Here is a 114,616-nt window from a genome sequence, read left to right as displayed (position 1 = left end):
TGCTGGCGGCCCTGCTCCAGCGAAATCGCGGACTCGCCCGACCCTGTGGCGTGTTTCGAAGGCGCTCTCTGGCACCGCGCCTATCCTTGTGGCACTCCGTGCAATGGGCACCTTCGAAGAGTTCATGTCAGCGCTTAGCGCCGACATTGCTGCAGGAGCGACGGCGCTGCGCATGGCTTGCGGTCAGCTTTCGCCAGACTCCACACGCACCTGGATGCTGCCATCGGCCAGCTGCGCGCGCAGGCGTTCGCCCGTGACCACCTCGGCGGCGCTGCGCACCACGCTGCCGTCGGCAGGGCGGGTCACGATGGCGTAGCCGCGCGCGACTGTGGCCAGCGGGCTGACCGCTTCCAGCGAGCGTGCAATGCTGCGCAGTTGCAGCTGATCATGCTGCAGGCGGCGTTGCATCGCCGCCTGCGGGTGCAGTGCCCGCAGGCGTTGCTGCAAGCCGGCCAGCTGGCGTTGCGGGTTGTGTGCTTGCAGCTGCGCTTGCCCACGCTGTACACGCGCCTGCAAGCGTTCGAGCACCTGCGTCATGCGCGCACGCAGCTGGCGACCGGCGTCTTGCTGGCGGCGATGGAGCAGTTGCAGGCGCGCCTGCGGGCTCTGCGCACGCAGCCGCAGTGCCAGTCTGTCTGCGCGTTGCATGGCATTGCCCAAGGCGTGTTGCTGCAGTTGGGTCATGCGTGCCTGCGCACGCCGCACGCGCGCGACCAGCTCGCGTTGATCGGGCACCAGCAATTCGGCCGCGACCGAGGGCGTGGGCGCACGCACGTCGGCCACGAAATCGCTGAGGCTGAAGTCGGTCTCGTGGCCGACTGCAGACACCACCGGCGTCTGCGCGGCGGCGATCGCGCGCGCCAGGCGTTCGTCGTTGAAGGCCCACAGATCTTCCAGCGAGCCGCCACCGCGGGTGATCAGGATGACGTCGTAGCGCCCGGAAGCATCGGCGCGTTGCAGCAGTGAGGTGATCTGTGCGGCAGCGCTGTCGCCTTGCACCAGCGAGGGCAGTAGATCCACTTCGAGCAGCGGAAAACGCCGCGCCAGCACGCTGAGCACATCCCGCACCGCCGCGCCGCTGGGCGAGGTGATCACCGCCAGCCGCTGCACATGCGCAGGCAGTGCCTGCTTGCGTTCGGCATCGAACAGGCCTTCGGCGGCAAGACGCGCGCGCAGTTCGTCGAAGGCGCGACGCAGGGCGCCTTCGCCAGCTTCTTCCATATGGTCGAGCACCAGCTGATAGTCGCCGCGTGCTTCGTACAGGGTCACGCGCCCACGCGCGAGCACGCGCAGGCCTTCGCGCGGCTGAAATTTCAGCCAGGTGCTCTTGGGCTTGAACATCGCGCAGCGGATCTGCGCGCGCGCATCCTTGAGTGTGAAATACAGATGTCCCGACGCGGGACGGGTGACGCTGCTCAGCTCGGCTTCTACCCACACCAGCGGGAAGCTGCCTTCCAGCAGGTCGCGCGCCAGTGAATTGAGCTGGCTGGGAGTGAGGATCTGATCGTTGCGGTCGGCCATCGCTGCATTATCCCGTAGCGACGACGGTCATGGGTGATCTGCTGCGAATGCCGATGCCGCCTGTGGCTGCGCCGATCGCGTGCACGTGCAGGCCGCGGCTGATGTATGCGCGACGCGTGCGGGTCAGAGGTCGTGTTGCGCCAGCGCCCAGCCAACGTGTTCGCGCACCAGCGCCGAGTCGTCGTGGCGACGCGCTTGCAGTGCGGCCAGGACCTCTGGCGTGCCAGGCGCATTGCCCAGGCCCACGGCAATATTGCGCAGCCAGCGCTCGTGTCCGCTGCGGCGGATCGGGCTACCCTCGGTGCGGCGCAGGAACTCGTCCTCGTTCCAGGCGAACAACTGCGGCAGCGTGGCCACGTCCAGGTCGTTGCGGGCGCGGAAATCGGCTTCGTCGGTGCGCTTGGCGAACTTGTTCCAGGGGCAGATCAGCTGGCAGTCGTCGCAGCCGAAGATGCGGTTGCCGATCGGCTTGCGCATGTCTTCGGGAATTGCGCCGTCGTGTTCGATGGTGAGGTATGCGATGCAGCGGCGCGCATCCAGCCGGTAGGGCGCGATGATGGCTTGCGTGGGGCAGATGTCGATGCAGCGCGTGCAGGTGCCGCAATGCGCGGTGGCGGGCGTGTCGATCGGCAGTGGCAGGTCGAGGTAGATCTCGCCGAGAAAGAACCACGAGCCGCCATGACGATCGATCAGGCAGGTGTGTTTGCCGATCCAGCCCAGGCCGGCATTGCGTGCCAATGCGCGCTCCAGCACCGGCGCCGAATCGACGAACACGCGGAACCCGAATGGGCCGATTTCGCCCTGGATGCGCTCGGCGAGCTTCTGCAGCCGGTTGCGCATCAGCTTGTGATAGTCGCGCCCCAGCGCATAGCGCGCCACATAGGCGCGGTTGCCGTCGTGCAAGGTGTTCCAGGTTTCGGTGTCGTCCTTGCGGCCGTAATCCATGCCAACCGACAACACGCGCAGGGTGCCGGGAACCAGTTCCTGCGGGCGCGAGCGTTTATCGCCGTGCTGGGCCATCCAGTGCATGGTCCCGTACAGGCCTTCTTCCAGCCAGCTGCGCAGATGCACCTCGTCCTCGCCCAGCTCAATGCCGGTGATGCCGCACCGTTGAAAGCCGGCTTCGCGCGCAAGCACGCGAATGCGCGCAGCGGTATCGGCAGGGTCGGGGTGGGCAAGGGCGGCAGACATGGCGACAAGTATAGAATTCCCTGCATGTACGCACCGCTCGATCTTTACGACACCACCGCCGCGCGCACGCTCGATGCGCAGGCCACCACGCTGCTCGGCGGCGATGGCTACACCCTGATGCAACGCGCCGGGCAGGCGGCCTGGCAGTGGTTGCTGGAGCGCTGGCCGCAGGCGCGCCGCATCGTGGTGGTCTGCGGCACCGGCAACAATGGGGGCGACGGCTATGTGCTGGCGCGCCTGGCACACCGCGCAGGGCGTCAGGTGCGCGTGGTGCACCTGACCGAACACGGCCCCGGCTCGGATCTGGCGCAGCGCGCCTGTACCGACTACCTCGCCGTCGGTGGGGCAATCGAATTGTTTCCGTATCCGCTGGCGCAGGTCGATGTGATCGTCGATGCGCTGTTCGGCATCGGCCTGAATCGCGCACCCGATGATGCAACCGCCGCCCTGATCGACGCCATCAACGCGGCGGGCGTGCCGGTGTTTGCGCTGGATGTGCCCAGCGGCATCGATGCCGACCATGGGGTGGCCTTCGGTGCGGCGGTACGCGCAGCACTGACCTTGCAGTTCATCGTGCCGCATCTGGGGCTCTATACCGGCGATGCGCTGGAACATGCCGGCGAGCGTCAGATCGCCGCGCTGGAGGTGCCGCTTTCAGCGTTCGACGGGCTCACGCCAGCCGCACACAGTTGGAATGGCGAGGCCCTTGCGGCGCAATTGCGCCCGCGTCGCCGCAACACGCACAAGGGCGAATCGGGGCGGGTGCTGTGCGTGGGCGGCAATCTCGGCAGCGGTGGCGCGATCATGCTGACCGCCGAAGCGGCGTTGCGCAGTGGCGCCGGGTTGGTGCAGGTCGCAACGCGCGCCGAGCATGTCACGCCGCTGCTGGCGCGCTGCCCCGAAGCGATGGCGCGTGCCGTGCAGGCCGATGACGACATCGCCACATTGGCCGAGGCGGCAGATGTAGTCGCGCTCGGGCCCGGGCTAGGGCAGGACGCCTGGGCGCAGGCGTTGTGGCGTGCCGCGCTGGGCGCCGCTAAGGCCGTGGTGATCGATGCCGATGGGCTGAATCTGCTGGCCTCCACCGACGTTGCAGCGCGTGGTCCGCGCATCTTGACGCCACATCCGGGCGAAGCCGGTCGTCTGCTTGGTCTTTCGACCCGACAGATTCAGCGCGATCGTCCGGCCGCTGCCGCTGCACTCGCAAAACGCTACGACGCCGTGGTGGTGCTCAAGGGCGCCGGCACCGTGGTCGCGTCGCCAGGTCACTTGCCGCGCATCATCGATGCGGGCAATCCCGGCATGGCGGTCGGCGGGATGGGCGATCTGTTGACCGGCGTCATCGCGGCATTGCTGGCGCAGGGATTCTCGCCGTTCGATTCCGCCAGCCTTGGCGCCTTGTTGCACGCCTGTGCCGGCGATGCGGCCGCGCACGCAGGCGAGCGCGGCCTGCTGCCCACCGACCTGCTTGCCGAGCTGCGCCGCCTCGCCAACGCTGGAGCCATCGCATGATCGACCTCAACGGACAGCTGCACGACGTGCAGGCCACCGAAACCCTGGGCCAGGCGCTGGCCGCCGTGCGACCGGCCAGCGCGGTGGTGCAGCTGCATGGCGACCTGGGCGCGGGCAAGTCCACGCTCGCGCGCGCGCTGTTGCGCGCACTCGGTGTCACCGGGCCGATTCGCAGCCCCACCTACACCTTGGTCGAACGCTATCCGCTGGCAACCGGCGATGAAGCCTGGCACCTGGACCTGTACCGCATTGGCCATGCGGGCGAGCTGGATTTTCTCGGGCTCGACGAGGGCAGTGCGAGCTTGTGGCTGGTCGAATGGCCGGAGCGCGGTGCTGGCGTGCTGCCGCCAGTCGATCTGGACGTTGAACTGGCCGTGGCTGGCGAAGGCCGCAGCGTTCGGTTGCTGGGCCGCAGTGCGATCGGGCATGCCTGGATGGAAAGGCTGTCCAAGCAGCCCCAGTTGCAGGCCCTTTTTGCCTCCTCACGAGAAGAATGAACGCCAGGTTATGGATTATTAAGGGAAATTGCCTTGCAATTCACACAGTTGGATGCTTGAATCCAGCGCCATGACACCGGGGATCCGCCAGCTCTGTCTTTCCACCCTGACCGCCAGCTTGAGCCTGGCGGTTTTTGCTGCATGGGGCGGCGAAATCAAGGGGGTTGGCGTCAGTACCGGGGCCACCGGGACCCGTGCAGAAATTCAACTGGCCGGCAGCGGCGGCTTCAAAACGCTCTCGCTGGCGAACCCGACGCGCCTGGTTGTCGATTTTCCCGAATCCTCGGGCATGCGCGGTCTCAAGCTGCCGTCCGCTGCCGGATTGGTGACCTCGGTACGCACCGGTCAGCCGGTGCCTGGCACATTCCGTGTGGTGTTCGAACTGGCAACGCCGGTGACGCCGCTCAAGCCGCAGATGCAGACGCTGGGTAGCGTGTCGACATTGGTGATCGAATGGCCTGGCGATCCGGCGCCGGCGGCGGCCTCCGCCGTTGCTGCGGCTGCACTGACGGCAGCCCCGGCGCCGCGTCCGCTCAATGCGCAGGCCGAAGCTGCACGCGCAACGGCCGCCCTGGCCGCATCTGCGCAACGTGCCTCCTCGGTGCCGCCGTCCCAGCCGTCGACTCCGCCGCCTGCACCGTCTGTGCCGGCATCGGCGCTGCCCACTGTCACTCAGGCCCCGGTACCGACCACTGTCGCCACCGGTGTGCCGACGCCTCGGCCTGCCACCTCCGGTGCACCAGCGCCGACCGGCGTTGCCGCCAATACGCCGAACCGTGCCGCCGGGGCCGCTGCCAACGTCACGTCCGGCGCGGTGGTGGCGGGCAGCAGCGCATCTGCAGCTGCCATCTTGAATGGCGGCAGCGCACCGATGGGCGCAACCTCCGGTAATGCCGCGGCAAATGCCCCCAATAGCGCCTCGAGCGCGGTGGCTGCTGCAGGCGACGACGACCTGCCGCCGCGCCCCGTGCTGCCAAGCGAAGCGTCGCGGGTCAAGATGGCGCCGGGCATGCGGCCGTTGATCGTGGCGATCGACCCGGGCCACGGCGGCCAGGACCCGGGCGCCATGGGTCCCACCGGCAAGCGCGAGAAGGACGTCACCCTGGCGGTCGGCCGTGAACTGGCACGCCAGGTCAACGCCACGCCAGGCATGAAGGCCTACCTGACCCGCGATACCGACGTGTTCATTCCGTTGCCGATGCGTGCGCAAAAAGCCCGCGCCGCCAAGGCCGACATCTTCATTTCCATCCACGCCGACGCCGCCGAAAACCGCAGCGCCACCGGCTCCTCGGTGTACGTACTGTCGACCAAGGGAGCCTCGTCGCAACGTGCGCGCTGGCTGGCCGACAAGGAAAACGCGGCAGATCTAGTTGGCGGCGTGCGCCTGCAGCAGACCGAAAGCACCCTGGCCAACGTGTTGCTGGACCTGGCTCAGAGCGGCCATATGAAGGCCTCCGAAGATGCCGCCGGCCATGTGCTTGGAGGATTGAAGCGCATCGGCAACAACCACAAGCCGCAACTGGAACGCGCCAACTTCGCGGTGCTGCGCACCTCCGACATGCCGGCAATGCTGGTGGAAACCGCCTTCATTTCCAATCCGGACGAGGAACGCCGCCTGATCGATCCGGCTTATCAGCGCAAGATCGCTGGCGCCGTGCTGGACGGCATCGATACCTTCTTTACCCGCCAACCGCCGCCAGGCACGTTGTTCGCAGCACGTGCGCAAGCCGAAGCCGATGCAGTCGGCACCGTGGCCGGCGGCAGCCGCTGACCCGCTCGGCTATCATTCCGCACTGATTCCTTAGATGACGGCGACTGTGCGCCGCCGGATTGCCGTGCCGAGGTCTGTCTTGCCTGTCACACCGCCGATCTACCGCGTTTCGCGCGTGCTGCAATGGAGCGTGCGCTGATGGCGATCCGCCAGCTGCCCGAGATTCTGATCAACCAGATAGCTGCCGGCGAAGTCGTCGAGCGGCCCGCATCGGTGGTCAAGGAACTGGTCGAAAACGCACTCGACGCCGGCGCCACGCGCGTGGATATCGAGCTCGAGGAGGGCGGCGTCCGGCTGATCCGCATCCGCGACAACGGGGGCGGCATCGCCCCGGACGAACTGCCGCTGGCCGTGTCGCGGCATGCCACCAGCAAGATCGCTTCGCTGGACGACCTGGAAACCGTCGCCACGCTGGGCTTTCGCGGCGAAGCCTTGCCGTCGATCGCCTCGGTCAGCCGCTTTACCCTGACCTCGCGTCGCCACGACGCCGAGCACGGCTCCGCATTGGAAATCGACGGCGGTCGCCTGGGCGAGGTGGTGCCGCGCGCGCATGCGCCGGGCACCACGGTCGAAGTGCGCGAACTGTTCTTCAACGTGCCGGCGCGGCGCAAATTTTTGCGTGCCGAACGCACCGAACTCGGCCACATCGAAGAGTGGTTGCGTTCGTTGGCACTGGCGCGGCCGGATGTGGAATTGCGCGTCTCGCACAACGGCAAGCCGTCGCGGCGGTACAAGCCGGGCGATCTGTATTCGGACGCGCGGCTGGGCGAAACCCTCGGCGACGATTTTGCGCGCCAGGCCTTGCGCGTGGACCACAGCGGCGCCGGTCTGCGCCTGCACGGCTGGGTTGCGCAACCGCATTACTCGCGTGCCAGCACCGACCAGCAGTACCTCTACGTCAACGGCCGTTCGGTCAGGGACCGCAGCGTGGCGCATGCGGTGAAGATGGCCTACGGCGATGTGCTGTTTCATGGCCGTCAGCCGGCGTATGTGCTGTTTCTGGAGCTGGACCCGGCACGCGTGGACGTCAATGTGCACCCTGCCAAACACGAGGTGCGCTTCCGCGAAGCGCGGCTGATCCACGATTTCGTCTATCGCACCCTGCAGGATGCCTTGGCGCATACCCGTGCCGGCGTCACGCCAAACAGTATCGGCAGCGATGGTGCCGGCGACCCAGGTGTGACCGCTGGCGGACTGGGCAACATTGCCAGCAGCGGTGTTCCGAACCACGGCAACGCACCTGGCAGCAGCGGTAGCGGCTACAACTACGCGAGCTGGACGCCTTCGCAAACGCCGCTGGGACTGCGTGTGGACGAGGCGCGCGCCGCCTACAGCGCGCTGTATGCGCCGCCGCCGAGCAGTGCGCAGCAATCGGCAGGCATGCCGAGCATGGCCGGCACCGGTTTGCCGGCAACTGCGCAAGACAGCGGTGTTCCGCCGCTCGGTTATGCCGTCGCGCAGTTGCACGGCATCTACATCCTGGCCGAAAACGCCGAAGGCTTGATCGTGGTCGACATGCACGCGGCGCATGAGCGCATCGGCTATGAGCGGCTCAAAAATGCGCACGACAGCATCGGCCTGCACGCGCAGCCCTTGCTGGTGCCGATGACGCTGGCAGTGGGCGAGCGCGAAGCCGACACCGCCGAGCGCGAAGCTGAAACATTGGCCACGCTCGGCTTCGAGATCACCCGGGCCGGCCCGCAGTCGCTGCACGTGCGCAGCATTCCCGCGCTGCTGGCCAATGCCGAGCCGGAGGCGCTGCTGCGCGATGTGCTGGGCGATCTGCGCGAGCATGGTCAAAGCCGCCGCATCGCCAGCGCACGCGACGAACTGCTCTCCACCATGGCGTGCCACGGTGCAGTGCGCGCCAACCGCCGCCTCACCGTGCCTGAAATGAACGCGCTGCTGCGCGATATGGAAGCCACCGAACGCTCGGGCCAGTGCAACCATGGCCGACCGACCTGGGCGCGGTTTACGCTGAGCGATATCGATCGTTGGTTTCTGAGGGGGCGTTGATGGCAGTGCACGGGGGGAAGGGCTGGCTGCTCGGCATGCTGGTCGCAGCGGCGTTAGTCGGTTGCGGGCGCGATGCGCCACCGCCGGCTGCGCCGGTCGCACTCGACAAGACATTTCTGGCCGACACCGCCGCCTGGCGCGAAGCGCGGCTGAAGGAACTGCGCGCGCCCGATGGCTGGACCAGCCTGGTTGGCCTGCATTGGCTGTCGCTGAAGGCGCATTACATCGGCAGCAGCGCCGACAGCGGTATCAGACTCGCGGTAGGCCCACCGAAGATGGGCATGGTGTCCACCGAGAACAACGCGGTCTGGTTCGTGCCCGAGCGTGGCGCCGCGCTGACCCTCGATGGCAAGCCGCTGACCAGCCGGATCCGCTTCCAGTCCGATCGCGATCCGCAGCCCACCCTGATCCATTTCGACCAAGGCAAGGGCGTGTTGAGCCTGATCCATCGCGGCGACCGGTATGCGCTACGGGTCAAGCATGCCGACGCGAGCTCGCGCACGCACTTCGCGGGTCTGGACTATTGGCCCGTGGATCCATCCTGGCGCATCAACGCGCGCTATGTGCCCAACTCCGTCGGCAAGACCATCCCGATCGTCGACATCGTCGGGATCAGCAGCGAGCAGCCGAACGCGGGCGCGATCGAGTTCGAGCGCGACGGCAAGACCTACCGATTGGAAACCATCGGCGAGCCAGGGCGGCCGATGTTTGTGGTATTCGCCGACCGCACCAGCGGTCACGGCAGCTATCCGGCTGGACGTTTTCTGGATCTGGACGTGCCCGATGCCTCGGGGCATGTCATCGTCGATTTCAACCGCGCCTACAACCCGCCATGCGCGTTCACCCCGTTCGCCACCTGCCCACTGCCGCCGCCGGAAAACCGCATCGATCTGGCGGTGTCGGCAGGCGAGAAGGCCTACAAGGTGCCGCACTGACATGCGCGCCATTCACATGTGCGGAGAAGCCTGGTGACCGGGCGACGGACCACGTTGACGCGCCAGCGGATTGCCACCTGGTGCAGCGGCGCGCTGCTTGGCCTGGCCTTGTGGAGCGGCGCGCTCGTACCGGTGTGGGCGCGCGGTGCCGGCGACGCGCCGGCAGGCCCGCCGGTGCCGCTGCTGTGGAAGGTCGATGGCAAGGGCGGCACGCTGTATCTGCTGGGCTCGTTTCATGTGCTCAAGCCCAGCGACTACCCGTTATCGCCGGATGTGATGCAGGCCTTCGCCAAGGCCGACCGTCTGCTGTTCGAATTGCCGCCTGACGATGCGCAATCGCCCGAGCTGGCCAGTCGCATGCTGCAGGCGGCGCGGCGCACCGACGGGCGTACGCTGCAGGACACGCTGGATGCGAAGACCTGGCAGGCGCTGAGCGCCTACGCGCGCAAGTACGGCATGTCGCTGGCGAGCCTGCAGCCGCTCGAGCCCTGGTTCGTAGCGCTGACGATCAGCCTGGCGGAGATGACCCGGCAAGGCATGGACCCGAACGCGGGGCTGGACCATTACCTGATGGAACAGGCGCAGGCGCGCGGCAAACCGGCCGACGGCCTGGAGCGCGCCGCCGAGCAAATCGCCTTGCTCGACGGCATGTCGCCGACCGAGCAGCATCAGTTGCTGGAAGAGTCGCTGGACGAGGCCGATGCCACCGACCAGCTACGCCAGCTGCATGCAGCCTGGCGTAATGGCGATGTGCATACGCTGTCCACGCAGATGGCCGAAGACATGCGCCGCCAGTATCCGGCGCTGTATCAGGACATCAATGTCGAGCGCAATGCGCGCTGGGTGCCGCGGCTGGAGCGGCGGCTCGGCAAGGGCAGCGGAACCACGCTGGTGGTGGTCGGTGCGCTGCATTTGCTGGGCAATGACGGGGTAGTGGAGCGTCTGCGTGCGCGCGGCTACCACGTGGAGCGGATCTGCTCTGCCTGCACAACGCAGGCCGGCCACTGATTGGCTGCGCCTGGGAGCGTGGGGCTCCTGGCGCAGCGTTCGGTATCTGAAACGGTCGACATCACACCGCGACCAGCCGTCAGCTGGCATGGCCGGCGCAGCGGAGCAGGGGTGTCCGAACAGCGCCTGAGGATGCCGGCACCGGCCGCACCTGCCTGGCGGCTGCGCAATGGCGTGTTGTCTATTAGCCGCGGTTGCGGGCCTTGCCGGTCGTGCCGTGATTGCCGCCAGCCGAGCCATGCGTGCCGGTTCCCATCGGGCCGCTGCCCAGGCCGCTTGCCCCGGGCGGGTTCGGCGGCGTGCCCGGGCCACCCGGGCGGCCGAAGCCGGCGCCGAAGTTGCGCTGGAACTCCTGCCACAACTCCAGGTTGCGCTCGGTCAACTGGTTCATCATCGCCCACGGGGTTTGCCCGAGCAGGTTGCCCATTTGCTGACGGAACTGCTGCTGCTGATCCAGGAACACCTGCATGCTGCGCTCCAGGTAATTGCCCATGAAGCCCTGCAGCGAGTCGCCATAAAACCGGATGATCTGGCTCAGCAACTGGGTGGAGAGCATCGGCTCGCCGTCCTGCTCGCGGTCGGCGATGATTTGCAGCAGCACTGCGCGGCTGAGGTCCTCGCCGCTCTTGGCATCGCGTACTTCGAATTCTTCGCCATCGATGATCAATTGGCGCACATCTTCGATGGTGATGTAGCTGGAGATTTCCGTGTCGTAGAGACGGCGATTGGGATACTTCTTGATGATGCGAAGTCCGGCCATGGAACGTTCACCCACACTGATAGTGCGCGCAGGATGGCGCACCGCAGCAGCGCTTGCAACAGCCAAAAGGCCTTATTTGCTTAAGCGGACACATTAAAAATGTTGCGCAGCATGGTTTTTGAGCAAAATCCATGCTGCACCGCAAAGTTGCAGCAAACGTTACCAGCCCATGTGGTGGCCGCCGTTGATGTCCAGATTCGAGCCGGTGATCCAGGCAGCCTCTTCCGCAACCAGAAACGCCACCGCGTAGGCGATCTCTTCCGGACGGCCCAGGCGTCCGGTGGGGATATCGGCCACGATCTTGGCGCGCACTTCTTCCGGAACGGCCATCACCATGTCGGTGGCCACATAACCGGGCGAGACCGTGTTGACGGTGACCCCGAATGCCGCGTTCTCGCGCGCCAGCGAGATGGTGAAGCCGTGCATGCCAGCCTTCGCGGCGGCGTAGTTGGCCTGGCCATACTGGCCCTTGAGCCCGTTGATCGAGCTGATCTGGATCACCCGGCCCCAGCCGCGTTTACGCATGCCCTCGATCACCGGGCGGGTCACGTTGAAGACCGAATTGAGGTTGGTGTTGATGACCTCGTGCCACTGCTCGGCACTCATGCGGTGGAAGGTGGTGTCGCGGGTGATGCCGGCGTTGTTGACCAACACCTCGACCGGCCCCAGCGAGGATTCGACGTCTTCCACCAGCGCGCGCGCATGCTCGGACGAGGCGACATCGCCGCGAAACAGGGCGACCTCGTACCCCTGCGCCTGCATGCGCTGCTGCCAGTCGCGTGCCTTTTCTTCGTTGCGGAAGTTGCTGGCGACCCGGTGGCCCTGGTCGGCCAGGCGCTTGCAGATGGCAGTACCGATACCGCCGGTGCCGCCGGTGACCAATGTGACGCGAGATGTCATGACGACTCCAATCAACAAGTGAGGCTGAGGGCGATTCGGGTGCGGGACTGCTGCGCCCGGACGCCGGTGCTGGGCCGCAATTCTAGTCACGCTGGAGGCCGGATGCGCGCGCATCGAGGTCCAGCTGGCGTTGGCGTGGAAGCAGCCGTGGCGAAAAATGCTGCACGGCGTGCTGCAGCAGGGTTTCCACGGCTGCATGCCGCGGCAGTGCGTCGGCCTGTTGACCCAAGGCGACCCAGGCGGCGTGCAGGGCCGGCAGTGGATCGGCGTCGTCCAGTGCGGGTGCATCGTGTGACTTGGACAGCTTGCGGCCGTCGCGATCCAGCATCAGCGGCAGGTGCAGGTAGCGCGGCTGCGGCAGGCCCAGTGCGCGCTGCAGCACCATCTGGCGCGGGGTGGAGTCGAGCAGGTCGGCACCGCGCACCACATCGGTGATGCCCTGCGCCGCATCGTCCACCACCACTGCCAGTTGGTACGCCCAATACCCGTCGGCGCGGCGCAGCACCACATCGCCCACCTCGGCGTAGACATCCTGCAGCACCGGTCCTTGCAAGGCGTCCTCGAAGCCGACCGGCGATTGCGGCGGCACCCGCAGGCGCACCGCACGGCGCTCGCCCAGTGGCGCGACGCAGGCGTGGTGGATGCCGCCCATGCCGGCCAGATCGGCCCGGCTGCAGCTGCATTCGAATGCCTGGCCGGATTCCAGCAGCTGAGTGATAGCGTCGGTGTAGGCCGCATCGCGCTCGGACTGCCGCATCACCGGCAGGTCCGAGTGCAGCCCGAATGCGGCCAGCGTGCGCAGCTGACGTTCGCTGGCGCCGGGTTCGGCACGCGGCGGGTCGATGTCTTCGATGCGTACGCACCACTGCCCACCGGCATGCCGGGCCAGCAGCCAGCTGCCGAATGCAGCCAGCAGGGAGCCGAAGTGCAGGGGGCCGGTGGGCGAGGGCGCGAAGCGGCCGAGATAAGGGGGCGATGGCATGGGCAGCTGAATCGTCGGTCAGGTGCTTGCTTGATTTCAAGCCGCAACACCCGCAGATCCGCACCAGTTCACCCCGCATCCGTGGAGCCATCGCGCCATGTTCAACCGCATTTTCCTGTTCCTGCTGACCAATCTTGCGGTGCTGATGCTCGCCGGCATCGTCATGTCGTTGCTGGGCGTCAATCCCGCGCAGATGAGTGGCCTGTTGGTGATGGCCGCCATCTTCGGTTTCGGCGGCTCGTTCATTTCCTTGCTGCTGTCCAAGTTCATGGCCAAGCGCAGCACCGGTGCGCAGGTCATCACCGAGCCGCGCACGCCGACCGAGCGCTGGTTGCTGGAGACCGTGCGCCGCCAGGCCCAGGCTGCCGGCATCGGCATGCCGGAAGTAGCGGTCTACGACGGCCCGGAAATCAACGCGTTCGCCACCGGCGCCAACCGCAACAACGCCCTGGTGGCGGTGTCCACCGGCCTGCTGCAGAACATGGACCAGGATGAAGCCGAGGCGGTGCTTGGCCACGAGATCGCCCACGTGGCCAACGGCGATATGGTCACCATGGCGCTGCTGCAGGGCGTCCTCAATACCTTCGTGATCGTGCTCGCCCGCGTGGTCGGCGGCATTATCGACAGCGCCTTGTCGGGCAACCGCGAGGGCGGTCGTGGCTTTGCGTACTACATCATCGTGTTCGCGCTGGAGATGGTGTTCGGCCTGTTCGCGACCATGATTGCGATGTGGTTCTCGCGGCGCCGCGAATTCCGCGCCGATGCCGGTGGCGCGCAGTTGGCCGGCCGCAGCAAGATGATCGCTGCACTGGAGCGGCTGTCGCTCAACCATGGCCAGAACACCTTGCCCTCGCAAGTGCAGGCGTTCGGCATCTCCGGTGGGGTGGGCGAGGGCTTGCGCCGGCTGTTCCTGAGCCATCCGCCGCTCACCGAGCGCATCGCTGCACTGCGCGCCGCCAGCGGTAGTGCAATGTAAGGGGGCGGATCTCCGGCTGCCTGGCAGACAACAAAAAACCCGCGCAGTGCGGGTTTTTTGTTGCTTAGCGAGGTTGCGAACGAGCGGGCGCGCCGGCTTTCAGCCGAACTCGTAATTCATCAATGGCCCGGTCGGTGCCACGAAATCGCCCTGGACGTAGTCCACTCCGGCACTGAAGAAGCTGCTCATCGACTGCGCATCGGCGACGAACTCGGCCATTGTCAGAATGCCGGCCGGCTGCGCCCGCGAGGTGATTTCGCGAATCTTTTCCTGGCTCTCCCGCGCCGAGGCGATGTCGCCGGTGATGCCGCGATCCAGTTTGAGGAAGGCCGGGTGGAAATGCGCCAGCAACTGGAACGAATCCAGGCCCGAGCCGAACTGCTCCAGCCCGACCTTGCAATCCATCGCCGACACCGCAGCCAGGAACTGCTGCGCGTTGCGCAGGTGCGTAAACACCTTCGACTCCGGCGTCTGCAGCCACAGCCGTTCGCCGGGGACGCCGTAGACCGCCAATTGCTCGCGGATGGTGTCGATCATCTGCGGGTCCGAGAACGAGTTCGGCCCGATGCGTACCAGTAGATGGGTCTTGTGCCCGGCACGTTGGCGTTCGCCCAGTTGCCGGATGGCCCGCGCCACCACCCAGCGGTCGATTTCGGTGACCAGGTCGTGCTCTTCGGCGATGGCCATGAACGCGTTCGGCGACATCATTTCGCCGTTGCGTTCCAGGCGCAGGAAGGCCTGGTACAACTCCAGCGGCTCGCCTTGCAGGTTGAGCACCGGCTGGTAATGCAACAGGAAACCGTCGCCGACCAGCGCTTCGCGCAGCTGCTCGACCCAACGTTCGATGCGTTCTTCTTCGGCCCGATCCGCCGCAGCCGGGTCGTAGATGCTGACCGCGTTGCCACCGAGCTCGGCAGTAGTGCGCACCGCCTCGGTGCCGCGATTGAGTACCTGGCCGATGCTGGCGATCTTTTCGCCGATCTGCACGCCGCCGATGCTGACCGTCACCGTGGCCGAGCGCGTCCCCACGCTGACCACGTGCTGCGCGAACGCATTGCGCACGGTTTCGGCCAGCGCATGCGTGCGCGCGTAATTTCCATTCAACAGCAGGGCGAAACTGTGTTCGCCGAAGCGCGCGGCCAATACGCTGTCGTCCAGCACGCTCGCCACGTGCGCGGCAAGCGCAGCAATCAGCGCATCTGCCGAATCCAGCCCGAACTCGGGCAGGATGCGTGCGTAGTGATCCGGCTCGATCAACAGGAAGCCGGATTGGCCCTCGCTGCGGCCGGCCTGTGCCACGGCCTGTTCCAGCGCCACCATGAAGGTGGGGCGATTGAGCAGGCCGGTGACCTGGTCGCGCTGGCGCAAGTCTTCGACTTCGCGCGCCAGTTCCGGGTCGAACTCCTCGCGGCGCCGGAACACCACCTGGATGCACGGCTCGCCTTCATAGGTGGCGGTGGCGAACTCCATCGTGGCCGGGAAGGTGTCGCCTTCCACGCGGCGTGCATCGAGCTTGTACTGTGCCGGCGGCGGTTCGCCCTTGGACATCGCCTTGAGCAGCTGTTTGAAATCGTCGACGTACTGCGCGGCGATCATGTCCAGCAGCGAGATGCCTTCGACATCGTCGAACGACTCGAAGCCGAACATTTCCAGATAGGCATCGTTGGCACGGATATGCATGCCTTCATGCACGTAGGCGATCGGGTCGCGCGAAGATGCGATGAGTGCGTCGCAGCGGCGCTCGGTCTCGCGCATCTGCGCCTCGATGCGGCGCAGTCCGCGGCGGGCCTGCAGGTCGTCCCACTCCGAGCGCACCAGTGCAAGCAAATGCGCGGGGCGGTGGCGCAATGCAATGGCGCGCACCCCGTGCGAAGCGGCCTCGACCAGGGCGTTCTCTTCGATCCGCTCGGCCAGCAAGATGATCGGGATGTCCTTGCCGCTGCCCGCAATCTGGGTCTGCAAGGCGCTCATGGGGATCTGCTGCGCCTGACCCAAGATGGCCAGATCGATCTGGCCCGACAGCATGCTGGCCAGTTCCTCCTGGCTTTGCGGTCGCGATGGACGCACCGCAATGCCGCCATTGCGCAGCGCGGTGACGATGGTCTCCGCACTCTCCACGCTGTCGTCGACGATCATCAGGCGGAGGGTGAGATCTTTGCCTTTTTGCATGCGCGGCTCCCTAGAGACGGGCTTTAATACACGAAGGGGTTTGACACGTCCATGTGTGTGGAGCATGCCGCATCAAGTGTGAGACGTAGAACAATATTTGCGCGTGGAAGATGCCTTCTGGCGCGCATCGACCGTTTTCACTGCGTGCTGTCCATGCCGCGACGGCGCGTTCAAGGCGCCTGACCTGATCGGTGGGCGAGCCCCCCGCCATCGCCGTTACGCCACGCTCCCCGCTGCATGGCCGGACGCCCACGCCCACTGAAAGTTGTAACCGCCAAGCCAGCCGGTGACATCCAGTACCTCGCCGACAAAGTACAGGCCTGCCACCAGGCGCGACTCCATGGTCGCACTGGAGACCTGTTGGGTATCGACCCCGCCCAGGGTGACTTCAGCTGTCCGATAGCCTTCGGTGCCGCTGGCGATCAGCGGAAAGCTGCCGAGCAGCTCGGCGGCGGCTGTCAGCTGCGGCGGATCCAGCTGACGCACCGGCTTGTCTGGCAGCCAGAGCTCGCACAAGCGTTGCGCAAACCGTTTCGGCAGCACGTCGGCCAGCACGTTGCGCAGCTCGGTGGCGCCGCGTTGCTGCTTTTGTTCGCGCAGCCACGTCGCTGCATCGCGACCGGGCAGCAGATCCAGCCGCAAATCGTCGCCCGGCTGCCAATACGAGGAGATCTGCAGGATCGCCGGGCCGCTGACCCCACGATGGGTGAGCAGCATGGAATTGCGAAAGCTGACTCCGTTGCACTGCGCCTGGACCGGCAACGCCAGCCCGGACAACGCTTGCAGACGCTCCTGATGCTTGCCGCTCAATGTGAGTGGCACCAGCCCGGCGCGGGTGGGCAGCAGCGCATGGCCGAGCTGCTTGGCCAGGGTATAGCCGAAGCCGCTGGCCCCCATGCTGGGAATCGACAGCCCGCCGGTCGCCACGATCAACGAGTGCGTCTGCACGCACCCCTGGCTGGTCTGGACCTGGAAGCCGTCGCTGCCGCGCTGGACCGACAGCACGTCGCACTGGGTGCGGATCTGCACGCCGGCCGCATCGCATTCGTCCAGCAGCATGCGCACGATCTGCTTGGAGGAGATGTCGCAGAACAACTGGCCCAGCTCTTTCTCGTGATAGGCGATGGCATGCCGTTCGACCATCTCCACAAAATCCGCCGGGCTGTAGCGCGCCAGGGCGGATTTGCAGAAATGCCGATTGGCCGAAATGAAGTTGCCAGGCGTGGTGCCGGTGTTGGTGAAATTGCAGCGCCCGCCACCGGACATCAGGATCTTCTTGCCGACCTTGTTGGCATGATCGATCACCACCACCTTGCGGCCACGCTGGCCGGCAGTGAAGGCGCTCATCAGCCCGGCAGCGCCGGCGCCGATGACCAGCACGTCGCAACGCATGCTCATTCGGCCGGGGCTTGCCGCACCATCGGGGTCAGGGTGACGCTGCCGTGGTCGGCCAGCATCTGCACTTCGCCGTCCTGGATGATCACGTCGAACCGCATGCCGCGCTGGATCAGTGCGCCCAGCGCTTCGGTGGCCTGCGAGTCGAGCTCGATCACGCGCAGATTGCGGTACCGGCCCATGGCGTTGGCGTGCTTTTTCCACCAGGTTTCGGTGGCCTGGCCGCCGTAGCCGATGACCACCGCCTCGCGCGAGCGGTTGCAGGCCTTGCGCACGCGGCTTTCGTCCGGCTGGCCGAGGTCGATCCACAGATCCGGGTCGCCGGTGTAGTCGCGCCGCCATAGGTCCGGCTCGTCGTCGTTGCTGAGGCCACGGCCGAATTCCAGACGATCGTCGGCAAATAGCGCGAACGCCAGCAGCCGCACCATCAGGCGCTCGTCGGTCTCGGAAGGGTGCTGGGCCAGGGTCAGCGAATGGTTGGCGTAATAGCCGCGGTCCATGTCGCTGATCTGAAGTTCCGCCCTGCGGACGGTGGCGGTGAGGGCCATCAGGATGCCGGTTGCAAAGGGCGCCTATGATACGCGGCCGGTTCATGTGCCGGGTGTTGCCCGCATCTGGCAGAGGTGCGTCGTCGGCCGGGCCTGGGCTGGCTGACAGCTGGATGGTGCGAGCAAGGGCAGGGTGGGCTTGGCTCAGAGGCCGGTTGGCTGCAAGGGCCACGGCGGGGCGACAGGCGCTGAGGCGCGGTCCAGGACGTCGCGGACCATGGCCGGGCAGGTGTCGTTAACGGCCCCCATGATCTGCGCAGCTGTGGGGGCGTCAGGCAGTGGCATCCGGTCAATTGGGATGGGGACAGTCCCGACAGGCCGTCGGATTGGACCCGACTGCAAAAGATTTGACGCAGGGTGTCGCTTTTTGCAGAAAACACGAGTACTGTGCACGCACTGTGTTTGCAAGGGTCACCGTGAATCGTGGCCTGGTGCAGCCGGATCGTTACAGATCTCGCTTCATCGTTCCGCTTTACCAACGCCTGCAACTCAGTCTCAGCTCCGGCTTTTCGGACGCTGCGATTTATCCATCAATAGTTCAGGAGTTAGTAAATGTCAGAGCGTCAGAGCGGTACCGTGAAGTGGTTCAACGATGCCAAGGGCTTCGGCTTCATCACCCCGGAAAGCGGCCCGGACCTGTTCGTGCACTTCCGCGCCATCCAGGGCACCGGCTTCAAGTCGCTGCAGGAAGGCCAGAAGGTCACCTTCGTCGCCGTGCAGGGCCAGAAGGGCATGCAGGCTGACCAGGTGCAGGCGGTCTAATCCGCCTGCAACCTTAGGGTTGCCAAAAACGCCGGCCGTGCAAGCGGCTGGCGTTTTTTATTGTCTGCACGACAGGCGGTCAGCCTCGCTGGCGCGTCCACCAGGCGCTGCTTGCGCACAGCGACGACGCCTGGATCGGTAGGATGTGCGCTTTCCGCGCGCAGCTATCTCATGATCACTGTCCACCATCTCAATAATTCCCGTTCCCAGCGCGTGCTGTGGCTGCTGGAAGAACTGGCGCTGCCTTACCAGATCGTGCGCCATGAACGCGACCCCAAGACCATGCTGGCGCCGCCGGCGCTGCGCGCGATCCATCCGCTGGGCAAATCGCCGGTGCTGGTCGATGGCGACCTGGTCGTAGCCGAATCTGGGGCAATCCTGGAGTACCTGACCGAGCGCTACGACACCGAGTGCGCGCTGTCGCCATCGCCGCGGCCGCTGGATTCGCCCGAGCGCCGGCAGTTTCGCTATTGGATGCATTACGCCGAAGGCTCGGCGATGCCGCCGTTGCTGATGACGCTGATCTTCGGTCGCATCCGCAGCGCGCCGATGCCGTTCTTCGCCAAGCCCATCGCACGTGCGATCGTGGACAAGGCGATGTCGGGTTTCGTCGGGCCGCAGCTCACCTTGCATCTGAACTGGATGGAGCAGTCGTTGCAGGCCGGCAACTGGTTCGCTGGCGAACGCTTCACCGCCGCCGACATCCAGATGAGCTTCCCGGTACAGGCGGCGGCCGCACGCGGCGGCGGTCTGGAGAACTACCCGCGTTTGCACGCGTTTCTGGAACGGATCCAAGCGCGTCCGGCGTATCAGGCTGCGCTGAAGAAAGGCGGCCCGTTCGAGCTGATGGGAAGCAAGCCGGCCAAGTGACGGCAGCGGAGAGTAGGGAGAGCGGGGTGCGGGTGTAGGTGGGCGGGACTGTTTTACGCCCGCTGTCTGCTGCTACGACATGGCGTCTCTCATCGCGATGTATTCCGCTCATTCCGGATCCGAATGGCACCCAGCGACACCGACGTCGGTATCGCTGCCCATCAGCCCTTCGCAGCAGTCACTCAATCCCCAGCGACGTCAGGGCGGATTGCGCTTCAAGGCACCCGGCACTGGCGCACAAACCGCAGCGTATCGTTCAGCACCTGCGAGCGCTCCGGCGATTTGCGCAGCGCCAGCAGGATGCCGAGATGGCCCATGCCGGGGTAGACCTTCAGTTCGGCACTGCCGCCTTCGCGCTTGAGCGCCTGCTGCAGCGAGATGCTGTTCTGTAGTTCGACCACGCGGTCGGCATCGCCATGCAGCAGCAACATGGGCGGTTCGTCGCCGCCGACGTAACGCACCGGTTGCGATTGCCGTTGCGCTGCCGGCGCATCGCCGAAAATTTCGACCAATTCGGGATCGGTCATCGGCATGAAGTCGTACGGCCCGGCCAGGCCCACCACGCCGCACAACTGGTGAGGTTTGAGGCCTTGCGCCTGCAGCCAGCGGGCATCGGTGCCAAGCAACGCGGCCATATGCGCGCCTGCCGAATGACCCATCACCGCGAGGCGATTCAGGTTGCCGCCGTACTCGTGCGCGTGGCGGTAGCTCCATGCGGTGGCGCCTGCCGCGTCGGACATGAAACCGTGTAATCCGACCTGCGGATACTTGCGGTAGTCGGCCACCATCGCCACCACGCCCTGGCGCGCAAGTGCGCGCCCCACCCAGCGATAGTTGGCGCGTGAACCGCGCTTCCAGGTGCCGCCGTAGAAGAACACCACCACTGGCGCGTCGACTGCGCCGCGCGGCTGGTAGACATCCAGCGCCAGGCCGTGCGCGGAATCGAACACCTGGTCGCGATGCTCGACGATGCCCGATCGGCTGGATGCGGCATTGATGCCACCAAAAAAGACGCTGCTGCAGGCCGTCATGGTCAACGAGCCGAGCAACAGGAGGGCAGGACGGAACCAGCGGGAAGCGCGCGAGGGCATGGGCGATATCGGTACGGGGCAGGAAGGGTGGTGGGGACCAGGCACGAACGCAACAGGCCGGCAAGTGCAGACCAGAGAGTGGCGTCCCAGCAACGTTCGCCTCTGTCTGGTGCGCATCTGATCGGCAGCCGGCGGCTATTAGCGGCTATCGCACGTCGCAAGCATGTGCAGGACGAGCCCGCTCGGCACACGCCAAGCGAGTGAAGATACGGTACGCACGCAGCGCCGGATGCGGCTTCGCCCATGTCAGGTTCACCGCCGGTGGCCTAGGCTTGCCGGCATGACACATTTGCACTTCGATAATCGTCTGCGTCAACAGCTGCCTGGCGACCCGGAAGAGGGGGCGCGCCGGCGCGAGGTGGGCGCGGCCTGGTCGTCAGTCTTGCCGACGCCGGTCGCCGCTCCGCACCTGATCGCGCATTCGGCGGAGATGGCGCAGGTGCTGGGCCTGGAGGCGGCCGAGATCGCCAGTGCGCAGTTCGCCCAGGTGTTCGGCGGCAACGCGCTGTACCCGGGAATGCAGCCTTGGGCGGTCAACTACGGTGGGCATCAATTCGGGCATTGGGCCGGACAGCTTGGCGACGGGCGGGCGATTTCGCTGGGCGAGGCGATCGGAACCGACGGTGGGCGCTACGAATTGCAGCTCAAGGGTGCCGGCCCGACGCCGTATTCGCGCGGTGCCGATGGGCGCGCCGTATTGCGCTCGTCGATCCGCGAATTCCTGTGCAGCGAGGCCATGCATCATCTGGGCGTGCCGACCACGCGTGCGTTGAGCCTGGTCGGCACTGGTGAGGCGGTGGTGCGCGACATGTTCTACGACGGCCACCCGCAGCGCGAGCCGGGCGCGATCGTGTGCCGGGTGGCGCCTTCGTTCATCCGCTTCGGCAACTTCGAATTGCCCAGCGCACGCGGCGATATCGCATTGCTGAAGCAGTGGGTGGATTTCACCATCGCCCGCGATTTCCCGGCGTTGGCCGGTGCCGGCGAGGCGCTCTACGCCGACTGGTTTGGGCAGGTCTGCGAGCGCACCGCGGTGATGGTGGCGCACTGGATGCGGGTCGGGTTCGTGCATGGGGTGATGAATACCGACAACATGTCGATCCTCGGTCTGACCATCGACTACGGCCCGTATGGCTGGGTCGACGACTATGACCCGGACTGGACGCCCAACACCACCGACGCGCAGGGGCGGCGCTATCGCTTCGGCACCCAGCCACAAGTGGCCTACTGGAACCTGGGCCGGCTTGCCCAGGCGCTGGCGCCGCTGTTTGCCGACCAGGCCCTGCTGCAATATGGGCTGGATCGTTTTCGCGATACCTACCTGGCGTGCGACCGGCGCGACACCGCCGCCAAGCTGGGCTTGGCAGAGTGTCGCGACGAGGATCTGCAGCTGATCGACGCGCTGCGCGCCCTGATGCGCGAATCCGAGATGGACATGACGCTCACCTTCCGTGGGCTCATCGACCTGTCGCCCGAACATCCGGACCCCGCGCAGCTGCGCGACGCCTTTTACGACGAAGACAAACGCCTGGCGGATGCGCCGCAGCTGCAGCAATGGCTGCAGCGCTATGCCGCGCGCCTGCAGCAGGATCCGCTGTCGCCGGAAGAGCGGCGCGCGCGCATGCGCCTGGCCAACCCGCGCTATGTGTTGCGCAATTATCTGGCGCAGCAGGCGATCGACCGTGCCGAGCAGGGTGACCCGTCCGGGGTGCAGGAGTTGCTGGAAGTCATGCGCCGCCCTTACGACGATCAGCCCGGGCGCGACGCATTTGCGGCGCGGCGGCCGGACTGGGCACGCGATCGCGCCGGGTGTTCGATGCTGTCGTGCAGTTCCTGACGCGCTCAGATGCAGGTATGCCGTAAATCCGGCGTGGATGGCGTGCGCAGCCTAGAATAGGCGCAACTCCACCGGCCACCACGCCACCGCCCTCATGACTGACTGCAGCCGCTGCGCCGGCACCACGACTTCCGGACCCAACCATTGGTCAGAGCGGATTCGCGACATCGCCGATTTCCCTAAGCCGGGCATCGTCTTCAAGGACATTACCCCGTTGCTGTCGGACGGCCCGGATTTCGCCTCTGCGCTGGACGAAATGGCGCAGCCGTGGCGCACCACGCCGCTGGATGCGGTGCTGGGTATCGAGGCGCGCGGTTTCATTCTGGGCGCTGCCCTGGCGCGCGAACTGCGGACCGGCTTCGTGCCGGTGCGCAAGCCGGGCAAGCTGCCGGGGCGCACGCTGATCCAGGAATACGCGCTGGAGTACGGCACCGATCGCATCGAAATGCATGAGGATGCGCTGCCACGCGGGGCGCGCGTACTGATTGTCGACGACGTGCTGGCCACCGGCGGCACGCTGCGTGCGGCCTTGGGGCTTGCTGCCCAACTCGAACTGGAAGTCGTTGGCGCAGCCGTGCTGGTGGAATTGCAGGTGCTGCAGGGTCGCCAGAAATGGGCGAAAGATGTGCCGCTGTTGGCGACACTTTCTTACTGAGTCCAAGCGCTGGAAGCGACCCTGGATGCGTGGACGTGCGCGCATCCAGGATTGCTGCTGCTGAAACATAGGCGGCCGGCGCGACGCCGGCCGCGCTGCGTTCAGAGCTTGCTGACCCGAAACCGGCGTCCCTTGATCTTGCCTGCGTGCAGATGTGCCAGCGCCTTGGCGACCTGCGCGCGGGCAATGGCCACGTAGGAGCGGGTAGGGTAGATGGCGATCTTGCCGATTGCCGCGCCCGAGAGCCCGGCTTCGCCAGTTAGGGCGCCCAGGATGTCGCCGGCACGCAGCTTGTCGGTCTTGCCGCCATCGATGCGCAAGGTGGTCATTGCCGCCTGCGGCAGTTGCGCCGGGCGCGCGGTGGCCAGCGGCGCACGCGACCACTTCAAGGGTTGGCCCTGTTCGGCTTCCAGTGCCTGCGCGCGGGCAGTTTCGCGCGGGGTGACCAGGCTCAGCGCCAGTCCATGCTTGCCGGCACGTGCGGTACGGCCAATGCGATGGCGGTAGGTTTCGGTATCGGTGGGCAGCTCGTAGTTGACCACCGCCGAGAGGTCTTCCACGTCCAGCCCGCGAGCGGCCACGTCGCTGGCCACCAGCACGTTGCAGCTGCGGTTGACGAAGCGCACCAGCACTTCGTCACGGTCGCGCTGTTCCATGTCGCCGTGCAGCGCGAGTGCGGAGAAGCCGAACTCCTGCAGCGAGCCAGCCACCTCGTCCACTTCCTTGCGGGTATTGCAGAACACCACGCTGGACTCGGGATTGAAACGCAGCAGCAGGCCGGCAACGGCCTTTTGCCGATAGGTCGGGTCGACCTCGAAGAACTGCTGATCGATCTCCGGTGCGCTATCGGCGCCTTCCACCGTGACCTCAACCGGCTCCTTCAACAGCTCGCGTGCGAGCGTGCGGATACTGTCCGGGAACGTGGCCGAAAACAGCAGGCTTTGGCGGTGTTTGTCGCAACGGCCGGCAATCTCGCGGATGGGTTCTTCGAAGCCCATGTCGAGCATGCGGTCGGCCTCGTCCAGCACCAGCGTGCGCACGCCGCCCAGATGCAGGGCGCGTTTGCGGGCCAGTTCCTGGATGCGACCGGGCGTGCCCACCACCACTTGCGGGTCGTGCGCTTCCAGCGAGGCCAATTGCGGGCCCAGCGGCATGCCGCCGGTGAGCACCACCAGCTTCATGTTGGGAATGCCGGTGGCGAGCTTGCGCAGCTGCTTGCCGACCTGGTCGGCCAATTCGCGGGTGGGGCAGAGCACCAGCGCCTGTGCGCGGGTCACTGCAGGGTCGAGCTTTTGCAGCAGGCCAAGCCCGAACGCGGCGGTCTTGCCGCTGCCGGTCGGCGCCTGGGCGATGACATCGAGCCCCTGCAGGATCGGCGGCAGGCTTTGCGCCTGGATGGGAGTCAGGACGGTGTAGCCAAGGGCGTCGATGCCGGGGGCCAGGGCCGGCGACAGCGGCAGCGCGGAGAATTCGTTCATGGCGCATTTTAGCGGGAATCGGGAGTAGGGAATCGGGAATCGCAACGGCGAAGGCTTTTTCCCATTCCCGATTCACCATTCCCGATTCCCGTACAATTGCGCCATGCCTTTAATCACTCTGCAAAGCGTCGACTACAGCGTCGGCGGCCCCTTGTTGCTGGAAAAAACCGACCTCACGATCGAGCCGGGCGAGCGTATCGCCTTGATCGGCCGCAACGGCGCCGGCAAATCGACCTTGATGAAACTGATCGCCGGCGAGCTCAAGCCCGACGATGGCGAAGTGCGCGTGCAACAGGGTGTGCGCATCGCGCGGCTGGAGCAGGAGGTACCGCAAGGGACCGGCGGCAGCGTGTTCGACGTGGTGGCCGATGGTCTGGGCGAGTTGGGTCATTGGCTGGCCGAATTCCATCAACTCAGCCATGCCGAGGTGTTCGACGCCGATGCGTTCGGCAAGGTGCAGGCCAAGATCGATGCGGCCGACGGGTGGGCGCTGGATCAACGCGTCACCGAGACGCTGACCAAGCTGGAACTGGACGGCGATGCGGAGTTCGCGCGGCTGTCCGGCGGTATGAAGCGACGCGTGCTGTTGGCGCGTTCGCTGGTGTCCTCGCCGGATGTGCTGCTGCTGGACGAACCGACCAACCATCTGGATATCGAAGCCATCGATTGGCTGGAAACCTTCCTGAAGGGCTGGAGCGGCAGCGTGCTGTTCGTCACCCACGACCGGCGCTTCCTGCGTGCGTTGGCCACCCGCATCGTCGAGATCGATCGCGGCCAGGTCACCAGCTGGCCGGGCGACTGGGCCAACTACGAGCGCCGCCGCGAGGAACGGCTCAATGCGCAGGCGCAGGAGAATGCGCGCTTCGACAAGTTGCTGGCGCAGGAAGAGATCTGGATCCGTCAGGGCATCAAGGCCCGGCGCACCCGCGACGAGGGCCGCGTGCGGCGCCTGGAATCGATGCGCAACGAGCGCGTGCAGCGGCGCGAGCTCACCGGCAACGTGCGCATGGAAGTCTCGCAGGGCGAGTCGTCCGGCAAGAAGGTGATCGAGGCCAAGGAGGTTGGCTTCGCGTTCGGTGCGCGCACGATGGTCAAGGATTTTTCCACCATCATCCAGCGTGGCGACCGCATCGGCCTGATCGGCCCCAACGGCAGCGGCAAGACCACCTTGCTCAAGCTGTTGCTGGGCGATCTGCAGCCGCAGCAGGGCGAAATCCGCATCGGTACCAATCTGCAGATTGCGTATTTCGACCAATACCGTTCCACCCTGCGCGAAGACTGGAGCGCGATCGAAAACGTAGCCGAAGGCCGCGATTTCCTCGAGATCAACGGCAAGCGCAAGCATGTGCACGCCTATCTGCAGGATTTCCTGTTCACGCCCGAGCGCGCGCGCGCGCCGATCACGCGCCTGTCCGGTGGCGAGCGCAATCGCCTATTGCTGGCACGTCTGTTCGCGCAGCCGTCCAACCTGCTGGTGATGGACGAACCGACCAACGACCTGGACGTGGAAACGCTGGAGCTTCTGGAGGAGTTGCTGGGCGAATACACCGGAACCTTGCTGCTGGTCAGCCATGACCGCGACTTCCTCGACAACGTGGTGACCTCCACGCTGGTGATGGAGGGCGATGGCCTGATCGGCGATTACGTCGGCGGCTACAGCGATTCGCTGCGCCAGCGCCGTACGCCGGTCGGCAATGCGATGGCGGTGGCCAAGGCATCGGCCACTGCAGTGGCGACCGCGCCCGTGGCTGCAGTGCCGGCGGACACCGCTCCCAAGCGCAAGCTCAGCTACAAGGATGCACGCGAGCTGGAGCAACTGCCGGCCCTGATCGAGACGCTGGAGCAGCAAGTGGCCACGCTCACCGAGGCGATGAACGAGCCGGCCTTCTATCAGCGCGACAGTGCGGCGATGGCGGCCCACACCGCAGCATTGGTCGATGCGCAAAAGCACCTGGATGCGGCGTACGCGCGCTGGAGCGAGCTGGATAGTTGATCGTCGGTCGGCACGCGCGATGCGTGCCGTTCGCGCGTCTGGCGCGACGAAGGGCGATGGTGGTTTGCCATCGCGCCTGGGTGCGGGCCGATGCGGGTGCGTAGCGATCCGTGTTCGCCGGAAATACCAGCGCTGATCGACCGCGCCGCGCGGCGCCTGGGAAACATCGCGAGCGCTCATCAGGTCGGTGCGGGCGGCATGCAGGCAGCCATCGCTTCTGCACGGGGCATGTGGTGCCGGCGCCAGGCGTGTCCGCTCGGCCGGCTGCGCAGGCGTGCTGTTGGCTGCTCTCAGTCGCAGGCGCTTGCGGGCGCAACGAACGCCGCGAAGGTCAGCCCGCGTGCTGCCCAGGCGTTGGCGACTTCATCGAGGATGTCCAGCAAGGTGTCGCGGTCGTTGGGTGCCGTGCTGGCCAGCGCCTGGGCGCCGTCGATGAGCAGCGTATAGCCATGTGGCGAAGGCAGCCACGCCAGGTCGCGCAGGGCATCGCTGAGCGCGTCCCAATTGCGGCCGAAGCTGGCCGGGAAATCCAGTTGCGTGGCCAGGCGCATCAGCAGCATGCGTTTGTCGCTGCAGGCGGCCAGATCCACGCGCACGATGCGTAGGCCGGCATCGCGCGCAAGCGCTGCCATGGTGTCCAGATCGTCGGTCTCGGCCTGATACACCCCCGACTGCTGCGGATCGGACAGATCCAGCGCGAAGTCGCCAGCGTTCATGGTGCCTGGTCCGGGGTCGGGCCATCGAAGGCCTTGAAGCTCTGGTAATGATCGTCGCTGTAGTACCACGCCTCGGGCGGAGTGCCGCCGGTGACGATGCGGCGCGCGCCGCGATCCGGGCTGCCGGGGGTATCGACAGTGTATTCGCGGTAATAGCCACGCGGGCGTTCGGGCAGGCGATGCTCGCGGTTGCCGAACACGCCGCCATCCTGCGGATGCGGAAACGGGCCGCCGCGCTGGATCAGCACGATGGTGGCCATCGCCTCGGTCGGCAGAAAGGCGGGCAGACGCGGCACCTCGCGCGTCGGCGTGTCCGCGGCGATCGGGGCGTTGAGTTGCGGCGCGAACTGCGGCTTGGGCGTCTGCATCGCACGCATGCCCCACAGGCCGGCGACGAGCAGCGCGATGGCGACAACGAGCAAAGCGGGCTTGCGCATGAAGACGGTCCGAAATGGGTACGGCAGAGCAAGTATGCCGATGCGCGACTGTGTCGACTTTGAACGTGGCCGGCGCCGGGACGGTTCACGCCCAAGTAACCGGGACCTGGTGCAAGGTGTGCGGCGAACATCGTGCGGCATGCGATGGGATGAAGTTTCCCTGCCAGCACCCTTGGTAACCGCTGCCGCCGTCCTTACCATTCACCCCGCAACGCCCGGTCTTCGCCGGGCGGCAAGTCCAGGAGATACGCATGGCTTACACCCTTCCGCAGTTGCCCTACGCCTACGACGCGCTGGAACCGAACATCGATGCGCAAACGATGGAAATCCATCACACCAAGCATCACCAGACCTACATCAACAACGTCAACGCGGCGCTGGAAGGGACCGAGTACGCCGATCTGCCGATCGAAGAACTGGTCTCCAAGCTGAAGAGCCTGCCGGAAAACCTGCAGGGCCCGGTGCGCAACAACGGCGGCGGCCACGCCAACCATTCCCTGTTCTGGACCGTGCTGTCGCCCAACGGTGGCGGCGAGCCCAAGGGCGAGGTCGCCAAGGCGATCGACAAGGATCTTGGTGGTTTCGAGAAATTCAAGGAAGCCTTCACCAAGGCCGCCGTCAGCCGCTTTGGCTCGGGTTGGGCGTGGTTGAGCGTGACCCCCGACAAAAAGCTGGTTGTGGAAAGCACCGCCAACCAGGACAGCCCGCTGTTCGAGGGCAACACCCCGATCCTGGGTCTGGACGTGTGGGAACACGCGTACTACCTGAAGTACCAGAACCGTCGCCCGGAATACATCGGCGCGTTCTACAACGCCGTCAATTGGGAAGAAGTCGAGCGCCGCTACCACGCCGCGATCGCCTGAGGTCCTGCACCGGCGCCAGGCACTGCCTAGCGCTGTGACAGCGGCACCCAACGTACAAGGCCGGGAGCGATCCCGGCCTTGTACGTTTACTGCGCTGTGGATAGGTGCGCTGTGGGTAGGAGCGACCCCGGTCGCGAGAGGCTTTGCAGGGAACGCTCCTCGCGCTCAGGCGCGCGCCTACAGTTGCGGCGCGGATTGGCTTGGTACCGAACCGAAACGCACAAGGCCGGGAGCGATCCCGGCCTTGTACGTTTACTGCGCTGTGAGTAGGTGCGCTGTGGATAGACCCCGGTCGCGAGAGGCTTTGCAGGGAAGCCTCCGTGCTCAGGCGTGATCCGATGTCTGCCGGGCAGCGGTAGTGCGAACGGGTCGATCAGAACTTGGCGTCGAACTCGCGGGCGTAGCCGGTGTTGACGATGACCTTCTGCAACGCGTCGCTGATCTTGATGTTGCCGGCCACGATTTGCTGCGTCTCAGGGCCCATGTTGTCCATGCGCGGCGGGGTGGCGCCCTTGTAGTCGCAAACGCGGCCACCGGCCTCGCGTACCAGCAGCACACCAGCGGCGATGTCCCAGGCTTTGACGCCCGCTTCGAAATAGGCGTCGGCGCGGCCGCAGGCCACATAGGCCAGGTCCAGCGCTGCCGAGCCGGTGCGGCGCACGTCTTCGGCCTGCACCAGCAGCGCATCCACGCACTTGAGCTGCGCACTGGCGCGCGCACGCTCGCGCGGCGGGAAGCCGGTGTGGACCATTGCGCCTTCCAGATCCTTGCGCTCTGCGATACGGATGCGGCGGTCATTGAGCACCGCGCCTGCGCCGCGGCTGGCAGTGAACAGCTCGTTGCGCAGCGGGTCGAAGATCACCGCATCGGTCGGTTCGCCATTTTCCACCAGTGCGATCGACACGCAGTAGTGCGGGAAGCCGCGCAGATAATTGCTGGTGCCGTCCAGTGGATCGATGACCCAGGTGTAGCGGCCACTCTTGCCGCCCTGCACGCCGCCTTCTTCGCCGAACACGGCGTACTCGGGGTAGCCGCGCTTGAGTTCCTTGATGATGACCTTCTCGGCATCGGCATCGACTTCGCTGGCGTAGTCCATGCGGCCTTTCTGCACCACATTGAGCGCATCGAGCTTGTTGATGCCGCGCAACAGCACATTGCCGGCGAGGCGGGCGGCTTTGACCATGACGGTGACGGCGGGTTTCTGCATGGTGAAAGCTCCCGTGAAGGCAGAATCGGACAATGGCGAAGGTAAAAGAGCGGTCCGGCGCGAAAGCCGGCCGCGCAGTTTACCATCTACGGCCGAACAGCTTCCCGATCTCCGTTCATGTCCGTCAGCCAGCGCATCCGATTTGTTCTTGTGGGTACCCAGCATCCAGGCAACATCGGCGCTGCAGCGCGTGCGATGAAGACCATGGGGGTTTCGCGCCTGGTGCTGGTGGCGCCGGAGCGCGCACTCGACGAAGACGCCTATCGGCGCTCGGCCGGCGCTGAAGACGTGCTGAGCCAGGCGCCGATCTTCGCGACACTGGGCGAGGCGGTGGCCGACTGCACGCTGGTGATTGGCTGCACTGCGCGCGCGCGCCGGGTGGCGCTGGAAGAACTGTTGCCGGACGAGGGCGCGCAGCGTGCCCTGGCCAAGGCGGGCGAGCCGGCCGAGGTGGCCTTCGTATTCGGCCGCGAGCGTACCGGTCTGACCAACGACGAGCTGCAGCTGTGCCACGCCGCGGTCCACATTCCCTCCGATCCGCAGTTCAGTTCGCTCAATCTGGCCGCGGCCGTGCAGGTGCTGGCGTACGAGGTGCGACTGGCGCAGCTGGCGGCAGGCCAGGCCGAACGCGCGCCGGCAGCGGCTCCGGGCTTGCGCGACGGGCCGGCCAGCCACGCACAGCTGGAAGGGATGTTCGGCCAGCTGGGCGACACGCTGGACGAGATCGACTTCCACAAGGGCCGTGCGCCGGAGTCGGCGATGCGCAAGTTGCGCCGGTTGTTGCTGCGCGCAGAGATGACCGAGCAGGAGGTGCGGCTGATTCGCGGCATCCTGTCCGATGCGCAGCGCATGGCCATGCTTGCCAAGCAGGCCGGAAACTGACGTCTGTCACATCTTCGAAGATTCGGCTAGGCTGTCCGCGGCTCTAGGGGAGTGTCCGTTTTGCGCGGTCTACGATGGTGTCTGATTGCCTGCTGGCTGATTGCCGGGGCAGGCTTGGCCGTGACGGCTGCGGCAGCGCCTTCCTCGGTCCTGGTGCTTGGACGGATCAGCGATGATCCCGCCAGCCATTACGAGCAGCTCAAGCCCTTGCTGGATTACGTGGTGCCGCGCATGCGCGAGGTCGGGATCCGCCGCGGCGAAATCCTGATGGCGCCCGATGCGCGCCAGATGTCCAGCTATCTGCGGCGCGGCCGGGTCGATTGGGTCAGCGAAACGACCGGTGCGGCGATGCTGCTGGAGCAGCGCGGCAGCGCGCACCCCTTGCTCATGACCGAGCGTGGCGGACTGCGCGACTTCCACACGGTGTTCTTCGTGCGCCGCGACAGCCCGATCCAGTCGCTGTCGCAGTTGCGCGGCCATACCCTGGCATTGCAGAACGCCTCGTCCACCAGCGGCTACCTGCTACCGGTGCTCGAACTGCTGCGCAACGGCATCGCATGCGATGTGCTGCTGTCGGCCGACGACACCCCGGCACGCGGATCGGCCGGCTATCTGATGGTGGGGTCGAAATTGAACGTTGCCGCGTTCGTGCACAAACATCTGATCGACGTGGGCGCGCTCAGCAACGTCGATTGGGACGACGAACGCCACATGCCACCGGTGTTCAAGCGCGATTTCCGCATCGTGCACCGCACTGCGCCGGTGCCGCGCGCGGTGGAAATGGTGCGCGCAGGGATGGACCCGGCCGTGGAGCAGCGTCTGCGGGTGGTGTTGCTGCAGGCCGCCTCCGACCCCAAGGCGGGCCCGGCGCTGAAGCGCTTTTTCGACACTACCGGGTTCCATCCGCTGGATCCCGCTAGCCGCCGACGTCTGCAAGAGTTGAGCGCGGGCGTGCAACGCGTCAGGGATCACGTGGAATGACTCAGGTGCGCTTCGGCTTGCAGGCACGCTTTCTCTTGGTGATGGCGCTGACGCTGCTGCTGGTCGGTGCGATCCTGGCTTCGCTGCTGCAGCGACAAAGCGCGATGCAGCGCGAGGTGCGCGGCTTGAGTGCGCAGATCCTGCACGAGCTGTTCGATCGCAGCCTGCGCACGCGCGGCGAAACGCTGGCGACCGAGCTGGCTTCCGGCTTGGCCAACCCCTTGTATTACTCGGACCTGGGCGCGGTGGGTGCGCTGGTGCGCAATGCCTCGCGCCAGCAGGTGGTGAGCTATGTGCTGGTGTTCGACCGCCATGGCCGGCTGGTGCACGACGGCACGCCGACCTTGCAGCGTTACGGGCAGGCCATGACCGATCCGCTCGCCGCCAAAGCGCTGGCGGCGCAGGCGATGGTGTTGCAGTCCTCGCCGGAGGTGCTGGATGTGACGGTGCCGATCAAGATCGGCGACCAGCGCATCGGTGGCGTGCGCGTGGGCATGTCGCGCGAGCGGGTGCGCAAGATCGAATCCGGCGCCAATCTCACCCTGGTGCAGAACCTCAACGCCATCGGCAAGCGTGATCTGGGCTGGTTGCTGGTCCTGCTGGCTGCGCTGGTCGGGCTGGGCGTGTTGCTGGCCATCTACGTACAGCGCACGCTGGTGGCGCCGATTCGGTTGCTGGCGGCAGCGGCAAGGCAGATCGAACGGGGCGACTATGCGGTGCAGCTGCCGCCGCACCCCCGCAACGACGAGATCGGCGAGTTGATTTCCGCGTTCGGGCGCATGAGCGAAAGCATCGCCCGGCACGACCGCGAAGTGCGGCACATGGCCTACACCGACGCGTTGACCGGGCTGACCAACCGGCTGGGCTTTCGCGAGGGTCTGGATCATCTGCTCCACACCGCGCGCAGCACCGACAGCAAGCTGGCCTTGCTGTTTGCCGATATCGACGACTTCAAGCGCGTCAACGACACGCTTGGCCATGAGGCCGGCGACGAGGCCTTGCTGCAGTTCGCCAGCCGCATCAGCCGCGCAGTTGCCGCGCTGGGCGGCGACGATGCGATTCTGGCGCGCTTTGGCGGCGATGAGTTCGTGATCCTGCTGCAGAGCGGCGATGTCAGCCTGCTGGCGGCGCAACTGGCCGACCGGCTGGTGCACGAACTGAGCCGGCCGTTGAACGTGCAGGGCCGCGAGGTGTTCCTGGGGACCTCGATCGGCATCACGCTGTTCCCCGATGATGCGCGCGATGCCACCGCGCTGCTGAAGAACGGCGACATCGCCATGTACCAGGCCAAGGTCGCCGGCAAGAACTGCCATCGCTTCTACAGCCGCGCCGCCGATCACGCGGTGGAGCGCCGTGTGCACATGGAGCACGAGTTGCGCGGGGCCTGGGAACGCGACGAGCTGCGCCTGGTCTACCAGCCGATCTACCGCACCAGCGACCGTGTGCTGGTGGGCGTGGAGGTGCTGCTGCGCTGGCAGCATCCGGCGCTGGGAACGATCGCGCCGTCCACCTTTATCGATATTGCCGAGCAGAGCGGCCTGATCGAAGTAATCGGCCCCAAGGTGCTGCGCGCGGCCTGCCTGGAGGCGGCGCAGTGGCCAGTGGTGGGCGAGGGTTTGTTCGTGTCGGTCAATGTTTCGCCGCGGCAACTGCGCAGCGGTGCGCTGATCGACACTGTGGCCGGGTGCCTGGCCGAGTCGGGGCTGCCGGCCGCGCGCCTGCATCTGGAGCTGACCGAGACCGCGGTGATCGGCGACGAGATGATGGCGGCCAGCCTGCTCGACCAACTGCACCGCACCGGCGTGAAGGTATGGCTGGACGATTTCGGCACCGGCTTCTCCGGCTTGAGCCATCTGCGTCAGGTGCCGGTGGACGGGGTCAAGATCGACAAGAGTTTCGTTGCCGACCTGCAGCGCGACCCGGACGATCTGGCGCTGACCACCGCGATCATCAACATGGCGCACTCGCTGGGAATCACCGTGGTTGCCGAAGGCATCGAGCAGGAAGCGCAATTCAATCTGTTGCGCGAGCGCGGTTGCGACCTGGGGCAGGGCTATTGGTTCAGCAGGCCGTTGAGCCCGGCCGATATGGTCAAGCTGATCGCGGCGGGGTGAGTGCCCTCGGAGCGCGCCTGAGCGCGACGGGCGTCACCGGTAAAGCGCCATCGCGCCCGGGTGCGCTCCTACGACCGATTGCACTGAGGTCAGGGCGGTTACAGCGGCCGCTTGCCGGTATCGCCGGGGATTTCACGCACAAGCCGCGGGACCAGGTAGCCGGACAGGCGGGCAGCCAGCTCGGCATGCAGCGCGCGCGCGCGCGCATCGTCCACCTCGAAATGCGCCACCCCGGCGACCCGGTCGAGCTGATGCAGGTAGTAGGGCAGCACGCCGGCGGCAAAGCTGCGCTCGCTCAGCGCCGCCAGCGCATCCACGCTGTCGTTGACGCCACGCAACAGCACGGCCTGGTTGAGCAAGTGTGCGCCGGTGTCGCGCAGCCCCTGCACGGCGGCGTCTACCGCGGGGTCGAATTCGTTGGCATGGTTGGCATGCAGTACGAACGCCACCGGCCACGGTAGGCTGCGCAGCCAGGCCTGCAGTGGCGCATCCACGCGCTCCGGCAGCACGATCGGCAGGCGGCTGTGGATGCGCAGGCGCTTGAGATGCGGGATGGCCGCCAGGGCGTCGGTGAGTTCGACCAGCTTGGGTGTGGCCAACGAGAGCGGGTCGCCGCCGGAAAGCAGCACTTCCTCGATGCCGGGGTCGGCGGCGATCGCGGTCACCGCCTCACGCCAGCCATCGCGCGCAGCGGTCTCTTCGGCATACGGAAAGTGGCGGCGGAAGCAGTAGCGGCAGTGCACCGCGCAGCTGCCGGTGGCGATCAGCAGGGCGCGGCCGCGGTATTTCTGGATCACCCCGGCAGCGGTCCGGGCGGCGGCATCGCCCACCGCATCCAGGCCGAAGCCCGGCACCGGCTGCATTTCCGCATCCAGCGGCAGCACCTGGCGCAGCAGCGGGTCGTGCAGGTCGCCATGGCGCATGCGCGCCACGAAGGCGCGCGGCACCCGCAGTGGAAACTGGGCGGCGGCGGCAGCGCTGATTGCCGCCGCTTGCGCATCCAGGCCCAGCAGCTGCAGCAGCACGCGCGGGTCGCGCACGGCGTCGCGCCACTGCTGTTGCCAGCGCGCTGGCTGCAGGGCGGGGGGCGGGGATGGCTGTAAGGCGAGGGGGGCTGCGGTTATCATGTGCGGTCACAAAACCAAATGCCCGCCGGTTGCGGCGGGCGCCCCATTCTAATCCGACCTGCTACCGCGTGGCGGGTCGTGGTCTTATCGAGGAGCTGCACCATGGCCACTGTTGGCATGAACGACGTCAAGAACGGCATGAAGATCCTGGTCAACAACGAGCCGGCGGTCATCACCGAGACCGAATACGTCAAGCCGGGCAAGGGCCAGGCCTTCACCCGCATGAAGTACCGCTTCATCAAGTCCGGTCGCGTGGTCGAAATGACCATGAAGGCGACCGACGATGTGGAAGTGGCCGACGTGGTCGATACCGACATGCGCTACCTCTACAGCGATGGCGAGTACTGGCACTTCATGGACCCGGAAACCTTCGAGCAGGTGCAGACCGACAAGGCCGGCATGGGCGGCGCCGACAAGTGGCTCAAGGGCGAGGAAGACTGCATCGTGACCTTGTGGAACGGCACCCCGATCTGGGTGCAGCCGCCGAACTTCGTCGAGCTGAAGATCACCGAGACCGATCCGGGCGTGCGCGGCGACACCTCCGGCGGCGGCGGCAAGCCGGCCACGCTGGAAACCGGCGCGGTGGTGCGCGTGCCGCTGTTCGTCAACCAGGACGAGATCATCAAGGTCGATACCCGTTCGGGCGAATACTCGGCGCGCGTCAAGTAATCCAGATGCGCCTGGGACGCCGGTCCGGTCGAGCAGTACGCAGCGCCAGTGTCCTGACGACGCCAGGAGCAGCCGAAGAAACGACTGCGCCGTTGCCAGGCTTGGGCGGCCGGTGTCTGGAATCTGCATGGGCCACGCGTGCACTGCCGGTCCCGTGCGCCATTGGCTCGCACCTGACGGCCGCGTGCGTCGCGTTGCTGGCCGGGCTGAGCGGCCTGCTGGCGGCGTGTCCGGTGCTTGCGCAAACCGCCGCCGCCACTGCCTGCGACGCGCAAAGCGTGGCGGCGGTGGCAGCTGGTGCGGTGTCCGGCGCCGCAGGGGCGGTGCCGGTCGACCATGCCGTGGCACAGACCTGCAAGCCGTGGCCGTACGACCCATCGATACGACTGGCGGCCATTGCGTTCGCCAGCGATGCCACCACCGAGGCAGGCGAACGCAACCTTGAGTTGCGCGTTGCCATGCTCGATGCCCGCACTGCCCAGGTCGTCGCCTTGTACATGCAGGACATGGGCGAAGATGCCGGCTTCGAACTTGCTGCCGACAGTCTGCGCCTGGATACCGCACGCTATGACCTGGCGCAGGGCGTGCGTGCGGTTGGCGTGGTGGTGCACAGCGTTGCGCGCGGGCCCAGTTGTCCGGATTTCGACAGCAACGATGCATTGACCTTGCTGGTGCGCGAACAGCGCCGGTTGCGCCCGGTGCTGCAGCGGGATCTCACTGTCTGGCGGCGGGTAAAAGGCGAACCGTGCAACTGGGGCGCGACGGGTGTGGTGACCGAACGCGGCACGCTCACCCTGTCGATGGACGCGCCGGTCCACGCGGGCTATGCCGACATCGCAGTCACTGCCAACCTGGTGACTTCCACCACCGTCGAGGATGCAGACGACATCGAGCGCACGTACCGCCAGCGCCAGGTGCTGCGCTACGACGGCACGCGGTATGCGCCTGTGTCACGCTCCGACGACTCCTGGCCGTTCGGCAACTAACCTCAATGGATCCACTCATGACCAACGCTCCGCCCGAACCCTGCGACCTGCTGATCGAGGCCGGCTACGTCGTGCCGATCGAACCGCATGCGGTGGTGCTGGAAGACCACGCGGTCGCGGTCAGTCACGGCGTCATCGTTGCCGTGCTGCCGGCTGCCGAAGCACGCACGCGTTTTGCGCCCAAGCAGACCGTGTCGCGGCCCGATGCGGCGTTGATCCCGGGCCTGGTCAATGCGCATACGCATAATCCGATGACGCTGCTGCGCGGCGTCGCCGACGACCTGCCGCTGATGGTGTGGTTGCAGCAGCACATCTGGCCGGTGGAGGCGGCGGTGATCGGACCGGAATTCGTGGCTGATGGCACCACGCTGGCAATCGCCGAAATGCTGCGCGGTGGTACGACCTGCGTTAACGAAAACTACTTCTTCGCCGATGTGCAGGCGGCCGTCTACAAGCAGCACGGCTTCCGTGCGCTGGTGGGCGCGGTGATCATCGATTTCCCGACCGCATGGGCATCGTCGGACGACGAATACTTCGCGCGTGCCGGCGAGCTGCACGACCAATGGCGCGACGATCCGTTGATCAGCACCGCGTTCGCGCCGCATGCGCCGTATACCGTGAACGATGCCAACTTCGAACGCGTACGCATGCTGGCCGACCAGCTCGACATCCCGGTGCATCTGCATACGCACGAAACCGCGCAGGAAGTGGCCGATTCGATCAAGCAGTACGGCCAGCGCCCGCTGGCGCGGCTGGATCGCCTGGGCCTGGTCAACGACCGCCTGATCGCGGTGCACATGACCCAGCTCACCGATGCGGAAATCCATCTGTGCGCCGAGCGCGGCGTCAGCGTGGTGCATTGCCCCGAATCCAATCTCAAGCTCGCTTCGGGCTTTTGCCCGGCATGCGCGCTGCAGCGTGCGGGCGTGAATCTGGCCATCGGCACCGACGGCTGTGCCAGCAACAACGACCTGGACATGTTCAGCGAAAATCGTACCGCCGCCATTCTGGCCAAGGCCGTGGCCAACGATGCGACCGCGCTGGACGCCGCGACCACCTTGCGTGCGGCCACGTTAGGCGGCGCGCGTGCCTTGGGCTTCGGCGACAGGATCGGCTCGATCGAGGTCGGCAAGCAGGCCGACCTGGTCTGCGTGGACCTGTCTGCACTGGAAACCCAGCCGCTGCATCATGTGCTGTCGCAGCTGATCTACGCGGCTGGCCGCCATCAGGTCACCGATGTGTGGATCGCCGGAAAGCCCAAACTGGTGCAGCGCGAGCTCATCGACATGGATACCGCCGCCCTTCTCGCCAATGCGCGGCAGTGGCGCGAACGCATCCGCACCGTCCGCGCCTGAGCGCGCGTCACCGCATCACGGAGCCCCGCATGAATTCGAATACGCACGCCAAATCCAGCAATTTCCATCAGAGCGAGCTGGATAAATTCGCCGCACTGGCCAACCGCTGGTGGGATGCCGACGGCCCGCAGAAGCCGCTGCATGCGCTCAATCCTGTGCGTCTGGAGTATGTGTCCACGCGGCTGGAACTTGCCGGTGCGCGCGTGCTCGATGTCGGCTGCGGTGGCGGGTTGCTCAGCGAATCGATGGCACGTCTGGGCGCGCAGGTGACTGCGATCGACCTGGCGCCGGAACTGGTGAAGGTGGCGCGTCTGCACAGCCTGGAATCGGGCGTGCAGGTCGACTATCGCGTGCAATCGGTGGAAGACCTGGCCGCCGAACAGCCGGGCAGCTTCGATGCGGTGACCTGCATGGAAATGCTCGAACACGTGCCGGATCCGACCGCGATCATTCGTGCCTGCGCCAGCCTGCTCAAGCCGGGCGGCAAGCTGTTCCTGTCCACGCTCAATCGCACCCCTGCCGCGTTCGCGCTGGCGGTGGTGGGCGCCGAATACATCGCGCGTCTGCTGCCCAAGGGCACGCACCACTACAAGGATTTCATCAAGCCGGCCGAGCTTGCGGCGTGGCTGCGCAACGCCGGGCTGCAGCTCGAAGACGTCAGCGGCATGCTGTACGAGCCGTGGCGCAATCGCGCCCGCCTGTCCTCGCGTACCGAGGTGAATTACCTGGCGTATGCGGTGAAGCCGTGATGGGCGGGGATTCGGGAATCGGGAATCGGGAATCGCAAAGGCGGTTGGCTGAGGGTTCGAGATTTTCTCGTTTCGGGTGGAGTGCATGCAGTTGCATGCCCGTGGCGCTGTGGTGAGTTTCCCGCGTGCGGCGTTGTTCGATCTGGATGGCACCTTGCTGGACAGCGCGCCGGACATGCTCGCGACAGTCAACGCCATGCTGGATGCGCGTGGGCGTGCACCAATTGCGTTGGCGTCGCTGCGCCCGGTGGTTTCCAAAGGTGCGCGTGCGATGCTCGGCGTGGCCTTTGCCGAGCTCGATGCCGCGGCGTGCGCGGCGCTGGTGCCGGAATTCCTGCAGCGCTACGAAGGCCTGATCGGCACGCAATCGCAGCTGTTCGATGGCATCGAACAGATGCTGGTGCGGCTGGAGGATGCCGGCTGCGTGTGGGGCATCGTCACCAACAAGCCCGAATATCTGGCACGCCTGATCCTGCCGCAGTTGGGCTGGGAGCAGCGCTGCGCGGTGCTGATTGGTGGCGACACGCTGGCCGAGCGCAAGCCGCATCCGTTGCCGCTGGTGATAGCCGCCCAACGCATCGGCGTTGCACCTGCGCAATGCGTGTATGTGGGCGACGATGAGCGCGACATCGTGGCTGCGCGCGCGGCGGCGATGGCGTCGGTCGCGGCGTTGTGGGGCTATCGTCTGGACGACGACGACCCGACGCACTGGCAGGCCGATGTGCTGGTCGAGCAGCCGCAGGCACTTTGGAATGCGGCAACGTGGCCGCAGATCTGATCTTTCTTCGTATTTTTCCGGACCCGCCATGAGCCAATCCAGCGCGCTCGACAGTTTTCTCGACAAGTGGGCCACCCGCTGGCCGGAATGGTCGGTTGCCGAACCGTTCGTGCCCGAGCCGCAACGCCGTCTGGCAGTTGCCTGGTTCGCGTTGCTGCAGGAATGGGAAGACATCATGAATATCGCCGGCGACCCGTTGCCGGCCGATGCCAAGTTGGCGTGGTGGCAGCAGGAGCTGCGTGACTGGTCGAGCCAGCGCTCGCGCCATCCGTTGGGGCGCGTGCTTGAGCCGGTGCGTGCGCCGTGGTCACAGCTGGCCGACACCTTGCCGGCCATGCAGGCCGCGCGCGTCCAGCCACAATCGCTGCAGCACGCGCTAGGGGCACTGCGTACGTTCGCCGAGGCGGTGATTGCGGTGGAAGCGGTGCTGTTCGCACGGGCACGGCCTGGCGATGCCACTGCGGTGGCGGTGCAATGGCTGGATGCACGCCAACGCGTGGCCGGCGACGGCGCAGCGCCCGGTGGCGTTGCCACGTCCGCCTGGCGCACGCAGCTGTTGCAGGCCTGGCCGCGCAAGGTCGCGTTGGCGCGGCCGCACCGGGTGTGGTCGCGTCTGGCACGGCTGCGCTTGCAGCGCGAGCTGGCGGGCAAACCTGCGTACCCGCCGCCGATGCAACAGCTCTGGCATAGCTGGCGTGCCGCCAGCGGCACCGATTAAGCGGCGCCGGTAGGTCAGCTGCGTGCAGCATGCGCGTGTGTGGCGTGACGGGCGCGGCGGCCCAGTCTGTCGTGTGCGGAGCGGGGCAATTGGCAGCACGGCGCTAAGGTAATGACAGCGCCAATCGTGCGTAGGCCTTGCGACGCAGTCAGGCGTTCGCACGCCCTCTTATCGGCAGCCGGTGCGCTCTCGTCGCGCGAGGCAGCAAGCACGGGCAATGCCGGGCTTGCTGCGCAGTTGCGGTGAAGCATCGACTCAATTGGCCGCGCCGGGACCGCTATTGTTGTATTCGTAGAAACGGTTGGCCGAATTGGTGCAGTTGCTGCTGCAATACGGGCGGCCGACCGTTGATGCATTCCATGGCGCGGTCTTGCGGATATGGCTGCCCAGGGTCGAGTCACGTACCGTCACCTGGCCGTTGGGCGAAGTGCCGTTGACGTAAGAGCTCAGGCTGCCGACGCTCTCGTCCCACGCACGTCCAAGATAGGTGTTGTTGTCCGGGGAGCCGGAGACACCGGTAAAGCTGCTGTTGATCGCCAGAAATCCGTAGCTGCTGCCAGGACGCGTGCTGGGCGCAAAAATATAGCCGCCGCGGCTGCTGCCCAGGCGTGCGCCGGTGGAACGGATGGTGGCGCCATCGAAAACACCGACGCCGGAGCCGAAGATGAAATCGACATCGCCTTCGATGGTGCTGCTCTTGAAATACGCCCGGATCACATTGGACGCGCTGGTCGCGCTGATCAACAAGGTGTCCTGGTTGCCGGTCACCAGGACATCCTGGAAGTTGGCCTTGTCGCCACGCACAGCCAGCGCCACCGCCGATTGATTGTTGTCGGTGTAGGTGCCTTCCACATAGTTGTTGTCCACGCGCAGGTGGCGCGCCTCGAAATTCGCCGCGCGCACCGTGAACGTCGCGCTGTTGGAGGTGCCAACCGTGGTCGCCGACGCATTGCTCGCACACGGGTGGCTTGCGGTGCCGGCTGGCTTGGGAGTGGGGTTGGCATTGTTGAAGCGGATGACGGTGTCGCCGGTATTTGTGCCCAGCCCGAACAGCGTCAGCGGTGGCGCATTGTTCGGCACGCAGACCAGCTCGGTGTAAGTGCCCGCCTTGATGCTGATATAGCGACGTGTGGTGCCGCCGGCAGCCACGGCAGCGTCGATGGCAGATTGCACGGTGCGGTAGCGTGTTGAGCCGTCGGCCGCCACTGCGTAATCGGCACTGAGTAGGGCGACACCTGCGGTGGGGTTCCAGTTATCGGTCACCAATGCGCTGATCGGCCCGGCTTTGGCCAAGGCTTTGGCGATCGTATAACTGCTCGCTTCGCTGCTGGTGAGTTGCGGCCGTGTGGCAGTGCCGGTCAATGCCAGCGCAGTGGCGCTAACAAGGCTCAGCACTGCGGCAGCGAGACAGGTCGAACGGATGTGCGTTGCAGACATGTGGTGGCGCTCTCTCAGAAGGGGACGTATGCGCAATACGCTGCAGATGCCGGCAAGCCAGGAGCGACGACGACGCCGGTGCGCGCTCGCCTGATAAACGATCGCAACAGGTGTCCGGCCGCTTCGGGATTCGGAAGCAATGCAGCGCAGGTGCAACGACGGTCGTTGCCATGCGCGGTTCTCGTTCGTGCCGCACCAGCGGCCGGCCGATCCTACTGCCGTGTTCGTTTTTCGGCTGATGACGTATCGGCCAATGTGCCGGAACTGCGAATCGGTCACGCTTTGCGGGCCGGTACTGGCGCTACAGGCCATGTCGCACGCGGACCATATTGCGGTTGCACAATGACGGCGATTCGAGATGCGTCCTCACATGCCGTGGGCGCAGGGCCTTTCAGACTGACTCACCCGCGTACGCGCGCATGTCAGGAATCGAAATGGCAGACACCAAAGAGTTGCAGGAAAAATTCTGGAAGGCGCTCAAATCCGATCGCACCGTGATGCTGGGCCTGGACGGTGTCGAAGACGGTCACGCGCGTCCGATGACCGCACAGATCGAAGGCGATAGCGGTGGACCGATCTGGTTCTTTACATCCAAGGACAACGCGTTGATCGCCATGCTGGGGCAGGGCCGCCGCGTCATCGGCGCCTTCAGCAGCAAGGGCCACGATTTGTTCGCCAGCATCAGCGGCTCGCTGCGCGAAGACACCGACCCGGCCATGGTCGACCGGTTGTGGAATCCATATGTCGCTGCGTGGTACGAAGGCGGCAAGACCGATCCGAACTTGGCGCTGCTGCGCCTGGACGCCGACCATGCGCAGATCTGGCTCAACGAGTCGAGCCTGCTGGCAGGGATCAAGGTGTTGTTGGGCGTCGACCCGAAGAAGGATTATCAGGACAAGGTGGCGGACGTTCCGCTGCGCTGAAATCTGGCGCGCACGCGCCACCGTCAAGGTGGCGTGTGCGCGCTGGTTGCGCGATTTGCTCCGCTCACCGCTGTGCGACGGCCGCATTGCCACGCTGGCCCGCCAAGCGGAGCCTGCCGATGCGCGTGCATCACCTCAACTGCATCTCCACCTGTCCGCTGGGCGGCCATCTCATGGACGGACGTACGCCAGGCGTCCTGGATCGCGGCCATCTGTGTTGCCATTGCTTGTTGGTGGAAACCAGCGCCGGGTTGGTACTGATCGATACCGGTTTCGGCCTGCGCGATGTGGCCGAGCCACGTGCGCGCCTGAGTCGGTTTTTTCTGGCCCTGGTCAAGCCGGATTTGCGCGAGGAGATGACCGCAATCCGGCAGATACAACGGCTGGGGCTGGACCCGCGCGATGTGCGGCACATCGTGCTGACCCATCTGGATTTCGACCACGCCGGCGGACTGGACGACTTTCCGCATGCGCGCGTGCACCTGATGACGAGCGAACGCGATGCCGCACTGGCACAGCGCACCTGGATGGATCGCCAACGCTTTCGTCCGCAACAGTGGTCTACGCGCGGGCAGTGGCGCACCTACGACGGTGCAGCAGGCGAGCGCTGGATGGGGCTGGAGTGCGTGCGCGACCTGCATGGATTACCGCCAGAGCTGCTGATGGTACCGCTTCCCGGGCACACGCTGGGTCATGCCGCGGTTGCGGTGCACACGCCGGCACGATGGCTGCTGCTGGCAGGCGATGCATATTTCTTCCATCGCGAAATGGATCCGGACGCGCCTTACTGCACGCCAGGGCTGCGCGCATATCAATGGATGTTGGAGAAGGACCGCGCCGCGCGCTTGAGTAACCAGCAGCGCCTGCGCGCTCTACGGCAACAGCATGCAGGTGAGGTGGAGGTGTTCTGTTCGCACGATGTGAGCGAGTTCGAGCGTATCGTCGGGCAGCCGGCCCGCCTGCCGAGCGGCGCCTTGCTGCACGCACCCACGCCGCAGTGATCCGCGCTTCACCACGCGCCAACGCACCGCAGCGCGATGATCTGCCACCGGCACAGCGCGCTTGCGTGATGACGCCATTCCAGGAGATTGAACATGCAGCAGATCGAAATTGGCCAGATGGTATTTCTACGCGATGGCGAAGTCGGCGTCGGTGCCGTCCGCGACATCCGCAACGATGGGGACGAACTGGTCATCAATATCGAAAATGGCGGCGACTTCGTGCTGCCTGCCTCGGTGGTGCGTGATGTGCACTCGGGAAAGGTGATGCTGGATGTCGACAAGCTTCCCGATGATGTACGCAACGCCTTACGTCATCCGCATGACAACGAACTGCAGACCAGCACCTATGCCGCTAGCAATACGCAGGATGGGGCATTGAAGTGATGGATTGATTGCGAATTGCGCGGTGTGACTCCTGGTCAGCACACGCCGCGCAGTTCAGTCCGGCAGCAAGAACGTGCGCGGCGCGATGTCGGCAGGCCCTGCCAGCGACGCAGGTTGTTCGGCTTCGTCTTTCAACTGCACGCCAGAGAGTCTGCGGCGAAATGCCTCGCGCAGCAGATACGCTAATTTGTGGGTCGCCTCGGCGTAACTCAGTCCTTCGGCGCGAATGTTGGAAATGCAGTTGCGCGCTGCATCGGTGAGCCCGACGCGGGGCGTGTAGGTGAGATACAGGCCCAGGCTGTCGGGCGAGCTCAGGCCCGGCCTTTCGCCGATCAGCACGATCACGGCGCGCGCGTTGAGCAGTTCGCCGACCTCATCGCCGATCGCCACGCGCCCTTGCGCCACCAGCACCGCCGGCGCGAGCGACCAGCCTTCCCGAGATGCCAGTGCATCGATCTGGTCTAGCATGCGCGCGGCATGCCGATGCACGGCCAGCGCAGACAGTCCATCGGCGATGACCACCGCAACATCCTGTCCGCCGCCATGCACGGCCGTGAGGCCGCGTAGCTGGGCGGCGGCATCTTCGGCCAGGCGCCTTCCCAGATCGGGACGTTGCAGATACTGATGACGATCGGTGGCAGCGCTCTGCAGCAGGATGCTGCTGCGCCCGCGTTGCTCCAGCGCGGCCTGCAGCGGTGCCGGGTCGAAGGCCAAATGCACCGCGTCGCGTGCCTGCGCATGCGCCAGCTGGAACTCCAGGTGCGCGTCCGTAGGCAGGCTGGTCCCCACCCGGCCCAGCGCAATGCGCGCGGGCGTCAGTTGGCGCAGGTGCGCCCAGGCATCGCGGGGCGGTGTTGAGGGGGCGCTCATGGCGCCGCTCTACCGCTGGCCTGTGCCAATGCACGCCGAAATGGCGCCGGTACCTCGCTGCCAAGCTCGAAGCGGCCATCGCGCAGCCGCAGGATGTCGTGCTGCTCCAGCCACTGTTCGAACTCGGGTGCGGCGCGCAGGCCGAGTGCCTGGCGCGCATACAGCGCATCGTGAAACGAGGTGGTCTGGTAGTTCAACATCACATCGTCCGAGCCGGGGATGCCCATGATGAAGTTGATGCCGGCAGTGCCGAGCAGGGTGAGCAACACGTCCATGTCGTCCTGATCGGCTTCGGCATGGTTGGTGTAGCAGATGTCGCAGCCCATCGGCACGCCGAGCAACTTGCCGCAGAAGTGGTCCTCCAGCCCGGCGCGGACGATCTGCTTGCCGTCGTAGAGATATTCCGGCCCGATGAAGCCCACCACGGTGTTTACCAGCAGCGGTTTGTAGTGGCGCGCTACCGCATAGGCGCGCACCTCGCAGGTCTGTTGATCCACGCCGTGGTGCGCATTGGCCGACAACGCGCTGCCCTGGCCGGTTTCGAAGTACATCACGTTGTCGCCGACGTTGCCGCGACGCAACGACAGGCCCGCTTCATACCCTTCCTGCAGCAAGGCCAGGTTGATGCCGAAGCTGGCATTGGCCGCCTCGGTGCCGGCGATGGACTGAAACACCAGATCCACCGGCACGCCGCGGCCGATCGCTTCGATGGTGGTGGTGATGTGCGCAAGCACGCACGATTGCGTGGGAATCTGATACCCACTGATCACCGCATCGAGCATGCGCAACAGGGCCGTGGTTGCGGCCAGGCTGTCGCTGGCCGGGTTGATGCCGATCACCGCATCGCCGTTGCCGTACAACAAGCCGTCGAGCACGCTGGCGGCGATGCCGGTGGCATCATCGGTGGGGTGGTTGGGCTGCAGGCGTGTCGACAGGCGTCCGCGCAACCCCAGCGTGTTGCGAAAGCGGGTGACGACCCGGGTTTTCTGCGCCACCAGGATCAGGTCCTGCACCCGCATCAATTTGGACACCGCGGCCACCATTTCCGGCGTCAGGCCGGGTGCCAACGCGGTCAATGCAGCTTCGTCGGCCTGCGCACTCAGCAGCCAATCGCGAAAGCCGCCCACGGTGAGATGCGCCACGGCGGCAAATGCAGCGGCATCGTGCTGGTCGATGATCAGCCGGGTGACTTCGTCTGCTTCATACGGTACCACTGCTTCGTCGAGGAAGTGCCGTAGCGGCAGATCGGCCAGCGCCATCTGTGCGGCCACGCGCTGCAGACCGGAGTCGGCGGCAAGACCGGCCAGCTGGTCGCCGGAGCGCGCAGGCGTCGCCTTGGCCAGCAGCTGCTTCAGATCGGCAAACTGAAAGCGTTCGCCGCCTGCGGTGAAGGCAAACCCGCTCATCCGGCGCTGGCCACAGGCGTGTGTTGCGTGCGCAGGCTCAGGACGCAACACGCCGCGCCGAACAGCAGCAGGCCCAGGGAGATCAATGCCACGATCGGGTTGAACCACACCATCGCCACCAGGCACACCAGTGCCAGCAGCAGCGCAATGGCCGGCACCACCGGGTACCACGGTGCGCGGAAACTACGCTCCAATCCCGGTTCGGCGCGACGCAGCCTGAACAGGCTGAGCATGCTCATCACATACATCACGATCGCGCCGAACACCGACATGGTGATCATCGCTGCGGTCAACGACATGCCCTGGATCTTGACCACGCTGTCGCTGCAGATCGCGGCGATGCCGATGACGCCGCCGGCCAGGATGGCGCGATGCGGCGTGCGAAAACGCGAGAGCCTGGCCAGCCCATGTGGCAGGAAACCGGCACGCGCCAGCGCAAAGAACTGACGCGAATAGCCCAGGATGATGCCGTGGAAACTCGCCACCAACCCGAACAAGCCGATCCACACCAACATGTGCAACCAGGTGGAACTGTTGCCGACCACGGCCTTCATCGCCTGCGGCAGCGGATCGTTGATGTTGGAAAGCTGGCGCCAGTCGCCGACGCCGCCGGCAAACACCATCACGCCCAGCGCCAACACCACCAGGGTGAGAATGCCGGCGATGTAGGCGCGCGGAATCGTGCGCCTGGGGTCTTTGGCTTCTTCGGCCGCCATCGCCGCCCCTTCGATCGCCAGGAAGAACCAGATCGCAAACGGGATCGCAGCGAAGATGCCGGAAATGGCGGCCGGCCCGAAGCCGTCGCTGCCGGCCCAGCCGTTGGCGGCAAAGCGCGCCACGCTGAAACCCGGTGCCACCACGCCCATGAACACCAGTAGTTCGATCACCGCCAGCAAGGTCACGATCAGCTCGAAGGTGGCTGCAATCGCCACGCCGACAATGTTCAAGCTCATGAAGACCAGGTAGGCGCCAACCGCTGCAAGACGCGGATCCAGCGTGGGGTACTGCACATTCAGATACGCGCCGATCGCCATCGCGATAGCCGGCGGCGCGAAGACGAATTCGATCAACGTGGCCAGGCCGGCCAGCATGCCGCCATAGGTCCCGAACGCGCGCAGGCTATAGGCGAAGGGCCCGCCCGCATTGGGAATGGCGGTGGTCAATTCGGTGAAGCTGAAGATGAAACAGGTGTACATCACTGCGACCAGCAGCGTGGTCACCAGAAAGCCGAGCGTACCGGCGGTGCCCCAGCCGTAACTCCAGCCGAAATACTCGCCTGAAATCACCAGCCCCACCGCGATGCCCCACAACTGCCAGGTACCCAGGGTCGGTTTGAGGTGCTCGTTGCGCATGTCGCACATCTCCTGCAGTCGGGGGAGGGGAGATGAAGCACGCCCGACGCCGAAGCGACGGACCGACCGTCGGCAGCCCAAGCGTCCACCTGCAGCGACGCACGACGGTCGTTTCGGTTATACCGCAAAGCCCGCTGGCGGACACAAGCACGACGGGTAGGTCGCCGCCGACCGGGTGTGTAGCGTTCCGGCGCAATGGTCGTGGGTTGCGTTTTTCTTCTGTCGTCGCAGGGTGTGGCCCGTTGTTAAATCGAGGGGGCCTGATCCAGTGGTCGCGATGCATCAAATAGTGGGGTCATCGCAGAATGACTCTGCAGCCGCACGCTAAGGCGGATCGGGATCATGGTCCATCAACGGGGCGGGGATGCGACCATTCGGTGTCATCCCCCTGACGACTGCGCCGGTAGTCGGGGCGCGCCGGTCCTGTCACGGTCCAGCAGGCTGCATGAACTCGATGGAAATATGGTCGGGACCGGACACGTAGGCGGTGAGCGTTCCTGTTCTCGGACCTCCCGGAATCGGCAGCGGCTTGCCCTTCGCCTTCCATCCGGCCGCCTCGACACGGCAGATGGCCGCATGGATGTCCCGGACGGTCAGCGCCAGATGGGCGGCCCCGATCGCACCCGCGCTGTCCGGCGACTGCCCATTCCGACGACCTTTGGAATATTGCAGCAACTCGACGATGAATCCGTCCGGAGCCTTCACGATTGCCGTTCGCACGCTCGGATCATCCACGCCGGTGACCTGATGCAGGAAATCGCCGCCCATCTGTGCCTGTCGTTCGAGCGTAAACCCCAGGGCCTCGGTCCAGAACCGGATCGCCTCGTCAAGAGATGAAACGGCAAACCCGATGGGATCAACGTTGGCCACGCCTGCATTGCTATCCACTGTTGCGGCTCCGTTCCAGTACGTCCGGGACGCGATAATTTGTGTGAAGGAAACTCGAGTCAGCAGAAGACCGGGCTGGCCAAGCAGGCTCTTATAGGAAGCGTAGAACGGCGTCTTCAATGCCACCGCACGTTAAAGAGGCGATCTTCCGAACGCTCTACTTCGTCCGCTCAAGCACCAGCAACGGATCGATGCGGGTGTCGAACCAGTTCATCCCCCAATGCAGATGCGGCCCGGTGGCACGCCCAGTGGCACCAACCGCGGCAATCACCTGGCCTTGCTCGACCCGGTCGCCCACCTTCACGTCGATACGCGACAAGTGCAGGAAATTCGAGCTCACCCCGAAGCCGTGATCCAGCAGCACCGTGCCGCCGGTGAGATACAGGTCCGGCGCCGCGAACGTCACCACGCCGGCAGCCGGTGCCTTCACCGGGGTGCCGGTGGGCACGGCGATGTCCATGCCCGAATGGCCGGCGCCCGGCTGGCCGTTGTACACGCGTGCATTGCCGAAGCGGCCGCTGATACGTCCCTGCACCGGCCAGATGAAGGGTTGGGCGAAATCGGTGCGTGCATCATCGCGGTCGCGCGCCGCCGTGACCTGCGCCTGTTCGCGTTTGATGCGCGCGGCAATCTCGGCCGGCGGGTTGACCGTCTTCGGCGGCACGCCATTGACGCGTTCCACCGGCCAGTCGCGCGGCGTTACTGCGATGCTCACGGTGCGCGTGCTGCCATCGGGTTGGGTGATCTGCACCTGCAAGGGCCCGGTCGCATCACGGCCGATCCCGAACACGACGCTTCCATAACCGCTCACACGCAAGCTGCGGCCGGCATATTGCACCTTGCTGCCTGTCGGCACCTTGCCGATCACCAGCGCGCCTTGCGACGCGCTTTGCGGAAATACGACATCAGTCGCGGCGGCCGCACCCTGCGCTTGCGCGCGACCTGCAACCAGCGCGACCGGCGCCAGGATCAACCAGGCACCAAACAGGGCTGCGCGCATCAGCGGTCGAAGGTCAGGCGCTGGCCGGCAGCGCTGCCCACCAGCTGTTCGCCATCCCACACCTGCTGGCCGTTGACCCACGTCGCAGCGATGCGCGAACGGAAGGTGGTGCCCTCGAATGGCGACCAGCCGCACTTGGACAACACCTGCTCGCGCTTCACGGTAAACGGGGTGTTGTCGATCATCACCAGGTCGGCGAAATAGCCTTCGCGCAGGAAGCCACGCTCTTGCACATCGAACAACTGGGCCGGCGCATGCGCGAACTTCTGCACGATACGGGTGATCGGCAACTTGCCTTCGTGCACCAGCTCCAGTGCCGCGACCAGCGCGTACTGCACCAGCGGCAGGCCCGAGGGCGCCTGCGCATAGGGCTTTTGCTTTTCTTCCCAGGTGTGCGGGGCGTGGTCGGTGGCGAGCACGTCGATGACATCTTCGGCCAGCGCATCGATGAGCGCCAGACGATCTTCGGCGTCCTTGATCGCGGGGTTGCACTTGATCAGGTTGCCCAGTCGTGCGTAATCGCTGCGATCGAAGCGCAGAAAGTGGATGCAGGTCTCGGCGGTAATGCGCTTGCGCAGCTTGCCATCGGCATCGACCAGCGGGCCGGCTTCGAACAGCGACAGCTCGTCGGCGGTGGAAATGTGCAGCACGTGCAGGCGGGTGTTGTGCTTGCGCGCCAGCGAAACCGCCAGCTGCGAGGACTTCAGGCAGGCCTGACGCGAACGGATGTCCGGGTGCATCTCCGGTGTCAGCGCATCGCCATACTTTTCCTTGTACTGCGCCATCGTCGCGTCGATGGTCGGGGTGTCTTCGCAGTGGGTGATGATCGGCGTGGGTGCGTCGCGGAAGATGGCGTCCAGCGTTTCCGGGTTATCGACCAGCATGTTGCCGGTGGAGGCGCCCATGAACACCTTGATGCCCGGTGCAGTCTTGGGGTCCAGCGACTGGATGTGGGCCAGGTTGTCGTTGCTGGCACCCATGTAGAAGCCGTAGTTGGCCCAGGCGCGCCCGGCAGCGGCGTCGTACTTGGCCTGCAGTGCGGCGGCATCCAGGGTCGGCGGATTGGTGTTGGGCATGTCCATGAAGCTGGTCAGGCCACCAGCCACCGCGGCGCCGGATTCGGTCGCGATGTCGCCCTTGTGGGTCAGGCCAGGTTCGCGGAAGTGCACCTGGTCGTCGATCATGCCTGGCAGCACCCAGCGTCCGGCGGCATCCACGACGGTATCACCAGGGGCAGGGGCGATCTTGCTGTCGATCTTGGCGATGCGGCCGCCCTCGATCAGGAGATCGGCGTCGAACTCCTTGCCTTCGTTGACCAGGCGGGCATTGACGATGACGGTTCGGCTCATGGATGGGGTCCTTTGCAGCTGCAGGAAGAAGACGGGGAGGGCGAGGCGGGTGCATCGGGCACCGGATCGAATCCGCCCGGATGGAAGGGATGACAGCGGCCGAGCCTGCGCGCGGCAAGCCAACTGCCGCGCAGCGGGCCGAAGCGGCCGATGGCGGTCATCGCGTAGTCCGAGCAGCTTGGTGCAAAACGGCAACGCGGCCCGAGCAGGGGGCTGATGACGAGCTTGTAGACGCGCAGCAGCGCGATGAGCAGGCGTGAGATCACTTGCCAATGATATGCCACTTGCATTAATAGGTGGTTGCCGGGGGTCCGCGGGGTACGTTATAAAGGCCCGCTTTCCCGGGCCCCGGGGGAACCAAGGATGAGCGTTTCGTGGCTGCTAAAAAACCTGCAAAAAAGGCCGTAGAGGCCGCCAAGAAGTCCGCCAAACCCGTTGCGAAAAAGGCAGCGACGTCCGCTGCTGCGAAACCGGCCGCAAAACCGCCGACCAAGCAGCCGGCTGCCAAGAAGGCACCCGCGAAGAAGGCACCTGCGAAGAAAGCCGCTGCCAAGCCGGCGCCGGCTTCCAAGACCACCGCGTCCGCAGCCCCCAAGTCAGTGAAACCCGTCGCCAAGAGTGCTGCCAAGCCGGCGGCGAAAAAGGCAGCTCCGGCTGCCGCCAAACCGGCCGCCAAGCCGGTGGCGTCCAAGTCCGTACCGAAGCCGGCCACCAAGCCGGCTCCGGCCAAGTCAGTCCCGGTCAAGGCTGAGAAGCCCGCGCCCGCACCGGTCCCCAAGGCCGTCCCTGCGAAGCCGGCAAAGCCTGCGACCCCGTCATCTAAGAATCCCGTGCCCGTTTCGAAATCTTCCGCAAAAACGCCAACCAAAACCGAAGCCCCCGCCAAGCCTGCTGCGACCCGTCCGGTCGGCAAGGTGGCCGTGGCCGTGACGTCCAAGCCGTCCAGCGCGGCTCCCAAGACCAAGTACAAGGTGGTCGAGTACAAGACCGACGAAGCAACCGGTCGCCCGATCCTGCCGCAGGGCTACAAGCCTTCCGCGGACGAGGAGTACATGAACAAGTTGCAGCAGGAATATTTCCGCCAGCGTCTGCAGAGCTGGCGCAACGAGATGGTGGAGGAATCCAAGCAGACCATCGAAAACCTGCGCGAAGAAGTGCGCGACATCGGCGACGAAGCCGAACGTGCCACCCGCGAGACCGAAAACTCGCTGGAACTGCGTGCCCGTGATCGCGCCCGCAAGCTGATTTCCAAGATCGACAGCACGCTCAAGCGCCTGGAAGACGGTGACTACGGCTACTGCGTGGACACCGGTGAAGAGATTGGCCTGGACCGCCTGGAAGCGCGTCTGACTGCCGAGCGCACCATCGATGCCCAGGAGCGTTGGGAGCACTTGCAGAAGCAGCAGGGCGACTGATCGTCCGCCTTGCTCACCGAAAGACCCCGCCATGTGCGGGGTTTTTTATGGTCGCCTGATCCGTTGTATTGGCGCCTGGCCGATAGTCAGGCAGCGCCCATTGGCGAGACGCCGCCGCACGCAGCTGCATACGGCACGTGAGCGCGGTCCGCAACACGAGCCCCTTGCCACCACAGCGGCGCCGTGGGCACCGGCAATCACGCGATCGCGCCGCTCACTGCAGATCGCGCAGGTCCAGCTTGCGCAGGCGCGGCGCCTTCCAGGCGGTGGTGGCCACCACGCCCAGGGTGACGCAGCCGCCGATGACCACCGCCGGCACCAGGCCGACCAGGCGCGCCATGACGCCGTCGTAGAACGCGCCCAACTCGTTGGACGAGCCGATGAAGATGCCGTTGATCGAAGACACCCGGCCACGCATGGCATCGGGGGTGGCCAACTGCAGGATAGTCTGGCGCACCACCACCGAGACGCCATCGCACATGCCGTACACCAGCAGGATCGCCGCTGACAGCCAGAAATGGCGCGACAGTCCGAAGGCGATGGTGCAGAGCCCGAAGCCGGCCACCGACAGCAGCAGCACGCGTCCGGCATTGCGCTGCAGCGGGTGCCGCGCCAGCCACACGCCAACCACGATCGAACCCAGCGCCGGCGCACCGCGCAGGATGCCCAGGCCTTCCGGGCCGTAGTGCAGGATGTCGTGGATGAAGGCCGGCAACATCGATACCGCGCCGCCAAGCAGGACCGAGAACATGTCCAGCGCCATGGCACCCAGCATGATCTGGTTGGACAGTACGAACTGCGCGCCTTCGGCGATGCTGCGGAAGATCGGCGCACGCGGGCCGGCGCTGACCGGCTCGCTGACACGCAACAAAGCCAACGCCAGGATCGCCAGCATCGCCACGCTGGCGGCGACCCCGTAGGCCAGGCCCTTGCCGCCCCAGCCGACCAGCACGCCGCCCAGCGCCGGGCCGATCACCATGCCGGCCTGGAAGGTGACGCTGCCGATGCTGGCGCCGCGTGCGAATGCGTCGCGCGGCAGCGCCCGTGCGAACAAGGCGTTGTAGACCGGCGACAAGAAAGAGCGCGCCGCGCCGGTGAGCGAGATGGCGGCATAGATGGGCCACACGCCTTTGACCGGCAGCCAGCCTTGCGTGATCGCCAACAGCAACAGCGCGGTTGCGACCAAGCCCAGCACGGCGACCATGCCCAGCCGGCGGCGCGGCAGGTGATCGACCAGGTAGCCGGCAAAGGGGGCGATGCAGAAGAACGGCAGGATTTCCGCCAGGCCGATCAGCCCCAACGAGAGCGGGTTGCCGGTCATTTCGTAAATATGCCAACCGACCGTCACCGCGACGATCTGGTAGGACAGCATCGCCGCCACGCGGTACAGCAGCACCAGGCCGAAGCCTGGATGGGCGAGCAGCGTCCGCAGCGAATCGGCGGGCGATGGGGCGGGCGTGCTCACTGCTGCGCGCGCGCGGTATCGCGGATGAAGGCCAGCATCGCTGCCACGCCGTTGCTGCGGGTCGGCGACAGATGCTTGGCCAGGCCGATCCCGGCGATATAGTCAGGCTCGGTAGCCAGGATCTCTTGCGCGCTACGCCCGGAATACACGCGCAGCGCAAGGTAGATCAGCCCGGAGACAATGGCCGAATCGCTGACGGCATGGAAATCCAGCCGCTCGGCGTTGCCCTCCGGCACGATCCAGACCATCGATTGGCAGCCGTGCAGGCGGTGTTCTTCGGTTTTCCACTGTTCCGGGAAGGCGGGCAACTTGCGGCCAAGGTCTATCAGGTACTGGTAGCGCTCGGACCAGTCGCCAAAGAAGGAAAATTCCTCGGCAATAGCGGCCTGCGCCTCGGTAGCAGTCGGTTCAAGCGGGAAGGGGGAGGTGGTCATCTAAAAATCCAGAATCAATTCGATCAAGTCCCTCTCCCGCGGGGCGAGAAGGCACGGTGTGCGCCACTGGCAACTGGCCTTGGAGCGCTGTGGCCATTGCATCTGTCCACAGGTGCCAGGGCAGGGCAGCCTGCGAGGGCCGTCGGTCATTCTTTTTGGCTGGCGCGTGGCGACGCGTTTGCCATGACCGACGGTTGATTGTCGCCGCAGCGCACCCTCATCCGCCTGCGGGGGCCCTTTCTCCCGCAGGAAGACGTGAGAAGGATCAAGCACGCTTCCAACGCACGCCCTGCGGCGTGTCTTCCAGCACGATGCCCTCGTCGGCAAGTTGCTTGCGGATGGCGTCGGCGCGGGCGAAATCCTTGGCTTTCTTCGCCGCGCTGCGTTCTTCCACCAATGCGGTGATGCGTGCATCGTCGCCGGCGTCGGTGCCGCGCGAGAACCATGCAGCCGGGTCTTGTTGCAGCAACCCCAGTGCCATTCCGGCACCGAGCAACTTGGCGCGCGCCGCATGCAGCTCGATCATGCGCGCCGATGCTTGGCCGCTTTGCATCAGTTCGCTGCGCAATGCACGCGCATCGGAGGCGATGCTTGCCATGACGGACAAGGCCAGCGGCGTGTTGAGATCGTCATCCAGAGCGGACTCCACCTCGGCGGGAATCGTCATGGATACCGCCGGATCGCTGCCGCTTTCGGCTTCCAGCGCAGCCAGATCCCGCAACGTTCCATACAGGCGGTCCAGCGTGTTCTTGGCCTGCTCGATCAACCCATCCGACCAGTCCAGCGGCTGACGGTAGTGCGCGCTCAACAGCGCATAGCGCAGCGCTTCGGGCGGATGCCTGGCGATGAGCTCGTGCACGGTTTCGATATTGCCCAGCGACTTGCTCATCTTCGCGCCGCTGAAATTGAGCATGCCGTTGTGCAGCCAGAAGCGCGCAAAAGTGGCACCGCCATGCGCGCACTCGCTCTGCGCAATCTCGTTTTCGTGATGCGGGAACTGCAGGTCCACACCGCCGGCGTGGATGTCGATGGTCGGCCCCAGATGGGCGGCGGCCATCGCCGAGCATTCGATATGCCAACCCGGCCGGCCGCGGCCCCAGGGCGATGGCCAGCCGGGCAGGTCGTCGCTGGAGGGTTTCCACAGCACGAAGTCGCCGGGGTCGCGCTTGTATGGCGCCACGTCCACGCGTGCGCCGGCCAACATTTCGTCCGGGTCGCGCCGCGAGAGCTTGCCGTAGTCCTCGAAGCTGGAGACCGAAAACAGCACGTGGCCTTCTGCGGCATAGGCATGCCCATTGGCGATCAGCTGCTCGATCATCGCCACGATCTGCGGGATGTGCGCGGTGGCCTCCGGTTCGATGTCCGGTGGAACCACGCCAAGCGCCGCCATGTCCTGCCGGTAGATCGCCGCGAAGCGGTCGGTGATCGTCGAAATCGGCACGCCTTGCGCCTGCGCGGCGGCGTTGATCTTGTCGTCCACATCGGTGATGTTGCGCGCGTAGCGCAGCGCGCCGTAGCGTCGGCGCAGCAACGCGGCAAGCACATCGAAGACCACCGGGCCGCGAGCGTTGCCGATATGCGCGTAGTTGTAGACGGTGGGACCGCAGACGTACAGGGTGGGGCTGGACGGATCGAGCGGCGCAAACGGCTCGACCCGCCGCGTCAGGTTGTTGTGCAGGCGCAGGCTCATCGGCATCCGAAAAAGGGCAATCGCGCGATTCTAGCCCGTTGTGGCGGGATGGCGAATCGCCAGCCCGACGATGGCCACCGGATGGGTTGCGTTCAGCCCAGGCGGCCGCAAGCTCCATACACTTACGTACTGCCTGGCTGCGCGTTCCCGGTACTGATGCGACCTTCTCCGTTCTTCATGCTGCTGTGTACGTTTGCCGGGCAAGTGATTCCGGCGTATGCGGCAGAGCCCGACCCCAAGAACCGGGTCGTGGTGATCGAGAACGTGAAACTGGATTATGCGCAGGTGCTCAATGTCGAGCCGGTCTACCAGACGCTTCGCGCCACGCGTATCGAAGAGCAATGCGAAGCCGAGCAGGCGGCACAGGCTGCGGCAGCGCCGGCCGAGGACGAGGGCCGCATCAACCGCATGGTCGATTCGGTCAAGGAAATGTTCTCGCGTCGCCCCGAACCGGCCGCGCCCGCTGCGGTGCCGCCGACCAGCACGCGGCGCAACTGCAAGGTGGTGGAAGTGCCGCGCGAGTTCCGCCGGCCGATCGCCTTCGACGTGGACTATGTCTACAAGGGCACCAAATACCGTTCGCGCCTGCCCGAAGATCCGGGCAATCGGCTGCGCATCCGGGTCTCGGTGACGCCGTACATTCCCGACGCCATCGTCGCGCCGCCGCGATGAGATGCGCAGCGGTTGCGCCGTGCCCACATGCGTGCGAGGATTCGCGCCCTATGCAAGCAAACGCCTTTCAGCACGACACCAGCGCCGCCCGGATGGCCTCCGGCATGACCTCGCGTGCCCGCCGACCGGAATCCCACATTTTCGCTGGGTAAGCCGGGGCGTTTGCTGTTCCGACGTTGAAGACCCAGCCCCCAGGCTGGGTTTTTTCGTTTTGGCGTCACAAAAGTTTCAACGGCAAGAAACGCGCATGTCGCGCACCCCGTCGCTCCTGGCGGACCAACGCAGCAGTAGCACGCAGCAAAGGATCGATCGATGTCACTGAAGCACTTCTTGAACACCCAGGACTGGAGCCGCGCCGAGCTGGACGCGCTGTTGACCCAGGCCGCGTTGTTCAAACGCAACAAGCTGGGAAGCGAGCTGAAGGGAAAGTCGATTGCGCTGGTGTTCTTCAACCCGTCCATGCGCACCCGTACCAGCTTCGAGCTGGGCGCGTTCCAACTGGGCGGGCATGCGGTGGTCTTGCAGCCGGGCAAGGATGCGTGGCCGATCGAGTTCAATCTGGGCACGGTCATGGACGGCGACACCGAAGAGCACATCGCCGAAGTGGCGCGCGTGCTGGGGCGTTATGTCGACCTGATCGGCGTGCGCGCGTTTCCGAAGTTCGTGGACTGGTCCAAGGACCGCGAAGACCAGGTACTCAAGAGCTTTGCCAAGTATTCGCCGGTGCCGGTGATCAACATGGAAACCATCACCCACCCATGCCAGGAGCTGGCGCATGCGCTGGCGCTGCAGGAACACTTCGGTACCCAGGATCTGCGTGGCAAGAAGTACGTGCTGACCTGGACCTACCACCCCAAGCCGCTGAACACAGCGGTGGCCAACTCGGCGCTGACCATCGCCACGCGCATGGGCATGGACGTGACCCTGCTGTGCCCGACGCCGGACTACATCCTGGATCAGCGCTACATGGACTGGGCCGCGCAAAACGTGGCCGAAAGCGGTGGCTCGCTGCAGGTCAGCCATGACATCGACAGCGCCTACGCCGGCGCCGATGTCGTCTACGCCAAGAGCTGGGGTGCGTTGCCGTTCTTCGGCAACTGGGAACCAGAAAAGCCGATCCGCGACCAGTACCAGCATTTCATCGTCGACGAACGCAAGATGGCGCTGACCAACAACGGCGTGTTCTCGCACTGCCTGCCGCTGCGCCGCAACGTCAAGGCGACCGATGCGGTGATGGATTCGCCCAACTGCATCGCCATCGATGAAGCCGAAAATCGCCTGCATGTGCAGAAGGCGATCATGGCGGCGCTTGCTTCGCAAGCGGGAATCGGGAATCGGGATTAGAGAATCGCAACAGCAACACCCTTGGCCCCCACATTTACGTACTAAGGAACAATGATGAGCGCTGCTTCCACCAATCCCGAATCCCGAATCCCGACTCCCGGCACCAAGGACATCGTCCTCGCGTTTTCCGGTGGTCTGGACACCAGCTTCTGCATTCCGTATCTGCAGGAGCGCGGCTATGCGGTGCACACCGTGTTTGCCGACACCGGTGGTGTGGATGCCGAAGAGCGTGAGTTCATCGAGAAGCGCGCCGCCGAATTGGGCGCGGCCAGCCACGTCACCGTGGACGGTGGCCCGGCGATCTGGGAAGGCTTCGTCAAGCCGTTCGTGTGGGCGGGCGAGGGGTACCAGGGCCAGTACCCGTTGCTGGTGTCCGACCGTTACCTGATCGTGGATGCTGCGCTCAAGCGTGCCGAAGAATTGGGCACGCGCATCATTGCGCATGGTTGCACCGGCATGGGCAACGATCAGGTGCGTTTCGACCTGGCAGTGAAGGCGCTGGGCGACTACCAGATCGTGGCGCCGATCCGCGAGATCCAGAAAGAGCACACCCAGACCCGCGCCTATGAGCAGAAGTATCTGGAAGCGCGTGGTTTCGGCGTGCGTGCCAAACAGCAGGCCTACACCATCAACGAGAACCTGCTGGGCCTGACCATGTCCGGCGGCGAGATCGATCGTTGGGAAGCGCCGGGTGAGGGTGCACGCGGCTGGTGCGCGCCGCGCAGTGCCTGGCCGAGCGAAGCGTTGACGGTGACGCTGAAGTTCGTCGAAGGCGAAGCGGTGGAACTGGACGGCAAGCCGCTGCCGGGTGCCAAGATCCTGGCCAAGCTCAACACCTTGTTTGCGCAATACGGCGTGGGCCGCGGCGTCTATACCGGCGACACCGTGATCGGGTTGAAGGGCCGCATCGTGTTCGAAGCGCCGGGCCTGATTTCGCTGCTCACCGCGCACCGTGCACTGGAAGATGCGGTGCTGACCAAGCAGCAGAACCGCTTCAAGCCGGACGTGGCGCGCAAGTGGGTGGAGCTGGTGTACGAAGGCTTCTATCACGACCCGCTCAAGAGCGATATCGAGGCGTTCCTGAAGTCCTCGCAGTCCAAGGTCAATGGCGAGGTGACGCTGGAAACCCGCGGCGGCCGCGTCGATGCGGTGGCGGTACGCTCGCCGCACCTGCTCAACACCAAGGGTGCGACCTACGCGCAATCGGCCGACTGGGGCGTGGAAGAAGCGGAAGGCTTCATCAAGCTGTTCGGGATGAGCTCGACGCTGTACGCGCAGGTCAACCGCTGAGCAAAAGCCCCTCTCCCCCCGGGGAGAGGGGCTTGGGGGTGCCGCAGAAACCTTCAGGATCGCTCATGACGAACGCGTCGCCACGCGCCAGTCATGCGGAACTACTGCAGCATTGCGTCCATCGTTCTCCATCTGGGCACGTGGCGACGCGTTCGACCTGGTTGCTTCGCGAAGTTTCGTGAGGCGCCCCTCATCCGCCCCTTCGGGGCACCTTCTCCCGGTGGGAGAAGAGGGCCACTGCGATGGAACCCATGCCCGCATTACGCATCAGTACCGACAAGCAGGAACTCGATCTGCCGTTGATCCATCGCTTCCTCAGCGAGCAGGCCTATTGGTGCCTGGGCATCCCGCTGGACACGGTGCAGCGGGCGGTCGCCGGCTCGCTGTGTTTCGGCGGTTATTGTGCGGGTGTAGGGCAGGTGGCGTTCGCGCGCGTGATCACCGACGGTGTCACCTTCGGCTATCTCGCCGATGTGTTCGTGCTCGATGCATACCGTGGGCGCGGCTATGGCAAGCAACTGGTGGCGGCAGTGATGGCCCATCCGCATCTGCAAGGTCTTCGCCGCTTCATGCTCGCCACCTCCGATGCGCATGCGCTGTACGCACAGCACGGCTTCGCCGCGCCGGCACGGCCGCAGGCGTTGATGGAAATCGCCTATCCCGATCTCTACCGCACCACCACCACGGCTGCCTGACCCACATGACTGACCTGCTCACCTCCACGCTCGACCACCTGCAGGCGCTGGTGGCATTCGACACCCGCAATCCGCCGCGTGCGATTGCCGCGCAAGGCGGCATCTTCGATTATCTGCGCGCGCAGCTGCCGGGGTTCCAGGTCGAGGTGGTCGATCACGGTGCAGGGGCGGTGAGCTTGTACGCGGTGCGCGGCACGCCGAAGTACCTGTTCAACGTGCATCTGGATACCGTGCCGGATTCGCCGCATTGGAGCGCCGACCCGCACGCGATGCGGCGCCTGGACGACCGCGTGGTGGGCCTGGGCGTGTGCGACATCAAGGGCGCGGCGGCGGCGCTGGTTGCCGCGGCCAATGCCGGTGACGGCGATGCCGCGTTCCTGTTTTCTTCGGACGAAGAGGCCAATGATCCGCGCTGCATCGCCGCGTTCCTGGCGCGCGGCGTGCCGTACGAAGCTGTCCTGGTGGCCGAGCCGACCATGGGCGAAGCGGTGCTGGCGCATCGTGGCATCAGTTCGGTGCTGATGCGGTTTGCCGGGCGCGCAGGGCATGCATCGGGCAAGCAGGATCCCTCGGCCAGCGCGCTCCATCAGGCAATGCGCTGGGGCGCAAATGCCCTGGACCATGTGCAATCGCTGGCGCATGCGCGCTTCGGCGGGTTGACCGGATTGCGCTTCAACATCGGCCGCGTCGAGGGGGGCATCAAGGCCAACATGATCGCGCCGGCAGCCGAAGTGCGCTTCGGCTTTCGTCCGTTGCCGTCGATGGACGTGGATGGACTGCTGGCAAGCTTTGCCGGCTTCGCCGAACCGGCGGCAGCGCATTTCGAAGAAACCTTCCGCGGGCCGAGCCTGCCGTCGGGCGACATCGCACGCGCGGAAGAACGCCGCCTGGCCGCACGCGATGTGGCCGATGCGCTGGACCTGCCGATCGGCAACGCAGTGGACTTCTGGACCGAGGCCTCGCTGTTTTCGGCCGGCGGCTATACCGCGCTGGTGTATGGTCCGGGCGACATCGCCCAGGCGCACACCGCCGACGAATTCGTGACGCTGGCGCAGTTGCAGGGTTACGCCGAATCGGTCCATCGCATCATCAACGGTTCGCATTGAACCGACACGCGCCTGGCGCTCCCTTTCCTCTTTCGAACACGGCAATGTCCCCTTCCGCACAACCCCACAAACAAACCCGCCAGACCATCGTGCGCCTGCTCTCCAGCATGGCCAGCGCGAAGGAAATCAGCCAATACCTCAAGCGGTTTTCGCAGCTCGATGCCAAGCGCTTTGCGGTGGTCAAGGTGGGGGGCGCGGTGTTGCGCGACGATCTGGACGCGCTGACCTCGTCGTTGTCGTTCCTGCAGGAAGTTGGGCTGACCCCGATCGTGCTGCATGGCGCCGGCCCGCAGCTGGATGCAGAGCTGGCCGCCGCCGGTATCGAAAAGCACACCGTCAACGGACTGCGCGTGACCTCGCCCGAAGCGTTGGCGATCGTGCGCAAGGTGTTCCAGGCCTCCAACCTGAAACTGGTGGAAGCGCTGCAGCAAAACGGCGCGCGTGCGACCTCGATCACCGGTGGCGTGTTCGAGGCCGAGTATCTGGATCGCGACACCTACGGCCTGGTCGGTGAGGTCAAGGCGGTGAATCTGGCGCCGATCGAAGCCAGTCTGCAGGCCGGCTCCATCCCGGTGATCACCAGCCTGGGCGAAACGCCCAGCGGGCAGATCCTCAACGTCAATGCGGATTTTGCCGCCAACGAGTTGGTGCAGGAGCTGCAGCCGTACAAGATCATCTTTCTCACCGGCACCGGCGGCCTGCTGGATGCCGATGGCAAGTTGATCGATTCGATCAACCTGTCTACCGAGTTCGACCACCTGATGCAGCAGCCGTGGATCAACGGCGGCATGCGGGTGAAGATCGAGCAGATCAAGGACTTGCTCGATCGCCTGCCGCTGGAATCGTCGGTGTCGATCACCCGGCCGTCGGACCTGGCCAAGGAGCTGTTCACCCACAAGGGCTCGGGCACGCTGGTGCGGCGCGGCGAGCGCGTGCTGCGCGCCACCTCCTGGGACGAACTGAATCTGCCTCGCCTGAAGTCGCTGATCGAATCCAGCTTCGGCCGCACGCTGGTGCCGGAGTATTTCGAGACCACCACGTTGCTGCGCGCGTATGTCAGCGAAAACTACCGCGCGGCGGTGATCCTGACCGACGAAGGCCAGTTCGGTGCGGGCAGGCTGACCTATCTGGACAAGTTCGCCGTGCTCGACGATGCGCAGGGCGAAGGTCTTGGCCGGGCGGTATGGAATGTGATGCGCGAAGAGACCCCGCAGCTGTTCTGGCGCTCGCGCCATAACAACCAGGTCAATATCTTTTACTACGCCGAATCCGACGGTTGCATCAAGCAGGAGAAGTGGAAGGTGTTCTGGTACGGGCTGGAAAACTTCGAGCAGATCCAGCATTGCGTTGCGCACTGCGCGACGCGTCAGCCGACCTTGCTGGGCTGACTGCGATGAGCGTCGTCACCTTGCCAGCACGTTGGCGCGAGCAGCCGAACATGCGTGGACGGCATGCGAGCCTGGAGCCGCTGCAGACAGCGCATGCCGATGGGTTGCGTGAGGTGGTGGGCGACGGCGCGCTATCGCGGCTGTGGTACACCAGCGTGCCCGCACCGGAGCAGGTCGAGGCGTATATCGCTGCGGCCCTGGCCGCCTGCGCCGATGGCGCGGCGTTGCCATATGTGGTGCGCGATGCGGCCGGCGACATCGTCGGTTGCACGCGCTACTACGCGCTGGATGCCGCAGTGCCCAGGCTGTCGATCGGCTACACCTGGTACGCACCACGCGTGCAGCGCAGCGGCGTCAACACCGAAACCAAGCTGATGCTGCTGCAATACGCCTTCGAAACATTGGGGTGCCTGAGCGTGGTGTTCGAGACCAGCTGGTTCAACCATACCTCGCGCGCGGCGATCGCGCGGCTGGGTGCAAAACAGGACGGCGTGCTGCGCAACCACGCCCGCCACGCCGACGGTACGCCGCGCGATACCGTGGTGTTTTCCATCATCGATACGGAATGGGCCGGGGTCAAACGCCACCTGCAGTTCCGCCTGGAAGCAAACGCATGACTGTTGAACAAAAGACCATCGGCATTGTCGGCGCCCGCGGGCATACCGGCTCGGAATTGATCAAACTGGTGGCGGCGCATCCGCAGCTGCACTTGAGCTTCGTGTCCTCGCGCGAGCTGGCCGGGCAGCCCGTGGCCGAGCATAACGATGCCTACCAGGGCCAGCTGCGCTACGAGAACCTGGATGCCGACGCGGTGGCCGCCAAGGCGGCCGACGTGGTGATCCTGGCGCTGCCCAATGGCAAGGCAGAGCCCTTTGTCGCCGCGATCGACGCGGCAGCGCCACAGACGCTGGTGATCGATCTTTCGGCCGACTATCGCTTCGATCCGGCCTGGTACTACGGCTTGCCTGAGTTGACGCGCGGCAGTTACGCCGGGCAAAAACGTATCAGCAACCCGGGCTGTTATGCCACCGCGATGCAGCTGACCATCGCGCCACTGCTCGACCAGCTGGCCGGGCCACCGCAGTGTTTCGGTGTCTCCGGGTATTCGGGCGCGGGTACCACGCCTTCGGACAAGAACAATCCTGCGTTGCTCTCCAATAACGTGATGCCGTATGCGCTGACCAACCACATGCACGAGCGCGAGGTGTCTGCGCAGCTTGGCGTGCCGGTGGAGTTCATGCCGCACGTGGCGCCGCATTTCCGCGGCATCACCATGACCGTCAACCTGTGGCTGCAGCAGCCGCTGACGCGCGAGCAGATCCAGGCGCGTTATACGCAGCGTTATGCCGACGAGCCGTTGATCGAAATCGTCGACGAGGCGCCCTGGGTGAGCCGCATCGCCGGCAAGCACGATGTGCAGATTGGCGGAGTAACGCTGGCGCCCGGCAACAAGCGCGTGGTGGTGGTGGCGACCCTGGACAATCTGCTCAAGGGTGCGGCAACGCAGGCGATGCAAAACCTCAACCTTGCGCTGGGCTGGGACGAGTTGATGGCAATGCGTTGATGCGAGTCCCTCGCAACAGCCTGCACATCCATGTGCAGGGATTCAACGAAGCGAGTTCCTCGCAACAGCCCGCGCATCCATGTGCGGGGATCGAAACTGGACGACTTACTCGAGACGCTTTCCGATGACCAATCTGTTGTGGCAAAAACCTGGCGTTGCCGTTGACGCCAAGATCCAGAGTTTCCTGGCCGGCGACGATGTGATCCTGGATCGCGAATTCTTCCTGTACGACATCGCTGCCAGCAAGGCGCATGCGCAGGGGCTGCAGCACATCGGCATCTTGTCGTTGCAGGAGCTGGGCGGCTTGAGCGAACAGCTCGACCTGCTGGCCGCCGATTTTCGCAGCGGCGCCTTCGTGCTCGATGCGCAATACGAAGATTGCCACTCCGCCATCGAAGCGCGATTGACCGAGCGTCTGGGCGATGCAGGCCGCAAGATCCACACCGGGCGTAGCCGCAACGACCAGATCCTGGTCGCCACGCGGCTGTGGCTGAAGGACAAGCTGCAGCGCGTTGCCACGCTCAGCGCGGAGATCGCCAAGGTGGCGTTGGACCGCGCACAGGCCGAGGCCGGGCTGCCGGTGCCCGGTTATACGCACATCCAACGGGCGGTGGTGTCCTCGGCCGGGATGTGGTGGGCGGGCTGGGCGGAAGCGTTCATCGACAACGCCGTGCGCGCCGACGACACCGTCCGTTTGGTCGACAGCAACCCGCTCGGCACCGCTGCAGGCTATGGCGTGAATCTGCCGCTGGATCGTGCGCATACCACCGCCGAACTGGGGTTTGCACGCCTGTTGGTCTCGCCGATCTACGCCCAGCTTTCGCGCGGCAAGTACGAACTGGCCGCGCTCGAAGCGCTCGGCAGCGCCACGCTGGATCTGCGCCGCATCGCCTGGGATCTGTCGCTGTTCACCAGCGGCGAATTCGCGTTTGTCGCCCTGCCGGCCCAATACACCACCGGCAGTTCGATCATGCCGAACAAGCGCAACCCGGACGTGATCGAGCTGATGCGCGCAACGCATGCCAGCGTGGCGGCAGCGCGCACCGAGATCGAACAGCTGCTGTCGCTGCCGTCGGGTTATCACCGCGACCTGCAGAGCAGCAAGGGCGCGATCGTGCACGGCTTTGGCCGCGGACTTGCGGCGCTGGAACTGCTGCCGGCCTTGCTGGCCAATCTGGAATGGCGCCCGGACAAACTGCGCGCAGCCATCGATTCGGGCATGTACGCCACCGATGTGGCAGTGGAAGCCGCGGTAGCCGGCGTGCCGTTTCGCGAGGCCTACAAGGCCGCAGCGCAGGCCGCCGAGACCGCAGGGCAGGGACGCACGCCGGAAGGCAGCCTGGCTGCGCGCGTGTCGCCCGGTGCGGCAGCCGACCTGCAACTGGATGTGCTGCAGGCGCGCTGGCAGGCGCTGCGCGCATGACGACCCGCTATCTGGTGCTTGCGCTGCGCAAGCCGGGGTTTCCCGCCGATGTGGTGCAGCCGCATCTGGACTTTCTCGATGCATTGCGCGCCGCCGGGCAGCTCGAGCTGACCGGCGGCTTCAGCGATCGCAGCGGTGGCGCGTATGTGCTGGTCAACGTGGCCACGCTTCAAGAGGCGCAGCAGATCGTTGCGCGCGACCCGCTGGTGCTGCGCGATGCCTCTGCACTGACCGTGTATGAGTGGAACACGCACTGAGGACGCCATTGCCATGAGCACGCCTGCCAGCACGTTGTCGCCGTTTACCCAGCAGGCGCTGCCGCCGTGGCGCCGTGCGGTGCTCAAGGTCGGCAGCAGCCTGCTCGCCGCCGATGGCGGTGGCCTGTCCCCGCGCTTCGCGCTGGGTCTGGCGCAGTTCGTTTCCGCCAATCTGGCAGCCGGGCGCGAGCTGGTGATCGTCTCGTCGGGCGCGGTGGCCGCTGGTCGCGCCATCCTGCCCAAAGCGGCGGATGTCGGCGCACCGATCGCGGCGCGGCAGGCACTGGCCGCCTTGGGCCAGGCGCAGCTGATTGCGTTATGGCAGCGCTTTTTCGAGCGGCCGGTGGCGCAGGTACTGCTCACGCATGACGACCTGCGCAACCGTCGCCGCTATCTCAACGCGCGTGCCACCTTGGGCGAGTTGCTGCGGCTGGGTGCGCTGCCGGTGATCAACGAAAACGACACCGTCTCGGTGGATGAGTTGAAGCTGGGCGATAACGACAACCTGGCCGCGATCGTGGCTGCGCTGGTCGATGCCGACGCGTTGTTCATCGCCACCGACATCGATGGGTTGTATAGCGCCGACCCACGCAGCAACCCGTTGGCGCGCCCGCTCGACGATGTGCCCGAGCTCACCCCTGAAGTCCTGGCGATGGCCGGCGGCAGCGGCAGCAACGTGGGGACCGGCGGCATGCGCACCAAATTGGAAGCCGCAGCAAAGGCCGGTGCGGCCGGCATCGAAACCTATCTATTCAACGGCCGAAGTGGCGAGGTGGTGCGCGCCCTGGCGCAGGACCGCCTGCGTGGCACGCGCATCCACGCCGCGCGCACGCGCATCGCTGCGCGAAAATACTGGCTGCGGCACGCACCGGTGGAAGCGGGCGCGATCCTCATCGACGACGGCGCCGCAGCGGCCCTGACCGGCAAGGGCGCCTCGCTGTTGCCAGGCGGCGTGGCCGGCGCGCAGGGCGATTTCCGTCGCGGCGACATGGTGGAGATTCGTCTGCGCGACACCGCGGGCGACCAGTGTCTGGCACGCGGCGTCAGCCAGTATTCGGCCCTGGATATCCGTCGTATTGCAGGCCGCCACTCGCGCGAGATCGAGAACGTGCTCGGCTACAGTTACGGCGAAAACGTGGTGCATCGCGATGATCTGGTGCTGTTGTAGCCGGGATTCGAGATTTGGGATTTGGGATTCGCAACAGCGTGTGCACTGCGTCCCTAGACCTCTGCCTCTTCGTCCCAGCGACTGACCCCTGGTAGTGATAAAACCGTGTCGCCCGCTTTTGCCAATCCCTAATCCCGACTCCCCAATCCCGGCTCCCAAATGACCATCAAAACGCTCGCTCTGCAATGCCGTGACGCCGCGCAGGTGGTGTCGCAATTGTCTGCACCGGCCAAGCATGCCTTGCTGGACGCGATGGCGGCCGCGCTGGAAGCCGATGCGGCGGCGATTCTGGCCGCCAATGCGCGCGATCTGGAGGCCGCGCGTGCCAAGGGCACCGGCAGTGCCATGCTCGATCGGCTGGCGCTGGACGACAAGCGCCTGGCCGGCATCGCGGCCGCACTGCGCGAGGTGGCGCAGCTGCCCGACCCGGTGGGTCGGATCACCCGCGAAGATGTGCGCCCCAACGGGATTCGCGTGCAGAAGGTGCGTGTGCCGCTGGGCGTGATCGCGATGATTTACGAGGCGCGGCCCAACGTCACGGCCGACGCTGCGGCACTGTGCATCAAGGCCGGCAATGGCGTGATCCTGCGCGGTGGCTCGGAGGCGATCCATTCCAATACCGCCATTGCGCGCGCACTGCAGCGGGCCTTGCGCGAGGCCAATGTGCCGGACGCGGCGCTGACCCTGGTCGAGGATCTGCGCCGCGAGACCATGCTGGAACTGCTGCAGCTCAGCGACATCGTCGATCTGGCGATTCCGCGCGGTGGCGAAGGCCTGATCCGGTTTGTCGCCGAGCACGCGCGCGTGCCGGTGATCAAGCACTACAAGGGGGTGTGCCACCTGTTTGTGGATGCATCCGCCGATATGGAGCTTGCGCTGCGCCTGCTGATCGATGGCAAGGCGACGCGGCCGTCGGCCTGTAATTCGCTGGAGACCTTGCTGGTGCATGCAGGCATCGCCGAGCGCTTCTTGCCGCTTGCCGCGCAGGCATTGCGCGAACGCAAGGTGGAACTGCGTGGCGATGCGGCGACGCAGGCGGTGCTGCCAGACATCGCTGTTGCCAGCGACGACGACTATGCCGCGGAATTCCTGGATCTGATTCTGGCCATCCGCGTGGTGCCGGATCTGGACACGGCGCTGGCGCACATCCGCCAGTACGGCTCGGACCACACCGAAGTCATCGCCACGCAGGATGCCGACAACGCCGAGCGATTCGTGCAGTCGCTACGCTCTGCGGTGGTGATGGTGAACGCCTCCTCGCGCTTTTCCGATGGCGGTGAACTGGGCCTGGGCGCGGAGATCGGCATCTCCACCACACGCCTGCATTCCTATGGCCCCATGGGCCTGGAAGCGCTCACCGTGGAGCGCTTCGTGGTGCGTGGTCAGGGGCAGATACGACATTAACGACACGGAACGAATCTGACGCAGCTGTAGCACTGGGAGATGGATGCCCAGAATTACGCCGTTGTCTTTTCGCCTCCTAGTACAGTGCGGACCCATCGGTCGTCCATAGGGGACACGAAGCCCGTTCCCGATAGCCACACCTGTTTTCCTTCCCGATCCCACTTTTCCATTTTTTCTCTGAACTTTTCGGGGTAGTGGTTCGCTCTACAGGCAATGTTGCACCAAGGGTCGCAAACGTATATATCAGCGTTCCATTCCGTCATGTCCGATGGCAACGGGCCTGCACCCGGTACCGGCCCGATAATCGCGGTGGTGTGAGTCCTTCCACCCAGGAACGCAAGGCGCGCAATCAAATTATGGTCTTGCTGTAGTTGATGAACGGCCAGTACAGCCAATTCGCCGCAGTTATGGGCGTTGCCGTACATTGCCGATGACACTATATCTTCCTCTAGACTATCTACTTCATTTCGCATGCGCTCGATTTCGCGGGTCGCGTTGTAAACCCGTAGAGCTTCTTCGTACCCTTCATTTTTGCGCTTGTTGCTTGATTTTAAGCGCGGCTTTTTATAATACCCGGATCTGACGGATCGCATGACCTGCGTTACCGCGCTGAGGTTGGATGTTTGACTAGCGCTTCTACTACTATTCAAGCTTCGCAGCCCTTCTAGTCGGCTGTCTGCCCGGTCCGGGTTGCTGGTGTAACGCGAACTATTGCCCGTAGCCTGCGGGTGAGGCGGAGAGCTTTCGTTATAAGTGATTCTTCCTGAATTGCCACGCTCGATTGAGCCGCAGAGACCCATATCTAAGTACCTCGATTGCTTGACGGAATTCTATGATCTATAAAAATGTGGTCTGCGGCGGATGAAATGCGAATAAATTGCCAAGTGTGCGAATCGAGAATTTTATTTTAATCTTGATGCTGGGATTCGATATCCTACTATTTAATTCCCAGCCAAGTATATGCGTCGATCATTTTCAATCATTGAGCCTCGTTGCTGGGGGTTTTGGGCGAATTACTGTTCTAAGCGAGTGTCAGGCTGCTTGGCTTATCAAGCAAAGATAGGTGCTGTTTTCCGGCAACGCGAGCAAGGCAGCGTCGGTGTACCACTGATGCTTACCATCAACGAAGGGGGCATTTGCCGCATCGCTTGCTTAAGTGCGATATAGAACACGCCACGAACCAGTCGCCGCATCGCCCGCTTGCGCGCATAGCTTGCCGCACGCATCCATCTGAAAGGGGATTGCGCGCTCGAGTCATCTGTCAGGCAATCGATGACTCGACTATTTCCGTATGGAAGTTGCTTAATTTCGGCCCGCCAGACCCCGGTAAGGCCACCCACGACCTTTGACACTCCCCTGGGCCGCCGACGCCTGCCTACAGTAGATGACTGCCCGCACTTTCGGAGTCGTCCATGCGCCGCCTTGCCGCCTGCCTGCTAGCCACCGCCATTGCCGCCGCCACCGGCACCGCGATGACGCAAACCTCGCCGATGACGCCGGACATCACCGGCAAGCCGTTCGTGGCTGCCGATGCGAGCAACGACTACATCAAGCGCGAGGTGATGATTCCGATGCGCGATGGGGTCAAGCTGCACACGGTGATCGTGCTGCCGAAGGGCGCCAGGAACGCACCGATCATGCTGACACGCACGCCTTACGACGCCAGTGGCCGCACCGAACGGCTGGCCTCGCCGCATATAAAGGACCTGCTGTCTGCCGGCGACGACGTCTTCGTGGAAGGCGGCTACATCCGTGTGTTTCAGGACGTGCGCGGCAAATACGGTTCCGAAGGCGATTACGTGATGACGCGCCCGCTGCGTGGGCCGCTCAATCCCAGCGAGGTCGACCATGCCACCGATGCCTGGGACACCATCGACTGGCTGGTGAAGAACGTCAAGGAAACCAATGGCAAGGTCGGCATGATCGGCTCGTCCTACGAAGGCTTCACCGTGGTGATGGCACTGACCAACCCGCATCCGGCGTTGAAGGTGGCGGTGCCGGAAAGCCCGATGATCGACGGCTGGATGGGCGACGACTGGTTCAATTACGGCGCGTTCCGCCAGGTGAATTTCGATTATTTCACCGGCCAGCTCAGCAAGCGCGGCAAGGGCGCCGGCATCGCGCGTCAGGGGCACGACGATTACAGCAACTTCCTGCAGGCCGGCTCGGCCGGCGACTTCGCCAAGGCCGCAGGTCTGGAGCAATTGCCGTGGTGGCACAAGCTCACCGAACACGCCGCCTATGACGCGTTCTGGCAGGAGCAGGCGCTCGACAAGGTAATGGCGCGCACGCCGCTGAAGGTGCCCACGATGTGGCTGCAAGGCCTGTGGGATCAGGAAGACATGTGGGGAGCGATCCACAGCTACGCGGCGATGGAGCCGCGCGACAAGCGCAATACGCTCAACTACCTGGTGATGGGCCCGTGGCGCCACAGTCAGGTGAACTACGACGGCAGTGCCTTGGGCGCGCTGAATTTCGAAGGCGATACCGCGCGCCAGTTCCGTTCCGAGGTGCTGCGCCCGTTCCTGGACCAGTACCTGGTCGATGGCGCGCCCAAGGCAGACACGCCGCCGGTGTTCATCTACAACACCGGCGAAAACCATTGGGACCGCCTCAAGGCATGGCCGCGCAGTTGCGACAAGGGCTGCGCCTCGTCCAACAGGCCGCTGTATCTGCAGGCCGGCGGCAAGTTGTCGTTCCAGCAACCGGTGGCCGGGCAGGCGGGCTTTGAAGAGTACGTGTCCGACCCCGCCAAGCCGGTGCCGTTCGTGCCGCGCCCGGTGGATTTTGCCGACCGCGCGATGTGGACCACCTGGTTGGTGCACGACCAGCGCTTTGTCGATGGCCGCCCTGACGTGCTGACCTTCGTCACCGAGCCGCTGACCGAGCCGCTGCAGATCGCCGGTGCCCCCGAAGTGCATCTGCAGGCCTCCACCAGCGGCAGCGACAGCGATTGGGTGGTGAAGCTGATTGATGTGTATCCGGAGGAGATGGCGTCGAACCCGAAGATGGGCGGCTACGAGTTGCCGGTGTCGCTGGCGATCTTCCGCGGCCGCTACCGCGAGAGCTTCAGCACGCCCAAACCCTTGGCCTCCAATCAGCCGCTGGCATTCCAGTTCGGCCTGCCAACCGCCAACCACACCTTCCAGCCGGGCCACCGGGTGATGGTGCAGGTGCAGTCCAGCCTGTTCCCGCTGTACGACCGCAACCCGCAGACTTACGTGCCCAATATCTTCTTCGCCAAGCCCGGCGATTATCAGAAGGCCACGCAGCGGGTATACGTGTCCCCCGAGCAGCCCAGCTACATCAGTCTGCCGGTACGGTGAGCGCGCGGGCGCCGCGTGCCGGCGGCGTCCACGCATCTTCCAGCAACTGCGGGCGGCAGGCCACCCAGGCGGCGGCCAGCTGCACCAGCAGGCAGATGACCAGGAACACGAACGGGGAGGTCCAGCCGCCGCTGTGCGCGTGCAGCCAGCCGAACAGGAACGGCCCCAGGCAGCTCACCGCATAGCCCACGCCCTGCGAGAAACCGGACAGCGCAGCCGAACCGGCCGCCGTGCGGCTGCGCTGATTCACCAACACCAACGCCAGCGGAAACGTACTCGGCCCCAGGCCGAGCAGGGTCACCCACAGGACCGGTGCGGCCAGCGGCGCCCACCACAGCCCGGCGAACGCGACCAGGTGGCAGGCTGCGCATAGCAGCACGATCGGAAACGGATTGCGCATGCGCACCGCCAGCGCCGGCATGGTCAGCGCGCCGACCATGCCCAATGCCGCGAACAACGCCACCATGGTGCCGCCGAACGCAGGCGATGCACCGGCTTCGCGCAGCAGCGTCGGCAGCCAGGTGAACATGGAATAGGTCACCAGCGAGGTCATGCCGAAGGTCACCGCCATGCTCCAACCCAGCGCCGTACGCGCGACGCGGCCTTCGGCTTCGGGCGTGGGTGTGACCGGTGCCGGGCCGGTGGCGCGGATGCGCCGATGGTTGGCGTGCACCAGGGCCCACGCCGCCGTTGCCAGCAGGGCCGGCAGCACCCACGCCACCATCGAACTGCGCCAACCCAGCGCATCGGCCACCGGCACTGCCAGCAGGGCCGGCAGCAGCGTGCCGACCTGCAGCACGGTGATGTACAGCGTGCTCACCCGGCCCACGCGGTCGCCGAAGTAACGCTTCACCAGCGGCGGCAGCACCACGTTACCCATGCCCATACCGGCCAATGCCACCAGCGAGCCGACCAGCAACCCGGCGGTGCCCGGCAGCAGCGGGCGCAGCACCAACCCCAGCGTGGCCAGCGCCATCGACAACAGCGCCACGCGCAGCAAGCCGAAACGGCGCAGCAATGCGGGCGTTGCCACGCCGGTGAGTGCGAACGCTGCGGTCGGCAACATGCCGAGCGCACCCATGGTGGGCGCGCCGAAGGCGTACTCGTCGGCAATGCGTTCCAGCAGCGGCGTCAGCGACGTCACCGCGGTGCGCAAGTTGAATGCGGACAGCAGGATCGCGGCCAGCACCAGGCCGCGACCACGCAACTGGGCGGACGAAGAAGACGCGGCAGTGACAACAGACATGACAGACCATCCGCGTCGCGCACGTGCGTGCAACGACGCCTGAAAACACAAAACCGGCACAAGGCCGGTTTGTGTTTTGAAACTGGTCGGGGAGACAGGATTCGAACCTGCGACCTCTACGTCCCGAACGTAGCGCTCTACCAGACTGAGCTACACCCCGAAGGAGCCGCGTATGTTACATAGGGAATGGGGAATCGGCAAGCATCTGATGAAATTATTTTACTGAGGCGGCTCGCCACGCTCGGGCTCGCGTGCTTCGAACCACATGCCGTTGAGCACCGCGGCCAATGCCGCCAGGCCGGTGCCAAGTATCCATGCGAAATACCACATTGGTGTGCTCCTCGAATCGTTGAACAGGATGATGGCGGTGCGCAGTGCGGCAACGGCAGCGCAGGCACTGCGATCGCTGCCGCGGCGCTCAGTACGCGTTGGGGTTGGCCGTGACCGCATCGTCGGTGACCTTGCCCTTGAGCACGCGATACACCCAGCTCGTGTACGCCAGCACGATCGGCATGAACACGGCAGTGGCCAGCAACATGATCCACAACGTCAGACGGCTGCTGGATGCATCCCACACCGTCAGGCTCGCGCTTGGCGCGCTGGAAGAGGGCAGCAGGAACGGGAACAACGCAAAGCCCACCGTGAACACGATGCCGACGATGGCGCTGCCGGAGGCGATGAAGGCCAGGCCGCCGCGCCGCAGGCGTAAGCACACCGCGCTCATCGCAAGCCCGACCATGCCCACCAGCGGCGCCATCAATGTGGCCGGCATGCTACTGTAGTTGTGCAACCAGCCGCCCGCGGCCGTGAGCGCAGCGGTCTTGCCGAACGGGTTGGTGGCCGCATCGGTGGCCAGCACCGAGGTCACCGCATAGCCGGGCAGACCCAGCGCCACCCATGCGCCGCCTGCTGCAAACAGTGTCAGCGCACACAGCGCGGCGATGCCGCCGAAACGTGCCGCGCGCTCGGCCACCGGTCCATCGGTCTTGAGCACCAGCATCGCGGCGCCATGCGCGAGCAGCATCGCCACGCTGAGCAAGCCGGCGAGCAATGCGAACGGCGTCAGCAACCCGAGCAGGTTGCCGGTGTAGAACGTGCGCATGCTGTCGTCGAAGTGGAACGGCACACCCAGCAGCACGTTGCCGACCGCCACGCCCATGATCAGCGCCGGAATGAAGCCGCCGACGAACAACGCCCAGTCCCAAGTGCTGCGCCAGCGCGGACTCACCAGTTTGCCGCGGAACTTGAAACCGACCGGGCGCAGGATCAGCGCGAACAGGATCAGGAACATCGCCAGATAGAACCCGGAGAAGCTCACTGCATACAACGGCGGAAACGCGGCAAAGATCGCGCCGCCGCCCAGGATCAACCACACCTGGTTGCCTTCCCAGACCGGGCCGACGGTGTTGATCACCAGCCGGCGTTCGGCATCGTTGCTGGCGACGAACGGCAGCAGCGCGCCCACGCCCAGATCGAAGCCGCCCATCACCGCGTAGCCGGACAGCAGCACGCCGAGCAGCAGCCACCAGATCACGCGCAGGGTCGTGTAATCGAGCAATACGAAATCCATGATGTCTCTCCTTTGCTTACGGTGCGCTGCCGGCCACGGCACCGGAACTCAGCGGTGCGTGACGCGACGGGGCATGGTCCTGCAGGGCGGCGGGCAATGCGTTGGGCGGCATCGGTGGGAACAACACCTCCGGTCCCTTGTTGATGGTCTTCAGCGACAACTTGATCGCAATCACCAGCAACGTCGTGTACAGCGCGGTGAAGCCCACCAGCGTCATCACGATCTCGTAAAGGTCCAGCCCCGAGGCGGCGTAGAACGTGGGCAGCACCCCTTCCACCGCCCACGGCTGGCGGCCGTATTCGGCAACGAACCAACCGCATTCGATCGCGATCCACGGCAGCGGCAACGTCCACAGGGCCAAGCTCAGGAACCAGCGTTTTTCCTGGAAGTTGTGCTTGCAGGCAAACCAGAAGGCGACAGCGAAAAACGCGATGAGATACATGCCGATGGCGGCCATGATGCGGAAGGTCCAGAACAGCGGCAGCACGCGCGGTACGGTGTCCATCGCGGCCTGGGCAATCTGCTCCGGCGTGGCGTTGCCGATATCGTCGCGATAGCGCTTGAGCAGCAGGCCGTGGCCCAGGTCCTGCCAGTGCGCATCGAAAACCTTGCGTGCTTGGGCGTCGTTCTTGTCGGCGCGGATGCGTTGCAGTGCGCCGTAGGCGATCTGACCGCCGCGGATGCGGTGTTCGGCACGGCCGACCAGTTCGAGAATGCCTGGAATTGGCTCATCCAGCGAACGCGTGGCGATCAAGCCCATCAGGTACGGAATCTTGATGGCGTAATCGTTGCGATGGGTGGTCTGGTTCGGAATGCCGAACGCAGTGAAGTCGGCCGGTGCGGCTTCGGTTTCCCACATCGCTTCGATGGCGGCCAGTTTCATCTTCTGGTGTTCGCTGGCGGCGTAGCCGCTCTCGTCGCCCAGGACCACCACCGACAGCGACGACAGCAGGCCGAACGCTGCAGCCACCGCAAACGAACGCCGTGCCATTTCAATATGCTTGCCCCGCAAGAGATAAAACGCACTGATCGACATCACGAACACCGCGCCCAGCACGTAGCCGGCACTCACCGTATGCACGAACTTGGCCTGCGCCACCGGGTTGAACAGCACTGCCACGAAATCCACCACCTCCATGCGCATGGTGTCGGGGTTGAACACCGCGCCGGCCGGATTCTGCATCCAGCCGTTGGCGATCAGGATCCATAACGCGGAGAAGTTGCTGCCCAGCGCCACCAGCCAGGTGGTGATCAGGTGCTGTACCTTGCTCAGGCGATTCCAGCCAAGAAAGAACAGGCCCAAGAAGGTGGCTTCCAGAAAGAACGCCATCAGTCCCTCGATCGCCAGCGGCGCACCGAAGATGTCGCCCACGTAATGGCTGTAGTACGACCAGTTCATGCCGAACTCGAATTCCATCACGATGCCGGTGCCGACACCCATGGCGAAGTTGATGCCGAACAGCACACCCCAGAACATGGTCATGCGCCGCCAGATCTGCTTGCCGGTCATGACGTAGACGCTTTCCATGATGCCCAGCAGGAACGACAGACCCATGGTGAGCGGTGGAAAGATGAAGTGGTACATCGCGGTGACTGCGAACTGCAGCCGCGACAGTTCGACAACTGTCGAGTCGATCATGGCGGGTGGGCCTGGTTGAGGGTCGGTAAGGAATGTGGCGATCATCTGCCGCCATCGCGCCGGCCGCGTTGATCCAAATCAATGCGGTCCTGAACAGGTGCGTCACACTGTCCATCCCCGACCGGGAGGCGGCGACTTACAATCGCGTGCAATGCGCAGTCTTCAGAAGAGCGACGTGAGCCAGCCCAGCGTGCAAGCCAGCGAAACGCCCGCCCAGCGCCGTCAACGCGGCCACTGGCTGGATGCGCTGGCCGCATCGGCCACGCGCGCGCGGCGGCTCGCCGGCGTGGCGGTGGCGTTGTCGGGTGCGTTGCTGCTTGTGCAATCGGCTGCGATCGCCTGGCTGGTACAGGCGGTACTGGTGCAGCACCTGGCAATGGCGCAATTGCGCAACGTGGGCGCGGGGTTGCTGGTTGCGCTGATCGGGCGCGCGCTACTCAATGCCTGGGCGCAATCGTTGACCGGCGATGTGGCCGACGTGGCCAAGCGCGAACTGCGCGCGCGCATTGCGCAACGCCTGGTGCAGCACGGGCCGCTATGGTTGCGCCGGCAACGCAGTGGCGAACTGGGCGAGTTGAGCCTGGCGCATACCGATGCGCTGGAAGGCTATTTCGTCGGCTACCAGCTCGCTCGCATCGAAATGGTGCTGGTGCCGCCGCTGATTCTGATCGCGGTGTTTTCGGTCGATTGGGTGGTCGGGCTGGTGTTGCTGCTCACCGCGCCGCTGATTCCGTTCTTCATGATGCTGGTGGGGTGGGGCGCCGAGGCCGCAGGGCGCGAACAACTCGGCGAACTGGCGCGCATGGGCGGGCATTTTGCCGATCGCCTCAAGGGCCTGGGATTGCTGCGCGTGTATGGCCGCGGCCAGGCTGAATTGCAGGGCATTGCCGCCGCTGCCGAGGGCGTGCGCGAGCGCTCGCTGAAGGTGTTGCGCATCGCATTCCTGTCCTCCACCGTGCTGGAGTTTTTTGCCTCCGTCAGCGTTGCGATCGTAGCGCTGTACTTCGGCTTGAGCTATCTGGGCATGCTCCATCTGCACGGTATGCCGTCGCTGGGTGCCGGCATGTTCTGCCTCTTGCTGGCGCCGGAATTCTTCGCACCGCTGCGGCGCCTGGCCGCGCATTACCATGACCGCGCGAACGCCTTGGCTGCCGTGGCCGAAGCCGAGCGCTTGCTGCAGGGTTTCCAGCCGGCTGCCGCCGCGCACACCGCCGTGCTACCCGCACGTGCCCTGGAGCCGGCGCAAGCGCATGCGCCCTTGTTGCAGGCACGTGGATTGGTGCTGCGTCCTGCCGGCGCGCCGCAGGTGGTGGTCCAGGAGTTCGCGCTGACGCTGGAGCCCGGCCAGCGCGTTGCGGTGATCGGTGCCAGCGGCAGCGGCAAGAGCACGCTGCTGGAAGGACTCGCCGGTTGGCTTGCACCCGAGGCGGGCAGCGTGGCCGTGCGCCCGGGGGCGCGCATTGGATATGCCACGCAGCGGCCCTACCTGTTTCACGCCAGCATCGCCGACAACCTGCGCCTGGCCGACCCGCAGGCCAGCGATGCGCGCCTGCACGCGGTGGCCGAGGCGGCGCAGGTGCTGCGCTTTGCAGCGCACTTGCCGGCCGGCCTGGACACGGTGATCGGCGAGCGTGGCTTTGGTTTGTCCGGTGGCGAAGCCCGCCGCGTGGCGTTGGCGCGATTGTTGTTGCGCGAGCCGGAGGTGTTGCTGCTGGACGAACCCACCGCCTTTCTGGACCCGGACACCGAAGCGGAATTGCTGCGGACGCTGGGCATCTTTGCGCGCGGCCGTGCGGTCGTTCTGGCGACGCATAGCGCTGCGGCGATGCGTTGGGCCGACACGGTGATCGATCTGCGCGGCGTGCCGGTCACGCTGGAGGCACCATGAGCCGCCCCCAGCCTGATCGTTTGCGCGATGTGTTTCGTCTGCATGCCTGGCGCCTGCTGTTGTCGGCAGTGCTGGTGCTGGTCACCATGCTTGCCGGTGTCGGCCTGCTGGGCTTGTCCGGCAGCTTCCTGACCGCCGCTGCGCTGGCAGGCGTTGCCGGCATGGGGGCCGGTTTCAACTTCTTCTCGCCGTCGGCCGGCATTCGCGCCTTGACCTTCGCGCGTATCGTGTCGCGTTACGGCGAAAAGTTGATCGGGCACGATGCCACCTTGCGCATCGCCCGCGATCTGCGGGTGTGGTTCTTTCGCCGCGCCTTGCCGCTGGCGCCCGGGCGATTGTCGGCCACCCGGACCGGCGATCTGCTGGCGCGGTTGATGTCCGACATCGGCGAGGTCGACGGCCTGAGCGTGCGCGCGTTGGCACCGCTGGCCGCATTGCTCGGCATCTGGTTAGGTGGTGTCGCCGCCGCTGCGCTGATCTATCTCCCCGCTGCGTGCTTGTTGCTGGTGCTTGGCGTGCTGATCGGCGGGCTGGTGCCGTGGCAGGTGGCACGCGGCGGCGCGCAGCGCGAGCAGTTGCGTGCACAGCAGCGCACGGCCTTGCGCACGCAGGCCTTCGAAGGCCTGGAGGGCGCGGCCGACCTTGCTGCGGTCGACGCGCAGGGCGCCTGGCTGCAGCGCAGTGACGCCGCCGCCGCCGCCGTCACCGGCGGCGATCGCATCCAGCGCAGACGGCTGATCACCGGCAACCTGCTGCATGCGCTCTGCGGCGGGCTGGGGCTGGCCAGCATGCTGTGGCTGGCACTTGGCGCGGCCGAACGCGGGCTGATCGCCGCCGAGCTCGCTGCGGGGTTGGTGTTTTTGACCATGGCGTTGCTGGAAGTCTGGGCCGGTGCAGGGCTGGCATTGCAGGCGCTGCAAAGCGCACGCGTTGCCGCCAGGCGCCTGCAGGCCATCGTCGATCAAGCGCCATCGGTGAGCGATCCGGCGCACGCGATCGACGTGCCGCGCACCGGCACGTTGCAATTGCAGCAGGTGTCGTTTGCCTGGCCCGGTAGCGTGCGCCCGGTGCTGCACGCGCTCGATCTGACCCTGGCGCCGGGCGAGCGCATTGCCATCAGTGGCGATAGCGGCAGCGGTAAAAGCACAGTGTTGGCGTTGTTGCTGCGCCTGTGGGATCCGCAGGCCGGGCAGCTGCGCTACGCGGGCATCGACCTGCGCCACCTCGCACAGGCGCAATGGCACCAGCGTATCGCCTGGCTGCCACAGAACCCGCCGGTGTTTGCCGGCAGCCTGCGCGAAAACCTGCTCATCGGCGACGCCGCTGCCGATGATGCCGCACTGTGGCAGGTGCTCCAACAGGTGCGCCTGGGCGCGTGGGCCAGCGCGAACGACGGTCTGGACACCTGGGTTGGCGAAAACGGCGCCACGCTGTCTGCCGGCCAGGCGCGCCGGCTCGCCCTCGCGCGGGCACTGCTGCGCGATGCCCCGATCCTGTTGCTCGACGAACCCACCGATGGTCTGGACGTGGATACCGCCCACGCGCTGTTGGTCGACCTGGCCGCCGCACTCGGCGAACGCTCGCTGGTGATGATCACCCACGACGCGCTGCCGCCCGGTGTCGTGCAACGGCATTACCGGATGCGTGAGGGAACGCTGGAGTTGCTCGACCAGAACGCATAGCCGATCACCGAGGTCCTCGAACGTGGTCACAGGGTGGGAGTTGATCGCCGGGCCGCGCGTTGTTGATCGCGTTCAATCAAACAGCACCGCAAGCGCGGCCATCAGATCGGTCTCGGTCACTGCCAGTACCAGTGCACTGACGTTCAACGCAACCGTGAGCCAGAACGTCAGCTGAAACGCCGCCTTGCTGCACTTGTGCCGGTAGATTTCCTGCGCCAGCAACGCACCTGGCCAGCCACCGATCAGCGCCAGCAGGTGCAAGCTGGATTCGGGTATGCGCCATTGATTGCGTTGCGCGGCCGATTTGTCCATCGCATAGATCAGCAGGGTGACCAGGCTGGCCGCCGCGTACCAGAGCGGGACGATCACCGGTACCACGTGCATCAGCGTGGCCGCCGCCAACGCGAGCATCGACACCGCAGCCAGCGTCTTGCGTGGCAAGCCGCTGCGACGCTGTTCGGTTCTGGCGGCGGTGGTACGGTCTGCCCACTGCACTTGCGTGGCATTCAGGCGTTTGTACGCATCGCGTTCGATTGCATACGTGATGATCTCCCCATCGCGCGGGCGACGCGTCTGCTGTGCAAATGCGCTGATATGGACGAATGCGCGGTCGCCACCACCATGGGGCGTGACGAAGCCAAAGCCCTTGTGATCATTCCAGTCGCTGAGACGTCCCTGATAGCGCATTCGCGTTGCTCTGTTGGATGGTGTGGCTTGCCGGTGCGATCTGCGCGCATATCACGCATCAATTTCCCAGCCGGAAAAACAGCGGTGACGGTCGTCATCTTCCAGCAGCATCGGCCGAGATCCGGCGGCGCAGAGCGACGTTCAAGGAACTCAACAGCCCTGCAAAAAGTCGCGGACCGCTGGGCCGAAGCGGGCGAAATCGACCAGGAACGCGTCGTGGCCTTGCGGCGAATCCAGGCCGATGAAGTGCGCATCGGCGCCGCCGGCACGCAGGCCGTCGGCAATCTGCTCCTGCTGCTGCACCGGGAACAGGATGTCGGTGTTGGCACCGATCGCCAGCGCACGCGCGATGCGGATACGCGCCAGGCCGGCAAGCACCGTGTCGGCGGTCGAGACGCCGGTCTGCGGCTTGGCAGAGGCGGGCAGGGCATCTGCATGGGCGTGGTCGATGGCAGAGTCGGTAGCCGGTTGCTCGTCGACATGCTCGGCCAGGTCGAACCAGTCCATCGAGCGGCTCAAGTACAGATAGCAGTTGGGGTCGAAGAAGCGCACGAAGCGGCGCGCGTGGCCTTCCAGATAGCTTTCCACCTGAAATTCCAGCCCGAACGGATCATCTGCCGCCTGCTCGGAATCCAGTCGCACGCGGCCGAAACGACCGTCCCATTCCAGCGCCGAGCGATAGGTGATCACGCCGAGCTTGCGCGCCATGCGCATGCCCGATTCCGGGTAGCGGGCATCGTCGTAGTGGCCGCCATTCCAATGCGGGTCCAGCCGGATCGCCTCGCGTTGCAACGAGCGGATTGCGATCGAAAACGGCAATGCCTGCGCGCTGCCGGAAATATTGATATGGCTGCGCGCGATGCCGGGATGACGCAGCAATAGCGCCAGCGCGGTCATGCCGCCCATCGAGTTGCCGATCAGGCAAGCCAGTTGCGCGATACCCAGTGCGCGTACCACATCGGCGGCGGCGTCGGCCACGTCTTCGATCGACAAATCCGGAAAGGTGAGGCGATACGGCGCGCCGGTTGCAGGGTTCACCGAGGCCGGCCCGGTCGAGCCCTTGCAACTGCCCAAGGAATTGACGCAGACCACGAACCAGCGTGCGGTATCGATCGGCTTGCCCGGGCCCAGCATTGCTTCCCACCAGCCCGGCTCGGGGTTGGCCTGGTTTGCCGCCGCGTGCGCATTGGGCGACAGGCCCGTGACGATCAGGATCGCGTTGCTGCGATCTGCGGCCAGCGTGCCCCAGGTCTCGTACGCCACGCGTGCCTGATGCAGCACGCCACCGCGCTTCATCGGAAACGGCGAGGGCAGGGCGTGGTACAGCGTGCCGGCAGGGATGAATTCAGTCATGGGCCAATTCTAGCTGGCACTGCGCGAGGGTGCTGGGGCATGTGAGATGGGAAATACACGAAGCGAGGGGCGCTCATTTGATACGCGATTAGGCTGCTGGCCGGCGGTGCGTACATTCGTCTGCATGCGCATGTAGACAACGAAACATCCGGCTCAGCAGGCAGTCGCAAACGCCGCTCGATCTGTGTCGATGCACGCGTGATGTACCTTCGGTACAGCGGCATGGCTGCACGAAGATCGAGTGTTTGCCCGCATCAGTTAGGTCGATGACCGCGCCCATCACACGCAATGCGTCAGCCATCAGCGGCCGATCACCAGTTCCACCGGCGCGGCCGCAGGCAGTGCGACCGTCACCGGAGCGCTCTCCACGTCATCGGCCTGGCGCATGGCGTTGCCGCTGCGCGACAGCCGTGCCAGCAGCTGCACGTTGTCCAGCGACGACAGCGTGCGCGTCGGCATCGGGCTGTCGCCATCGTCCAGCGTGATGGTCAATGGAAGCTCGCGCAGCGCGTGTTTTTCCACCGCCACCGGCATCGGCGTGTCGGCCGCGCGCGCGATCACGAACACGCTGGTATCGCCGGGCAGTCCGGCGCGCTTGGCGAATTCGGCATCCAGCGTCACGCGCACCTGAAGGCGTTTGCCACTCGCTGCGGCGGCGGTAGGCGCAGCCGGTGCCTGGAGCGGCTCGAGCCTGGCGTCCTGTCGGGCGGCATTGATCTGTTCGAGCAGGCCCGGGCGGGTGGAGGCATCGACCACGCGCAATAGCGGCTCCCATGTCGCACTGGCCTTGGCCGGCTCACCGGCTTGGCGCTGCACCACCCCCAGGAACCAGCGCGCGCGTTGGTGGTCCGGTTGCACCGCCAGCGCATGTTCGAGCAGGCGCATGGCTTCCGGGTCCGGGCGGCCGCTGTCGTCGGCAAGCATGCGCGCCTGCGCCGCGGCGACCAGCACGTCCGCTTCGTCCGGACGGAGTGCGACCGCGCGTGCGAAGGCATCGCGCGCTTCGGCAAATTTCTGCTGGCTGGACAGTGAGCGCCCCAGCAACACCCAGCCCTCGGCCTGCTCGGGGTGACTGGCCAGCGCCGCGCGCAGCTGCACGATGGCTTCATCCAGCGAACGTGGCGTGGCCGGGCGATCGGTCGGCTGCGTGATGGCGCCTGGCGCTCCGACTAGCCAGTACAACGCCGTGCTCGCGGCCAGCAGCAACACTGCCACGCTTGCGGCCAGGCCGCGCGCTTCGCGCCACAGCGGGCGCAACACCACGCCGAAGGCCAGTAGCGCAATCACGATCCCCGCGACGACAAAGCCGGCCATCACCACTCCTGCTCATCGGCAGGCACGGCGGGCGCGGCCACGCTGCGTTTGCGTACCACCCGCACCACGGCGCCCGCGCCCAGCAGCAACACCAGCAGCGGACCGAACCATAGCAGCCAGGTGCGCGACTCCACCCGCGGGCGATACAGCACGAACTCGCCATAGCGCGCGACCAGGAACTGGCGGATCTGCGCATCGCTGCGGCCCTCGTGCATCAGCGCCAGCACCTCCCGGCGCAGGTCCTGCGCAATCTGCGCGTTGGAATCGGCCAGCGACTGGTTCTGGCATTGCACGCAGCGCAACTCGGCGGTGAGTGCGTGAAAACGCGCCTCCTCTTCGGCCGATGCATAGCGCAGCGGCGCCGGATCGCCGACCGGCTGGGCGAATGCCAGCCAGGGCAGTAACACTAGCGTCAGCAGCCAGCGGGTCATTGTTTGGCGTGCAGGTCCGGTGCGGCGGTGGGCGAACGTTCGATCTTGCTCAGCGCCGGAATCAACTGGGTGTCGATGATGGATTGGGTCAGCATGCCGCTGTACTTCCACCGCACCACGCCACGCCCGTCGACCAAGAAGGTTTCCGGCGCGGCAGCAATGCCGAAATCGATGGCGGTGCGGCCATCCTGATCGGCGACCACCAGCAGATACGGGTTGCCGAGTTGTTCGAGCCAGCGCAGCGCATCGTTGCGCTCGTCCTTCCAGTTGTAGCCGATCACGCGTACGCGCTTGGTCAGCGCGAAGCGGCTCAGCACCGGGTGTTCTTCGCGGCAGGCCGGGCACCAGCTGCCCCACACGTTGATGATGTACGGCGCGCCGCGCAGTTCGCGCGCATGCACCACGATGGCTGGGTCGTGCAGCAGCGGCAGCGCGAATTCCGGCGCCGGTTTGCCGATCAACGCAGAGGGCAGGGCATCGCGATCGTCCTGACCGGAGCGCACCACCGCGTAGACCAGCAGCGCTGCCAGGGCGAGCAGCAGCACGATGGCGCCCACGAGAACCGCAGTGGGCAGGCGGGGCGAACGTGACTCAACCATCTTGGATCTCCGGAGAACGACGAAAACGCCGGTCGGCCGCGGTCACCAGGCCGCCAAGCGCCATCAGCAGCGCTCCCAGCCAGATCCAGCGGACGAACGGTTTGAGGTGGACACGCACCGCCCAGGCCTGGTTGCCCAGCGGTTCGCCAAGGGCGACATACAGGTCGCCAAACGGGCCAGGACGAATCGCCGCCTCGGTCAATGTCTGGCCACCGCTGGCGTAGCGGCGCTTTTCGGCCTGCAGCGCGCCCACCGGCGCATCGTCCTTGAGCACCTGCAGGTTGGCACGGTCGGCCACGTAATTGGGCCCGCGCAGTTCTTCCAGCCCGTCGAAATGCAGGGCATAGCGGCCGATCTGCACCTGTTGCCCGGGCGCCAGCGCCACTTCGCGCTGCAGGCTCAATCCCTCCACCAGCAGGGCACCGGACAGGAACACCGCAACGCCCAGGTGCGCCAGTACCATGCCCAGCATCTCGGCGGTGAATCTGCGCCCCTTGGCCGCCCGCCGCGTCCACAGGAACCGCGCGGTGCCCAGCAGCACCCAGGCTGCACCGGCGACACCGAAGGCGGCTTTCAACTGTCCCTGCGGCGCGACCAACCAGGCCAGCACGCCGGCCGCCAGCGCCAGGCCTGCCCACGGCGCCAGCATCGCCAGCGGCCGCGAGGCCTGTTCGCGCTGCCAGCGGGTGAGCGGGCCGAACGGCAGCAGCGCCACCAGCGGCGCCATCAGCACCACGAACAAGGTGCCGAAGTAGGGCGGGCCGACCGACAACTTGCCCAGTCCCAACGCATCGGCGAGCAGCGGGTACAAGGTGCCCAGCAACACCATGGCGCAGGCGCAGGTGAGCAGCAGGTTGTTCAACAGCAGCAAGGTTTCGCGCGAGCTGCCGGCGAATGCGCGACGCGGATCGTCCGCCACCGACAGAAGCGGCGCGCGCAGCGCATACAGCAGCAACGAACCACCGACCACGGCCAGCAGGAATACCAGAATGAACAGCCCGCGCGACGGGTCGGCGGCGAACGAATGCACGCTGGTCAACACGCCCGAGCGCACCAGGAAGGTGCCCAGCAGCGACAGCGCGAAGGCGGCGATTGCCAGCAACAAGGTCCAGCTGGCGAAGCTGCCGCGCTTTTCGGTCACCGCCTGCGAATGCAGCAGTGCGGTGCCCACCAGCCACGGCATGAAACTGGCGTTCTCCACCGGGTCCCAGAACCACCAGCCCCCCCAGCCCAGCTCGTAATACGCCCACCAGCTACCGAGCGCGATGCCCACGGTGAGCATCGACCAGGCGACATTGGTCCACGGCCGCGTCCAGCGCAGCCAGCGCGCATCCATACGGCCTTCCAGCAGCGCGGCGATGGCGAACGCGAACGGCACGGCAAAGCCGACGTAGCCGCAATACAGCATCGGCGGATGGACGATCAGCCCCGGATCCTGCAGCAGCGGATTGAGGTCGCCACCTTCCGGCGGCACCGGAAACAACCGCGCAAACGGGTTGGAGGTGAACAGCAAGAACGCCAGAAACCCAATACTCACCAGCGCCATGACGCCGAGCACGCGCGCGATCACATGCGCCGGCAGCTGCCGCGACCAGATCGCCACCGCGCCGGTCCACAATGCCAGCACCAGCGTCCACAGCAGCAGCGAGCCTTCGTGCGCGCCCCACACCGCCGAATAGCGGTACATCACCGGCAGCAGGCTGTTGGAATTCTCGGCGACGTAGCGCACCGAAAAATCCTGCACCAAGAAGGCGTGCGTCAACACGGCAAAGGCCGATGCGATCAGTGCCAGCTGCACCAGCGCTGCCGGCCGCGCCACGGCCATCCAGCTGCTGCGTCCGCGTTGTGCGCCTGCCAGCGGCACCACGGCCTGCACCAGCGCCACCAGCAGGGCCAGCACCAGCAGGAACGTCCCGAGTTCAGGAAGCATCGGGTCGGCGCGTTGTCGAGCGTGGGTCCGTGCCACGACGGCAGGTGCATTGCAGAGTCCGCATTACTGCAGCGGTTGCACCTGCTTGCCAACGCACGGCGACATCGTCAGCCACGCACCCGCCGCGCAAGCCACCTGTCTGCAGGAATGCCGATCTCCTGACACACGCCATCAATGCAGCTCTCCAGCTTGGCCCGCAGCGGCCGGCACATCGTGCTTGCGATGCGCGCTGCCCATCTTGTCGGCAACTTCCTTCGGCATATAGGTTTCGTCGTGCTTGGCCAGCACATCTTCGGCGACGAAGATGCCGTTCTGCATGCGGCCGGTGGCCACCACTGCCTGCCCCTCGCGAAACAGGTCCGGCAGGATGCGGTCGTAACTGACGGGCAATTGCGCATCGCCATCGGTGACGCGGAATTGCGCTTCCAATGCGCCGGAGGCGCGTCTGAACGAGCCTTTTGCGACCATGCCGCCAAGCCGGAAGCGCGAATGCGCGCCGGCATCGCCACGCAGCACTTCCGAGGGCGTGTACAGGTAGGCCACGTTGCGCTGCAAGGCCATGGCCACCAGCGTGGTTGCCAGCCCGCCGGCCAGCACCAAGGCCAGCACCAGCCACAGGCGGCGGCGACGTTGCGGGTTCACCGGATCAACTCCGCGTCGCTGGGCACCGCGCGCTTGCGCTCGCGCAGACGGCGCGCCTGGGCGGTCTTCAGGGCGCGACGTACCTGCCAACGGCCGGCGATCAGATCCCACAGCAGCACCAGCACGAACACCGCATAGGCGGCGATGACGTAAGGCAGGTAGCTCATGCCGCACTCTCCTGCGCATCGCGCACGATCCAGGCCTTGCCCGCCTCGCGGCGCAGGTTGTCGGCGCGCGCGCGCGTCAACAGCGACCCGACAAACCAGAACTTGGTGCCGATCACCATCAACCACAGCGGCAGCAGCATGCTTGCGTCGATGGTGGACGGACCAAGCAGGCGGATGCTCTGGCCCTGATGCAGCGAATTCCACCACACCACCGAATAGCGGATCACCGGCAGCAGCGCCACCCCGACGATGGCCAGCAACGCCGCCGCGCGCGCCGCCTGACGGCGGTCGTCGATGGCGTGATACAGGCCGATCACGCCCAGATACAGAAACAGCAGGATCAATTCGGTGGTCAGGCGCGGGTCCCAGTCCCACCAGGCGCCCCACATCGGTTTGCCCCAGATGCTGCCGGTCAGCAAGGTGATCACGGTAAACGCAGCGCCGATCGGCGCGCACGCCATCGCCAGGATCTCGCAGATCTTGATGCGCCAGATCAACGCGATGGCCGCATACAGCGCCATCAGCCCGAACACGAACAGGCTCATCCACGCGCTCGGCACATGGATGTAGAGAATACGAAAGCTGTCGCCTTGCTGGTAATCCGCCGGCACCGCGAACAAGGCCTGCCAGATGCCCACACCCAGCAGCAACGCGGCCAGCGCGTAGCACCAGGGCGCCCAGCGCGCAGTAAAACGGTCGAAGATCGGGGGCGATGCGAGTTGGTGGAACCAGCGGACGACGACGTTCATGCGATGGCAGTAGCCTTTGGAATGGCATTGGCTCTCGAAACAGCAACAACGCGTTGTGCGGGGCGTGCTATCGACAATGCATCGAGTGCAGCGCTCAACTCAACGAAATGCGGATCGCGGCCGCCGCAGCCAGCGGTGCCAGGACCACGCCGATCACCAGTCCGGCGCCCAACAACAACAACGCACCCACCGCATCCTGCCCTTGTCCGCTGGCCGCCACGCTGCCGGCACCAAACACCAGCACCGGCACGTACAGCGGCAACGCCAGCAACGCCACGAGAATACCAGAGCGCTTCATCGTCACCGTCAGTGCCGCAACGACAGCGCCGAGCAGGCTCAGGAGCGGCGTTCCCAGCGCCAACGATGCCAGCAGCACCGGTAATTGGTCATGCGGCAGGTGCAGCAATTCGCCCAGCAGCGGCGTCACGGCAATCAGCGGCAGCGCACTGGTCGCCCAATGCAGCAGCACGCGCACTGCGATCAACCAGGCCAACGGCACCGGTGCCAGCAGCCACTGCTCCATCGAGCCGTCTTCCACATCGCTGCGGAACAAGGCGTCCAGCGACAGCAGGCCAGCCAGCAACACCGACAGCCACAGCACCGCCGGCGCGGCCTGCGCAAGCAGGTCCGGGCGTCCGCCCAGTCCCAACGCGAACAACACCACGATCAGCAATGCGAACAGTGCCGGCTGCAATGCATCGCTACGGCGTCGCCACAGCAGGTGCAGGTCGCGGGCAAGCAGGGCGCGGGCCGCCTGCCAGAGCGAGGGTTGCGGCGAATGCGTGCTCATGCCGCAGCCTCCAGCGTGAGCATGCGGGTGCGCACCGGTGGCGCTGCATACGCACCGTGCGTGGTGACCAGCGCCGCGCCACCGCCGCGCAGATGCGCGGAGATCATTCGGTTAACCAGGGTGATGCCATCCAGATCCAGATTGGCGTACGGCTCATCCAGCAACCAGAGTGGTGCCGGCGACAGCCATAGCCGTGCCAGCGCCAGCCGCTTGCGCTGGCCAGCCGACAATTGCCGCACCAGCGCATCTTCGTAACCGGCCAGGCCGACGATCGCCAGCGCGCTGCCGGGCATCTGCTTGGCGCGACGGCCATGCAGGCCGCACAGGAAGTGCAGGTTTTCCAGCGTGCTGAGGTCGGCCTTCAGGCCGGGCAGGTGGCCGAGGTAGGCCATGAAGCGGCTGCGGTCGCCGCGCTTGGCGGTCTTGCCATCGATCTGGATCTGCCCGCGCTCCACGTGCAGCAGGCCAGCCAGTACGCGCAGCAACGTGGTCTTGCCGGCGCCGTTGTCGCCTTGCACCAGCAACGCTTCGCCGGCATCGACATGGAAATCGAGCGGGCCAAACACCGGCTCCTCGTTGCGACTGAAGGCCAGGGCGTGCGCCGCCAGCAGCGGCGGTGCGGTGTGCAGCGGTTCGATCATCGGTGCAGCAGGCTCGGGTCGCAGGACGGCATGGGGAAGGGCCGGGGCAGGCACGCGCCGGACCGGGCGCGCATTGTAGCGACGATGGTGGCATGCCGGGGACGCCTGCGGCATCGCCGCAGGCGCCGCGATGTGTCAGGGAACGCTGTTTTGCAGCGTCCGGGCGCAACCGGCTGGCGGCTTTGCGTACACTCGCGGTCCCCCGTTTCTTGTCCGGACAGGCACCATGCCCCTCACGACCAAGCTGCCCAAGGTGGGCACCACCATCTTCACCGTCATGTCGCAGCTGGCGGCCGAGCACGGCGCGGTCAATCTGGGCCAGGGCTTTCCCGATTTCGCGGTTCCGCAGCGGCTGGTCGACGAACTGAGCAAGGCCATGGCGGCCGGCCACAACCAGTATCCACCGATGACCGGCGTGGCCGCGTTGCGCCAGGCCATCGCCGGCAAGGCACAGCGCTGCTATGGCGCGCAGGTCGATGCCGACACCGAGATCACCGTCACCAGCGGTGCCACCGAGGCGATCTTCAACGCCATCCACGCGGTGGTGCGCGCCGGCGAAGAGGTCATCGTGCTGGACCCGGCCTACGACTGCTACGAGCCGGCGATCGATCTGGCCGGCGCACGCGCCGTGCATGTGGCGCTGCACCCGCAGACCTTTGCGGTCGACTGGGCTGCGCTACGCGCCGCGATCACCCCCAAGACGCGCCTGTTGATGATCAACTCGCCGCACAACCCGTCCGGCGCGATGCTGTCGGCCGAGGACATGCAGACGCTGACCGAGCTGTTGCGCGGCACCGACATCTTTTTGCTGTCCGATGAGGTCTACGAACACATCGTGTTCGATGGCCGCCGGCACGAATCGGTGCTGCGCTGGCCGGAACTGCGCGAGCGCGCATTGGTGATTTCCAGCTTCGGCAAGACCTACCATTGCACCGGCTGGAAGATCGGCTACGCCATCGCACCGCCGGCGCTCACGGCCGAATTCCGCAAGGTGCACCAGTACAACACCTTCACCAGTTTCGGTCCGGCCCAGCACGCCTTCGCTGCAATGATCCGCGACGAGCCCGAACACGACGAGCAACTGGGCGCGTTCTACCAAGCCAAGCGCGACCGCTTCCGCGAACGGCTGCTGGCCACGCGCTTGAAGCCGTTGCCTGTGCCCGGCGGCTACTTCCAGCTGGTGGACTACTCAGCCATCAGCGATCTGCCCGATACCGAATTCGTGAAGTGGCTGACGATCGAGAAGGGCGTGGCCGCGATCCCATTGTCGCCGTTCTACCAGAACGCGCCTGCAGGGCAGCGCCTGGCGCGGCTGTGCTTTGCCAAGAACGATGCGACGCTGGATGCGGCGATCGAGCGCTTGCGTAGGCTCTGACGAGCCGGGAATCGGGATTCGGGATTCGGGAATCGTAAGAGCGGTCGGCCGCTTTTTGATCTGAATTCGCACTGGCTCGATGACATAACGCCCTCATTAAACCGCTGTCCGATTCCCTATTCCCGATTCTCCTTTCCCGAGTCTCACCATGCATGACCTGCGCATCTCCCTGATCCAAGGCGACACCCGCTGGCATGACCCGGCCGGTAACCGCGACTATTACGCTGCGCTGCTGGAGCCGCTGGCCGGGCAGACCGATCTGGTGATCCTGCCGGAAACCTTCACCAGCGGGTTCTCCAACGACGCCATCGACAAGGCCGAAGGGATGGACGGGCCGACCGTGGCGTGGGTGCGTGCTCAAGCCGCACGCCTGGGTGCAGCGGTGACCGGCAGCGTGCAGTTGCGCACTGATGCCGGTGTGTTCAACCGGCTGCTCTGGGCCACGCCCGATGGGGCGTTGCAGTACTACGACAAGCGCCACCTGTTTCGCTTCGGCAACGAGCATCTGCGTTATGCGGCCGGGCGCGAGCGGCTGACGGTGGAATGGAAGGGTTGGCGGATCAATCCGCAGGTCTGCTACGACCTGCGGTTTCCGGTGTTCTGCCGCAACCGCTTCGATGTCGAACGCCCGGGGCAGATGGATTTTGATCTGCAAGTGTTCGTCGCCAACTGGCCGTCCGCCCGCGCCTACGCGTGGAAGACGTTGCTGCGCGCACGCGCGATCGAAAACCTGTGCTTCGTGGCGGCGGTCAACCGGATTGGCATCGATGGCAACCAACTGCATTACGCCGGAGACAGCGCGGTGATCGATTTCCTCGGTCAGCCGCAGGTGGAAATCCGCGAACGCGAGCAGGTGGTCACCACCACCATCAGCGCAACTGCGCTGGCCGAGCACCGCGCCCGTTTTCCCGCGATGTTGGATGCAGATCGGTTCGAGATTGAGGATTAGCGATCCGGGATCGGCACAAGCTGCTGCCGGGCAGTTGCAAGCCCGGCCGCTATCGCCAATCCCCAATCCCCAATCCCGGCTACTGAGCCAGCTTGATCTCGTAGATCTTCGGCCAGCGCTTTCCGGTGACGAACAAGCGATCGTGCGCGGCGTCGTAGGCGATGCCGTTAAGGACATCGTTGGTGGGGTCGGTCAAGGTGTCCGGGTCTGGCACAAGTGCCTTGAGGTCGATCCAGGCGATGACCTTGCCGTTGGCGGGGTCGATGCGTGCGATGCGGGTGGTCAGCCACACGTTGGCCAGCAACTGGCCCTTGACCCATTCCAGCTCGTTGAGGTTGTCCAGCGGCTTGCCGCGGGCGGTGACCTTAATGCTGCCGATCTGTTTCAGGCTCTGCGGATCCAGCCGGCGGATGTTGGCGGTTCCGTCGCTCATATAGAGCTGGCGATCATCGCTGGTCAGCGCCCAGCCCTCGCCGGAATAGGTGAATTGGGTACGCGGTGCCAGCGTGGCCAGGTCGTAGACGAAGCCGCGCTGATTGCGCCAGGTCAGCTGGATCAGGCGATCTTTCCAGGCCACGATGCCTTCGCCATAGAAAGGCGGCGGCGTATTGACCTGCTGCAGGACGTTGCCGCTGTCCAGGTCGACCTTGCGCACGCTGGACTGGCCCAGCTCGCCGGTGCTCTCGTAGAGATGCCCGTCCAGATAGAACAGGCCTTCGGTAAAGGCGGCGGTGTCGTGCGGATAGGTCTTGACGACGGTGTAACCCTGGGTGGGAATCGCCTCGCCGCAGTGGGCGAGGGCGGGCAGCAGCAGTGCGCTGGCGAGCAGGCTGTAGACGGTGCGTGGCATGCGGCAATCATCCCATGTCGCGGCCGCAGGCGGCAGCTCTGTCGCCCTGTCGGACTTAGCTAAGACCCCGCTGAACAAACGCCTGCGCCGCGCTGGAATCTTGTCGCGGCTGCCACATCGGCGCTGCTAGTCTCGCGCCACGTCCACCACTGGCACTGCTCACATGATCAAGTCACTTTCGCTCATCGCGCTGCTTGGCGCCGCCACGCTGGCTCCGCAGGCGCAGGCCGCCGGCAACATCGATTGCCAGCTGTCGTTCAACTTGTCCGGCTGGTCGGTGTTCTACAAGACCGCCAGCGGTACCGGCACCATCAAGTGCGATAACGGTGCGGTCATTCCGGTCAAGATCTCCAGCAAAGGCGGTGGCCTGACGGTCGGTAAATCCAAGATCGTCGGCGGCCGCGGCACCTTCAGCGGTGCCTATAGCCTCAACGACCTGTTCGGCACGTATGCCGCCGCCGAAGCGCACGCGGGCGTCGTGAAGTCCAGCACCGCACAGGTCGTCACCAAGGGCGATATCTCGCTTGCGCTGGCAGGCACAGGCGAGGGCGTGGACCTGGGTGTCAACGTGGGTAACTTCGTGATCGAGCGTCGCAAGTAAGAGCGGTAACACGCTGAGCGAGCTGTCCCCGGATGGGCGTGCGCTGCGCGCCCGACACCGGAGCGCACGGGTGGCAGGTGTCGATGTCGAGCAACGGTCGCGCCCACCCGAAGGCCGCGCAGTCGTGTTGCCGATCCAGGTCGCAGCATCGGGATCGCGCTCATTCAACCGGTCGGTGCGGTGTCTGCATCGCGATGGCGCTGCAAGGGAATGGCTTTCGTTAAACGACTGTACGACCGGATACGCGGCAGCTTCTCTGCTTCAGTCGATGTCCTATACCGTCCGCCACATAAAAACGGCCCTTTGCAGGGCCGTTTTTTATTGCGCGGATCGGTTGACGCTCAACGACCGCGATTACCGCCGGGAGGACGACGATTGCCGCCGCCCGGCGGACGACCGCCGGGGCCACGCGGTGCGCCACCCGGGCCGCGAGCGCCGCCACCGGGACCGCCGGGGCCACGGTTGGCAGACGCGGGGCCGCGATTACCACCCGGACCCGGTCGCCCACCGCTCGGGCGACCAGCAGGGCGTGCGGCACCGTACGGGCTGAAGCCCGGGTTGGCGTGATCGGAGGGGAAGCTCGGTGCGTTGCCCGGGTGGCCATACGGGTGCTTGCGTTGCCCCTGGCCTTGCGACTGACCCTGTCCGCCGCCAGCGCCGCGTCCCGGACCACCCGGGCGGGCGCCGCCTGGACCGCCAGCGCCCGGTCGCGCACCACCCGGTCCTTTCTTGGCATACGGGCGTGCCTGACCGGTGCCCGGGCCGCTCGGGCCGGCATTGCGGTGGCCGCTCGGGCCGGTGCTCACGCCATCGGGCACATACCAGCTGCGGAACGCGGCCGGGTTGCCGTCTGGCAACGCGCCGCGGTCGCCCTTGGCCGGGCCGCGCTGCTTGAACGGGCGCTGCTGCGATTGCTTGGCGGCCGCTTCGCCGCTGACTGTCAGGCCGCCCCTGAAACCGCCGGGCTTGCCGCGACCGCCGCGACCGCGATCTTCGCGCAAGTTGTCGAAACGCCGCAGTTCGCGGCCTTCATCTGCGCCAGAGGTCTGGCCGTTGACGTAGGCATTGCTGCGGCCATCGCGTGAGACGTGCACGGTCGACTTGGCGGCGCGGCGCTGGCCGATCACCGGCTGCAGCGTCAGTGCCGACGGCGCGCCTTCTTCCAGTTTCAGTTCGGCGCGCAAGGCGTCGACCTTGTCCTGCGCCACTTCCACCGAGTGCCCACGCAGCAATTCGCGCGGCAGCGAAATCTTGCCGTAGCGGCTGCGCTTGAGGCGGCTGACCTGGCAACCCTGCGATTCCCACAGACGGCGCACTTCGCGGTTGCGGCCTTCCTTGACGACCACGCGGAACCAGTCGTGCGAGTCGGTACCGCCGATGCGTTCGATCTCGTCGAATTTGGCGCCACCGTCTTCCAGCAGCACGCCGCGCGACAGGCGCTCGATGATGGCATCGGAGACTTTTTCTTCGCCTTCCGGCGCACGCACGCGCACCACGTATTCGCGCTCGACCTCGTAGGAGGGGTGCATCATCGCGTTGGCCAGCTCACCGTCGGTGGTGAGCAGCAGCAGGCCGGTGGTGTTGATGTCCAGGCGGCCAATGGCGATCCAGCGCGAGCCCTTCAAAACCGGAAGCGACTCGAACACGGTCGGGCGGCCTTCGGGATCTTCGCGCGTGGTCACTTCGCCTTCGGGCTTGTTGTAGATCAGCACGCGCGAGGGCTCGGTCAGCGCGCTGGCCACGAAGCTGCGGCCGTCCAACTCGATCTTGTCGCCGCTGCGCACCGACATGCCGGTCTGCGCGACGGCGCCATTGACCTTGATCAGGCCGTCGGCGATGCGCTGTTCCAGCGCGCGGCGCGAACCCAGGCCGGCCTGGGCCAGCACCTTGTGCAGGCGCTCTTCCAGCTTGGGCGCTTCGGGCGCGCTGTCGCGCTTGAGAGAAAGCTTGTTCAACGACAGCTTGCGGGGGGTGTCACTCATGTGTCTGGCTCCGGCCGCCGCGTTGCGGGTCGGCCTCTGGGTCGGAATCGGCTTCGTCAACAGCCACGGTCGTCGTCGCGACGGCGTTGTCTTCGTCTTCGTTCACTGCATCCGCGCGCGTTCCCGGCGCGGTGTCGGGGTCGCCCTCACGGGCGTCGTCTGGGTCCTGCGTGTTCTTCTCGTGCGCCGAGCCATGCTCGGGGTGTTGCGGTGTCTGGTCGTTTACTGCGTCGACCGCTTCGGTGTCGATCGCCTCATCGAGACCGTGGTGTTGCTGGTCGACTGCGGCATCGTCAGGCGATTGCTGTGCATGCTGGTCGGCGTCGGCGTCACTTTCAATTTCGGTATCGCGCTCGGCGTCGGCCTCGTCCATTTCCAAACTATCTTGCAAAGCGCCGGTGCCGCTGTCGTCAGCCGCAGCGCCAGCTTCCACATCCGCGTCGGTACCGCCAGCATCCGCATCGTCAGCACCCGTATCGCCGCCCTCGGCGTCAGCCTGATCTGCATCGGCCTGATCCTGCGCCGCGTCCATCGCTGCCGCCGCGGGCACGGCGCCATCCAGTTGCCCGTCGCGGTCCAGCGGCAGCTGCGGTTCCAGCTCGGCGATGTCCTTCAACTCAGACAATGGCGGCAGCTCGTCCAATCGCTTGAGCCCGAAGTAATCCAGAAAGCCCTTGGTGGTGCCGAACAGGGCCGGCTTGCCGGGCACGTCGCGGTGGCCCACCACGCGGATCCATTCGCGCTCTTCCAGCGCCTGGATGATGTTGCTGCTGACGGCCACGCCGCGGACCTGCTCGATCTCGCCGCGGGTGATCGGCTGGCGGTAGGCGATCAGCGCCAGGGTCTCCAGCGTGGCGCGGGTGTACTTGGTGCGGCGCTCGGTCCACAGCCGGGCGACCCAGCCATGCACATCGGCCTTGACCTGGAAGCGGAAGCCGGAGGCCACTTCGACCAGTTCCACGCCGCGCTCGGCGCAGGCCTCGCGCAGCAGTTCCAGCGCGCGCTCCACGCTGCCGGGCGGTGCCGGCTCTTCTTCCGGAAACAGGCCCTGCAGTTGCGCCAGCGTCAGCGGCTGGCTGCTCGCCAACAGGGCGGCTTCGATAATGCGGGTGATCAGCGCTTGATCCATTCGGTGATCGGCTTCAGATAGGTTCGTTGGCGGCATCGCTATCGTCGAATTCGCTGGAGAATTGCAACGGCGCATTGGTATTGCCCAACGCCAGCGACTTCACGTAGATCGGCGCCAGCGGCGCTTCCTGCACGATGTCCAGCAACTGCTCCTTGGCCAGTTCGAGCAGCGCCAGGAAGGTGACCAGCACGCCGAGCTTGCCTTCTTGGGCAGTGAACAGCGATTCGAAACGGTAGAACTTGCCATCGTCCAGGCGGCTGAGCACATCGCCCATGCGCTGGCGCACACTCAGCGCCTCGCGCTTGATCGCATGGCCGGTGAACAGCTCGGCGCGTTTGAGCACGTCGTACAGCGCCATCAGCATTTCTTTCAGCTCCACCGGCGGCGGCAGCTTCACCGCTGCGCGCTCGGGCAGATGCGCCTGCACCGGCGCGCTGTCGCGGCCCATGCGGGGCAGGGTGTCCAGATCCTCGGCGGCCTGCTTGAAGCGTTCGTATTCCTGCAGGCGGCGTACCAGCTCGGCGCGCGGATCTTCTTCTTCGCCATCCTGGCTGGGAGGGCGCGGCAACAGCATGCGCGATTTGATCTCGGCCAGGATTGCCGCCATTACCAGATATTCGGCTGCCAGTTCGAAGCGCAGCTCCTGCATCACATTGATGTAGTCCACATATTGCCGGGTGATCTCGGCGACGGGGATGTCCAGGATGTCCAGGTTCTGGCGGCGGATCAGATACAGCAGCAGGTCCAGCGGGCCTTCGAAGGCATCCAGGATGACTTCCAGCGCATCCGGCGGGATATACAGATCCTGCGGAATCTGCAGCACCGGTTGCCCATGCACCACCGCCAGCGGCATTTCCTGCTGCTGTGGCGGCGCGCTCGTGGCTGGCGGAGTCGCGACGTGCGCGAGTTCGGAATTCATCAGGTCGACATCGGTCTTGCGGTCGCCGGCGGCGGTCTTAAGCCGCGCCTGCAGGGCTTTGCCTTGAGTTATTGCGATCAATGTCGTGCCTGTGCCGGCACGATCCCACAAATCCACATACAACGTCCGCCGCGTGGCATGCGGCGACGGAACAGCGAGGAGGTCGTCTACGCGGACCGGCGGTGGGCAGCGAATCGGTCGTCGGGAAGAGCGCTGCGCCTGGGCCGACGGGCCGCTGCGTCCGGTTGCGTGTGCAGTGGTGCCAAGGGTAATGCGTGCGCGGGGGCGGTGTCCAGCGCCGACGCGGCTAGAATCGGTGCGGTGATCTTCCAGTCTTGGGCGAGGTGGCGTGTGTGGTACGTAATCGAGGGATATGACCGGGCCGACGCAGTGGCGGCACGGCAGCAGGCGCGGCCGGCGCATCTGGCGCGTCTGCAGGCGCTTGCGGCTGCTGGGCGGTTGCTGGTGGCGGGCCCGTGTCCGGCCATCGACGCCGAAGATCCAGGTCCGGCCGGTTTCACCGGCAGCGTCGTGATTGCCGACTTCGACGCCCTGGAGGATGCGCGCGCCTGGGCCGATGCCGACCCCTATGTGGAAGCGGGCGTGTACACGCGCACCGAGGTCCGCCCATTCCGCCGGGTATTGCCATGAGCCGGGTCGAGCAGATCCGCGCAGCGTTGCAGGCGGCACTGGCGCCCACCGAACTGGACGTCGTCGACGACAGCGCGCGGCATGCCGGCCATGCCGGTGCGCGCGACGGGCGCGGGCACTTCAATGTGCGCGTGGTCAGCGCCGCATTTGTCGGCAAGCCGCCACTGGCACGGCATCGCGCGGTGTACGCCGCGGTGGGCGAGATGATGCAGACCGATATCCACGCCTTGTCGATCGAGGCCTTCGCGCCGGGCGAGGTTGGCTGAACGTCGCGGGGAACGCCGGCGGTCGGACCGGGCCGTCTGCTGTGATCAGAACCGCTGGTGCTCAGCGGCGATTGCCTTCACGGCAGCGAGCGTCGGGGCGCAGCCGGCAAGGCCGCGGGAGTGCCGGTGCAGGCGCCGGTCCGTGCGGTCCTGGCAAGACTGGATTGACCAGCAAATCGTGACCTGCATCCTGCTTCGCATGTGGACGCATGGGTGCATATTTGTTGCGACGCAGCACGTTGCTTCACGTGCTCCTCACCCGCAGCTGATTGATCTGTAAGCGTTTTCACGCATGTGAAGATAGGGGTTTACGCCTCTGTATGAAAACGCTTACAGTCCGCGCCAGTTTTGGGAAGTCGGTCGCGGAGGGCGACACGAATGGCCAAGGGTGCGGTCACCATCAAAGATGTCGCTCGGGAAGCGCAGGTCTCCGTCGCAACGGTGTCGCGTGCGCTCAACGGGCACGACAACGTTGCCGGACCGGTGCGCCAGCAGGTGCTGGAGGTGGCCGAGCGGCTGCGCTACAGCCCGCATGCGGCCGCGCGCAGCCTGAGCAGCCGGCGCTCGCAGACCCTGGGCGTGGTGCTGCCGGACTTGTATGGCGAATTCTTTTCCGAATTGATCCGTGGCATCGACGGCGCAGCGCGCGCGGCCGGCCAGCACCTGTTGGTGTCCAGCTACCACGGCGATCCGGAAGCCCAGGGCAGGGCGCTGCGCTCGATGCGCGGGCGCGTCGATGGCCTGCTGGTGCTCTCGCCCTACGCCGAGCAGCCGGGGTTCCTCACCGACAACCTGCCGCAGTCGTTGCCGACGGTGTTGATCAATGCGCACCTGCCCGGTGCCGACTATCCGGTGCTGAGCATCGACGACCACGCCGGTGCCATGGCCATGACCGAGCACCTGTTGCGGGCCGGGCACCGCCGCATCGCCTTCATCGGTGGCCCGGCGCTGAATTTCGATGCGCGCGAACGCCTGCGCGGCTTCCGCGATGCGCTTGCTGCGTTCGGTGCGCAGGCGCAGGGCGTGGAATACCCGGGCGACTTCGACGAAGCCTCCGGCCACCGCGCCGGGCTGGCGATGCTGGCGGCCGGCGCGTTGCCGGATGCGGTGTTCGCCGCCAACGACATGACCGCGCTGGGCTGCCTGTACGCGTTCGCCCAGGCTGATGTGTCGGTGCCTGGCGACGTGGCGCTGGCGGGTTTTGACGACATTCCGCTGGCCCGCTTTGTCCATCCCGCGCTGACCACCATGCGGGTGAGCATCGCCCGGCTGGGCGAGCAGGCGATGACCCGGCTGATGCGCCTGGTCGAAACGCCTGACCGCGACGACGGCATCCGCCAGTTGCTGACGCCCGAGCTGGTGATCCGTGCCTCCTGCGGTACCGGCCAATCGGCTCACTGACCTTTCCGGCCACGCGTTTCCGGGCCGACCTTTTCGCGGACGTCCTGTCCGCTCCCGCTGTCCCCGCAGCGGCTGTTCCTGCACCACTGCACTGCCACAACAACAATCTGTACCGATCCCTGGAGGGACGACCATGCGCCACCACCACCCCCATTCCGCCCGTCCGGCGCGCAAGCTGCTCAGCTGCGCGCTTGCCAGCTGCCTGCTGCTCGGCGCCGCTCCGGCCTTCGCACAGAGCACCGCTGCGACCATCCGCGGGCAGGTCACCGTCGATGCCGCACCTGCCGCCCAGGCGCAGGTCACCGCCACCAATCTGGCCACCGGCCTGACCCGCACCGTGCAGGTCAGCAATGGCGGCTATTCGGTGGGCGGCCTGCCGCCGGGTTCCTACCGCATCGATGTCACCGCCAATGGCCAGACCAGTTCGCAGAACGTCACCGTGCAGGTCGGCCAGACCGCGACCTTGAACCTGGGCGTCGGCGGCGAGCCGGCCACGGCCGCCGGTGGTAACGCCACCACGCTGGACGCGGTGCAGGTGAAGGCGCCGCCGGTGCTGGTGGAGACGCGCACCTCCGAGAACGCCACCTACATTTCCAACGTGCAGATCCAGAACCTGCCGCGCGCCACGCGCAACTTCCTGGAGCTGGCCGACACCGTGCCCAACGTGCAGTTCACCCGCGATGCCAACGGCACCACCAAGGTGCGCACCGGCGCCACCTCGGCCGAAGGCACCAATGTCTACATCGACGGTGTGAGCCAGAAGAACTACGTGCTCACCGGCGGCGTGAGCGGCCAGGATTCCAGCCGCGGCAACCCGTTCCCGCAGTCGGCGATCGGCGAATACAAGGTCATCACCTCCAATTACAAGGCCGAGTTCGACCAGGTCAGCGGCGCGGCCATCGTGGCCTCGTCCAAGTCCGGCACCAACGACTTCCACGGCAGCTTCTTCTGGGACACCAGCAACGACAGCTGGCGCGAGGAAAGCCCGCTGGAGAAGAAGGCCGGCGTGCGCGACGACTTCGAAGAAACCCAGTACGGCGCCACCTTCAGCGGCCCGATCCTCAAGGACAAGGCGCATTTCTTCATCGCCTATGAAGCCAAGGAATACACCACCCCGAACGTGGTGATTCCCGGCTCGATCTATTCGGACCGCGTCGACCAGTTGCCGGCCCAGCTGCAGCCGCTGGTGGTGACCTCGAGTACGCCGTTCAAGGAAGACCTGTACTTCGGCAAGATCGACTGGACCATCGGCGAGAACAACCTGTTCGAGCTGACCGGCAAGTACCGCAAGGAAGACGAGCTCAACGACGTCGGCCGCACCTCGACCTACGAGCACGGCAGCATCAACGGCCAGGAAGAAAAGCGCGCCAACCTGCGCTGGCAGTACAGCGGGGCCAACTTCCTCAACGAAGCCAACCTGAGCTACGAAAGCGCGTTCTGGAACCAGGCGCCGATCAACAACGGCAATGGCTACATCCTCAGCTACGCGCCGGTGCGCGGCAACGAGACCGACATCCTGGCGGCGGGCGCCGGCAGCAGCTTCCAGCGCAAGGGGCAGAAGGGCTGGACCTTCCAGGACGACCTGACCTTGAACAGCCTGGAATGGCACGGCGCGCACACCGTCAAGATGGGCGTGAAGTTCAAGAGCATCGACCTGGATTCGACCCAGTTCAATCCGGCCAACCCGCAGTACTACTACAACATCCTCACCGACGTGCAAACGCCGTACCGCGTGCGCTTCGGTGCGCCGCTGGTGGAAGGTGGCGGTTCGGTGGTGTCCAAGAACAAGCAGTACGGCATCTACCTGCAGGACGACTGGGAGGTCAACGAGCACTGGACCTTGAACCTGGGCGTGCGCTACGACTACGAGCAAACCCCGGCATTCCTGGATTTCGTGACCCCCTCGGATGTCGCCAGCGCGCTGCAGAACTGGCCGAACCTGCGCAACGCCAACTACAACATCAACGACTTCATCAGCACCGGCAACAACCGCAAGGCATTCAAGAATGCCTGGCAGCCGCGCCTGGGTGCGTCCTACGACCTGTTCGGCGATCAGGCCCACGTGATCTATGGTGGCGCCGGTCGTGCCTACGACCGCAACATCTTCGATTACCTGGCACTGGAGCAGCTCAACAACTCCTTCAAGTCGTATAGCTACTACTTCACCAGCGCCAACAACCCCGCTTGCCTGGGCGACCCGTGCACGGCCTGGAATCCGGCGTACAACAGTCAAGATGGCTTGAACACACTCACGGCCAACAGCACCGGCGGTGGCGGACGTGAGGTCTATCTGATCGACAACAACCTCAAGACCCCGTACTCCGATCAATTCAGCATCGGCATGCGCAACATGGTGCCGTTGTGGGGCCAGGACTGGTTCACCGATGTCACCCTGAGCCGCATCGAAAGCCATGACGGTTTCGCCTTCGTGCGCGGCAACCGCCTGCCGGACGGGTCGTTCTTCCAGCCGGGCACCACCTCCGGCGTGCCGACCGACGGCCCGAATGGCTATAGCGCCATCGTGCTGGGCACCAATGGCGTGGAAACCCGCAACAACCAGCTCGCCTTGCAGGTGGAAAAGCCCTTCGACGAAGAATCCGGCTGGGGCCTGACCGTGGCCTACACCTATTCCGATGCGAAGGAGAACCGGCAGTTCGGCGAGCACTATGCGCTGGACCGCGAACGCATCCAGGATTATGGCTGGCGCGAGGCCGGCGGCATCCCCAAGAACCGCCTGGTGGTCACCGGCATCTACGAGCTGCCGTATGAGATCAAGCTGTCCGGCAAGCTGTCGCTGGCCAGCCAGACCGCGCGCTATGGCCAGAATTGCCTGGCCGGCAACGACCAGTGCGAGATCATCCAGTTCAAGCCGGATGGCACGCTGGGCTACAAGGAATTCAGCATTGCCGCCAATAAAGAGTGGGACACCGGCGGTGGTGTCAAATTCAATGTGCGTGCGGATATCCTCAACGTGTTCAACTGGGTTAATTACGCCACCTTCAACGGCGATACCGGAACATTGCAGGACTTGAACACGGCTTACGGCACACCGACCGGTGTGCTGGCGTCGCCGATGCGTACCTTCCGTCTGGCCTTCGGCCTGAACTGGTGAGGTGCTCGACCGCCCTGGCCGCAACGCCAGGGCGGTCGAACTCGGCGCCTGGATAGGGTAGGTTGGCGTGTCAGATGTAATCGATTACACACGTGGGGGGCGGATGGACAGGGGCAACACGTCGCGATGGTTGACGATTCCACTCTTGCTGGGCGCGCTGGTCTTGGCGTCGTGCAAGCAAGCCGAGGAACCCAAGGTGGCCGAAAAGAAGGCACCGGTCAAAGTCATCCTGGTTGAGGCGCAACTGCCGCCCAAACCGGTCAAGCCGCCGCTGCCGCCGCTGTTTTCGGACATCGAACGCCGCACATTCCAGTTCTTCTGGGACACCACCAACGAGGTCAACGGCCTGTCGCCGGATCGGTTTCCGTCGCGCCCGTTTGCCAGCATTGCGTCGGTCGGATTCGCGTTGACCGCCTATCCGATCGGCATCGAGAACGGGTGGGTCAGTCGCAATCAGGCGATCGACCGCACCCTGACCACGCTGAAATTCTTCCGCGACGCACCGATGGGTCCGCAGAAGACCGGCCGGGCCGGCTACAAGGGCTTCTACTACCATTTTCTGGACATGCAGCAGGGCAACCGCTACGACAGCTGGGTTGAACTGTCGAGCGTGGACACCGCACTGCTGATGATGGGCGTGTTGTTCACCCAGTCGTACTACGACGGCGACGACCCGCGCGAAAAGGAGATCCGCCAGATCGCCGACACGCTGTACAAGCGCGTGGACTGGCGCTGGTTGCAACAGCGCGCCCCGCTGATCTCGATGGGCTGGTTCCCCGAGAGCGGCTTCATCAACCACGACTGGATGGGCTACAACGAGGCGATGATGCTATACATCCTCGCGCTGGGCTCGCCGACGCATGGCGTCGACCCGGACGCCTGGACCAGCTGGACCCGCACCTACAACAACGACTGGGGCGTGTATCAGGGCCAGGAATACCTGTCGTTCGGCCCGCTGTTCGGCCACCAATACAGCCATGTCTGGATCGACTTCCGCGATATCCAGGACCAGTACATGCGCGAACGCGGCATCGACTACTTCCTCAACAGCCGCCGCGCCACGTTGGCGCAGCGCGACTACGCCATCGACAACCCGATGAAGTGGAAGGACTACGGCGAAAACGTCTGGGGCCTGACCGCCAGCGACGGTCCGCAGAACACCAGCCAGGAATACCGCGGCGAGCAGCGCCAGTTCCGCCATTACTCTTCGCGCGGCGCCGGTCTGCGCGAGAATTTCGACGACGGCACCATCGCCCCGACTGCGGCGATCTCCTCGATCGTGTTCGCCCCGGAAGTGGTGATTCCTGCCACCCAAGAGATGCACAAGCGCTATGGCGACTTCCTGTATTCGAGCTACGGGTTCCTGGATTCGTTCAACCCCAGTTTCAACTACGACATCCCGATCAAGACCGGGCGCATGGTGCCGGACCGTGGCTGGGTGGCCAGCGACTACATCGCCATCGACCAGGGCCCGATCCTGACGATGATCGCCAACTACCAGAACGAATTCGTCTGGAACGTGATGAAGAAGAACCCCTACATCCGTGCCGGTCTGGAACGCGCCGGCTTCACCGGCGGCTGGCTCACTCCGGAGGGCGAGCCGCAGCCGGCGCCGCAGAAGGACGAGCAGAAGGCCGCCGCGCGCGCGCTGGGCATGGCCGAATCGCGTGCCGCCGCCGCCCAGGCCCAGCAAGACCCCTCGCAACGCCAGAAACCCGAGTAATCCGTGCGCCTTTTGAAACTGTTGATGTTGGCCGTCGCCCTGTGTGCAGGTGCGACGGGATGCGAACGCTCCGATCCGGGCAAGACCACGGTGCGCTTCTGGGCGATGGGCAAGGAGGCCGAAGTGGTCGCCGAGCTGGTGGCCGATTTCGAAAAGCAGAACCCCACTATCCACGTGGATGTGCAGAACATCCCGATGACGGCGGCACACGAAAAACTGCTGACCGCCTTTGCCGCCGATGGCCTGCCGGATGTGTGCCAGCTCGGCAACACCTGGCTGCCGGAGTTCGCGCTGCTGGACACGCTGGAGCCGATGCAGCCGTACGTGGCGCGCTCCAGCGTTGTCGACCCGGCCGATTATTTCCCCGGCGTGTGGGACACCAATCTGGTCGATGGCACGCTGTACGGCGTGCCGTGGTACGTGGACACGCGGCTGCTGTTCTATCGCAAGGACCTGCTGCGCGAGGCCGGCTATAGCGAAATGCCCAAGACCTGGGCCGAGATGGAACAGGTGATGGCCGCGATCAAGCGCAAGGTCGGCCCCGACCGCTATGCCATCCTGATGCCGCTCAACGAATTCGAGCAGCAATTGTCGTTCGCGCTGCAGCAGGACGACCGCCTGCTGCGCGACCACGACAACTACGGCAACTTCCGTGGCGCCGGTTTCCGCAAGGCGCTGGGTTTCTACGACAACATGTATCAGCAGGGCTGGGCGCCCAAGGTCTCAGAGACCCAGGTCTCCAATGTCTGGTACGAATTCTTCAACGGCTATTACGCCTTCTATCTGTCCGGGCCGTGGAACGTGCGCGAGTTCAAGCTGCGCCAGCCGCCGGGCATGGAAGGCAAGTGGGGCACCGCGCCGTTGCCGGGGCCCAACGGCTTGGGTGCCGGCATCGCCGGCGGTTCCAGCCTGGTGATCTTCAAGTCCTCGCAACACAAGGACGCCAGTTGGAAGCTGATCGAATATCTGTCGCAGCCGCAGGTGCAGGCGCGTTTCCACGCCATCATCGGCGACCTGCCGCCGCGTCGCAGTACCTGGAAGCTGCCTTCGCTGGCCAACGACGAACTGGCGCATGCCTTCGGCGACCAGCTGGAGCGGGTCAAGGCCACGCCCAAGGTGCTGGAGTGGGAGCGCATCGTGCAGGAAATGCGTCTGGTCACCGAGCGCGTGGTGCGCGGCGGGCAATCGCACGAAGCCGCCGTGCAGGAACTGGATCAACGCGTGGACGAAATCTTGGCCAAGCGCCGCTGGATCTTCGAGCAGGAGGGCGGGCATGTCGGCCCGGCCGGTGACACCGCTCCGCCGGCAGTGAAGCCAGCGGCAGCAGGCACCACCGCGCCAGCTGCCGCAGCGGATCAGGGAGCCGCACGATGATGAAGCGCAATTCCGTCGCCGGCTGGGTCTTTGCCGCGCCGTCGATCATGGTGCTGGGCATGTTCTTCGGCGTGCCGGTGTTCGCCGCGCTGGTGCTCAGTGTGACCGACTTCGACCTGTACGCACTGGCCGACAGCAGCCATCTGCGCTTCGTCGGCCTGGGCAACTACATCGACCTGCTGCAGACGCCGCTGTTCTGGAAGTCGTTGTGGAACACCACCTACTTCGTGCTGCTGGGCGTGCCGATGTCGATCGGTGTGTCGCTGGGCGCGGCCCTGCTGCTCAACGCCAAGGCCTCGCGCTTCAAGGCGCTGTTCCGCACCGCCTTGTTCGCGCCAGTGGTGACCACGCTGGTAGCGGTGGCGGTAATCTGGCGCTACCTGTTCCATATCAAGTACGGCCTGGTGAACTTCGGCCTGAGCCATCTGGGCATCGCCCCGATCGACTGGCTGGGCGACCCGCGCTGGGCGATGCCCACCATCATGCTGTTCGCGGTGTGGAAGAACTTCGGCTACAACATGGTGATCTTCCTGGCCGGGCTGCAGGCGATCCCGCAGGACTTGTACGAGGCCGCGCGCATCGATGGCGCGTCGCGCTGGAAGCAGTTCCTGCACATCACCTTGCCGATGCTCGGCCCGGTGCTGATGGTCGTGGGCGTGATCACTATTTCCGGCTACTTCCAGCTGTTCGCCGAACCCTACGTGATGACCCGCGGCGACCCGCTGCAAAGCACCGTCAGCGTGCTGTATTTCATGTTCGAAGAAGGCTTCAAGTGGTGGAACCTCGGCCGCGCGTCGGCGGTGGCGTTCCTGTTGTTCCTCATCATTCTGGCGGTGACCACCGTGATGCTGCGCTTTGGCCGCAAGAAGGACCTGATATGAGTCGTGATGTCGGCGAATCGCGCTGGAATGCCGTGCTGATCAACGGCGGCTTGCTGGCGCTGGCGGTGATCAGCCTGGCACCGCTGCTATGGATGCTGTCGGTGTCGTTCATGCCCACTGGCGAGGCCAGCCGGTTTCCGCCACCGATGCTGCCGTCGGCGTTCACCACCGCCAACTACCACGAGCTGTTCGCGCGCACCGGCATGGCGCGCAACTTCGCCAACAGCTTGCTGGTGTCCGGGCTGATCACGCTCGGCTCGCTACTGGTCAACACCATGGCCGGTTATGCGTTCGCCAAGCTGCAGTTCGTCGGCCGCGAGCGCATCTTCAAGATCCTGATGGCCGCGCTGGTGATCCCGGCGCAGGTGGCGATGCTGCCGCTGTTCCTGCTGATGAAGCAGTTGCACCTGGTCAACAACATCGGCGGGGTGGTGGTGCCGGCGCTGGCCACGGTGTTCGGCATCTTCCTGGTGCGTCAGTACGCGCGCAGCATTCCGGATGAATTGATCGAGGCCGCGCGTATCGACGGTGCCAGCGAGATGCGCATCTTCTTCCAGATCGTGTTGCCGATGCTCAAGCCGGTGCTGGTCACCTTGACCATCTTCACCTTCATGGGTTCGTGGAACGACTTCATGTGGCCGTTGATCGTGCTGACCGACCAGGAGCAGTACACCTTGCCGGTGGCGCTGGCCGCGCTGTCGCGCGAGCACATCATGGATGTGGAATTGATGATGGCTGGCGCAGTGGTGACGGTGATTCCGGTGCTGCTATTGTTCCTGGCGCTGCAGCGTTACTACATCCAAGGTCTTCTGCTGGGGAGTGTGAAGGGGTGAAACCAGTGTTCCTGCGACTGTGTGCCATGGCCGCTTTCGTCACGTCTGCGGGCGCGGCGCAGGCGCAGGAGCGCGTGCTCGACGGCTTCAACGACATCGGTGCCTGGCGCCTGGTGGTGTCCAACCAGGTCAGCGGTTCGCTGCGCCCGGTGGCCACGCCCTCGGGCGGGCATGCGCTGTGCCTGGACTACAACTTCAACGGCGTGTCCGGCTATGTCGGCATCCGTCGCAATTTGCCGATCACCTATCCGGACAATTACCGGATGTCGTTCGCGGTGCGCGGCGAATCGCCATCCAACGACCTGCAGCTCAAGCTGATCGACGCAAGCGGCGACAATGTCTGGTGGGTCAACCGGCCGGGCTTCAACTTCCCGAAGAACTGGACAACGTTCAACTACCGCAAGCGCAACATCGAGAAGGCCTGGGGCCCAGGTCAGGACAAGCAACTGCGCAGCAGCGCCGATGTGGAGTTCACCATCTACAACAAGGTCGGCGGCAAGGGCACGGTGTGCTTCGACCGGCTCACGCTCACGCCGCTGCCGCCCGAAGACACCTCGCCGTTGCAGGCCAAGGCCATCACCGACACCGCGCCTGCGTTGGAACAGCGCCTGGCCGATGGCAAGCCGGACACGTTCTGGCTCAGCGGCGCGGTCAAGCAACAGACGGTCACGCTGGATCTGGGCAAGGTGCGCGAATTCGGCGGCGCCGTGGTGCAGTGGGTGCCGGGTCTGCAGGCCTCGCAATACGTGGTGCGCTCCTCCAGCGACGGACGGAGCTGGCGCGACCTGCGCACGGTCACTGCCGGCGCGGGCGGCACCGATTGGTTGGCGCTTCCCGATACCGAAGCGCGCTACCTGCGTTTCGATCTCAAGGACGGCCCCAACTGGCGCTACGGCATCAAGGAAGTGCAGCTGCAGCCGCTGGCATTCGCCGCAACGCCCAACGACTTCATCAAGTCGCTGGCCGCGCAACTGCCGCGTGGCAGTTATCCGCGCGGCTTCTCCGGCGAGCAGCCGTACTGGACCATCCTGGGCCTGGATGGCGGCACCGAACAGGGCCTGATCGGCGAGGACGGTGCGGTGGAAGTGGGCAAGGGCGGTTTCAGCATCGAGCCGTTCGTGGTTACCGGCGGCAAGGTGCTGCACTGGTCCGATGTCAGCAGCGAGCAAAGCCTGCAGGACGATTACCTGCCGATTCCCAGCGTGGATTGGCACCACGACCTGATGAATCTGCGCGTCACCGCCTTCGTGCAGGGCACCCCCGATCAGGCGCAACTGGTCGCGCGTTACCAACTGCACAACACCGGCAAGGATGCGCGCGAGTTCACCCTGGCGCTGGCCGTGCGTCCATTCCAGGTCAACCCGCCGGCGCAGTTTCTCAACACCTTGGGTGGCGTCAGCCGCATCGACCAACTCGCAGTGGATGGTGGCCAGGTCAGCGTCAACGGCAAGCCGCGGGTGTTCGCTGCACAGCGGCCGGATGCCGGCTTTGCAAGCGCCTTCGACAGCGGCATGGACGTCAGCCATCTCACCGCGGCCACGCCGCCGACGGTGGCCCAGGTCAAGGACGAAACCGGCCTAGCATCGGGTGTACTGCTGTATCGCTGGAAGCTGGAGCCCGGCCAACGCCGCGAAGTGGCCTTGGTCATTCCGCAAACCGGCGCCGCGCAGCTGCCGGCTGGCTTCGATGCCGACAAGGCGCAGCAGCAGGTGGCGCAGCAATGGCGCAGCAAGCTCGATCGGGTGCGCATCAGCGTGCCGGCCGAAGGCAAGCCGGTGGTCGATACCTTGCGCACCGCGCTGGCGCATATGCTGATCTCACGCATCGGTCCACGCCTGCAGCCGGGCACACGCTCGTATTCGCGCAGCTGGATCCGTGACGGCGCAATGATTTCCGAAGGACTGTTGCGGCTGGGTCGCGAAGACGTGGTGCGCGACTACGTGGATTGGTTCGCGCCATACCAGTTTGCCGATGGCATGGTGCCGTGCTGCGTGGACGACCGCGGCAGCGACCCGGTGCCGGAGAACGACAGCCACGGCGAGCTGATCTACAACATCGCCGAGTACTACCGCTATACCGGCGACAAGGCCTTCCTGGAAAAGATGTGGCCGCATGTCACAGGCGCCTACGACTACATGGAAACGCTGCGCGCCAGCGAGCGTACCGAAGAAAACTTCATGCGCAACCCGGCTTTCTACGGAATGATGCCGGTGTCGATCAGCCACGAAGGCTATTCGGCCAAGCCGGTGCATTCGTACTGGGATAATTTCTGGGCACTGCGCGGTTACAAGGACGCGGCGATGCTGGCCGGGGCGCTGGACAAGCCAGAGGAAGCGGCACGCTTCAGCGCCGCACGCGATGAATTCAGTGGCGATCTGGTGGCATCGCTGGGCGCGGCCGTGCGTCAGCACAACCTGGATTTCCTGCCGGGCTCGGCGGAGCTGGGCGACTTCGATGCGACCTCGACCACCATTGCGTTGACGCCAGGCGGCGAGCAGCAACGCCTGCCGCAGGATCTGCTGACCAAGACCTTCGAGCGTTACTGGAAGGAATTCTCCGACCGTCGCGACGGCAAGCGCGAATGGAAGGACTACACGCCCTACGAGTGGCGCAACGTGGCCGCATTCGTGCGCCTGGGCTGGCGCGACCGCGCCTGGGACGCGACCGCGTTCTTCTTCAAGGACCGCGCTCCACAACCCTGGAACCAGTGGGCCGAAGTGGTCTCGCGCACGCCACGCACGCCGTTCTTCGTCGGCGACCTGCCGCATGCCTGGGTCGCCTCGGACTTCGTACGCTCGGTGCTGGACATGTTCGCCTACGGCCGCGAATCCGATGCCAGCCTGGTCATCGCGGCCGGCACGCCGACGCGCTGGTTCGAAGGCAAGGGAATCGGTATCGCCGAACTGCGTACACCGTACGGGCGCCTCAACTACACCTTGCAACGCACCGACAAGCAATTGGTGTTGCAGCTGCAGCCCGGGCTGATCCTGCCGCCGGGCGGTGTGGTGCTGCCGTGGCCGTATCAGGGCACCCCGGGCAAGGCCACGATCAACGGCGAATCGGCTGAATGGCAAAACAGCGAACTGCGCATCCAGCAACTGCCGGCCAACGTGCAAATCGATGTGCCCAGCGCGGTGCGGCGGGCCGAGCGCGCCACGCAATGAGGCAGGCGTGGCGGCCGTCCCGGGCAGCGCCAGCACGGCGAGGTTCCGAAGGGCTGCTCATGTTGGTTGCACTGCTGCTGTTCTCCACAGGCGTTCAGGCCGGGCAGGGCGTTCCCTCCGTGCAGCGCGGCAATCGTGAGCAAGTAGCGAACGCCGTGCAGTCATCCGCCACAGCGTCGCGCGAAATGACCCTGGTCACGCTCAACCTGCACCACGATCGCGAAGACTGGCCGGCACGACGCGCTTATATCGCCAGGGAACTCAAGCGACTGGCGCCGGACGTGATTGCGTTGCAGGAAGTGATCGAGCGCCGCGGCAGCGTGGAAAACCAGGCCGCCTGGCTCGCGCGCAAGCTCGGTTACGACTACACCTTCGCCTCGGTCGATCCGGTCGGTGCACCCAAACGCTACGGCAATGCGTTGCTGAGTCGCCGCAAAGTGCTGGCCACCCACCAGCGCCTGCTGCAGCCGCTGGACGATTACCGTGTCGCCGCGCATCTGCAGGTGGATGTCGATGGCCAGCCGGTCAACGTCTATGTCACCCATCTCAACGAACGCGCCGACGCACGCGGTGCCGGCATACGCACGCGCCAGGTGGCCGATCTGCTGGACTTCATCGCCTCCAACAGCGCGCAGGCGCCGGTGGTGATCGCCGGCGATTTCAATACCGCCGCCGACACGCTCGATCTGCAAGCGCTACGCAAGGGCTACGGCGACAGCTACGGCAGCGTGCATCGCAATAGCGACGCCACGGTCAGCACCTTGAACATGCACATCTTCGACAGGCCTGCACGCATCGACCATGTGTTTTTCCAGCAGAACCGCCTGCTGGCCCGCGAAGCCCGCATCCTGTTCGAGGCGCCTTATGCCGAAGGCCGCTGGGCATCGGATCACTATGGTGTGTGGGTACGCCTGCAGCTTGCGCCGGAGCATCCGGCAAGCAACCGGATGCCGTAGGAGCGCACCCGCGCGCGACAGTAATTTACCGGGAAGGCCTCATCGCGCCCAGGGCGTTTCTACATAGCTCCGGGTACGCCTGCAGCTTGCGCCGGAGCATCCGGCAAGCAACCGGATGCCGTAGGAGCGCACCCGGGCGCGATGGGATTTACCGTAAGGCCTATTGGCCCGGGTGCGCTCCGACGAACGGTCTTGAGCCGGCGGCCTCAGTGCCGCTGTACTCACCCGTGCAGACGGTTGAAGATTTGAACCCCGGCCAGCCACACACCGGCCATGCTGCCGAAATTGGTCAGCAGAAATGTCAGCACCACCCGCGAGACGCGGTTGCGGTACCAGCCGCGCAGCGTCTGCGCGTCGTCGCGCAATGACAGAAAGTCGCCGTAGGCCGGCTTTCGCATATGCACTTCGACCAACGCGGCGAATGCACCGGTCGGCACGCTCAGGCGAAATGGCTTGAACGGCGCGACGACCGCGGCGGTGAGAATGCTCAACGGGTGGCTACCGGCCAGCAAGCAGCCGAGCGCGGCCATGCCGCCGGTATACATGGCCCACTGCATCAACAGGTCCGCGCCCATGCTCAGGCCGCCACGCCAGAACCCGATGCCGATGCCGGTGATGATGACCGCCAGGATGCCCAGCGTGATCCACGGAATACGCTTGCGCTGCTGCACGTATTCCAGCGATTCGCGCAGCGGGCTGGGCGCGGCGGTGTCCTGTTCCAGATGGCGCGCAAGTCCGGCCAGATGTCCAGCGCCAACCACCGCCAAGATCTCGCGCTGCTCTGCGCCGACTTCTTCGCGCAGACGCGTGGCCATGTATTGGTCGCGCTCGGCAATCACCGTCTCGTACAGCTCCGGACTTTCGCTGGCGAAGTCGCCGAAGCTTGCCTCGAGCATGTCGCCTTGCTTGAGCTTTTCGATTTCTTCTTCGCCCACCTCATCGGCAGCGAACAGGCCGCCGAGCAATCCCCCGGCCAGTTTCATCTTGCCGAAAAACCCCAGCCGCCCGGACGCACGTTTGAAGGTCAGGCCAACCTCGCGATCGATCAGATGCACCGGTAAGCCCTGCGCGCGTGCCAAGTTCACCGCCTCCTTCAATTCCGCGCCCGGTTCGATGCCCAGTTGTTTGGCCAGGCGGCGTTGGTACGCGGCAAGCGCCAGATTCGCGGCGAACAAGGCCACACGGCCCTTGCGGATCACCTGCACCAGATCCAGGCGGGCGAGGGCGTCGGGATCGCTGAGCGCCTGCAGGCGCTGCGCGTCCAGTTCCACCGCTACCGCGTCGTAACGCCCGCTGCCAATCGCCCGTTGCACGGCGGCAACGCTCGCCAGCGACACGTGCGCGGTGCCGAGCAAGGTATAGCGCACGCCGTCGCGTTCGACGATGCGATGCGGCTGGCCGGACAGCGCATCGTCCAGAACGTGGGGGGGCTGCTCAGTCATGGGGCTTTTCATCAGAAGGAGGGGCGGTGTCGCCGGAGCCGAGCGCGCGTTGCATCTGCACGCCGTCCAGCCAGCGACCGTGTTTGCGGCCAATTCCGTTGAAGACTCCGACCGTGCGAAATCCAAAACGTTCATGCAAGTTTCGCGATGCCAGATTGCCGGCATCGCCAATCACCGCGATCATCTGGCGGAAGCCGCGCTGCTCGCACACCGCGATCAGCTCACCCAGCAGGGCTTTGCCGATGCCGCGGCCCTGCATCGCGCTGGCCAGGTAGATCGAGTTCTCCACCGTCCAGCGATATCCGGCGCGCGCGCGAAATGCGCTGGCATAGGCATAGCCCGCGACCACGCCATCGAGCTCTGCCACCAGATAAGGGTAGCCTGCATCCACGATCGCGCTTACCCGCGCGCGCATTTCATCGAGCGATGGCGCGTTGTATTCGTAGGTATTGACCCCGGCGATCTGCTCCGCATAAATCGCAGTGATCGCCGGGATGTCCGCATCGCGGACTGCACGCAGCTCCAATGGCATGCGTCAGTCGATGTAGCGCTTGAGCAGATCGCCGTACGCATCGATGCGACGGTCGCGCAGGAACGGCCAGATGCGGCGCACATGTTCGCTGCGTTGCAGGTCGACATCGCAGATCAGCACGGTCGGATCCTGGCCGGCTTCGGCAATGAACTCGCCCTGCGGCCCCAGCACATGGCTGTTGCCCCAGAACTGGATGCCCGAGGCGCCCAGCGGCGAGGGCTCATGGCCGACCCGGTTGCACGACAGCACCGGCACGCCGTTGGCGACCGCATGGCCGCGATGGCTGAGGATCCAGGCATCGCGCTGGCGCTCCTGCTCGGCCTGCTGGTCGTCCGGATCCCAGCCGATCGCCGTGGGGTAGAGCAATAGTTCCGCACCGGCCAGCGCCATCAGGCGCGCCGCTTCCGGATACCACTGGTCCCAGCACACCAGCACGCCCAGGCGGCCCACCGAGGTATCGATCGGCGTGAAGCCCAGATCGCCCGGAGTGAAATAGAACTTCTCGTAGAAGCCCGGATCGTCGGGGATGTGCATCTTGCGGTACTTGCCGAGCAGCCGGCCGTCCTTTTCGAACACCACCGCGGTGTTGTGATACAGGCCGGCCGCGCGGCGCTCGAACAGCGAGGCGACCAGCACCACGCCGTGCTGCCTGGCCAGCGCGCTCAAGCGCTCGGTGCTGGGGCCGGGAATCGGCTCGGCCAGGTTGAACTCGTCCATCGACTCGTGCTGGCAGAAATACGCGCCGTTGTGCAGTTCCTGCAGCAGCACCAGCTTGGCGCCCTGCGCGGCGGCTTCGGCCACGCGCGATGCGATGACGGCCAGGTTGGCCTCGGCGTCGCCGTGGTTGCGCTCCTGGATCAGCGCGACGGGAAGGAGATGACGGGTCATGGCAGCATCCAACGTTAGTGGCGCACTAAGGTAGCGCGCCATGGCGTAACACCGGCCTGCCGGCCGGAACAGGAAGCCGCGCGCGGTCTGTGCGGCCGCGACGCAGGCGAGGTACGCAACTGCGCTTAGGCCGCGAGCAGGCCGGCCGGCAATTGCATGGTCAGGCAATGCAGGCTGCCGTTCTGCCAGATCAGCGCACGGCACGGCACCGGCACGATCTCGTGCTGCGGGAATGCCTGCGCCAGCACCGCCTGCGCGGTTGCATCGGCCGCATCGCCATAGGCCGGCATCAGCACTGCGCCGTTGACGATCAGGAAATTGGCATACGACGCAGCCAACCGGCGGCCTTCATCGAGGATGGGCTGTGCCCACGGCAGCACAAACAGCCGATATGGCTGCCCGTCGGCCCTGCGCAGCGCGGCCAGTTCGGCCCCCATCGCCTGCAGTTCGACGTAATGCGAATCGCCGGGCACGTCGCAGCCCTGATAAACGATCGAATCCGGGCCGGCAAAGCGCGCCAGCGTGTCGATATGCGCGTCGGTATCGTCGCCTTCCAGGTA

104 protein-coding genes, 1 tRNA gene and 1 other RNA gene (1 of these 106 running past the window's edge) are annotated in these 114,616 nt (G+C 65.4%); 54 read left to right on the top strand and 52 right to left on the bottom strand.

From position 1 onward, the window contains the following. Positions 1–183: 183 nt before the first annotated feature. Positions 184–1,521 (bottom strand): exodeoxyribonuclease VII large subunit, encoded by a 1,338-nt coding sequence (gene xseA / locus J7396_RS13985; RefSeq protein WP_029819616.1) that lies wholly within the window; start codon positions 1,519–1,521, stop codon positions 184–186. A 123-nt stretch (positions 1,522–1,644) separates the two neighbouring features. Continuing rightward, positions 1,645–2,712: a tRNA epoxyqueuosine(34) reductase QueG gene (gene queG, locus J7396_RS13980; protein ID WP_209261610.1), complete on the bottom strand. Its 1,068-nt coding sequence runs from the start codon at positions 2,710–2,712 to the stop codon at positions 1,645–1,647. 24 nt (positions 2,713–2,736) lie between these two features. Here queG and J7396_RS13975 point away from each other — a divergent pair, with 24 nt between their 5' ends. From J7396_RS13975 to J7396_RS13950, 6 genes are all read left to right on the top strand, one after another. Further along, positions 2,737–4,224 (top strand): NAD(P)H-hydrate dehydratase, encoded by a 1,488-nt coding sequence (locus J7396_RS13975; RefSeq protein WP_209261609.1) that lies wholly within the window; start codon positions 2,737–2,739, stop codon positions 4,222–4,224. Next, the gene (tsaE, locus tag J7396_RS13970; protein ID WP_008576131.1) at positions 4,221–4,721 is read left to right on the top strand and encodes a tRNA (adenosine(37)-N6)-threonylcarbamoyltransferase complex ATPase subunit type 1 TsaE; all 501 of its coding nucleotides are present in this window, start codon (positions 4,221–4,223) and stop codon (positions 4,719–4,721) included. The genes J7396_RS13975 and tsaE overlap by 4 nt, the downstream gene beginning before the upstream one ends. A 70-nt stretch (positions 4,722–4,791) precedes the next feature. Beyond that, positions 4,792–6,492 carry an N-acetylmuramoyl-L-alanine amidase gene (locus J7396_RS13965; RefSeq protein ID WP_209261608.1) on the top strand — a complete coding sequence of 567 codons (1,701 nt, stop codon included), beginning with the start codon at positions 4,792–4,794 and terminating at the stop codon, positions 6,490–6,492. A 138-nt stretch (positions 6,493–6,630) separates the two neighbouring features. Continuing rightward, on the top strand, positions 6,631–8,508 hold the full coding sequence (mutL, locus tag J7396_RS13960) for a DNA mismatch repair endonuclease MutL (protein WP_209261607.1): 1,878 nt from the start codon (positions 6,631–6,633) through the stop codon (positions 8,506–8,508). Beyond that, entirely contained in the window at positions 8,508–9,443 is a 936-nt protein-coding gene (locus tag J7396_RS13955) for a DUF1684 domain-containing protein (protein WP_209261606.1), read from the top strand. Before mutL ends, J7396_RS13955 begins: the two co-directional genes overlap by 1 nt. A gap of 33 nt (positions 9,444–9,476) precedes the next feature. Further along, positions 9,477–10,451, top strand: a complete 975-nt coding sequence (locus J7396_RS13950) for a TraB/GumN family protein (RefSeq protein WP_209261605.1) — start codon at positions 9,477–9,479, stop codon at positions 10,449–10,451. Positions 10,452–10,504: 53 nt separating this feature from the next. On the opposite strand, the gene J7396_RS13945 is transcribed toward J7396_RS13950, so the two are convergent. The 4 genes from J7396_RS13945 to gluQRS form a co-directional block, all read right to left on the bottom strand. Next, a non-coding RNA gene (locus J7396_RS13945) (sX9 sRNA) lies at positions 10,505–10,579 on the bottom strand. A gap of 56 nt (positions 10,580–10,635) precedes the next feature. Then, on the bottom strand, positions 10,636–11,211 hold the full coding sequence (gene phaR, locus J7396_RS13940) for a polyhydroxyalkanoate synthesis repressor PhaR (protein WP_031423057.1): 576 nt from the start codon (positions 11,209–11,211) through the stop codon (positions 10,636–10,638). Between the two features lie 159 nt (positions 11,212–11,370). Further along, positions 11,371–12,111, bottom strand: a complete 741-nt coding sequence (locus tag J7396_RS13935; protein WP_011347745.1) for a beta-ketoacyl-ACP reductase — start codon at positions 12,109–12,111, stop codon at positions 11,371–11,373. An 82-nt stretch (positions 12,112–12,193) separates the two neighbouring features. Next, complete coding sequence (gluQRS, locus tag J7396_RS13930; RefSeq protein WP_209261604.1) at positions 12,194–13,093, bottom strand: tRNA glutamyl-Q(34) synthetase GluQRS; 900 nt, start codon at positions 13,091–13,093, stop codon at positions 12,194–12,196. 97 nt (positions 13,094–13,190) lie between these two features. Here gluQRS and htpX point away from each other — a divergent pair, with 97 nt between their 5' ends. Then, a complete protein-coding gene (htpX, locus tag J7396_RS13925) occupies positions 13,191–14,069 on the top strand; it encodes a protease HtpX (protein WP_008576145.1) in 879 nt (292 codons plus the stop codon). A 99-nt stretch (positions 14,070–14,168) separates the two neighbouring features. On the opposite strand, the gene J7396_RS13920 is transcribed toward htpX, so the two are convergent. The 3 genes from J7396_RS13920 to J7396_RS13910 form a co-directional block, all read right to left on the bottom strand. Then, positions 14,169–16,238: an EAL domain-containing protein gene (locus J7396_RS13920; protein ID WP_008576147.1), complete on the bottom strand. Its 2,070-nt coding sequence runs from the start codon at positions 16,236–16,238 to the stop codon at positions 14,169–14,171. Between the two features lie 216 nt (positions 16,239–16,454). Then, complete coding sequence (locus J7396_RS13915; protein WP_209261603.1) at positions 16,455–17,636, bottom strand: NAD(P)/FAD-dependent oxidoreductase; 1,182 nt, start codon at positions 17,634–17,636, stop codon at positions 16,455–16,457. After that, complete coding sequence (locus J7396_RS13910) at positions 17,633–18,181, bottom strand: YaeQ family protein (RefSeq protein ID WP_005923173.1); 549 nt, start codon at positions 18,179–18,181, stop codon at positions 17,633–17,635. Before J7396_RS13910 ends, J7396_RS13915 begins: the two co-directional genes overlap by 4 nt. A gap of 552 nt (positions 18,182–18,733) precedes the next feature. Here J7396_RS13910 and J7396_RS13905 point away from each other — a divergent pair. After that, entirely contained in the window at positions 18,734–18,943 is a 210-nt protein-coding gene (locus J7396_RS13905) for a cold-shock protein (RefSeq protein WP_008576153.1), read from the top strand. Between the two features lie 171 nt (positions 18,944–19,114). Beyond that, positions 19,115–19,813, top strand: coding sequence for a glutathione S-transferase (locus J7396_RS13900; RefSeq protein ID WP_209261602.1), 699 nt, complete (start codon positions 19,115–19,117; stop codon positions 19,811–19,813). A gap of 215 nt (positions 19,814–20,028) precedes the next feature. Here J7396_RS13900 and J7396_RS13895 read toward each other — a convergent pair whose 3' ends face one another. Continuing rightward, positions 20,029–20,904 carry an alpha/beta hydrolase gene (locus tag J7396_RS13895; RefSeq protein WP_209261601.1) on the bottom strand — a complete coding sequence of 292 codons (876 nt, stop codon included), beginning with the start codon at positions 20,902–20,904 and terminating at the stop codon, positions 20,029–20,031. A gap of 280 nt (positions 20,905–21,184) precedes the next feature. Here J7396_RS13895 and J7396_RS13890 point away from each other — a divergent pair, with 280 nt between their 5' ends. After that, positions 21,185–22,741 (top strand): YdiU family protein, encoded by a 1,557-nt coding sequence (locus J7396_RS13890; protein ID WP_209261600.1) that lies wholly within the window; start codon positions 21,185–21,187, stop codon positions 22,739–22,741. A 94-nt stretch (positions 22,742–22,835) separates the two neighbouring features. Beyond that, positions 22,836–23,396 (top strand): adenine phosphoribosyltransferase, encoded by a 561-nt coding sequence (locus J7396_RS13885; RefSeq protein ID WP_209261599.1) that lies wholly within the window; start codon positions 22,836–22,838, stop codon positions 23,394–23,396. A 101-nt stretch (positions 23,397–23,497) separates the two neighbouring features. Here the strand turns inward: J7396_RS13885 and dbpA are convergent, their stop codons facing one another. Next, positions 23,498–24,874 carry an ATP-dependent RNA helicase DbpA gene (gene dbpA / locus J7396_RS13880; RefSeq protein WP_122272991.1) on the bottom strand — a complete coding sequence of 459 codons (1,377 nt, stop codon included), beginning with the start codon at positions 24,872–24,874 and terminating at the stop codon, positions 23,498–23,500. 103 nt (positions 24,875–24,977) lie between these two features. Here dbpA and J7396_RS13875 point away from each other — a divergent pair, with 103 nt between their 5' ends. Next, positions 24,978–26,867 carry an ATP-binding cassette domain-containing protein gene (locus J7396_RS13875; protein ID WP_209261598.1) on the top strand — a complete coding sequence of 630 codons (1,890 nt, stop codon included), beginning with the start codon at positions 24,978–24,980 and terminating at the stop codon, positions 26,865–26,867. 290 nt (positions 26,868–27,157) lie between these two features. Here the strand turns inward: J7396_RS13875 and J7396_RS13870 are convergent, their stop codons facing one another. Together J7396_RS13870 and J7396_RS13865 are read right to left on the bottom strand one after the other, a co-directional pair. After that, complete coding sequence (locus tag J7396_RS13870; protein WP_209261597.1) at positions 27,158–27,583, bottom strand: barstar family protein; 426 nt, start codon at positions 27,581–27,583, stop codon at positions 27,158–27,160. Next, positions 27,580–28,020: a ribonuclease gene (locus J7396_RS13865; protein WP_008576167.1), complete on the bottom strand. Its 441-nt coding sequence runs from the start codon at positions 28,018–28,020 to the stop codon at positions 27,580–27,582. Before J7396_RS13865 ends, J7396_RS13870 begins: the two co-directional genes overlap by 4 nt. A 251-nt stretch (positions 28,021–28,271) precedes the next feature. Between J7396_RS13865 and J7396_RS13860 the strand changes: the two genes are divergently transcribed. Continuing rightward, complete coding sequence (locus J7396_RS13860; protein ID WP_003486056.1) at positions 28,272–28,883, top strand: superoxide dismutase; 612 nt, start codon at positions 28,272–28,274, stop codon at positions 28,881–28,883. Between the two features lie 373 nt (positions 28,884–29,256). On the opposite strand, the gene J7396_RS13855 is transcribed toward J7396_RS13860, so the two are convergent. Next, positions 29,257–30,090 (bottom strand): inositol monophosphatase family protein, encoded by an 834-nt coding sequence (locus J7396_RS13855; protein WP_005913068.1) that lies wholly within the window; start codon positions 30,088–30,090, stop codon positions 29,257–29,259. Between the two features lie 117 nt (positions 30,091–30,207). Here J7396_RS13855 and J7396_RS13850 point away from each other — a divergent pair, with 117 nt between their 5' ends. Genes J7396_RS13850 through J7396_RS13840 form a run of 3 tightly spaced genes read left to right on the top strand, consistent with a single transcriptional unit; the run spans position 30,208 to position 34,067 of the window. Beyond that, positions 30,208–30,972: an RNA methyltransferase gene (locus J7396_RS13850; protein WP_011347732.1), complete on the top strand. Its 765-nt coding sequence runs from the start codon at positions 30,208–30,210 to the stop codon at positions 30,970–30,972. Positions 30,973–31,023: 51 nt separating this feature from the next. After that, positions 31,024–31,953: a phosphate/phosphite/phosphonate ABC transporter substrate-binding protein gene (locus J7396_RS13845; protein ID WP_033478490.1), complete on the top strand. Its 930-nt coding sequence runs from the start codon at positions 31,024–31,026 to the stop codon at positions 31,951–31,953. Further along, positions 31,950–34,067 carry an EAL domain-containing protein gene (locus J7396_RS13840; RefSeq protein ID WP_008573449.1) on the top strand — a complete coding sequence of 706 codons (2,118 nt, stop codon included), beginning with the start codon at positions 31,950–31,952 and terminating at the stop codon, positions 34,065–34,067. Before J7396_RS13845 ends, J7396_RS13840 begins: the two co-directional genes overlap by 4 nt. Before the next feature lie 98 nt (positions 34,068–34,165). Here the strand turns inward: J7396_RS13840 and epmB are convergent, their stop codons facing one another. Continuing rightward, a complete protein-coding gene (gene epmB / locus J7396_RS13835; protein ID WP_011347729.1) occupies positions 34,166–35,194 on the bottom strand; it encodes an EF-P beta-lysylation protein EpmB in 1,029 nt (342 codons plus the stop codon). A 102-nt stretch (positions 35,195–35,296) separates the two neighbouring features. Between epmB and efp the strand changes: the two genes are divergently transcribed. The 6 genes from efp (at position 35,297) to J7396_RS13805 (ending at position 40,449) form a co-directional block, all read left to right on the top strand. After that, on the top strand, positions 35,297–35,863 hold the full coding sequence (gene efp / locus J7396_RS13830) for an elongation factor P (protein WP_007962665.1): 567 nt from the start codon (positions 35,297–35,299) through the stop codon (positions 35,861–35,863). 194 nt (positions 35,864–36,057) lie between these two features. Continuing rightward, entirely contained in the window at positions 36,058–36,849 is a 792-nt protein-coding gene (locus tag J7396_RS13825; protein ID WP_209261596.1) for a hypothetical protein, read from the top strand. 17 nt (positions 36,850–36,866) lie between these two features. Then, complete coding sequence (locus J7396_RS13820; RefSeq protein WP_209261595.1) at positions 36,867–38,204, top strand: TRZ/ATZ family hydrolase; 1,338 nt, start codon at positions 36,867–36,869, stop codon at positions 38,202–38,204. A gap of 29 nt (positions 38,205–38,233) precedes the next feature. Continuing rightward, complete coding sequence (gene ubiG, locus J7396_RS13815; RefSeq protein ID WP_014090357.1) at positions 38,234–38,953, top strand: bifunctional 2-polyprenyl-6-hydroxyphenol methylase/3-demethylubiquinol 3-O-methyltransferase UbiG; 720 nt, start codon at positions 38,234–38,236, stop codon at positions 38,951–38,953. A gap of 85 nt (positions 38,954–39,038) precedes the next feature. Then, a complete protein-coding gene (locus J7396_RS13810; protein WP_209261594.1) occupies positions 39,039–39,731 on the top strand; it encodes a phosphoglycolate phosphatase in 693 nt (230 codons plus the stop codon). Between the two features lie 28 nt (positions 39,732–39,759). Further along, positions 39,760–40,449: a phytoene synthase gene (locus J7396_RS13805; protein ID WP_014090355.1), complete on the top strand. Its 690-nt coding sequence runs from the start codon at positions 39,760–39,762 to the stop codon at positions 40,447–40,449. A gap of 255 nt (positions 40,450–40,704) precedes the next feature. Here J7396_RS13805 and J7396_RS13800 read toward each other — a convergent pair whose 3' ends face one another. Beyond that, positions 40,705–41,886, bottom strand: coding sequence for a putative acyl-CoA thioester hydrolase (locus tag J7396_RS13800; protein ID WP_136732631.1), 1,182 nt, complete (start codon positions 41,884–41,886; stop codon positions 40,705–40,707). Positions 41,887–42,305: 419 nt separating this feature from the next. Here J7396_RS13800 and J7396_RS13795 point away from each other — a divergent pair, with 419 nt between their 5' ends. From J7396_RS13795 to J7396_RS13785, 3 genes are all read left to right on the top strand, one after another. Further along, positions 42,306–42,809 (top strand): pyridoxamine 5'-phosphate oxidase family protein, encoded by a 504-nt coding sequence (locus J7396_RS13795; RefSeq protein WP_008573434.1) that lies wholly within the window; start codon positions 42,306–42,308, stop codon positions 42,807–42,809. 119 nt (positions 42,810–42,928) lie between these two features. Then, positions 42,929–43,810 carry an MBL fold metallo-hydrolase gene (locus J7396_RS13790; protein ID WP_033478743.1) on the top strand — a complete coding sequence of 294 codons (882 nt, stop codon included), beginning with the start codon at positions 42,929–42,931 and terminating at the stop codon, positions 43,808–43,810. 93 nt (positions 43,811–43,903) lie between these two features. Further along, positions 43,904–44,194, top strand: coding sequence for a hypothetical protein (locus tag J7396_RS13785; protein ID WP_008573429.1), 291 nt, complete (start codon positions 43,904–43,906; stop codon positions 44,192–44,194). 54 nt (positions 44,195–44,248) lie between these two features. Here the strand turns inward: J7396_RS13785 and eutC are convergent, their stop codons facing one another. From eutC to J7396_RS22575, 8 genes are all read right to left on the bottom strand, one after another. Beyond that, the gene (gene eutC / locus J7396_RS13780; protein ID WP_008573427.1) at positions 44,249–45,064 is read right to left on the bottom strand and encodes an ethanolamine ammonia-lyase subunit EutC; all 816 of its coding nucleotides are present in this window, start codon (positions 45,062–45,064) and stop codon (positions 44,249–44,251) included. Further along, entirely contained in the window at positions 45,061–46,470 is a 1,410-nt protein-coding gene (locus tag J7396_RS13775; protein WP_008573425.1) for an ethanolamine ammonia-lyase subunit EutB, read from the bottom strand. Before J7396_RS13775 ends, eutC begins: the two co-directional genes overlap by 4 nt. Further along, on the bottom strand, positions 46,467–47,831 hold the full coding sequence (eat, locus tag J7396_RS13770) for an ethanolamine permease (protein WP_209261593.1): 1,365 nt from the start codon (positions 47,829–47,831) through the stop codon (positions 46,467–46,469). The genes J7396_RS13775 and eat overlap by 4 nt, the downstream gene beginning before the upstream one ends. Before the next feature lie 417 nt (positions 47,832–48,248). Continuing rightward, a complete protein-coding gene (locus J7396_RS13765) occupies positions 48,249–48,710 on the bottom strand; it encodes a VOC family protein (protein ID WP_343237466.1) in 462 nt (153 codons plus the stop codon). Positions 48,711–48,867: 157 nt separating this feature from the next. Continuing rightward, positions 48,868–49,710 (bottom strand): M23 family metallopeptidase, encoded by an 843-nt coding sequence (locus tag J7396_RS13760; protein ID WP_029819585.1) that lies wholly within the window; start codon positions 49,708–49,710, stop codon positions 48,868–48,870. After that, positions 49,710–51,059 (bottom strand): dihydroorotase, encoded by a 1,350-nt coding sequence (locus tag J7396_RS13755; protein WP_071117797.1) that lies wholly within the window; start codon positions 51,057–51,059, stop codon positions 49,710–49,712. The genes J7396_RS13760 and J7396_RS13755 overlap by 1 nt, the downstream gene beginning before the upstream one ends. Then, positions 51,056–51,349, bottom strand: coding sequence for a membrane protein insertion efficiency factor YidD (gene yidD, locus J7396_RS13750; protein ID WP_011347711.1), 294 nt, complete (start codon positions 51,347–51,349; stop codon positions 51,056–51,058). The genes J7396_RS13755 and yidD overlap by 4 nt, the downstream gene beginning before the upstream one ends. After that, the gene (locus J7396_RS22575) at positions 51,349–51,927 is read right to left on the bottom strand and encodes a hypothetical protein (protein WP_029819583.1); all 579 of its coding nucleotides are present in this window, start codon (positions 51,925–51,927) and stop codon (positions 51,349–51,351) included. Before J7396_RS22575 ends, yidD begins: the two co-directional genes overlap by 1 nt. 58 nt (positions 51,928–51,985) lie before the next feature. On the opposite strand from J7396_RS22575, the gene dksA reads away from it, so the two are divergent. Then, positions 51,986–52,474, top strand: coding sequence for an RNA polymerase-binding protein DksA (gene dksA, locus J7396_RS22570; RefSeq protein WP_223866281.1), 489 nt, complete (start codon positions 51,986–51,988; stop codon positions 52,472–52,474). Positions 52,475–52,688: 214 nt separating this feature from the next. Here the strand turns inward: dksA and J7396_RS13740 are convergent, their stop codons facing one another. From J7396_RS13740 to cysS, 3 genes are all read right to left on the bottom strand, one after another. Continuing rightward, on the bottom strand, positions 52,689–53,939 hold the full coding sequence (locus J7396_RS13740; RefSeq protein WP_008573410.1) for an MFS transporter: 1,251 nt from the start codon (positions 53,937–53,939) through the stop codon (positions 52,689–52,691). Then, the gene (locus J7396_RS13735) at positions 53,936–54,373 is read right to left on the bottom strand and encodes a SufE family protein (protein ID WP_008573408.1); all 438 of its coding nucleotides are present in this window, start codon (positions 54,371–54,373) and stop codon (positions 53,936–53,938) included. The genes J7396_RS13740 and J7396_RS13735 overlap by 4 nt, the downstream gene beginning before the upstream one ends. A gap of 265 nt (positions 54,374–54,638) precedes the next feature. Beyond that, positions 54,639–56,063, bottom strand: coding sequence for a cysteine--tRNA ligase (gene cysS, locus J7396_RS13730; RefSeq protein WP_209261592.1), 1,425 nt, complete (start codon positions 56,061–56,063; stop codon positions 54,639–54,641). Positions 56,064–56,240: 177 nt separating this feature from the next. Between cysS and J7396_RS13725 the strand changes: the two genes are divergently transcribed. From J7396_RS13725 to J7396_RS13670, 12 genes are all read left to right on the top strand, one after another. Further along, positions 56,241–56,735 (top strand): hypothetical protein, encoded by a 495-nt coding sequence (locus J7396_RS13725; protein WP_029819580.1) that lies wholly within the window; start codon positions 56,241–56,243, stop codon positions 56,733–56,735. A gap of 312 nt (positions 56,736–57,047) precedes the next feature. Beyond that, positions 57,048–58,079 carry an N-acetylornithine carbamoyltransferase gene (locus J7396_RS13720; RefSeq protein WP_008573404.1) on the top strand — a complete coding sequence of 344 codons (1,032 nt, stop codon included), beginning with the start codon at positions 57,048–57,050 and terminating at the stop codon, positions 58,077–58,079. 51 nt (positions 58,080–58,130) lie between these two features. Continuing rightward, entirely contained in the window at positions 58,131–59,369 is a 1,239-nt protein-coding gene (locus J7396_RS13715; protein WP_031423013.1) for an argininosuccinate synthase, read from the top strand. A gap of 242 nt (positions 59,370–59,611) precedes the next feature. After that, on the top strand, positions 59,612–60,064 hold the full coding sequence (locus J7396_RS13710; RefSeq protein ID WP_209261591.1) for a GNAT family N-acetyltransferase: 453 nt from the start codon (positions 59,612–59,614) through the stop codon (positions 60,062–60,064). A gap of 5 nt (positions 60,065–60,069) precedes the next feature. After that, positions 60,070–61,170, top strand: coding sequence for an acetylornithine deacetylase (locus J7396_RS13705; protein ID WP_014090342.1), 1,101 nt, complete (start codon positions 60,070–60,072; stop codon positions 61,168–61,170). 44 nt (positions 61,171–61,214) lie between these two features. After that, a complete protein-coding gene (locus tag J7396_RS13700; protein ID WP_136732625.1) occupies positions 61,215–62,558 on the top strand; it encodes an acetylglutamate kinase in 1,344 nt (447 codons plus the stop codon). Positions 62,559–62,563: 5 nt separating this feature from the next. Further along, complete coding sequence (locus J7396_RS13695; protein ID WP_008573396.1) at positions 62,564–63,175, top strand: GNAT family N-acetyltransferase; 612 nt, start codon at positions 62,564–62,566, stop codon at positions 63,173–63,175. Further along, complete coding sequence (argC, locus tag J7396_RS13690; RefSeq protein WP_209261590.1) at positions 63,172–64,122, top strand: N-acetyl-gamma-glutamyl-phosphate reductase; 951 nt, start codon at positions 63,172–63,174, stop codon at positions 64,120–64,122. Before J7396_RS13695 ends, argC begins: the two co-directional genes overlap by 4 nt. Positions 64,123–64,246: 124 nt before the next feature. After that, the gene (locus tag J7396_RS13685) at positions 64,247–65,545 is read left to right on the top strand and encodes an argininosuccinate lyase (RefSeq protein WP_011347702.1); all 1,299 of its coding nucleotides are present in this window, start codon (positions 64,247–64,249) and stop codon (positions 65,543–65,545) included. Continuing rightward, positions 65,542–65,802: a YciI family protein gene (locus J7396_RS13680; protein WP_011347701.1), complete on the top strand. Its 261-nt coding sequence runs from the start codon at positions 65,542–65,544 to the stop codon at positions 65,800–65,802. The genes J7396_RS13685 and J7396_RS13680 overlap by 4 nt, the downstream gene beginning before the upstream one ends. Before the next feature lie 13 nt (positions 65,803–65,815). After that, complete coding sequence (proB, locus tag J7396_RS13675) at positions 65,816–66,970, top strand: glutamate 5-kinase (RefSeq protein ID WP_136732623.1); 1,155 nt, start codon at positions 65,816–65,818, stop codon at positions 66,968–66,970. 159 nt (positions 66,971–67,129) lie between these two features. Continuing rightward, complete coding sequence (locus tag J7396_RS13670; RefSeq protein ID WP_209261589.1) at positions 67,130–68,374, top strand: glutamate-5-semialdehyde dehydrogenase; 1,245 nt, start codon at positions 67,130–67,132, stop codon at positions 68,372–68,374. A gap of 53 nt (positions 68,375–68,427) precedes the next feature. On the opposite strand, the gene J7396_RS13665 is transcribed toward J7396_RS13670, so the two are convergent. Next, positions 68,428–68,967, bottom strand: coding sequence for a hypothetical protein (locus tag J7396_RS13665; protein WP_127167178.1), 540 nt, complete (start codon positions 68,965–68,967; stop codon positions 68,428–68,430). Between the two features lie 819 nt (positions 68,968–69,786). Here J7396_RS13665 and J7396_RS13660 point away from each other — a divergent pair. Next, entirely contained in the window at positions 69,787–71,700 is a 1,914-nt protein-coding gene (locus tag J7396_RS13660; RefSeq protein WP_071117447.1) for a CocE/NonD family hydrolase, read from the top strand. Here the strand turns inward: J7396_RS13660 and J7396_RS13655 are convergent. The 5 genes from J7396_RS13655 to J7396_RS13635 form a co-directional block, all read right to left on the bottom strand. Further along, a complete protein-coding gene (locus tag J7396_RS13655; protein WP_081029808.1) occupies positions 71,681–72,946 on the bottom strand; it encodes an MFS transporter in 1,266 nt (421 codons plus the stop codon). The two genes, J7396_RS13660 and J7396_RS13655, sit on opposite strands and share 20 nt — an antisense overlap. A gap of 83 nt (positions 72,947–73,029) precedes the next feature. Then, positions 73,030–73,106: transfer RNA gene (locus tag J7396_RS13650), tRNA-Pro, on the bottom strand. A gap of 59 nt (positions 73,107–73,165) precedes the next feature. Continuing rightward, positions 73,166–73,276, bottom strand: coding sequence for a cytochrome bd-I oxidase subunit CydX (cydX, locus tag J7396_RS13645; protein ID WP_008573380.1), 111 nt, complete (start codon positions 73,274–73,276; stop codon positions 73,166–73,168). A gap of 88 nt (positions 73,277–73,364) precedes the next feature. Beyond that, positions 73,365–74,516, bottom strand: coding sequence for a cytochrome d ubiquinol oxidase subunit II (gene cydB, locus J7396_RS13640; RefSeq protein ID WP_209261588.1), 1,152 nt, complete (start codon positions 74,514–74,516; stop codon positions 73,365–73,367). A gap of 16 nt (positions 74,517–74,532) precedes the next feature. After that, complete coding sequence (locus tag J7396_RS13635; protein WP_014090334.1) at positions 74,533–76,155, bottom strand: cytochrome ubiquinol oxidase subunit I; 1,623 nt, start codon at positions 76,153–76,155, stop codon at positions 74,533–74,535. 151 nt (positions 76,156–76,306) lie between these two features. Here J7396_RS13635 and cydD point away from each other — a divergent pair, with 151 nt between their 5' ends. Together cydD and cydC are read left to right on the top strand one after the other, a co-directional pair. Continuing rightward, on the top strand, positions 76,307–78,043 hold the full coding sequence (cydD, locus tag J7396_RS13630; RefSeq protein WP_209261587.1) for a thiol reductant ABC exporter subunit CydD: 1,737 nt from the start codon (positions 76,307–76,309) through the stop codon (positions 78,041–78,043). Further along, positions 78,040–79,725, top strand: a complete 1,686-nt coding sequence (gene cydC / locus J7396_RS13625; protein ID WP_209261586.1) for a thiol reductant ABC exporter subunit CydC — start codon at positions 78,040–78,042, stop codon at positions 79,723–79,725. The genes cydD and cydC overlap by 4 nt, the downstream gene beginning before the upstream one ends. A 72-nt stretch (positions 79,726–79,797) precedes the next feature. Here the strand turns inward: cydC and J7396_RS13620 are convergent, their stop codons facing one another. The 11 genes from J7396_RS13620 to ccmA all read right to left on the bottom strand — a co-directional run bounded on the left by J7396_RS13620 (position 79,798) and on the right by ccmA (position 89,028). Continuing rightward, complete coding sequence (locus tag J7396_RS13620) at positions 79,798–80,412, bottom strand: cold shock and DUF1294 domain-containing protein (RefSeq protein WP_014090331.1); 615 nt, start codon at positions 80,410–80,412, stop codon at positions 79,798–79,800. A 150-nt stretch (positions 80,413–80,562) separates the two neighbouring features. Next, positions 80,563–81,765 carry a homoserine O-acetyltransferase gene (locus J7396_RS13615; protein WP_209261585.1) on the bottom strand — a complete coding sequence of 401 codons (1,203 nt, stop codon included), beginning with the start codon at positions 81,763–81,765 and terminating at the stop codon, positions 80,563–80,565. 300 nt (positions 81,766–82,065) lie between these two features. After that, positions 82,066–83,079, bottom strand: coding sequence for a tetratricopeptide repeat protein (locus J7396_RS13610; RefSeq protein WP_209261584.1), 1,014 nt, complete (start codon positions 83,077–83,079; stop codon positions 82,066–82,068). Then, a complete protein-coding gene (locus J7396_RS13605; protein ID WP_008573805.1) occupies positions 83,079–83,510 on the bottom strand; it encodes a cytochrome c-type biogenesis protein in 432 nt (143 codons plus the stop codon). The genes J7396_RS13610 and J7396_RS13605 overlap by 1 nt, the downstream gene beginning before the upstream one ends. Further along, the gene (locus J7396_RS13600; RefSeq protein ID WP_008573806.1) at positions 83,507–84,109 is read right to left on the bottom strand and encodes a DsbE family thiol:disulfide interchange protein; all 603 of its coding nucleotides are present in this window, start codon (positions 84,107–84,109) and stop codon (positions 83,507–83,509) included. Before J7396_RS13600 ends, J7396_RS13605 begins: the two co-directional genes overlap by 4 nt. Next, the gene (locus J7396_RS13595) at positions 84,102–86,039 is read right to left on the bottom strand and encodes a heme lyase CcmF/NrfE family subunit (protein WP_011347686.1); all 1,938 of its coding nucleotides are present in this window, start codon (positions 86,037–86,039) and stop codon (positions 84,102–84,104) included. Before J7396_RS13595 ends, J7396_RS13600 begins: the two co-directional genes overlap by 8 nt. A gap of 171 nt (positions 86,040–86,210) precedes the next feature. Then, positions 86,211–86,681 (bottom strand): cytochrome c maturation protein CcmE, encoded by a 471-nt coding sequence (ccmE, locus tag J7396_RS13590; protein ID WP_014090328.1) that lies wholly within the window; start codon positions 86,679–86,681, stop codon positions 86,211–86,213. Further along, positions 86,678–86,848 carry a heme exporter protein CcmD gene (locus tag J7396_RS13585; RefSeq protein ID WP_008573809.1) on the bottom strand — a complete coding sequence of 57 codons (171 nt, stop codon included), beginning with the start codon at positions 86,846–86,848 and terminating at the stop codon, positions 86,678–86,680. Before J7396_RS13585 ends, ccmE begins: the two co-directional genes overlap by 4 nt. Further along, complete coding sequence (gene ccmC, locus J7396_RS13580; protein ID WP_008573810.1) at positions 86,845–87,597, bottom strand: heme ABC transporter permease CcmC; 753 nt, start codon at positions 87,595–87,597, stop codon at positions 86,845–86,847. The genes J7396_RS13585 and ccmC overlap by 4 nt, the downstream gene beginning before the upstream one ends. 94 nt (positions 87,598–87,691) lie before the next feature. Continuing rightward, positions 87,692–88,387: a heme exporter protein CcmB gene (ccmB, locus tag J7396_RS13575; RefSeq protein ID WP_008573811.1), complete on the bottom strand. Its 696-nt coding sequence runs from the start codon at positions 88,385–88,387 to the stop codon at positions 87,692–87,694. Beyond that, on the bottom strand, positions 88,384–89,028 hold the full coding sequence (ccmA, locus tag J7396_RS13570) for a heme ABC exporter ATP-binding protein CcmA (protein WP_008573812.1): 645 nt from the start codon (positions 89,026–89,028) through the stop codon (positions 88,384–88,386). The genes ccmB and ccmA overlap by 4 nt, the downstream gene beginning before the upstream one ends. Positions 89,029–89,254: 226 nt before the next feature. On the opposite strand from ccmA, the gene J7396_RS13565 reads away from it, so the two are divergent. Together J7396_RS13565 and J7396_RS13560 are read left to right on the top strand one after the other, a co-directional pair. Next, on the top strand, positions 89,255–90,403 hold the full coding sequence (locus J7396_RS13565; RefSeq protein WP_031422969.1) for a pyridoxal phosphate-dependent aminotransferase: 1,149 nt from the start codon (positions 89,255–89,257) through the stop codon (positions 90,401–90,403). A 148-nt stretch (positions 90,404–90,551) separates the two neighbouring features. Further along, positions 90,552–91,352, top strand: a complete 801-nt coding sequence (locus J7396_RS13560) for an amidohydrolase (RefSeq protein WP_209261583.1) — start codon at positions 90,552–90,554, stop codon at positions 91,350–91,352. Positions 91,353–91,431: 79 nt separating this feature from the next. Here the strand turns inward: J7396_RS13560 and J7396_RS13555 are convergent, their stop codons facing one another. Further along, a complete protein-coding gene (locus J7396_RS13555) occupies positions 91,432–92,202 on the bottom strand; it encodes a glutaminyl-peptide cyclotransferase (protein WP_011347682.1) in 771 nt (256 codons plus the stop codon). Positions 92,203–92,365: 163 nt separating this feature from the next. Here J7396_RS13555 and J7396_RS13550 point away from each other — a divergent pair, with 163 nt between their 5' ends. After that, positions 92,366–92,803, top strand: a complete 438-nt coding sequence (locus J7396_RS13550; protein ID WP_003487019.1) for a hypothetical protein — start codon at positions 92,366–92,368, stop codon at positions 92,801–92,803. A 341-nt stretch (positions 92,804–93,144) separates the two neighbouring features. Here J7396_RS13550 and J7396_RS13545 read toward each other — a convergent pair whose 3' ends face one another. The 3 genes from J7396_RS13545 to J7396_RS13535 are packed head-to-tail and all read right to left on the bottom strand — an operon-like array spanning position 93,145 to position 96,956. After that, positions 93,145–94,785, bottom strand: a complete 1,641-nt coding sequence (locus J7396_RS13545) for a pseudouridine synthase (RefSeq protein ID WP_046931924.1) — start codon at positions 94,783–94,785, stop codon at positions 93,145–93,147. Then, positions 94,778–95,914 (bottom strand): SMC-Scp complex subunit ScpB, encoded by a 1,137-nt coding sequence (scpB, locus tag J7396_RS13540; RefSeq protein ID WP_008571801.1) that lies wholly within the window; start codon positions 95,912–95,914, stop codon positions 94,778–94,780. The genes J7396_RS13545 and scpB overlap by 8 nt, the downstream gene beginning before the upstream one ends. Positions 95,915–95,927: 13 nt before the next feature. Further along, positions 95,928–96,956, bottom strand: coding sequence for a ScpA family protein (locus J7396_RS13535; RefSeq protein WP_029819552.1), 1,029 nt, complete (start codon positions 96,954–96,956; stop codon positions 95,928–95,930). A 228-nt stretch (positions 96,957–97,184) separates the two neighbouring features. Here J7396_RS13535 and J7396_RS13530 point away from each other — a divergent pair, with 228 nt between their 5' ends. The 10 genes from J7396_RS13530 to J7396_RS13485 all read left to right on the top strand — a co-directional run bounded on the left by J7396_RS13530 (position 97,185) and on the right by J7396_RS13485 (position 111,194). Further along, positions 97,185–97,484, top strand: coding sequence for a YciI family protein (locus tag J7396_RS13530; protein ID WP_209261582.1), 300 nt, complete (start codon positions 97,185–97,187; stop codon positions 97,482–97,484). Next, a complete protein-coding gene (locus J7396_RS13525; protein ID WP_008571805.1) occupies positions 97,481–97,750 on the top strand; it encodes a BolA family protein in 270 nt (89 codons plus the stop codon). The genes J7396_RS13530 and J7396_RS13525 overlap by 4 nt, the downstream gene beginning before the upstream one ends. A 378-nt stretch (positions 97,751–98,128) precedes the next feature. Further along, positions 98,129–99,151 (top strand): LacI family DNA-binding transcriptional regulator, encoded by a 1,023-nt coding sequence (locus tag J7396_RS13520; RefSeq protein WP_008571806.1) that lies wholly within the window; start codon positions 98,129–98,131, stop codon positions 99,149–99,151. 133 nt (positions 99,152–99,284) lie between these two features. Then, positions 99,285–102,263, top strand: a complete 2,979-nt coding sequence (locus J7396_RS13515) for a TonB-dependent receptor (RefSeq protein WP_011347675.1) — start codon at positions 99,285–99,287, stop codon at positions 102,261–102,263. 103 nt (positions 102,264–102,366) lie between these two features. Beyond that, a complete protein-coding gene (locus J7396_RS13510; RefSeq protein WP_011347674.1) occupies positions 102,367–103,986 on the top strand; it encodes a glucoamylase family protein in 1,620 nt (539 codons plus the stop codon). Positions 103,987–103,989: 3 nt separating this feature from the next. Further along, entirely contained in the window at positions 103,990–105,360 is a 1,371-nt protein-coding gene (locus J7396_RS13505; protein WP_011347673.1) for a sugar ABC transporter substrate-binding protein, read from the top strand. Continuing rightward, positions 105,357–106,241 carry a sugar ABC transporter permease gene (locus J7396_RS13500; protein WP_011347672.1) on the top strand — a complete coding sequence of 295 codons (885 nt, stop codon included), beginning with the start codon at positions 105,357–105,359 and terminating at the stop codon, positions 106,239–106,241. Before J7396_RS13505 ends, J7396_RS13500 begins: the two co-directional genes overlap by 4 nt. Beyond that, positions 106,238–107,074 carry a carbohydrate ABC transporter permease gene (locus J7396_RS13495; protein WP_011347671.1) on the top strand — a complete coding sequence of 279 codons (837 nt, stop codon included), beginning with the start codon at positions 106,238–106,240 and terminating at the stop codon, positions 107,072–107,074. The genes J7396_RS13500 and J7396_RS13495 overlap by 4 nt, the downstream gene beginning before the upstream one ends. A gap of 26 nt (positions 107,075–107,100) precedes the next feature. After that, positions 107,101–110,238 (top strand): discoidin domain-containing protein, encoded by a 3,138-nt coding sequence (locus tag J7396_RS13490; protein WP_209261581.1) that lies wholly within the window; start codon positions 107,101–107,103, stop codon positions 110,236–110,238. Between the two features lie 62 nt (positions 110,239–110,300). After that, the gene (locus J7396_RS13485) at positions 110,301–111,194 is read left to right on the top strand and encodes an endonuclease/exonuclease/phosphatase family protein (protein ID WP_033478931.1); all 894 of its coding nucleotides are present in this window, start codon (positions 110,301–110,303) and stop codon (positions 111,192–111,194) included. Between the two features lie 221 nt (positions 111,195–111,415). On the opposite strand, the gene J7396_RS13480 is transcribed toward J7396_RS13485, so the two are convergent. From J7396_RS13480 to J7396_RS13465, 4 genes are all read right to left on the bottom strand, one after another. Beyond that, positions 111,416–112,636, bottom strand: coding sequence for a TraB/GumN family protein (locus J7396_RS13480; RefSeq protein ID WP_209261580.1), 1,221 nt, complete (start codon positions 112,634–112,636; stop codon positions 111,416–111,418). After that, positions 112,629–113,168 carry a GNAT family N-acetyltransferase gene (locus tag J7396_RS13475; protein WP_008575050.1) on the bottom strand — a complete coding sequence of 180 codons (540 nt, stop codon included), beginning with the start codon at positions 113,166–113,168 and terminating at the stop codon, positions 112,629–112,631. Before J7396_RS13475 ends, J7396_RS13480 begins: the two co-directional genes overlap by 8 nt. Before the next feature lie 3 nt (positions 113,169–113,171). After that, positions 113,172–114,056: a carbon-nitrogen hydrolase gene (locus J7396_RS13470; RefSeq protein WP_209261579.1), complete on the bottom strand. Its 885-nt coding sequence runs from the start codon at positions 114,054–114,056 to the stop codon at positions 113,172–113,174. A gap of 125 nt (positions 114,057–114,181) precedes the next feature. Beyond that, a protein-coding gene (locus J7396_RS13465) for an agmatine deiminase family protein (RefSeq protein WP_209261578.1) crosses the window boundary here: on the bottom strand, positions 114,182–114,616 show its final stretch. Its footprint extends 600 nt past the window's final position; only the last 435 of its 1,035 coding nucleotides appear in the window; its start codon lies off the right edge, out of view; it ends in the stop codon at positions 114,182–114,184.

Source organism: Xanthomonas sp. A1809 (assembly GCF_017746015.1).
In the GTDB taxonomy this organism is placed as follows: Bacteria; Pseudomonadota; Gammaproteobacteria; order Xanthomonadales; family Xanthomonadaceae; genus Xanthomonas; species Xanthomonas euvesicatoria.
Note: the sequence above shows the minus strand (reverse complement) of the source record. Positions and strands in the feature narration are given on the sequence as shown.

Coding starts and splice junctions, on each gene's coding strand:
- xseA (WP_029819616.1), bottom strand. CDS start 1,521: ATGGCCGACCGCAACGATCAGATCCTCACTCCCAGCCAGCTCAATTCA.
- queG (WP_209261610.1), bottom strand. CDS start 2,712: ATGTCTGCCGCCCTTGCCCACCCCGACCCTGCCGATACCGCTGCGCGC.
- J7396_RS13975 (WP_209261609.1), top strand. CDS start 2,737: ATGTACGCACCGCTCGATCTTTACGACACCACCGCCGCGCGCACGCTC.
- tsaE (WP_008576131.1), top strand. CDS start 4,221: ATGATCGACCTCAACGGACAGCTGCACGACGTGCAGGCCACCGAAACC.
- J7396_RS13965 (WP_209261608.1), top strand. CDS start 4,792: ATGACACCGGGGATCCGCCAGCTCTGTCTTTCCACCCTGACCGCCAGC.
- mutL (WP_209261607.1), top strand. CDS start 6,631: ATGGCGATCCGCCAGCTGCCCGAGATTCTGATCAACCAGATAGCTGCC.
- J7396_RS13955 (WP_209261606.1), top strand. CDS start 8,508: ATGGCAGTGCACGGGGGGAAGGGCTGGCTGCTCGGCATGCTGGTCGCA.
- phaR (WP_031423057.1), bottom strand. CDS start 11,211: ATGGCCGGACTTCGCATCATCAAGAAGTATCCCAATCGCCGTCTCTAC.
- J7396_RS13935 (WP_011347745.1), bottom strand. CDS start 12,111: ATGACATCTCGCGTCACATTGGTCACCGGCGGCACCGGCGGTATCGGT.
- gluQRS (WP_209261604.1), bottom strand. CDS start 13,093: ATGCCATCGCCCCCTTATCTCGGCCGCTTCGCGCCCTCGCCCACCGGC.
- htpX (WP_008576145.1), top strand. CDS start 13,191: ATGTTCAACCGCATTTTCCTGTTCCTGCTGACCAATCTTGCGGTGCTG.
- J7396_RS13920 (WP_008576147.1), bottom strand. CDS start 16,238: ATGCAAAAAGGCAAAGATCTCACCCTCCGCCTGATGATCGTCGACGAC.
- J7396_RS13915 (WP_209261603.1), bottom strand. CDS start 17,636: ATGAGCATGCGTTGCGACGTGCTGGTCATCGGCGCCGGCGCTGCCGGG.
- J7396_RS13910 (WP_005923173.1), bottom strand. CDS start 18,181: ATGGCCCTCACCGCCACCGTCCGCAGGGCGGAACTTCAGATCAGCGAC.
- J7396_RS13905 (WP_008576153.1), top strand. CDS start 18,734: ATGTCAGAGCGTCAGAGCGGTACCGTGAAGTGGTTCAACGATGCCAAG.
- J7396_RS13900 (WP_209261602.1), top strand. CDS start 19,115: ATGATCACTGTCCACCATCTCAATAATTCCCGTTCCCAGCGCGTGCTG.
- J7396_RS13895 (WP_209261601.1), bottom strand. CDS start 20,904: ATGCCCTCGCGCGCTTCCCGCTGGTTCCGTCCTGCCCTCCTGTTGCTC.
- J7396_RS13890 (WP_209261600.1), top strand. CDS start 21,185: ATGACACATTTGCACTTCGATAATCGTCTGCGTCAACAGCTGCCTGGC.
- J7396_RS13885 (WP_209261599.1), top strand. CDS start 22,836: ATGACTGACTGCAGCCGCTGCGCCGGCACCACGACTTCCGGACCCAAC.
- dbpA (WP_122272991.1), bottom strand. CDS start 24,874: ATGAACGAATTCTCCGCGCTGCCGCTGTCGCCGGCCCTGGCCCCCGGC.
- J7396_RS13875 (WP_209261598.1), top strand. CDS start 24,978: ATGCCTTTAATCACTCTGCAAAGCGTCGACTACAGCGTCGGCGGCCCC.
- J7396_RS13870 (WP_209261597.1), bottom strand. CDS start 27,583: ATGAACGCTGGCGACTTCGCGCTGGATCTGTCCGATCCGCAGCAGTCG.
- J7396_RS13865 (WP_008576167.1), bottom strand. CDS start 28,020: ATGCGCAAGCCCGCTTTGCTCGTTGTCGCCATCGCGCTGCTCGTCGCC.
- J7396_RS13860 (WP_003486056.1), top strand. CDS start 28,272: ATGGCTTACACCCTTCCGCAGTTGCCCTACGCCTACGACGCGCTGGAA.
- J7396_RS13855 (WP_005913068.1), bottom strand. CDS start 30,090: ATGCAGAAACCCGCCGTCACCGTCATGGTCAAAGCCGCCCGCCTCGCC.
- J7396_RS13850 (WP_011347732.1), top strand. CDS start 30,208: ATGTCCGTCAGCCAGCGCATCCGATTTGTTCTTGTGGGTACCCAGCAT.
- J7396_RS13840 (WP_008573449.1), top strand. CDS start 31,950: ATGACTCAGGTGCGCTTCGGCTTGCAGGCACGCTTTCTCTTGGTGATG.
- epmB (WP_011347729.1), bottom strand. CDS start 35,194: ATGATAACCGCAGCCCCCCTCGCCTTACAGCCATCCCCGCCCCCCGCC.
- efp (WP_007962665.1), top strand. CDS start 35,297: ATGGCCACTGTTGGCATGAACGACGTCAAGAACGGCATGAAGATCCTG.
- J7396_RS13820 (WP_209261595.1), top strand. CDS start 36,867: ATGACCAACGCTCCGCCCGAACCCTGCGACCTGCTGATCGAGGCCGGC.
- ubiG (WP_014090357.1), top strand. CDS start 38,234: ATGAATTCGAATACGCACGCCAAATCCAGCAATTTCCATCAGAGCGAG.
- J7396_RS13810 (WP_209261594.1), top strand. CDS start 39,039: ATGCAGTTGCATGCCCGTGGCGCTGTGGTGAGTTTCCCGCGTGCGGCG.
- J7396_RS13805 (WP_014090355.1), top strand. CDS start 39,760: ATGAGCCAATCCAGCGCGCTCGACAGTTTTCTCGACAAGTGGGCCACC.
- J7396_RS13800 (WP_136732631.1), bottom strand. CDS start 41,886: ATGTCTGCAACGCACATCCGTTCGACCTGTCTCGCTGCCGCAGTGCTG.
- J7396_RS13795 (WP_008573434.1), top strand. CDS start 42,306: ATGTCAGGAATCGAAATGGCAGACACCAAAGAGTTGCAGGAAAAATTC.
- J7396_RS13790 (WP_033478743.1), top strand. CDS start 42,929: ATGCGCGTGCATCACCTCAACTGCATCTCCACCTGTCCGCTGGGCGGC.
- J7396_RS13785 (WP_008573429.1), top strand. CDS start 43,904: ATGCAGCAGATCGAAATTGGCCAGATGGTATTTCTACGCGATGGCGAA.
- eutC (WP_008573427.1), bottom strand. CDS start 45,064: ATGAGCGCCCCCTCAACACCGCCCCGCGATGCCTGGGCGCACCTGCGC.
- J7396_RS13775 (WP_008573425.1), bottom strand. CDS start 46,470: ATGAGCGGGTTTGCCTTCACCGCAGGCGGCGAACGCTTTCAGTTTGCC.
- eat (WP_209261593.1), bottom strand. CDS start 47,831: ATGTGCGACATGCGCAACGAGCACCTCAAACCGACCCTGGGTACCTGG.
- J7396_RS13760 (WP_029819585.1), bottom strand. CDS start 49,710: ATGCGCGCAGCCCTGTTTGGTGCCTGGTTGATCCTGGCGCCGGTCGCG.
- J7396_RS13755 (WP_071117797.1), bottom strand. CDS start 51,059: ATGAGCCGAACCGTCATCGTCAATGCCCGCCTGGTCAACGAAGGCAAG.
- yidD (WP_011347711.1), bottom strand. CDS start 51,349: ATGCAAGTGGCATATCATTGGCAAGTGATCTCACGCCTGCTCATCGCG.
- J7396_RS13735 (WP_008573408.1), bottom strand. CDS start 54,373: ATGACCACCTCCCCCTTCCCGCTTGAACCGACTGCTACCGAGGCGCAG.
- cysS (WP_209261592.1), bottom strand. CDS start 56,063: ATGAGCCTGCGCCTGCACAACAACCTGACGCGGCGGGTCGAGCCGTTT.
- J7396_RS13725 (WP_029819580.1), top strand. CDS start 56,241: ATGCTGCTGTGTACGTTTGCCGGGCAAGTGATTCCGGCGTATGCGGCA.
- J7396_RS13720 (WP_008573404.1), top strand. CDS start 57,048: ATGTCACTGAAGCACTTCTTGAACACCCAGGACTGGAGCCGCGCCGAG.
- J7396_RS13715 (WP_031423013.1), top strand. CDS start 58,131: ATGATGAGCGCTGCTTCCACCAATCCCGAATCCCGAATCCCGACTCCC.
- J7396_RS13710 (WP_209261591.1), top strand. CDS start 59,612: ATGGAACCCATGCCCGCATTACGCATCAGTACCGACAAGCAGGAACTC.
- J7396_RS13705 (WP_014090342.1), top strand. CDS start 60,070: ATGACTGACCTGCTCACCTCCACGCTCGACCACCTGCAGGCGCTGGTG.
- J7396_RS13700 (WP_136732625.1), top strand. CDS start 61,215: ATGTCCCCTTCCGCACAACCCCACAAACAAACCCGCCAGACCATCGTG.
- J7396_RS13695 (WP_008573396.1), top strand. CDS start 62,564: ATGAGCGTCGTCACCTTGCCAGCACGTTGGCGCGAGCAGCCGAACATG.
- argC (WP_209261590.1), top strand. CDS start 63,172: ATGACTGTTGAACAAAAGACCATCGGCATTGTCGGCGCCCGCGGGCAT.
- J7396_RS13685 (WP_011347702.1), top strand. CDS start 64,247: ATGACCAATCTGTTGTGGCAAAAACCTGGCGTTGCCGTTGACGCCAAG.
- J7396_RS13680 (WP_011347701.1), top strand. CDS start 65,542: ATGACGACCCGCTATCTGGTGCTTGCGCTGCGCAAGCCGGGGTTTCCC.
- proB (WP_136732623.1), top strand. CDS start 65,816: ATGAGCACGCCTGCCAGCACGTTGTCGCCGTTTACCCAGCAGGCGCTG.
- J7396_RS13670 (WP_209261589.1), top strand. CDS start 67,130: ATGACCATCAAAACGCTCGCTCTGCAATGCCGTGACGCCGCGCAGGTG.
- J7396_RS13665 (WP_127167178.1), bottom strand. CDS start 68,967: ATGCGATCCGTCAGATCCGGGTATTATAAAAAGCCGCGCTTAAAATCA.
- J7396_RS13660 (WP_071117447.1), top strand. CDS start 69,787: ATGCGCCGCCTTGCCGCCTGCCTGCTAGCCACCGCCATTGCCGCCGCC.
- J7396_RS13655 (WP_081029808.1), bottom strand. CDS start 72,946: ATGTCTGTTGTCACTGCCGCGTCTTCTTCGTCCGCCCAGTTGCGTGGT.
- cydX (WP_008573380.1), bottom strand. CDS start 73,276: ATGTGGTATTTCGCATGGATACTTGGCACCGGCCTGGCGGCATTGGCC.
- cydB (WP_209261588.1), bottom strand. CDS start 74,516: ATGGATTTCGTATTGCTCGATTACACGACCCTGCGCGTGATCTGGTGG.
- J7396_RS13635 (WP_014090334.1), bottom strand. CDS start 76,155: ATGATCGACTCGACAGTTGTCGAACTGTCGCGGCTGCAGTTCGCAGTC.
- cydD (WP_209261587.1), top strand. CDS start 76,307: ATGCGCAGTCTTCAGAAGAGCGACGTGAGCCAGCCCAGCGTGCAAGCC.
- cydC (WP_209261586.1), top strand. CDS start 78,040: ATGAGCCGCCCCCAGCCTGATCGTTTGCGCGATGTGTTTCGTCTGCAT.
- J7396_RS13620 (WP_014090331.1), bottom strand. CDS start 80,412: ATGCGCTATCAGGGACGTCTCAGCGACTGGAATGATCACAAGGGCTTT.
- J7396_RS13615 (WP_209261585.1), bottom strand. CDS start 81,765: ATGACTGAATTCATCCCTGCCGGCACGCTGTACCACGCCCTGCCCTCG.
- J7396_RS13610 (WP_209261584.1), bottom strand. CDS start 83,079: ATGGCCGGCTTTGTCGTCGCGGGGATCGTGATTGCGCTACTGGCCTTC.
- J7396_RS13605 (WP_008573805.1), bottom strand. CDS start 83,510: ATGACCCGCTGGCTGCTGACGCTAGTGTTACTGCCCTGGCTGGCATTC.
- J7396_RS13600 (WP_008573806.1), bottom strand. CDS start 84,109: ATGGTTGAGTCACGTTCGCCCCGCCTGCCCACTGCGGTTCTCGTGGGC.
- J7396_RS13595 (WP_011347686.1), bottom strand. CDS start 86,039: ATGCTTCCTGAACTCGGGACGTTCCTGCTGGTGCTGGCCCTGCTGGTG.
- J7396_RS13585 (WP_008573809.1), bottom strand. CDS start 86,848: ATGAGCTACCTGCCTTACGTCATCGCCGCCTATGCGGTGTTCGTGCTG.
- ccmC (WP_008573810.1), bottom strand. CDS start 87,597: ATGAACGTCGTCGTCCGCTGGTTCCACCAACTCGCATCGCCCCCGATC.
- ccmB (WP_008573811.1), bottom strand. CDS start 88,387: ATGAGCACGCATTCGCCGCAACCCTCGCTCTGGCAGGCGGCCCGCGCC.
- ccmA (WP_008573812.1), bottom strand. CDS start 89,028: ATGATCGAACCGCTGCACACCGCACCGCCGCTGCTGGCGGCGCACGCC.
- J7396_RS13565 (WP_031422969.1), top strand. CDS start 89,255: ATGCCCCTCACGACCAAGCTGCCCAAGGTGGGCACCACCATCTTCACC.
- J7396_RS13560 (WP_209261583.1), top strand. CDS start 90,552: ATGCATGACCTGCGCATCTCCCTGATCCAAGGCGACACCCGCTGGCAT.
- J7396_RS13555 (WP_011347682.1), bottom strand. CDS start 92,202: ATGCCACGCACCGTCTACAGCCTGCTCGCCAGCGCACTGCTGCTGCCC.
- J7396_RS13550 (WP_003487019.1), top strand. CDS start 92,366: ATGATCAAGTCACTTTCGCTCATCGCGCTGCTTGGCGCCGCCACGCTG.
- J7396_RS13545 (WP_046931924.1), bottom strand. CDS start 94,785: ATGAGTGACACCCCCCGCAAGCTGTCGTTGAACAAGCTTTCTCTCAAG.
- scpB (WP_008571801.1), bottom strand. CDS start 95,914: ATGGATCAAGCGCTGATCACCCGCATTATCGAAGCCGCCCTGTTGGCG.
- J7396_RS13525 (WP_008571805.1), top strand. CDS start 97,481: ATGAGCCGGGTCGAGCAGATCCGCGCAGCGTTGCAGGCGGCACTGGCG.
- J7396_RS13520 (WP_008571806.1), top strand. CDS start 98,129: ATGGCCAAGGGTGCGGTCACCATCAAAGATGTCGCTCGGGAAGCGCAG.
- J7396_RS13515 (WP_011347675.1), top strand. CDS start 99,285: ATGCGCCACCACCACCCCCATTCCGCCCGTCCGGCGCGCAAGCTGCTC.
- J7396_RS13510 (WP_011347674.1), top strand. CDS start 102,367: ATGGACAGGGGCAACACGTCGCGATGGTTGACGATTCCACTCTTGCTG.
- J7396_RS13500 (WP_011347672.1), top strand. CDS start 105,357: ATGATGAAGCGCAATTCCGTCGCCGGCTGGGTCTTTGCCGCGCCGTCG.
- J7396_RS13495 (WP_011347671.1), top strand. CDS start 106,238: ATGAGTCGTGATGTCGGCGAATCGCGCTGGAATGCCGTGCTGATCAAC.
- J7396_RS13490 (WP_209261581.1), top strand. CDS start 107,101: ATGGCCGCTTTCGTCACGTCTGCGGGCGCGGCGCAGGCGCAGGAGCGC.
- J7396_RS13480 (WP_209261580.1), bottom strand. CDS start 112,636: ATGACTGAGCAGCCCCCCCACGTTCTGGACGATGCGCTGTCCGGCCAG.
- J7396_RS13475 (WP_008575050.1), bottom strand. CDS start 113,168: ATGCCATTGGAGCTGCGTGCAGTCCGCGATGCGGACATCCCGGCGATC.
- J7396_RS13470 (WP_209261579.1), bottom strand. CDS start 114,056: ATGACCCGTCATCTCCTTCCCGTCGCGCTGATCCAGGAGCGCAACCAC.